The organism is Pseudomonas sp. LBUM1666, assembly GCF_059695775.1.
Window position 1 is genome coordinate 3,087,788 of the sequence record NZ_CP166789.1, and the last position, 115,343, is coordinate 3,203,130.

Below are 115,343 nucleotides of genomic sequence, written 5' to 3' on the forward strand. Positions count from 1 at the left end.
GGCCGCCGATCAAATCCAGATTCCGGGGCGTGCCACTGAGCGTGTCGGTGGACCAGACGATGCTGCCCAGCAAGGTCAGCGACGGATAGAAATCGCTCTCGGCCACACCGATCAGCGCTGACTGGGCGGCGACATTAAGCTCGGCAGCGCGCACGTCGGGCCGACGCAGCAGCAGGTTGGCCGGTACATCTTGCAACACGGCACGATCGACCAGCGGGATCAGTCCCACGTTCTCGACCAGTTGCGGTAGTGCGCCGGGCGGCTGACCAATCAATACCGCCAACGCATTGCGGGTCCGTTGCAACTGGTCTTCGAAATTGGGGATGGTGCTCAACGTGCCCAGGTATTGGGTTCTGGCTTGTTGCAGGTCGAGCTCGGCACTTTGGCCGCTATTGAACAGCTTCTCGGTGATCTCGAAGTTGCGTTTTTGCTGTTTGGCGTTTTCCCGGGCGACACGCAAACGGGCTTCGGTGGTGCGCAGCGAGAAATAGGTATCGGCCACTTGCGCGCGCAGCAGTACGAGTACGTCTTCATAGTTGGCCTGGGCGGCGAAGTAGCTGGCATCGGACGACTCGATGGCGCGACTGAAACGGCCCCAGAAGTCCAGGTCCCAACCCACATCGAACCCCGCGCTGTGTTGCCAGAAATGGCTGTCCTGCGGGTTGGTCCCGCCGGATTGCCTGCGGTTGAAGTAAAGACTGTCGACACTGGCTTGCTGCAGTTGCGGGTAAAGGCCACTTTGAGCAATGCCGAGTTGGGCGCGGGCTTCCATCACGCGCAGCCCGGCGATTTTGAGGCTGGAGTTGCGTGCATCCGACTCGGCAATCAAATGATCGAGGACCGGATCGGCGAAGACTTGCCACCACTGACGAATGTCCGGGTTCAGGCTGCGTTGGCTGGATTGCTCGAGGGCAGGGGTGCTCCAGTGTTTGACCCATTCTTCGCCGGGCGGCTGGAAGTCCGGCCCAAGTCGTACGCAGCCATTGAGGCCTAGTACGCCAAGCAGCACGAGCCGGCCTGGCCAATTCAGCAGGGTTGTACCTGGATGCATTATGCATTTCCCGACCAACAAAGATCACTGGAGCATAGCCGTCCAAATGGGCACATGGCTGCTACGCTTTTTAAGCGCCATCAAATCTACTGTGATCGGTTAAAAAGGTACGACGATTATGAATAACACCCAGGGTGTCGTTGAAGCCCATTCAGCTGGCTGGCGCTTTAAGTTGGGAATAGTAATTATCTGCTTGATGCTGGGCTCCTGGCTGTTGGTGCCTCTCGCAGCGGCAGCCGATGTGGCTGGATCAAAAATCGCTGCACTGACTGGCGTGCTGTTCATTAGCAACAAAGTCCTGCTGATCGTCGCTATTGCGGTTATGGGCAAAGCCGGATTCCAACAGTTAAAGCGCAGCCTGTTCGGTTATGTGACCTCGCTTGCACCTAGCACGGAAGTCGAAGTGGGCCCATTGCGTCATAGAGTTGGCATCGTGATGTTCTTTGTGCCGCTGATTTCCTCCTTTCTTGAACCCTACATCGACAGCATTTGGCCGGGGCTCAGACCCAACCTCTGGCAAGCTCAAGCGCTGGGTGACCTCATGTTGATCGGTAGCTTTTTTGTATTGGGGGGGAATTTCTGGGAGAAAGTGCGCGCGTTGTTTATTCGCACTGCTCGTGTCGCAAACACAAGTGCGGCGTGAATAACAATAGTGGGCGAGGGTAGTGAGTACTCGTACGTTCAAGCTCTAATGGCTAGCTCTACTAAAGAGCTATTTAGCATAGTTATTATTAATCGTGTGCATATCTATAATAGAGCCAGCACATTAATTGAACGCTATTTCAAAGGCTGGAGGGCTCAATCAACATGACTACCAACACCTTTGATAAACACATTGCCAACGCTGAGGCTGTGATCGCAGCACTGAACCTCGAGCCCCACATGGAAGGCGGTTTCTACCGCAGGACCTTTCAAACCGATCACCACCCGATGGTTGAGACCGCTGGGGGCCGGCGCTACCTGATGACATCCATTTACTACTTGCTGACCAAGGATTCGCCGATAGGTCATTTTCATCTGAACCAATCGGACATCATGCATTACTACCATGTGGGAGATGCGATTCAGTACAGCCTGATTTTTCCGGACGGCACATTAAAAACGGTTGTGATGGGCAGCGATATAATCGCCGGACAATGCCTGCAGTTGCATGTACCGGGTGGCGTCTGGAAAGCTTCGCAGCTTACAAGCGGACTGGCGGGATACGGCCTGATCAGCGAAGCGGTTACGCCAGGCTTTGATTATGCAGATATGGCGTTGGGCATACAGCAGCAACTTACCGAGCAATTTCCCGAACACGCGGAGCTGTTTGAGAAGCTGATGGGAGAATGAGTGGCCGAGGCGATTTGATCGCTTCAAAATCTGCGTATAACCGGGCTAATCTTGAAACACTCTGTTACGTGTAATGTATATTATGTTAAACGAGGTGTCAGGGCGGAACTTTTACAAAAGGTTCTTTCAAGCTACCAATCCCCGACCCCTGTTCGAGCCAGCTCAATACCCCGGCTCCAGCAATCGACGCTCGAACCGTCTGATCATGTAAGGCCCACCCCGGGCAGCTTCGCTCAGAGTTCGATGACAGGTACCCAGATCAAAGCGTCAGCCGGCTACTGCTGCGGCGACAAATCACCCCTTCGATCCTGCTAACGATCTATATCTACGGCTATCGCAACCGCATCAAGAGCGGCGCAGCGAATTTCGCCTACAGGGCATCGAAGGACTCTATAGATCTCAGAAATCACCTGCATCGTTGCGTCTTCGATCGTTCCTTCATTACGGCATAAAACCCAGCCGTGATCTGCAATCGCTCGCTCGAACGCCTTGGTACAAGCGACATGTTCTTCCAGCTTATGGATCACAGTACTGCTCAGCCCACGCCGCCGTGCCGCTGCCCTCGCCCATGAAATATCAGGGGCGGTGACAACCCCGACATGCAGGTCTGGCACTCGCACGTTTCGATCAATGTTCAACTGTAGAATCTCTGCAAACGGGACTATCCGGCGAAACGCGGCATCAGACGGGTACCAGCGATCGATCAAGATGATGCTGCCGGGTGGCTGTTTAGCCAGCACGTGCTGGGAAATCCAGGTACGGCTATCAGCAAAGCGCTCACAAACCTCCAACTCCAAATCCCGGGTGGGATCTCTGACGAGTTTGTTAACGAGGGTCATTGTTTCACCCCTATAGGGATCGCTTTTTTTCTCGCAAAGTCGGATCACCTTTTTGTTGTCTGCCCTCAGTACTTTCGTAACGGCCTCCAACAGTGTGGTTTTACCGGCGCCCTTGGGCCCATCCAGAGAAACAAACAGCGGACGATTCATTCTTCACATAACGATTGATATACGGTTTTTTTGCCCGGCTCGTTCGCTGGAACCGCTTGGCGCGGCTACGCGAATCGAGTGGAGGGGCCTTATGAATAGACATTGATGCACACTCTAACCCGGTTTCTGGCTAATGGGTCTCGAAATCCAGGGTTACAGCCGCTTATGAGCATCGGTCATCGCGCACCAGTTTAATGATGTGTCAGGACGGAACTTCTACCAATGGCTCTTTAGAGTAATCAATGAACTGACCCGGCGAGAGCCTGAGCGGATCGCTTCGTCGCGTTGTAACTGCGGGTTGTCCTGGTACATGCCTTGAGCGGAGCCAATCCACATGTCGTAGATCGCCTGATCAATGATCCCTGCATCCAGCGTCGGCTTCAGGGCTGATGGCAGTGTTTCATGAGGATTGAGGGTGCCACAGACAATAAACGTCAAGGCTGAATCCATGACCTTTTGTTGACCGAAGGCCAATTAAGCTATGTGAGCATTGGCAGTGATGCAGGCTCTCTGGCGGCCATGACCCTGATGCTGACCGCAAAGGGTCAAGGGTTGGTATCGACGCCCATGATCGGATTCGACCCGTTTGCAGTGGCGCAGGCGTTTGGTCTCTCCGCGACGGATATTCCAGTGATGTTGATCACCGTTGGCTATCCTGGCTCGGCCAACTGGCCACAAAAGCCTCGTAAAGCGGATAACGACGTTCTGCAGTTCGTGTAACCGAATGCTGCCAGCGATAGCCAGGCAAGTCCTGTCTTCGCTGGCGATTGCTTAGCTGATCTCGCACCACCATGTCAGTGTGGCAAACGCCTGTGGCAACCACACGGACGCGCACCTCGGTTGGCCGTGGAGCTTCGAGCACCACATCCTCAATCTCTAACGGGGCTCCCGAGGTGCAAGGAGTTCGTCGAAGTCGAGAAAACGTCGGCTTGTCAGGCACACTGCAACGCTCGCGGGGGTTGGCTGCGAAGAGAGCCGCTGGATGCTCCCTCCATGCATGTCGGCTCAAGTCGTCAGGCAAGTGCTCGCCAACCCAGCTGGGCACGAGCCTCTTGAAGGTCGGACTGCATATCGTGATTCCACAGCCAGTCGAAACGCTCTGCGAGGGTTTTGCTCAGCAGTTGTTCGTCATCGGCCACAACTGGATCACGCAGTTCATAAAGCTCTCCGGCTTCCCAGGATGTGCGCTGCACACGGCAGGCACGGGGACGACGGATTGCGTCGTAAGCCGCGAGCACCGCTTGTGGCTGGCTGTCCAGGACCTGCGGATCGGCCAGCAATCGCGCCAGAAGCCAGGCGTCTTCCAACCCCTGACCTGCGCCAGCGCCTTGGTGCGGCAACATGGCATGCGCTGCATCGCCGATCAGACCCACGCGGCCGTGCACGTAGCTTGGCAACTCATCGAGTTCATGCAGCGCCCAAAGGGTGGGTGCCGGAATGCATTCGAGCAGCACCCGTGCAGCGTCTCCCCAATGATTGAAAGCAGAGAGCATTTCTTCCTGGCTGGCATTGCGCACCCAGGGAGAATCGCTTGGCCAGGTCGGATCAGGGCGACTGCGATCGGAAATGAAGGCCACAACGTTGATCAGCCGGCCTTGTTTGACGGGGAAAGTGAGGATATGTGCGTCGAGCCCCAGATACATCTGCGGAACGTCGACCAAGTGCTCATCGACACCCCGATCCCGGTAGGCGGCGCGCAGCTGTTGGCTGTCGATCATCCCACGGTAGGCGCAGGTACCACTGAAACGCGGTGCCACCAGGGGTTGGCCAAGACCGTTCAGCACATGATCACGAATCGATGACTTGATACCGTCCGCTGCGATCAACAGATCGCAGCGATGCTCAGTGCCATCGGTGAACAGTACGCGAGCCTGTTCGGCATCCTGTTCCACGCTGACGGCGCGCTTACCGAATTGGGCGATCCCTTCGGGCAACTGACTGGCCAGGGCATCAAGGAAGTCAGCACGGTGTACCGAAGACTGCCCTACCCCTTCGGCCAGGCTGGCGCCCAGATAAGCGGCATCTTCACCACGACGCCATTCGAACCAGATGTCCTGCCACGGATCCTGCGTTTGGTCGGCAATCTTGCGGTAGGGTTCGGCAATGCCCAGACCCGCGATGGCACGAACGGCATTGGCGCCGAAGGAGACACCTGCTCCGACCTCGCCAAAGGCTGGAGCCGATTCGAACAGCTGCACACTCAGGTGGGAATGACGGCACAGGTCCAGGGCCAGAGCCACGCCGGCAATACCGCCGCCAACAATACCGATTTGCAGTTTGGATTGAGAAGTACGCATAGCAAGTTACCCATGAGGCTGATTGTTATTGGAGTGACCAAATCATCACCATCCGAGCGCTATTGATAAATACCGCAACTCCCATACATGCCATCATGGATGTGAATATTACTCTTGCGCTCGAGCAGGCATTGGCCAGGCGAGCCCCTCCTTGAGCTCGCCTGTTTCGGCCATCGTTACTGCGATACGGTTTGCCTGGATGAAGCGGCCTGACGACTTGAAGCGTTCTGAATCAGAAACACCAGAATAGCGATGGCCCCTATCAGGCCTGGCACTGCGAAGATGAGAAAGCTCGCCTGCAGCGGCAGTGATGAAGCGTGCAGTGCGCCGCCCAGCAAAGGACCGATGATGGCTCCGGTGCGCCCGACGCCCATCGCCCAACCAAGACCTGTCGATCGTATGTGCGCGGGGTAATACTGCACCGTGCAGGCGTTGGCCAGGATCTGCGTACCGATGGTGCACGCCCCTGCGATGGCGATGAGTAAATAAAGTATCGGTAACGGCGCCTTGAGGGCTAACAGGCTCAGCGCTATCGCTCCGCAACTGAAGAACGCGAACAAGACCTTTGCGATACCAATGCGGTCCCCCAGCCATCCACCGGCCACTGCGCCAATAATCGCGCCGACGTTTAGCGCTACCAGAAACGCCAGACTGGAGTTCAATCCATAGCCTGCAGCACTCATGAGTTTTGGCAGCCAGGAGCTCAACGCATAAACCATCAGCAAACAACAGAAAAACGCCAACCACAGCATGAAGGTGTTCAACTTGCGCCCCTCTTGGAATAACTGCGCAATCGACACAGTCGTGCCTTTGGCAACCATCTGGTTCAACTGGTCGTTTGCGCTTGGTTCATAAGACGGCGCAGCTTGTGCCAACAGGTTTTGGGCCTTGACGGTCTGCCCTGTGCGCAAAAGGAAATCCATCGACTCTGGCAATTGTCGTATCAGAAATGGCAAGGTCAACAGAGGAATCAGCGCTACATAAAACACCGCTTGCCATCCCCACTGTGGGATCAGCACCATGCCCAGGCTCGCCGATAGCATTCCGCCTAACGAGTAGCCACTGAACATGATCGCGACCAACGTGCTACGGGATTTCTTTGGCGCGTACTCGTTCATCAACGCGACAACGTTGGGCATCACTCCCCCGATCCCAAGGCCGGCGATGAACCGGCATAAGGCAAACGCCTCGGGGCTCTGTGCCAGGCCGTTGATCGCTGTGACTGCGCTGAAGATGGCGACACACATCATGATGGTTTTACGTCGGCCTATACGATCCGACAGTGAACCGAAAAACAACGCACCCAGCATCATGCCCACCAGCGCACAGCTACCTAGCGCACCCGCCTGTAACGAACTGAGGCCCCACTCGGCCATCAGCGAGGGCAACACGACCCCATAGATGACCAAATCGTAGCCGTCGAAAATGATGATAAGCGCGCACCAGAACAGCACGCGCGCATGGAAGGCATTGAAACGTGCCCCGTCAATCAGGGCTGATACATCAATCGTACGCATGGCATCGCTCTTCTTGTCATTGTTATAGAGCCGGAGGGTCTGATGTCTCCGGAAATTGCGCGGTGCCCAATGGTTTTACGCAGGGCGTTCAGCACTGGACATGGAGTCGATCATGGGCAAACCGTCAACCGTGATAAATGCAGCCAGGCGAATACGCATTATTTCGAACGTGAATAAAGATCGAAGGGAAGCAAAAGTCCCATCGATCTCACGATGGACGCGGCGGTCTGGCACTTGTTAGGCTTTGGCTCTTGCAGCGGCAATTTCAGAGCGGTGCAGACCCAACGATGGGCAAAGATTAATAGCCCTTATGAGCGCGCAATCTGCACGAGGCGTTATGGAATTACGTGAACTTGATCTCAATCTTCTTCTGGTATTCAACCAACTGCTGATCGACCGCCGGGTATCGACGGCGGCGGATAATCTCGATCTGACCCAGCCCGCCGTCAGCAACGCGTTAAGGCGGCTGCGTGTCACGTTGAACGACGAGCTGTTCGTTCGCACTTATCAAGGAATGGAGCCCACGCCCTATGCCCGGCAGTTGGCTGAACCGGTTGCCCTGGCCATTCAGACCTTACGTGACGCACTGAGCCGACAGGACACGTTTGACCCGCTCAACTGCAATCACAGATTTACGATGGCGATGACCGATATTGGTGAAATCTATTTCATGCCGCGGCTGATGGACGCTCTGGCAGAGCGCGCTCCGGGTTGCTCGATCAGTACACTGCGCAACACCTCAAATACCTTGGCTGAAGGGTTGCAGAACGGTGCGATTGACCTTGCCGTTGGATTACTGCCGCACCTGCAAGCAGGATTTTTTCAGCAGCGCCTGTTTCACCATCGCTATGTCTGCATTTGCCGTAAAGACCACCCGGCTACCAGGGAACCGTTAACGCTTGAGCGTTTTTGCAGTTATGACCACGTTCGCGTCGTAGCGGCGAACACGGGGCACGGTGAAGTCGATACGTTTCTGGCGCGGGCCGGCATCGAGCGCAACATACGCCTCGAGGTTCCCCATTTCGTCGCAGTCGGCCACATACTTCAACGCACCGACTTAATGGCAACAGTGCCTGAACGATTTGCCAGCAGTTGTGAACAACCCTTTGGGCTCGCGGTTCTACCGACTCCGGTGGAACTGCCTAACATCGAAATAAATTTGTTCTGGCATGCACGCTATAACAAGGACCCAGCCAATCGTTGGCTTCGCCAGCTGATGTTCGAGTTGTTTTCTGATTGAGGTGTGCCCTCAGTCCCAGTAACTTCTCAGTCTGCGCCAGGCAGACGCGGTACTAATTCCAGAAAGAAGTCGTCTATAGATACTTGAGGGCTCCTCATGAACATAAATCTGTGAACATTAGGCTCCAAAGATCGTGTAAAAACTCAATAACGATTGAGGATGGATCGCTCATGAACGGTAAACATCGCCCATAAGTTAAAGGATGTGTCTGGACGGAGCTTTGCCATTGTCAGCGTTAGCGCACCGAACTAATTCTCAGAGTTAGGGGTACGTAAAACTCCAAACCGGTCTCACTACTACTGCTTCGGTATTTTACTTCCCGCATTTCCGCTGAGCACAGGCCGCATCGTTTCAAAAAACAAATATTCCAATACCGCACTGAGCACAGACGTTCTCGCGACAGATTGGCTTTCTCTGGAGAAAGGGTTCCAGGCAGAAATTAATCAGTGGTAAAAATTGATATAGCCGAACCTTTAAGTCCTTTGAGAAAATCGCTTGTCCCGTCATTTGGGTCAACGACCCAGCACCAGGGATGCCCTGTGAGGCTATACCCAGTTTCCTCCCCCCAGAAGTCACAAGGAAATAGCTCAAGCAGGTGCTGATGCAGCACGCGTTCGATTTCTACATCAACCTCGGCTTTGTCACCCTTCCCTCGTGGCCCGCCCGCCCTCTCCCACTCATTTGAAGGCATTCTTCGACAAGAGTTTGGAACCGAGCTATTCACAGAAGCAGAATTAAAGATATTCATCGCTAAAGGATGAACAGACCCTGGCCCTGCCAGTTTTTTTCGCCTCGTAAAGTTGCTTGTCTGCAGCTTCTATCAACGCCTGGAATTCATGGTTGTCAGTGGGCGTCAATGTTGCAACGCCTAGAGAAAGAGTCACCACACGAGCTACATCAGAAGCAGAATGCTCGATACCCAGTGCCCGGATATGCTCTTGCATTTTCTCTGCAAGTTGGACCGCTCCGCAAAGATCTGTATTGGGTAGGATGCAGGCAAACTCTTCGCCACCATACCGAGCGACCAGGTCGTAGGGGCGTCTAACCGTTTCAGATAACGCTTGGGCAACTGATTTCAAGCAGCCATCTCCAGCCTGGTGACCATATTGGTCGTTATAGCGTTTGAAAAAGTCAACATCCATCATTATGAGCGACAGCGGCTTTTGATCTCGAAAGCACTGGCGCCAATCCACCAATATGTCCTCATCGAATTTACGTCGATTAGCCACTCCAGTAAGGCCATCCATTAATGCCATGGAACGCAGTAGATCGTTCTGTAGTTTCAGGGTCAGGTGTGTTCGCACACGGGCTCTAACAATGATTGGATTGATGGGTTTGCTGATGAAGTCCACCGCGCCAAGTTCCAGACCTAGTACCTCATCCGACTCCTGCTGATGTGCGGTAATGAATATGATGGGGATGTCCTGGGTCGCAGGGTCAGCCTTGAGTCGACGGCATACTTCATGTCCGTCCACGCCCTCCATAACCACGTCCAGCAGAATCAGATCGGGTAGTTGGGTCTGGCATACCGTGATCGCCTGCTCACCGCTGGTGGCCATGAACACATCACAGTCCTCACGAAATAACTCATGGAGTACCCGGATGTTAATCGGCTGGTCGTCGACAATGAGGAGTTTTGGACGGTTATGGGGATGTGGTAACCAGGTTTCCATCGATTGTTCCATCAGGCAGATCTCAACAGTTCACGACCAATCGGCATCGCAGCGGAAAAGTCTAGCGACTGCACCATGACAACCAGTTCGTCGAACTGTGGGCGCAGGGATTGCGGCGTTTTTGACGCCAATGCGTCTGCCAGCTCTATGGCTTGAAGGTTGCCCGCTTCCAGCAACAGCAAAATTTCCTTAAGAGATTCTCGCCATTCCGTGAGCGCCATCGATTCGGAGTCAACACAGACCTTTGCGCTCGGGCTCTGACCAAAGTCGACATTCATCTGCTCGAGGCTTTGTTGCAGTAACCTGCTCAATTCATCAAACCATGCTGCGTCAGCAAAGATGCGCGCTACAGACTCAGCGTCTGCGGATTTCAGTTTCTCCTCCAAGTCGCCGGCCCGCAGCGACAGTGCCTTGGCACCCATGGTGCCGCTGCTGCCTTTAATGGAATGGAGCACGAAAGCGGCCCCCGATGCGTCTTGGTGCTGGATCTGATCGCTTAACCGGACAAGCTGTTTTTCCAGCTCAGGACCAAAGTTTTTCAGCACGTTGCGGATCAACTCGACGTCACCACCAAAACGATCAATGATTGATGCACGAGAATCGTTAACGCCTTCTCGAGTCATTATTTGTCCCAACACTAAAGATGCTTGGCTGCCAGTGCGGCCCACCTGAAACAGCAGCGTTGCGACAAGTTGTTCCAGATCTATGGGCTTGCCGACATGCTCATTCATCCCCGCAGCAAGACAGGCCTCACGGTCGGTATTGGAGGCATTTGCGGTCATCGCCACAATCGGCAACGATGCAAAACGTGGATTCGATCGAATGCGACGGGTCGCCTCCAAGCCATCAATATCCGGCATCTGGATATCCATCAACACGGCGTCGAAGGGCACCTTCTCAGCCAACACCCTGCTCACACCTTCCAGCCCACCTTCAGCCAGCGTCACCTGAGCGCCCTCCCCTGTCAGTAACTCATCGGCAACCTGCCGATTAAGCATGTTGTCTTCCACCACCAATAGCCGCAGCCCGGCCAGGCGCCGCGGCCTTTCAACAGTTGACTTGGACGGGAGTGACTGCGCAAGGCCTTTGCCGCTGAGTGCTCGCTGAACGGCGTCGGCTAACTGCTTGGGCGTGACAGGCTTGGTGAGAAACCCCACGAAGGGAGCGTCTCCCATCTCGCTTGCGTCGGCCAACACTTCTCGGCCGTAAGCGGTAATCATAATGATCATTGGAGGAGGTTCGCCGTTGCCCTGCTGATGGATCAATTGTGCAGCGCTCAGCCCATCCATATCGGACATCCGCCAGTCCATCAGTACCACGTCGTAGGCCTCGCTTCTCGTCTGGGCGTTTCTCACCCATTCCACTGCTTGCGTGCCACCACTCACGAGGTCGGCCTCCCACCCTAATGCATGAACGGTTCGCAACAACAATTCACCCGCCATGGCGTTGTCGTCGACCACCAGTATCCGTATGGACACATCGACTCCAGGGCTGTCAGATCTCAGCAGCGAACTGGGCGCTATATCCAGGGTAATATCGAACCAGAAGCGACTTCCCACACCCTGCTGGCTCTCCACCTGAAGTTCACCGCCCATCAAGCTGACCAACCGCTTGCAGATCACCAAGCCCAGACCAGTACCGCCAAAGCGGCGGGTGGTTGAAGCCTCGGCCTGAGTGAATCCTTCGAAAATGCGCTGAAGTTGCTCCGGGCTGATACCGATACCGGTATCAGAAACTGCGATGCGCAAGCTCACAGAGCTTTCCGTGCGCATCAGTTGCTCGACGCTGACTACGATCTGGCCTTCCATGGTGAACTTGAGGGCGTTACCCGCCAGGTTGATCAGCACCTGTTGCAGCCGCAGGCTATCGCCTATCAGGTCGTTGGGTAGATTGGAGTCCAGGTCGAACATGACCTCGACTTCTTTCTGGCCCTGATTGCCGGTCAGCACAACGGCGAGATCACGCATGAGCGGTTCGAGTTCGAACGGGTGCACATCGAGTTGCAGCTTGCCGGCCTCAATCTTGGAGTAATCAAGAATGTCATTGAGCAAGCCCAGCAGTGATTTCGCAGCGGACTGTGCTTTGGTCACATAGTCGAGTTGACGACCATTCAAGTCAGTGTTCTGCACTAACTGCAACATGCCCAACACGGCGTTCATCGGCGTGCGAATTTCATGGCTCATGTTGGCCAAGAAGGCAGACTTGGCGGCACTCGCGGTATCGGCCTGTTCCTTGGCGTACAGCAGATGTGACTCCAGCTCGCGCTGGGAGGTTATGTCCCGATTGATACCCGTCACACGCAAAGCCGCACCGCTCGGACCACGTTCGACCTGCGCGCCTGCCTGTATGAAGCGAATCTGGCCATCCGGGCGAACGACACGGAAAATGGTGTCGTACACACCCCTCCCCTCGACTGCGGCACTCAGCTTTTCAGCTGCTGCCACCACATCGTCGGGGTGAACTCGCGAATACCAGTGCTGATAACCCAGACCATTATTGCGCAATGTCAGTGGCTGACCGTAGAACTCGAACATGCGATCATTCCACTGCAAGGCATTGTCCGCCAACGTCCAGGACCAGACGCCCAGTTCGGCTACTTCAGCAGCCATCAGCAACTGGTCGTGTACCGCCATCAGTTCACTACGTTGTTTCTGCGTCGTCTCCAGGCTCGCAGCCAGCTCCTTTTCTGCCGCTTTCCGTTCGGTGATGTCTACCGCGATGCCTAGATAACCGCTCAATTTCCCATCGTCATCGCGCATGGAGGTGACCACCAGCGTGACAGGAAACCGCGAGCCGTCCTTACGTATGTAAGTCCACTCCCGGGTTTCCGGGCCTTCAAGCTCAGGTTTATGGGTAAACACATGGAAACCGTCGATCGCCTGAGCGTACTCCTCGCTCAGTTCTACGCCACGAGCAGCGACTTCCTCGGGCACATGGATCAGCGCTGGAGTGTTTATTCCCAGTAACTCATCGGCGTCATAACCCAACAAATGCTCGGCGCCTTTGTTGAACACACGGATAACACCATCAAGATCTGTCGCAATGATCGAGACCTCAGTGGCCGAGCGCAGCACAGTACCCAACAACAGATTGAGATGCCGCAACTCGGACGTTCGCTGCGCAACCTGCTCCTCTAGGTTGGAATTGAGTTCGAGAATTCGGGCCTCTGCTGCTTTTTTCGCCGAGATATCCCTTAACGTCTTGGAGGCGCCAATGACGCGACCACCCTCGCCATAAATCGGTGAAATGCTGGCGGAGACATCGATCAGCCGGCTATCTTTGCGACGGCGTTGAGTATCAAAGCTGGCGATACGCTCCCCTGCCCTTATGCGCGCAAGGATATGAGCTTCCTCAGCGACACGCTCCTCAGGAACAACCAAACTGACCAGTGTCTGGCCCACAGCCTCCTCGGCGGTATAGCCAAAAAGGTGCTCGGCACCTTTGTTCCAGTTGGTGACGATGCCATCGAGTGTTTTTCCAATAATGCCATCGGCCGAGCTTTCGACAATGGCGGCCAGCCTTGCCTGCTCGGCGAATATCTGCCGCCGGCGTTGACGGCTGACACTCACAACACTCACCAGAGTAGCCAATAGAAGAGTGAGCAGACCACCAAGCAACAGGACGACTGTTGGTGAAACCTGATGCAGGCGCTGGATGAACAACGGATGCGCGTCGAGTTCGATTTGCCATCGCCTCCCGTATACCTCGCGCTCCAACTGATGGGTCATCAGCGTTTCACGGCTGACCGAGTCGTTGGTGCTTTCATAAAACAGCTTCTCTTGCCCAGGGACAGTGATATCCCTCAATCGCAGATGCACCGTCTCGTTTTCTATGCGCAGGCCTCTGAGTACCTGCTCTGTCTGCAACACGACATAGATCCAGCCAAACGCTGCTGTCTCTCGTTCAACAGCGGTCGCCGGAGTCTCTCCGCCGCGAAAGATGGGCATCAACACCAGGAAAGACTGCTGTGGTTTCGCTGTGTTCTGTATCAAAGTGATGGGCCCGGTTATCCGTGCCACACCGCTCTGTATCGAGGATTGGGCAGCCTCTCGCCGCGCTGTTTCCGAAGCTATGTCCAAGCCAATTGCAGCCTGGTTACCCTCAACCGGTTCGACATACTGGACAACGTAACGCTCACCTGAATGGGGTGAGAGTTGACGAATGGAGAAACCAGCTTTGCCATCGGACCGAGCGGACTTGAGAAACTCGCGTTCATCGCGCTCCGGTACTCGTCTGATAAAGCCCAAAGCACTTGCGCCGGGGAACTCGGCAGCGAGGTCGCGCGCTTGGTGATATTGGCCAAAAACTTCGCGGCTGATGCCATGCTCACCCGCTATCAGCACCGCTCCACGAGCGCCACGCAATCCGTATTGGTAAAGATTGAGGCGAGTTAAAACCAACTCTGCGGCTTCCTCGGTAGCCGCCGCGACCGCCTCTTGAGCCTGCTGTTCGTTGACGCGTTCAAGGATCCAGGCGCCCAGAATGCTTGCCCCTAACCCCACCACCAGAGTGATAGCTACTCCCCAGCTCAATGCAAAAAACTTATGTTTTCTCACCCGCATTGTCCCATTACAGAAGACCTTCAAGCCTTCAATATTAAAGTTCGAACCCTGTTGATAGCGTCTATAACTTAGTTCGTATGCATCACGTTAACCATGAACCCCGTGGATAAAGATGTTCATATTTGAGCCAAGGGAATAGGACGGAAATATAGATAAACGACTTGTTACGCATTCCTTTGAGCCTCGCACATCCCTTGTTTAATAACAAAAAATCCTCGCCCCGCTTTTCGGTGGTGAGATGCCCTGTCTGTGTCCTCGAATGCTCTCAGGCCAAGCCCGCCATTCGTTGAAGTCTTTCGAGGTCCGCTTCAGGCTCTCTATTATTCATAGCAGCCCCAAGGCGCATGACCACTTGTTCGCGGCGTACCTGCATGGGAGGCAACGCATATATCGCGCCTATCAACTCACGCAGTGCTTGAGGGAGTCCCCAGGAGGCTTTCAACTTGATGGCAAAGGGGGCGGCGAAATCACGCAGGGCGTGGGTGAGCACTTCTTCATCCACCCTATGTCCCTGGCCCTCCCACTTCTGGATTTGGTAAAGCACACAAAGTTCGCCTATCCGGTGCAGCAACGCAGCACTCTGGAGTGGCGTGGGATCCAGCTTGCATCGTCGAGCCAGGAAAACAACCTGCTCAGCCAGGCCCTCGGCATCATCCAGATAAGACTGCATACAGGTCATCAGCACCCCATTGGTTTGGGTATTGGCCTGTCGCAGGGCTTGGCTCAACGCCAGATTCACACTGGTAACCCCGCCCAATCGTTTAATAGCATCGATCAAACTGGTGCAGGGTTGGCCCACTCCGTGATAAGCCGCGCTGTTGGCTGCCCCAATAAGATGAGCGCACAGCGCCGGATCATGCTGCCAATCCTGGACCAATTCGCGAATATCCAACTGCTCTCCCCCAAATCCACGCTGGAGATTTTCCTTCACCTGAGCGAGTAACGGCAGGTCCAGTTCATGGGTGGATAATCCACTAAGATAGTTGATCAGGTTTTCATCATTAACAGCGGGCACTTGCACAAACGTATCGGCAGGAAGGAGCGCTTTGAGGCATTCAACGACACGCGAGACTTGAAACGGCTTGGTAAAAAAAGCGCTGATTCCCAGAGACTTGACTGCCAAGACACTTTCTCGATCGGAACGCCCGGTGATCATAATCAGCGGTATTTTCAGATCCTGTGCACGAATCGTTTGCAGCAGGCTTACACCGCTGGCATCCGGTAGATTCCAGTCTGCCATAACCATCTGGTAGGCACTCTGCTGCCAGGCATACAAGGCACTGGCAACATCGCCAAAGCAATCGACTTGCGCCAGCGGGCGGATGCTCAAAACCAGCTGTTTCAGAAGGCCTGCTATCCAGGGGTCATCATCCAGAATCATCACGCGCATTCGGTCACCGCACTGGATTGATGCACCATTTCGAAAGGCTTTGCGGCCCGGGTTTGTTCGACGACGAAGTAGAGGTCGCTGACGTCAGGAAGTGCGGTTGTGAGCGAGGAATCGAGATTGAGTCACGGCGATATCCATTTCAATTTTGGTGTAAAAAGGTTCACAACCGAATCTATTCCTCGCCGGCGAACTATACAAGCAAGCAAACAGCTCGCAGGTATATAGGCAGGAGGGGGTAATGCATGAATGCTGCGATAGCGGAATTGCTCCAGTGATTCCGTCCTGCTGCTCACTGCTCCCAAAATGTGCTGGACTCAAATGGTATTGGCTACCGATCCGCACGACACTCAACCCATTTTTCCGAATGGTTTTATTACAACTCCCCAGGGAATGATCTGACCTCTACTGAGGGGCCCCGTGTCGAATGACCGCAAAATGCTAGTTGTAGCCAGGCGTGACAGGCAGGGCTGCGCCGGGCTTCGCGGCGTTCGTGTCCTCCATCATCGAAACCGGCACACCGCCAGCGCAAATGAAGGCCATCCGTGAGCGCCTGCGGGAGATCGGCCTGGAGCCCTACGACTGCCTGTCCCCGGACTTGATGGACGCAATGGCGACTCATGTCGCCAAACAAAAAGGCTTGCTCCCCGCCGCCTGATTGATCGGCCGCCGCGGTTTCTTCGTCGGACCGCGGCCCCGATATCCCGAAAATCTCAGCTGAGCGGATCGTACCCACAGGTTCTCGCCGTGGCGTTCGGCGCAAGCAACGGCTGTCCAGCTCAAAGCGCAAAAAACGCTCGGCCTGATCAATAACGCCATTGTCTTCGCGATCCCGCTCCCGACGAGGCAGCGCTTGCCGCCGGAGTCAGTGTCAAAATAACGTTATTTCCTTTGCCTTTCCTAACAACCGCTGATCAGCAGGATCAGTTATTTGACGTATCTCCGATATGCGGTCACAACTTTTGCGCTCCGTTGGGTCATAAACCGGTAGCTGTCGATGGAATATTGGCATCCACCGAGGTTTTAGCCTGATACGGAGATAAACTCATGATTTTCAACGTACAGAATTTTGGCGCCAAAGGAGATGGCATCACAGACGACACGGCGGCGATACAAAGTGCGATTGATGCAGCGGCCGCCGCAGGCGGGGGGCAGGTGTATATGCCGACCGGAACTTATATCGTTTCGGGAGGCGAGGAACCCTCCGACGGCTGCCTGATGCTCAAGAGCAACGTCTACCTGTACGGCGACGGCATGGGCGAAACCACCGTCAAGGTGGCTGACGGCTCCGACACCAAGATCACGGGTGTCATCCGCTCGGCCTATGGCGAGGAAACCCACGACTTTGGCGTCAGCAACCTAACCATCGACGGCAACCGTGACAACACCACGGGCAAGATCGACGGTTGGTTCAATGGCTACATTCCCGGCGAAGAAGGCTACGACTCCAACGTCACCCTCGACAGCGTCGAGATCAAGGATTGCTCCGGGTACGGTTTCGACCCTCACGAGCAGACCGTCAACATGGTCATCAAGAACAGCGTGTCCCACGGCAATGGCCTGGACGGCTTCGTTGCTGACTTCCTCAGCGACAGCACCTTCGAAAACAACGTCGCCTACGACAATGACCGCCACGGTTTCAACGTCGTCACCAGTACCCACGACTTCACCCTCACCAACAACGTTGCCTACAACAACGGTGGCAATGGCATCGTGGTGCAGCGCGGCAGCGAGGACATCCCCTCCCCCAGCAACATCACCATCACCGGTGGCGAGGTGTACGGCAACGGCGCCGAAGGGGTACTGATCAAACTGTCCAGCGAGGTGACCGTCAGCGGCGTCGATATCCACGACAACACCAGCGCCGGGATACGCATCTACGGCAGCAACCACGTCGAGATCATCGACAACACGCTTAACAATAACTCCCTGGGCAGCCCCGTACCGGAGATCATCATCCAGTCCTACGACGACACCCTGGGCGTGTCCGGCAAGTACTTCAACGGCAGCGACAACACGATCCAGGGCAACATCATCAGCGGCAGCAACCTGTCGACCTACGGCGTTGCAGAGCGCAATGAAGACGGCACCGATCGCAACGCCATTATTGGCAACACCATCAGTCACACCAGCAAGGGCGCCACGCTGGTCTATGGTGACGGCAGCTACGTCAGCGCCACGGTGCCGATGACCACCGTGCAAGGTACGGCTGGCAACGACACCCTGCTGGGCAGCGCAGACAGCGAGATTTTCTACGGCGGTGCCGGCAATGACACCATCAATGGCGGGGCCGGTGGCGACATTCTGGTGGGTGGTGCAGGCATCGACAAACTGACCGGCGGTACCGGCGCCGATACGTTCCGTTTCGCCACTCAGTCCGACAGTTACCGCAACGCAACCGCAAGCTTCGATGACACCATCACCGACTTCGACGTCACCCAGGACAAGATCGACCTCGCCGGCCTCGGTTTTACCGGTCTGGGCAATGGCCGTGGCGGCACCTTGCAGGTCAGCTACAGCGCCAGCAACGACCGCACCTACATCAAGGACTACGATGCCGACGCCAGCGGCAATCGCTTCGAGTTGATTCTCTCGGGCAACCTGGCCAGCACCCTGACCGCCAGCAATTTCATATTCAATCGGGTGGTCACCGGCACCAGCGGCAGCGACTCGCTGCTGGGTAGCGATTCGGCCGACACCCTGCTCGGCCTGGCGGGCAACGACAGCCTCAGTGGCGGCGCGGGCGACGACAAGCTCGACGGCGGCGCCGGCATGGATACCCTCACCGGTGGCGCCGGAGCGGACGTCTTTGTGTTCTCCAGTCGCCTGGACAGTTACCGCAACTACAACACCGGCGGCGCAAACCTTGGTGACTCAATCACCGACTTCGATGTCACCGCCGACAAGATTGACCTCTCCGCCATGGGCTTCACCGGCCTGGGGGATGGCAAGAACAACACCGTGTACCTGGCACTCAACAGTGCCGGAACCAAGACTTACATCAAGTCCCTGACCGCCGACGCCAATGGCAACCGCTTCGAAGTGGCACTGGACGGCAACTACCTCGACAAGCTGACCAGTGCCAACTTCGTCTTCGCCACGTCGTCACCGACCAACCAGGCGCCGGTGCTGGCCACGCCGCTGCTGGATCAGAACGCCACCGAAAACACCCCGTTCAGCTACGTGGTGCCGGCCACCAGTTTTAGCGATCCGGATAACGACAGCCTCAGCTACACCGCCAAACTGGCCAATGGCAGCGCCCTGCCCGGTTGGCTGACCTTCGACGCCGCCACCCGTACCTTCAGCGGCACGCCAAGCGACACGGCATCGGGCACTTACTCCATACAGGTCACCGCGTCCGATGGCAGCAATGCAAACGTCAGCGACAGCTTTACCCTGGCCGTACAGGACGTACCCGCCGCACCCACTGTGATCAATGGCACGCCGAACAACGACACGCTGACTGGCACCGCTGCCAACGAACAACTGTTCGGTGGCGCCGGTAACGACACCCTTAATGGCGGCGCGGGCAACGACATTCTGGTCGGCGGCACCGGCGTGGACAAACTCACCGGCGGCGCGGGTGCCGATGTATTCCGCTACACCTCAAAGCTCGACAGCTACCGCACCAGCTCCACCAGCGCCAGTGACCAGATCCTCGATTTCGACGTGACCGCCGACAAGATCGATGTCTCCGCGCTCGGCTACACTGGCCTGGGCAATGGCCTGAACGGCACGCTGCAAGTGACCTACAGCGCTTCGAGCAACCGCACCTACCTCAAGGACCTCACCGTCGACGCCAACGGCAACCGCTTCGAAGTGTCGCTGGCGGGCAACCTGGTGAACAGCCTGACAGCGAGTCATTTTGTCTTCGCCGACCAGAACACCCCCAGCAACGTAGCGCCAGTGGTGGCCATCCCCCTCCTCGACCAGAACGCCACCGAAAGCACGCCGTTCAACTACACCGTGACCCATGACAGCTTCACCGACGCCAACCAGGATGTATTGACCTACACCGCGACCCTGGCCGATGGCAGCGCCCTGCCCGTGTGGCTGAGCTTCAATGCCACCAACCTGACCTTCACCGGCACGCCGACCAGCACCGCGTCCGGCAATTACAACGTACTGGTCAAGGCCACCGACCCTTCAGGTGCGTCGGTCAGCGACAGCTTCGCCCTGGCGGTGGCCGATGCGCCCGCCAACACCATCACCGGCACCAACAACGCCGAAAGCCTCAACGGCACGGCGGGCGCAGACCTGATCCTCGGCCTCGGTGGCAATGACACAATCAAGGCCGGCACCGGCGCGGACATCGTCGATGGCGGCGCCGGACGCGACTCGCTGTACGGCGGCGACGGTGCCGACGCCTTCCGCTACACCAACGTACTCGACAGCTACCGCGACTACGACACCGGCGGTGTCACGGTCACCGACACGATTTATGACTTCACCGCGGGCGTCGACAAGATCAATGTTTCGGGCCTTGGCTTTCTCGGCCTCGGCGATGGCAGCAATGGCACGTTGTACATGACCCTCAACGCTGCCGGCGACAAGACCTACATCAAATCCGCCGAGGCGGATGCCGATGGCAATCGTTTTGAAATCGCCCTCAACGGCAACTACCTCAACACCCTGACCGCCAGTGATTTCGTATTCGGCGAGCGAGCCCAGCAAGAGATCCTCTACCTACCCACACTCGGCCAATCCAATGCGCGCCTGCTGCGCATGACAGAGGACGACGATCAGTCCGGCACTTCGATGCTGGTCAAGGACCTGGACCGCTACACCACCTATGACGTGCGCAGCCAGTTCACCGACGCCGATGGCAACGGCGTCGACATCGCGGTGGGTGGCAGCACGGTCACCGGCCTGTCGACGCTCAGCGCCGAGGAACTCAAGTTGTGCTGGTGGCTGACCGACACCAACCAACCCGGGCCTGCGCTGTTGCGCGCCGTGACGTTGCTGCGGGACCAGCTCACCGAACTGCAATCCATCGATAACGTCACCATGGGCATCATCTGGGGCCAGGGAGAGGAAGGCGCCCAGGAGATCGCCCGCGCCACGGACAAAGCAGCGGCAGCAGCGGACTACAAGGCCGCGACCCTGAAGGTGTTTGATTACCTGCATGCACAGTTCGGCAACTTCAGCGTGTACATGATGGAAACCGGTCACTACGAGCAGGACGCGGCGCGTGCCCGTGGTTATTCGGAAGAGAAGATTGCCTCCATCGTCGAGGGGGTTGGCTATGTCCGCGCCGCCCAGGAAGCCATCGCCGCCGAGCGCGCCGACGTCAAGCTGGCGGTGGACTACACCGACCTGCCCTTGCGCTACGAAGTCGATCCGCTGGTGTATCCCGATGACGTCTGGCACCTGCACGAGGAGTCGGCGGAGATCGTCGGCCAGCGCCTGGCCGACTACATTGCCGATGACCTTGGCTTCCAAGGTAACCCCAACGACAACAACAGCGTGCAGGACATTTTCGACAACGCTCAGAACCAGGGCGGGATGATTTCCGGTACTGATCAAGCGGATACCCTGGTGGGTAGCTCGGGCAACGACACACTGGATGGCGACCTGGGCGCCGACACCATGACCGGTGGCGATGGCAACGACATCTACGTGGTCGATAACGCGTTCGACAGCGTGGCGGAAACCAACACCTCAACCTCGCAGATCGACACGGTGCAGGCCTCGGTCAGTTGGACGCTTGGCACCAATCTCGAGAACCTGGTGCTCACCGGCGTGTCGGAGATCGACGGCACCGGCAATGAGCGGCGCAACTTCATCACCGGCAATACCGCCGATAACGTGCTCGATGGTGCCGCAGGGGCCGACAGCATGAGCGGCGGCGATGGCAACGACACCTACTATGTCGACAACGCCGACGATACCGTGATCGAGACCAACAGCAATCTGGTGGCTGGAGGGATCGACAGCGTGCACAGCACCTTGGCGGCCTATACCCTGGGCAATAACGTCGAGCATCTGTATATCGACAGTGCTGGTACCGCCAACGGCACGGGCAACGCGCTGGACAACACGCTGTTCGCCGGAGCCGGCAACAACGTGCTGGACGGGCGCGATGGCAATGACACGGTGTCTTTTGAACGCGCCTTGTCCGGCGTTACCGTAAACCTCTCGACGTCAGCGCAACAAAACACCGTGAGTTCCGGGCTCGATACCTTGAAGTTCTTCGAAAACCTGACGGGAAGCGCCTACGCCGACAGTCTGTCGGGCAACAGCGTCGCGAACGTTCTGAGCGGTGGTGCGGGCAACGATACGCTGGTGGGCGGTTCGGGCGATGATCGGCTGATCGGCGGTGCAGGCACCGACAACCTCACTGGTGGCACTGGCGCGGATACCTACGCGTTTGGTGCGCTGTCGGACATGGGCGTCGGAGCTTTGCGCGATGTGATCAGCGGTTTCAAGACCACCGAGGGTGATCATCTGGATCTTACCGCCCTGGACGCCAACCCGCTGACCGCCAACGTTGACGCCTTCACGTTCATCGGCAGCAACGCCTTCGACCCTGCCAACGCCACCGGCCAACTGCGCTTTGCCGATGGCATTCTCTACGGCAGTGTCAACGCCGATGCCACCCCCGAGTTCGAATTCGAACTGGTGGGCGTCAAGGAGCTGCACGACAGCGACTTTACAGCCTGACCTCATGTGGGAGCGAGCCTGCTCGCGAAGACGGCGGTACATTCAGCATGGATGCTGATTGATCCACCGCTATCGCGAGCAAGGGAATTGCAGTGCCCGAAAAATTAAAGACCACCACAGACCCAATGTGACAACAGTCAATCATGCTCATTCCTCTTTGAAGGCCGCAAGCAAGCGTTCACGCAAAGGTTTCATCAGGTAATTCATCAAGGTGCGTTCCCCCGTCACCACCGTGACATCGGCGAGCATGCCGGGGCGCACCAGCAGGCCGGAGGCCTGCAGCGAGGCGACGGTGTCGGCGGGAATTTCGACCTTGGCGGAAAAGTACGGCTGGTGCGTCTGTTCATTGATCAACTGGTCCGCCGACACCGTAGTCACCGTGCCGGTGACCGTCGGCGTATCCACCCGTTGCAGCGCGGTGAAATGCACATGCACCGGCAGACCCGGGCGCAACTTATTGGCCATCAGCGGCTCGAAACGTGCGGTGATCGCCATCGGCGCATCCAGCGGTACCACCTGCATCAGGGTTTGGCCGGCCTGCGCAACGCCCCCGACCGTATGAATGCTCACGTCCATGACCTGCCCGGACACCGGCGCACGGATCGCACCGTTGTCGACTTCAAACTGCAAGGCACGAATCTGATCGGCGTAACCTGCCGCTTCGGCAGAGACCTCGCTGAGCTGGGTTTCGGCATCGCGGCGAAATTCCTGCTGCGCCTGCAAGGCCTTGAGCCGGCTTTCGTTGATCGCCTGGCGGGTCCTGCCGATATCGCCCACCCCGGAGGAAATCTGCCCGGCCAGTTGGGCCGCGTTGCGCTCGGCCTCGAGGAGTTTGTTGCGCGGAACGTAGCCTTCACGGGCCAAACCACGAAGGCCTTCCAGCTCTTGCTGCTGGAAGCGCATCTGCGCGTCGTGGTTGCGCTTGACGCCTTCGTAGCCAAGCAATTGCTGCTGCAATGCCGCGGCTTCGTGTTCGATGATTTGCAAGCGGCTGCCCAGTTCTTCGCGGCGAGTCAGAAACAACTGGTTCTGCAAGGCCATGGCCGCCTTGACCCGCGGCTCGTCGGCATGCTCCAGCAGTTCAGCGGGCCATTGGATCTCGGCAGAACCCAGGCGCTCGGCAATCAACCGCGCCTCGACGCTGCGATCGTTGAGCAACTTGCCCAGGGTCACGTCCCGTTGCGACTGCGCCTGCACCGTATTGAGCTGCACCAGTAACTGCCCCTGGGTGACGCGGTCGCCATCGCTGACCAGCAGCTTTTCCACCACCCCACCGACCAACGACTGCACAGCCTTGCGTTCGCCCGCCACCACCACGGTGCCGCTGCCCAAGACACCCTGGTCGAGCGGCGCCAGGCAGGCCCAGAGCAGGAAGCCGCCCAGCGTCAGGACCAGGAAACCCACACCATAGCGTGCCGCTCCCCTGGCGTCGGTACTGGCGCAGGGCAGCGTTGTGGCGCCGCGCACGCTCAGCCCCTGCTCGCTGTACGTTTGTGTACCTGGGGGTAGATCACGCATCTTTGCCAGCCTCCCTGACCGCGGCCGGTCTTGGCCCCGGCATTAATGCCTTGAGCACCCGATCCCGTGGACCGAATGCTTGTTGGGTGCCGTCCTTGAGCACCAGGATGTGATCGACCACCGCCAGCACATTAGGCCGGTGGGTAATCAGCACCACGGTGCTGCCAGCAGCCTTGAGCGCCCTGATGGCCTGCACCAGCGCCCGCTCTCCGGCTTCATCGAGGTTGGAGTTGGGCTCATCGAGCACGATCAGCGACGGGCGCCCATAGAGCGCGCGTGCCAGGCCGATGCGTTGCTTTTGTCCACCGGACAAGCCTAGCCCGCCGGGGCCCAGCGGCGCGTCGTAACCCTTGGGGAACCTCAGGATCATCTCGTGAATGCCGGCGTGACGCCCGGCGGCGATGATCTTTTCGGCGTCCTGCTCGCCGAAGCGGGCAATGTTTTCGGCCACACTGCCGTCGAACAGCTCGATGTCCTGCGGCAGGTATCCGAGGTGCGGGCCCAGGGCGTCGTGGGACCATTGACTGATCTCGGCGTCGTCCAGGCGCACCGACCCGCCCATGGCCGGCCATACCCCGACCAGCGCTCTGGCCAGCGTTGATTTACCACTGGCGCTGGGGCCGACGACGGCGAGCACATCACCTTTGGCCAGGCTGAAATTGATGCCTCGCAGGATCGGTTGCGAGGCGCCGGGTGGGCCGACATACAACTGCTCCAGGCGCACTGCGCCGGTGGGCGGTGGCAAAGGCATGCGCAGGCGCTCGCGCGGATGCTGGGCAAGTAGTTGGCTCAGGCGCTGGTAGCTCTGGCGGCCGGAGTTGAATTGCTTCCACGAGCCAATGGCGATTTCCACGGGCGCCAGGGCACGCCCCAGCAGCAGCGACATCGCAATCATCATGCCCGCCGACAATTGGCCTTCAAGCACCAGCAACGCCCCCAGGCCCAGGGCCAGAGACTGTCCGGAGATGCGCACGAAACGGGTCATCGAGGTGATACGCGCGCCGCGGTCGCTGGCATGGGACTGGGCGGTAATGATGCGTTGCTGCAGCAGGCTCCAACGCTGGCGCAACGGCCCGAGCATGCCCAGGGCCTGGATGACTTCGGCATTGTGTAACGTGCTGTTTACATAGATCGACGACTGCACGCCCAGGCGATTGGCTTCGCCCAAGCGTGTGCGGGTCGCCAACTCGCCCCACAGGGCCAGGCCGATCAGCACCAGGGCCAGAACCAGCGTCAGCACGCCGAACCAGGGATGAAAGATGAACGCCACCAGCAGGAAGATTGGCAACCACGGCGCATCGAGCAAGGCGATCAGGCCCTGGCCGGTGATCAATTGCCGCAGCGTCGCCAGATCGGTGAGCACCTGCGCCGGGTTGGCGTTGTGCTCGCGCAAGCTGCGGGCGAACGCGGCGTCGAAAATCCGCTCGCCCAAGGCCTCGTCCAGCCCCGCGCTCATGCGAATCATCACCTCGCCGCGTACCCACTCGATCAGGGCGCTGGACATGAACAGTCCCAGGGCGATCAAGGTGAGCATGAGCAAGGTGGTTTCGTTGCGGCTGGTGAGGACCCGGTCGTACACCTGCATCATGTAGAGCGACGGCACCAGCACCAGCAGGTTGATCACGCCACTGAACAGCGCCAGCGACCAGAACACCCGGCGATAGCTTAATAAAGCGGCATCAATGTCATGACGCGGATCGAGAAGCAAACCCATAGAGTGTCGCCCGCAAAAGGAATAGTCGGTCCAGGACGCAGTCCATCGCGAGTTTTTTGCCTTAAGGCATTTGGAGAAAACACTAAACGTAGCCGGATGCGCTGCTTTCAGAGACGATCCTCGTCACTACAGGCGCCAATTACTGACCACACAACCACGGGTTAGTGCCGGTTCGGCGGGCTGGGTTTCAATGTGGGTGACGGGCGGGAATGTTGGATTCCCCACTGCCGTCCAAAGTTATGAGCCAATTACGCACAAACCAAAACGCCGCTCAAAGAGCGGCGTTTTTGCGTATGGAGCGGGAAACTCGGCTCACCTGTATGTTGCGAGCCTCAAGCGTTTCAGCTCCAGGGACGATCTCCATTCTCGTCCTTGATGCGGGTCGGCAGGCCCATCACATCCAGCGCCTTGAGGAATGGCTCAGCCGCAAGCTCCTCGACGTTGGCCATGCGCTGCACGTCCCACTCGCCGCGGGCGACCAGCAGGGCTGCTGCCACGGGCGGCACGCCTGCGGTATAGGAAATGCCCTGGCTGTCAGTTTCCGCGTAAGCGTCTTCATGATCAGCCACGTTGTAGATGAACACTTCGCGCGGCTGACCATCCTTGGTGCCCTTGACCAGATCGCCGATGCAGGTCTTGCCGGTGTAGCCGGGCGCCAGCGAGCTTGGATCAGGGAGCACGGCCTTGACCACTTTCAGCGGCACAACTTCCAGGCCCTCGGCGGTCTTGACCGGTTGCTCGGAGAGCAGGCCGAGGTTCCTGAGCACGGTGAACACATTGATGTAGTGCTCGCCAAAGCTCATCCAGAAACGCACGTTGGGCACGTCGAGGTTCTTCGACAGCGAGTGCACTTCATCGTGGCCGGTCAGGTACAGGTTCTGCGCGCCTACGACCGGCAGGTCATCGGTGCGTTTGACTTCGAACATCGTGTTGCTGGTCCACTGACTGTTCTGCCAGCTCCACACTTGTCCGGTGAATTCGCGGAAGTTGATTTCCGGGTCGAAATTGGTGGCGAAATACTTGCCATGGGAACCGGCGTTGACGTCGAGAATGTCGATCGAATCAATGCTGTCGAAATACTGTTGTTGCGCCAGCGCTGCATAGGCGTTGACCACACCCGGGTCGAAGCCCACGCCGAGAATGGCGGTAATGTTCTTCTCTTTGCACTCTTCGAGGTGGTTCCACTCGTAGTTGCCATACCAGGGCGGCGTCTCGCAGATTTTGCCCGGTTCTTCGTGAATGGCGGTGTCCAGATAGGCCACGCCGGTATCGATGCAGGCGCGCAGCACCGACATGTTGAGGAAGGCGGAACCGACGTTGATGACGATCTGCGATCCGGTTTCGCGGATCAGCGCCTTGGTCGCTTCGACATCCAGGGCGTTCAGCGAGAAGGCCTGGATTTCGGCGGGCACTTTGAGGCTGCCCTTGGCCTTGACGCTGTCGATGATGGCCTGGCACTTGGAGATGTTGCGCGACGCGATAGCAATACGACCGAGTTCATCGTTGTGCTGCGCGCACTTGTGGGCCACCACCTTGGCGACACCTCCTGCACCAATGATAAGCACGTTCTTCTTCAATTTTTCTCTCTCTCCTTCTCAGCCAGCTTACGAAAGGCTGGACATGTAGTCGTTGTAACCAAATTCACGAACCACCTCGACAGTACCGTCGAGTTGTTTCACTACGATGGACGGCATTTTCAGGCCGTTGAACCAGTTCTTCTTGACCATGGTGTAACCCGCTGCGTCGATGAACGACAGCCGATCCCCGATAGCCAGCGGACGATCAAATTGATACTCACCGAAAATGTCTCCGGCCAGGCAGGATTTGCCGCACACCATGTAGGTGTGTTCGCCTTCGCTGGGCGCCAGCTTGGCATTCAGGCGATAGATCAGCAGATCGAGCATATGCGCTTCGATGGAGCTGTCCACAACCGCCAGGTGCTTGCCGTTGTAGAGGGTGTCGAGCACGGTGACTTCCAGCGACGCGCTCTGCGTGATGGCCGCTTCGCCTGGCTCCAGATAGACCTGCACGCCGTATTTTTGCGAGAAGGACTTGAGGCGCGCGCAGAACTCGTCCAGCGCGTAGCCTTCGCCAGTGAAGTGGATGCCACCACCGAGGCTGACCCACTCGACCTTGTGCAGCAAGTCGCCGAAGCGTTCTTCGATGGTGCACAGCATCTGATCGAACAGGCCGAAATCACCGTTCTCACAGTTGTTGTGGAACATGAAGCCAGAGATCTGCTCGATGACCTGCTCGATCTTCACCGGGTCCCACTCGCCCAGACGGCTGAACGGCCGCGCGGGGTCGGCCAGCAGATAATCCGAGCTGCTCACCTGCGGATTGACCCGCAGGCCACGCACCTTGCCTGCTGAAGCCTCGGTGTAGCGCTGCAACTGACCAATGGAGTTGAAGATGATCTTGTCGCAGTTCTCGAGCATCTCCTCGATCTCGTCGTCGGCCCAGGCCACGCTGTAGGCGTGGGTTTCGCCAGCGAACTTCTGCCGACCGAGCTTGAGCTCGTAGAGCGACGACGACGTGGTGCCGTCCATGTATTGCTGCATCAGGTCGAACACCGACCAGGTGGCGAAGCACTTGAGTGCCAGCAGGGCCTTGGCCCCGGATTGTTCGCGCACATAGGCGATCTTCTGCATGTTCGCCAGCAGCTTTTGTTTATCAATGAGGTAGTACGGCGTTTTGATCATTTCGAGGCGCCTCCGGCAAGGCCAGCCAAAAAAGGATGCGCATTGTGCCTTCACTCGCTACAGATCGAAAGAGCAGGAAGCGCTCTCCACGCGAAACGTGGCTCAATTTAAGTCCCAGGCACCTCGAAAAGTTTCACTACCTGGTCTTCACGGTGACAAACATTTTAATGCGGTCGTGAATTTCCTGGAGAGCATGACGAAAAGGCTCATGTCTCTCGCTGGTCGTCGGGTCTTCAAAACTCCACACTATCACTTCACCCGAGGATGGCATCCGAGAGGCCTCTTCGGACGATTTATCGCACAGAGTGATGACATAATCGAACGGCTGCCCCTCAAGCTCATCGATGGCTTTACTACGCAGTCCCGTGCGGTCTACACCAATATGATCGAGAGATTCCAAGGTGCGTGGGTCGATCTCACTGGCCTCGAGGCCAGCGCTGCAGGGTTCGAAGTGTACCGAGTCAGTGTGTCGCAGCAGTGCTTCTGCCATGAGTGAACGAACGTCATTTTTTGCGCAAACGAACAGCACTCGAAATTTGTCAGCCATGACTCTCTCCCCCAATCTCAGTCTGTTGAACCAGTAATCTTAGTCGACGGGTCGCCGCCCCGTTCAGGCCTGGCTTTCAAGCAAGTTGAACAGCTCCACGACTCGTTATGATCACTTTTGATCTCCTCGATTTCTCGCAGCACACCGTAAATCGCTTGGCGAGAAAAGCTATCGCAATCGAAAGGGATCAAACAGCGGTCAACGGCAATCAGCGCCGACGAGGCGGCGATCAAATGCAAGTTGTCGAAGCGGGTTTCATGGATATGGGCTTGAGCCTTCTTTGAGGCCGGGCCAGGGAACAGTGTCTGCTTGAAGAAGTCGGCGATTCCGAGGGGGAAATCATGGGCTGATCAGTGATTACACATCAGGCCATGAAGAACGCCGAACCTCAAACCAGGCTCGGAAGGCGTCATATGCGAGACACCAAACACCTTGAAGGCCGCCAGCATGAGTACAAGACCTCCAGGCAAGATGCTCTGGCGATGGCTTTGCAAGCCCGTCAGCCGAAGCTGTTTGACATGTCCCACTTCAAGCAGGCGCAACGACAAGCGCAACAGGCCGCTGTAGGTGATGCCATTTTCGCCATAGTCGTTCAACCCGTTGGCCTTGAGAACTTTGGCCAGCATCCGTGCGGTGCCTGAAGAGCCAATCACCTGCTGCCAACCCAACGCGCGATAACGACGCGCCACCTTTTCAAACTGCAATGTGGCTACACGCTCAGCCTCCAGGAGTGCCTGAGCCGTAATACAGCCACCCTGAAAGTAACGCGCGCCGAAGGTGCCGCTGCCAATGGCAATACTTTCGGTCAACAAGGGCTGAGCGCCCTGCCCCAGAATCAGTTCAGTGGAGCCGCCACCGATATCCACGACCAGTCGCCTGCTCTGTGTACCCGGCACCGTATGAGCAACACCGGCGTACACCAGTCGGGCCTCTTCATGCCCAGAGATGACGTCAATCCGGAAACCCAGGTGCCGCTCCGCGCTGGCCAAAAACAGTTGAGCATTGTCGGCTTCGCGCACCGCACTGGTCGCTACCGCCCGCACACGTCCGGCCTCAAAACCGCGTAACTTTTTGCCAAATCGTGCGAGCGCTTGCCATCCCCGATCCAACGCCAACTCGTCTAGTGCCCCGCCTTGAGACCCTTCCGCCAAACGGACAGGTTCACGCAAGGTTTTCACTTCCTGGATCACGAACCCCTGACGCCGTCTGACTGACTGGCCGATCATCAGGCGAAACGCATTAGAACCAAGGTCAATGGCTGCAAATAGAGAGGCGTCTCCTTTCATGGGGGGATTCCTTGCAAGTTGAGCGCACTAGGCGGTTTGCGAGGATCTTGCCATGGAGTCGATGACGCTAAGATGACACCCTCTACCCTTTACGAATAAGCAGACACCAGGATCGCGGGTCTTGAGGATGTGATCTTCAAAGGATGCAAAAAATGTGTCATCGCGCTGTAACCTTCGACAGCAATACTCAGGCTATACAACGCGTGCTCGCTCTTGCGCTGCCACTTTAGGCGGCTTTTTTTTGCCTGATGATTTTGGCAGCAGTTTTGCCACCCCTACCAATTGGGTCTCGGCTTTTTCGAGAGCGGTCGCTGCGCAGCTCTGCCATATCTTTTCCAGCGGGCGCAGGTCGGATTCGTTCAGCGCCTTTTGGCACCACTGATAATGGTCATGCCATGAACCCAAAGCCGATTGCAGTGCCTTGAGAGAACTCGCCGCTTTACGCGAGAGAGGTGAAAGCTTGGGAAAAGCTTCCGTGAGGTAGCGCGTGCGCTTGACCAGGATTCTCAACTCGTGCCGATCAAATTCAGTGTCATCCACGGCAGCATGCAGTCGATCAATCTGCTTTTTCAGTGCTTTTTCGATTTGAGGCTGGATGTGTTTTAGCCCGCCATGGACTTCCACTGATCGAAAGATGGAAGGCCATTCATCCAATTGAATGAACAAGTTCTTGAGGGCCGTGCTTTTTAGAATCTTGGAGTAGTTAGACGTCAAGCGCGCTTTTCTGAGCTGAACCTGGGCAGGAAAACCCCTGCCCTCCAGTTCCTGAATCATCACCTCCAGATCCCGAGCTGGCGTAGTCAGCCTTCCCACTTCAGCTGCCGCGATGTTCAGAGTTGCCACCTCGGTCATGGAACGCATCGGTCGAAGCAAACTCCTGATACGCCTCACGGCGATCCTGAGATCGTGCAAAGCTTCGCTATCAGTCCGTGCCTCCAGCCGAGCACGGGCGTGATACAGGGCAACCTGAAGGGCCAGTATCTCAGCAACGAACTTGTCGACGAATGCCATTCGGTCATCTCGTTGAAACGGAATTGACACGAGCTTAGCAGAAGCATCGATCATCAATATTGACCTCCTTGAGAGCTGACCGCCGCCACTCGAAAGGAGGCGAGTCTGAAAACGGACGGTCTTTGTCCCCAGGCCCCGTCACATCGTCGCGCTACTGATCCCGCCACAGATTCGCTACTATGTTTGACCGTTAGCTTTACCGTCAGCTTTCCTTAATCTGGAGCCCGAATGCCTAATCAAAAGGACATCGCCGCCGAAAGCGGCGCACCGATGATTCCTGAACAGCGCCGTGAATTGATGCTGCGGCAGTTGCGCAAGCATCAGGTGCTGAGCGTTCATCAGTTGATGGAAATGTTTGACTGTTCGCACATGACCATACGTCGCGATATCGCGCTGCTGGAGCAGGAAGGTCGTGCTTACTCGGTAACGGGTGGGGTGCGGATCGCCAGCCAGCTCCATAGTGAGCCCAGCCATCAGCTCAAGGCGGTGGTCGAGTTGCCACAGAAGCAGGCCATGGCCAAGCTCGCCGCCCGGCTACTGCATGCCGATATGACGATCTACCTGGATGCGGGAACCAGCACGCTGGAAATCGTCCCCTACATCAAGGCGCTGTCCGGCATGACCGTGGTGACTAATGACTTCGGCGTTGTCCAGGCGCTGATCGAAGCCCCACATGTCACGGTGATTCATACCGGCGGGCAGCTGGATCATTCCAATCAATCGTGCGTGGGCGGCCTGGCGGTGGCCACCTTGCGCCAGGTTGTCACCGACATCGCGTTCATATCGACCAGCTCATGGGATTTGCGTCGCGGCCTTACCACGCCTTCGGCGCTGAAGGTGGAGGTGAAACAAGCCGCGATGCAGTCGGCCTCGCAAGTGGTGCTGGTGGCCAGCAGTTCGAAATACGGCACATTCAGCATGTACAAGATTGCCGGGCTCGAGCAGTTCGACATTATCCTCAGCGACGATGCGTTGACCCCGGCCGCGGCCGATGGCATTCGCAAGCAGGGAGTCGAACTGTTGCTGCCGTCTGACAATACCCCGGCCTGAAACGACGGGCTCGCGCATCCAGCAGAGCCGTCGTCCATCTTCGCTATTACGCTTGGCGCGCCTTCCACTCCCGCAACCACTGCAAGCCGGCAGACGTGTTGCCACGCGGCCGATATTCGCACCCTACCCAGCCGTCATAACCCAACTGGTCGATCAACTCGAACAGATAGGGGTAGTTGACTTCTCCCAGATCCGGTTCATGCCGGTCCGGCACGCCAGCGATCTGGATATGGCCGATTCCATCAAAGTCCCGACGCAGTTTGGTGGCCAGGTCGCCTTCAACGATTTGGCAGTGGTAACAGTCGAACTGAACCTTCAGGTTACTGGCGCCTACTTCCTTGCAGATGGCCTGGGCCTGGTCCTGCCGGTTGAGGAAAAAGCCCGGCATGTCACGTGTATTGATCGGCTCGAGCAATACCGTGACACCTGCCTTCGCCGCTTGGGAGGTGGCGTAGGCCAGGTTTTCCAGATAAATGGCGTGATGCCGTGCCCGATCACTCTCGGAAGGCAGGAGGCCTGCCATGACATGGATGCGCGAGTTACCCAGCACGCCGGCGTACTCCAGGGCGCGATCAAAACCGCTACGAAATTCACTCTCACGGCCCGGCAACGACACCGTGCCCCGCTCACCCGCCGCCCAATCACCGGGTGGCGCGTTGAACAGTGCCTGCACCAGGCCGTTGTCGCTCAAGCGTTGCTTGAGTTCTTCAGCGCTGTAGTCGTAGGGGAACAGATACTCCACCGCTTCGAAACCATCGGCAGCCGCGGCGGCGAAGCGATCCAGAAACGCATGTTCCGGGTAGAGCATGCTGAGGTTGGCAGCAAAACGAGGCATGGTAGCTCCTGAGATAAAGAGTCAGACAAAAGGCCAGATCAGCAGCGTAATACAGAAACCCAAGGTGCCGAGCAAGGTGGTCAACACCGTCCAGGTGCGCAAGCCGTCGGCCACGTTCAATCCGGACAACTTGGTGAAGATCCAGTAACCGGCGTCATTGATATGGGACATGGCCAACCCGCCACCGCCCATGGCCAGGCACAGCAGCGCCATGTGATTCGCGGTGAGATCGAGGGTCGCAATCAGCGGGCTGATGATGCCGGCAGTGGTCACCAGCGCCACCGTCGTCGAGCCCTGCACCGCGCGCAACAGCATGGTCAGCAGAAAACCCAGCGCCAGTACCGGCAGACCGGTGGTGCGCAGCATATCGGAGACCACGGCGCCGATTCCGGTATCCACCAGCACCTTGCCAAACACCCCGCCGGCACCGGCAATCAGGATCACCATGGCCACACCGGGCAAGGCCGAGCCGATCACGTCGGACACCTGAGTACGGCTCCAGCCCCGACGCGAACCCAGCAACCAGGCACACAGCAACGTGTCGATCAGCAGCGCCACCAGCGGCGCGCCGAGTACAGTCATGATGCCGCGCAGGGTCGATTCGGCAGGCAGCAACGAGGTGGACAGAGTCCCCAGCAGAATCAGAATGATGGGGAGCAGGATCAGGCTGACGATCAAACCAAACCCTGGTGGGGGTGCCGGCGGCAACTTGGAAACGATGCTGCTGGTGGACTCTTCCAGGCCCATGTGCGACACGGCCACAGCCGCTCGCTCAGCGCTCTTGTCGTTGCCATTGGACCAAGCGGCCAGATCCTCGTTGGTGACATGCGGGCCATAGACCTCGGCACGAATATCGTCGGTCATCGGGTACACCCGACGGGTCATGCGCCCGGCCACGCGGTAGCCGACATAGCAAAGGAACGCGGTGAGCGGCAGACCGAACATCAGCACGCGGCCCAGGTCCGCGCCCAACTGACTGGCAGCGGCCACGGCGCCCGGGTGTGGCGGCAGAAAGGCGTGTACGGTCAATAAGGCCGCGCACATCGGCAATGCGAAGACCAACAGCGGCTTACGCGCACTGCCATAGGCCAGCGGCATCAAGATGATCACGCCGACCTCGAAGAACACCGGCACCCCGACCATGAACCCGGCAATCGTCAGCGCCAGCGGTGTGCGCCGATTACCGAAACGAGTGATCAGGGTCTTGGCCAGCTCCTCGGCACCACCGGAGAGCTCGATGATCCGCCCGATCATCGCGCCCAGGGCAATGATGATCGCAATATGGCCCAGGGTCTTGCCCATGCCGCCTTCGATGGTTGCCACCAGATCGGCCGGTTTCACCCCGGCCACCAGCGCCACCAGAATGCTCACCAGCATCAAGGCCACGAAGGGTTGGAACTTGTACTTGAGCACCAGGAACAACAACAGCGCGATGCCCACCCCTGCGGTAATCATCAGGATTAACGGGCTCATTTCAGAACCCCTCCACGCCGGGTAAACGAAACGGTTCTGCCACTGAATCTGAAAATGCCGCAGTGAAGGTGAGTCATGCTTGGATTTCCTGTTGTTATTGTTTTTTCAGGCAAGCCGGGTCCATCGAGAGTCGCTACGCGTCTCATGTACAGGGCCTGCTGTATCGATTTGTCGTGTTAAGCCAGCGCTTTACCAGGTTGCGCCGAAGGTCTCTCGCAACTCGTCCAAAACCGCCTGGTCGAGAGGTTCCGGTTTGGGATCGCTCATCAGCCAGAGCCGCGCGGTTTCCTCAAGCTCCTCCAGGGCGTAACTGGCCCTGGAGACCGAACTTTCCCAGACCACCGGGCCAAGCCGTTCGAGCATCACGCCGCGAACACTATTGGCCAGCTGCGCGACTTGCTCGGCAACCTTCGGCGAACCGGGTCGCTGGTAGCCAATCAACGGGATATGCCCGACTTTCATCACCTGATACGGCGTCAGCGGCGGCAAGATGTCGTCCGCCTGCCAGACACCGGCCAGCGTCAACGCCACCAGATGGGTGGAATGGGTATGCACCACGCCGCCGACACTCGGGTTGCGGTCGTAGACTTCGCGGTGCAGCGCCAGGGTCTTTGAAGGCTTGTCACCGGACACCCATTCGCCCGCCAGGTTGACCTTGGCGATAGTCGCGGGATCAAGGCGCCCGAGGCAGACATCAGTCGGTGTGATCAACCAGCCGTCGTCCAGGCGCGCGCTGATATTGCCGGCGCTACCGACGGTGTAACCGCGCTGGTATAGGCTGCGGCCAACCTCGCAAATTTCTTCGCGCAGGGCGTTTTCGTTACTCACTGAGCACCTCCCGCGAGTTGGTTCAAGGCTTTGCTGAAGAAGTCGCGACCACCGAAGTTGCCCGATTTGAGTGCCAGCGCCAAAGGTTCGTCAGTATTGCTGACAGTCGCCGGCACACCCGGATCGATCTGCGCGCCGATCTGTAGCAGCTGTACGCCCAACGCCTGAACCACCGCGCCCGAGGTTTCTCCGCCGGCAATCACGAAACGGCGTACGCCGCTCTGGCGCAGACCTTGGGCAATTTCGCCAAAGGCGTTTTCCACCAGACTGCCAGCCTGCTCGACACCCAGCTGCTGTTGCACCGACTTGACTTCATCCGGTGAGCTAGTGGCGTAGATCAATACGGTTTGTTCGTTATCACGGGCGAAGGTCAAGGCTTGCGCCACCACCGGCTCACCCTCAGCCAAGGCCAACGGATCAATCCGCAAGGCCGGGCGCCCCGCTTCGAGCCAGGCCGCCACTTGTCCATTGGTGGCGATCGAAGCACTGCCGGCCAACACCACTTCCTTGCCGAACACCGCAGGAAGCTTCGAGGCATCGAGGTCGCGCAGCTTGCCGGCGCGACGGAAATTTTCCGGCAAACCCAGGGCCAGCCCCGAACCACCCGTCAACAACGGCAGATCGGCACAGGCGGTACCGAGGGTGTACAGGTCGCTGTCCGACAAGGCATCAGCGATGGCCATGCCGACACCTTCAGCCCTCAGTTCTGCGATCCGCGCACGCACCAGCTCAGTGCCGCGGGCAATGGTGTCGTAGCGCAACAGGCCGACATTCAGGTCGGTCTGCGATTGCAGCACCCGAACCAGATTGGCATCGGTCATCGGCGTCAGCGGGTGATGCTGCATGCCCGACTCGCTGAGCAGTTGATCCTGCACAAACAAGTGGCCGCGAAAGATCGTCCGGCCATTCTCCGGGAACGCCGGACAGGCAAGAGTGAAGTCGCTGCCCAGTGCGGCCAGCAGCGCTTCGCTGACCTGGCCGATATTGCCGGCCGCGGTGGAGTCGAACGTCGAGCAGTATTTGAAGAAGATCTGCTCGCAGCCTTGTTCGCGCAGCCAGGCCAGTGCGGCGAGGGACTGTTCGACCGCGTCGGCGACAGGAATGGTGCGCGACTTCAGGGCAATGACGATCGCATCGGCATCAAGCCCGGCGGCAACGTCTGCGCTCGGGATACCGATGCTTTGCACGGTACGCATTCCGCCGCGCACCAGCATGTTGGCAAGGTCCGTGGCACCGGTGAAATCGTCGGCGATGCAGCCCAGCAGCGGGCGTGCGGTGGAGGTAGTCATGGGGTGTTCCTCAAATGCCCAGGCCCATCGCGCCCAGACCGACAACACCGACATTCTTGTTATTCATGGGGTACTCCAGAGGAAAGCAGCGACTGCTTGCGCGCCTGCAAGGCGCAGACATTGGCCGCGTTGTAGAGAGGGCTGCGGTAGACAGGATCAGCGCCGAGCGGATAAACCCGCTGAGAGGCGCTGTCATTCAGCACATGAGTCGGGATCTCATCGAACATCAAGGCAATCCTGTTTTTGTCGTGTTATCAGGTTGTCATACCGGCTGGTGAAGATCATCTACCAATGATCAGATTATGTGAAGTATTTTTTCAATCTAACATTTTTTAACATCGCTTCCGCCACACCCTCCTACAACCCGGCCAACGCCTGGAGTGGCAAGTTCTGAGCACTGACTTACACTGCGATACACCCAATGCGAACGAATCAATGTTCAACAGATCGATAGGTTCCATGGCAATCCGGGGATCACGTCATGATCTGGGTGAAGCCAACATGAAAACGGTCACGACCCTTTTCACCTGTCTGCTCGCTGCCAGCGTTTGCGCGGCGACGAGCACCTGCGCAAATGCTGCGTCGTTCAAGACCAGCTTCGACTGCGCCACGGCAAGGGCATCCGTCGAAAAGCTTATCTGTCGCGATTCGCAACTGGCACAGATGGATATCGAACTGACGCGTCTTTATCGCCTGGCGCTCACAGATGAACGTTCAGTACCGCGGCCAGACAAAGTCTTGATCGACCAGCAGTTCTGGATCGACTCCCGTAATCAGTGTGCGTCCACGTCTGAGCCCAAGGCGTGCACGATCCGAAGTTATGCCGAGCGCGCGCACCAGCTACGCCAAGGCTCGGCCATTGTGAGAACCAAGGATCCAGACAGGCTTACCGAAGGCCCCCTGGCTTTTCGTTGTACAGGGTTTAACGCACTGATTGCCGCCACCTTCTTCAACACGCAGCCAGGTGTCGTGTACCTGAAATGGGCGAACACCTCGATCACCCTGAGCCAGGTGCCGAGTGATTCGGGAAGCCAATACACTGGCAAGGATTCCCAGGGGAACTACCGCTTCTGGCAAGACGGCAACGGGGTCATTTTCCAGAAGCCAGGCTCAGGGGCAATGAGTTGTACGGCCGAGCCGGTCAGCTGATTTCTCTGGGGCAAATGCGGGATGCTTCGGGCAGGCAGAGCGCCGGCCCTCTCTCACGTACTCGGTGATTTATGCCACGGATACCCTTTCGCGCTGAGTTGAAAGGCGTAATCGAACAAGCACTTCATGTACTCGCCATCAAATCTGTGATTGCGAGAAATATCAAAATCGGAGCCGATGTACGCCAGATTGAAGTCCGCGCCATCCTGCTGTGCAATTCGGTAAATTCGGTCCAGATCGCTGATCCCCTGAGTCTGGATCAATGCGCTGATGGCGCGACCGCCGATGCTCAAGGTGCGACGCTTGGTTCCGGACCACTGCAGCTCCAGTTTGCCGTTGCGAATGACATAGAAATGCCGTTCATCACGCAAACGCGCCCCGGTCACGCGGTTCAGCGCCATCACGGTGCCGGGTGGGTAAAGGAACACCTGAGTCAGGACGCCTCCGTCCACGTGCATTTCCTGAAACTGTTGACCGTCAACCTCCACGTCGATCATGACGGGTGAGACGGCGCCGGGAATACTCATCGACGCGACCATGATGTTGCGAAACAGGTCGAGCGCGCCCGGTGCCTGGCTGGAAGCAATAGCGCCCATGTTCCAGGTGACCGGGCGGCATGAATCAAGGTCGGTGGTGCCGATCATCAGAAGACGTCCTTTGGCGTATTCCGAGGCGATCGCCGCAAGAACTTCGGCGGTGATGTGCTGTGCAATCAGCCGCGACAGTGGCTTGCTATGCGCGATACCGTCGCTGGTAAGACGGGTCAGCACATTGCGCGCATGGAAAATGTCTTTTGGACCGACTGCATTGCAGATACCCAGAATGACATCGTCGTACTGGGCCCCCAGGTAGGCAAACGGGGCGACCAGGGCGCCAGCGCTAATGCCGGTGACGACTTTGAACACGGGACGAGACCCATGCAGGGTCCATCCCGCAATGATGCCCCCCGCGAATGTGCCGGCATCGCCGCCCCCCGAAACGGCCAACATGCTTGCCAGCGGCAGGGTGTCGTTGGGCAGCCCTGCGCGGGTGAGCGCCTCGGCTTCTCGAAGGTTGGCCTGACTCACATCCCGAATGAACGGCGTCAGATCCTGGTCCAGCCAGTAGCGAGCATCCGGAATGCCCGGGATGAGCGCTTTTTCCGTTAACGTTGGCGGCACCGCATCACGGCGTTGCAGGCACGCTTGACGCAACATGTTCAGCGTTGAGGCGCTAGGTCTGAGCAGGAATGTTTTCACAACGCCGCCTCCGGCCCCTGCAATCGACAAAGAACGCGCTCAATGTAACGGCAAGACGCCTTGCCGATCACGCACGCTCCACACACCCATGACTAGTTTCTCAATCAGGCGCCGGTCTTCTGAAGACCAGCAGTTTGCCGGTGGCTCGCTGCACGACCTTGTCGTTTTGATTGAGTGTTTCCATGAACAGGGTCAATACACCCCGATCTGGTTTGGAGCTGGATGGATCGATGGCCTGCACGGTGCATTGCAGACGCAACAGATCGTCCGGGTAGGTGGGCGTCGGCCAGCTCAACTCGATGCCCAGGCCGATGATTCCGTCTGCCAATGGCACGCTTTCCACCAACAGCTTCATGGTCAGGGCTGCGGTGTTCCAGCCACTGGCTGCCAGACCACGGAGCAGGCTCAACTCGGCGGCTTCAGGATCGAGGTGAAACGGTTGCGGGTCGAACTCCTGAGCGAAGGCCAGCATCGACGCTCGATGGACACGCAAGCTGTCGCTTTCGAACTGCTGACCCAGACTCAGGTCATCGAGGTAGAGTTTTTCCCAGGAATGGATGGTCATGATTCAACCCTCTCTAGGCGTAGCTGATTTCGCTGAGGTCGATAGCCACCAACAAGGCATCCTTGTCCGGTTGCCCGTTCGCTCCGCGCCGATAGGCACGCCGTTTGCCGGGCATGCGCAGCCCGTCTGCTTCAACGTAGTCATGAACATACTGCGCGGCAGGCAGGCCACCACTCACGTCCACGTTGTAGTCGTGTCGACGAAGCAGGAAGTCCTCGCCGAAGTAGAAATCCTGCACTGCGCAGTGGGTGGCGATGTTCTCGGGAAAGGTCACCTGTAATCGTCGCCAGCGCTGTGTTCCCTCTTGCCAGGGCTCGACTTCCTCGCTCATGACACCCGGCAAGGTGAACAAAAAAGGCATGGTCAGGTAGGACCAGACCACCATGGGCGATCAGCACCTGGTCCAGCAGTTGATGTTTCTGTGCAGTCATGGAGGCAGCCCTGCTCGTCAGGACGTGTGGCCTGAACACCTTTTATGCTAGCGCAAGCCCGGGCAGTCATAACGTCGGCGGGACGTCCGGTCTGTTCTGCGGCTGATCCTCCACCCATTGCCAGAACAACTGATAGCCGACCGCAAGCACCACCGGGCCGATGAACAGCCCGAGGATACCGCTGGTGACCATGCCACCCAAGGCGCCGATCAACACCACCGGCATCGGCACATCGACACCGCGCCCCAACAGCAATGGCTTGAGTACGTTATCCACCAGGCCGGCAACGAACACATAAATGGCGAAGATGATGGTCGCCGTGCTGGCCCCCTCGGTGGCGAACACAAAGGCAATCACGGGCAGCGTAATCAGCGTCGCCGGCAATTGCATGATGCCGAGCAGCAACACCGCCAAGGCAAGCAGCCCGGCACCGGGGACGCCCATGAGCACGAATCCGATGCCCACCAGCAGCATCTGGATGAAGGCGATGCCGACCACCCCCAGCGCGACCGCACGGATCGTTGCGGTACACAGTTCGGCGATTTTCGGCCCCTTGCCCGGATCGCTGACGCGGGTCGCGATCTGTACCGCACTGCGCCTGCCGCTCTCGCCATAGGCCATGAAAATGCCGGCGATGATCAACGCAAAGATAAAGGTGAGGAACCCCATGCCGACGCCGGCCAGTTTGCCCAGGAAGCTCACGCTGAAATGTTTTATCTGCGGCAGGTACTTCGCTGTCAGGTCGGGAAGATCGGTTGAGGCCTGCAGCCATATAGCAGAGACACGCTTGCCCACTAACGGCCAGTCAGCGACTGAATCGGCGGGTGGCGGAATATGGAAGCTGCCGTCCCTGACGGTGGTCATGGCGTGCTCGACCGAATCGGCAATCGAGGTGACCAACAGATAGATCGGCACCATGAGCACAACGATAGCGATCAGCACAATCAGCGTCGCAATACGGCCGTCTTTCTGACCCAGCGGCCCCCTGAGCCGCTGTTGCAGCGGGTAAAGGGTGATCGCCAGGATCAGCGACCACAGCATGAGGTCGCGGAACGGGCTGAAGATCTCAAAGCAGAACAGCACCAATACGGCAATCAGTCCGGCACGGATCAAAACATCGAGCAGACTGCGAGTGAACGCTTTCTCGGAGCTGGATGTGGGCACCATTGCTGCCTCCTTGCAGATCGCTGCAAAGGTAAGAGATCGGTTAGCCCAGCATAGACGCTCAATGGAAAACGTGAGAATGGCGGTGTTGGATAAGTCTCTGGCTCAGGATCCACCCCTCACCCTAACCCTCCCGAAACGTCGGACCGCCCAGAGGGTAGAGGGGACTGACCGAGTTGTTCTTAGAGTTACATCGACCTGAAATATCAAAGTGAACGCAGGCTTTGAAAAGCGTGGAGATCGGCTCCCTTTCCCCAAAGGGTGGAGGGGACTGACCGAGTTGTTCTTAGAGTTACATCGGCCTGAAATATCAAGGTGAACGCAGGCTTTGAAAAGCGTGGAGATCGGCTCCCTTTCCCCCTCTCCCCACTGGGGAGAGGGCTGGGGTGAGGGGTGGATTCATCTGACACCCCTGTTACCCCTGCGCACATCACCGCAGCTTCAGCGGATCGACCAGTTCAGCGGCGATGGCCATGCCCACCAGGTCCGGCAAGGTATTGGCCTGCATGCGTTTCATCACCCGCGAGCGATACAGGTCGACGGTTTTTGCGCTCACGCCCAGTTGCTCAGCGATTTCACGGGTGGTGTAACCCTGCACCAGCGGCAGCAAGACATCGCGCTCCCGTGGGGTCAGTGTCAGCAAGCGCGCCTGCAAGGCTTCATGACTCTGATTGCCCGAGCGGTTTGCTGCGCAGTTACTGAGCGCCTGTTGCACGCTGTCCAGCAGCAATTGCTCGTTATAGGGCTTCTCGATGAAGTCATGGGCGCCGGCCTTGAAGGCGCGAACCACGATCGGCACATCCGCGTGCCCGCTGACGAAGATGATCGGCAGATTCAGCTCGCGTGTGCGCATTTCTTCCTGCACGTTCAAACCGCCCATGCCGGGCATGCGAACATCGAGCAGCACGCAGGCATCGAGCGTGGCATCGCAAGCATTGAGAAACTCCACGCCACTGGTAAACGGCAAGGCCTTGAGCCCTACCGACTCCAACAACCAGACCGTTGAATCGAGCATGCCTTGGTCATCGTCGACCACATACACCACGTGCTCCGTCACACCTGCCATTACGTTATTCCTGTTGTTGTTTTGTTGGGCCGGCCAGCGGCAAGCGGCAGCACATCAGCAGCCCGACAGGTTGGCGTCGGGCCTGCAATTCGCCACCGAAACCTTCGATGATGCTGCGGCTCATGGACAAGCCAAGTCCCAGGCCATCGGCCTTGCTGGTATAGAACGGGGTAAATATCTGCTCCAGTTCGGGCTCGCTGACGCCCGGTCCCTGGTCTTGCACACTGATTTCCACGGTTGCACCACTGCCCTGCCCCGCCGCCATCACGATCAGCGAAGGTTGCCCCGGATGTTGTTCGCGGTTGGCGTCGATGGCATTGCGCAACAGATTGAGCAGCACCTGCTCCAGCAGCACCCGGTCGGCATAAATCGGCGGCAGATTATCCGGCAGGCGATCCTCGATTGTCACTTGGCAATTGCTCGCTTCCCAGGCACACAAACGCACGGCCTCGCGGGCGACGTCGGTGAAATTCAGGGCCTGCATCCGGCGTTGTCCCTTGCGCAGAAACGCGCGCAAACGTCTGATCACTTCTGAAGCATGCGTGGCGTGATGGGTAATGCGCTCCAGCCCTTGCGCCACTCGGGCGGCGGCCTGGGGATTGGAATCCAGTGTCTGCAAATAGCGCTGGCTGGCATTGGCGTAATTGACCACCGCCGCCAACGGCTGGTTGATTTCGTGTGCGATGCCCGAGGCCAACTCACCCAGGGTGACCAACCGCGCGGTGTGCGCCAGTTCGTCCTGATGGCGGCGCTGTTGCACCTCTCGCAGTTCACGTTCGGTCATGTCCCGCGCCACCAAAGAGTAATAGCGCTCGCCGCCGGCCGAACGGTGCGCCAACAGGACCAGCGATACCGGCACTGAAGTGCCGCCACCCGGTGGCTGCAATCGCGCATCGGTGCTCCAGACACCGTCGCGTTCGGCGCTGCTCCAGCCATCACGTTGCAGACGTGCCAGGTCGCCACTGGCGAACAATTGCGCCAGGGTCGGCATCGGTTGTTGCTCGTCGATCCCGAGAATGCGCCGCGCCGCTGGATTGAGGTAAGTGACTTGCCCTTCGGGGTCGATGAACAACACCGGATCAGTGTTGGCTTCGACCACCTCCGCCAGGCGCCGCTTGTTCTCCTCGGCTTGCACCCGGGCGGTAATGTCCCGGGAGACGCTGACCACTTCGACCACTGTCCCGGTATAGGTCTCGCGAATCGCCCGGCTCGCGGTTTCAAACCACAGGTAGTGCCCGTCTCGATGGCGAATGCGATAGGTCATCGTGTGATAACCGTCCTGCTCCAGGGCATCCCGCGCGCGCTGCACCAGGTTGGCCAGGTCCTGACCATGGAACAAACCCTGGGCCATTTGCCCGCGCAACTCTTCCGGCCAATAGCCGAGCAATGTCCAGGACGCCGGCGAGGCATCCAGAAAGCGTCCGTCCGGTGTGTGTCGGGAAATCAGGTCGGTGGTGTTCTCGATGATCAGCCGGTACAACCGGCGCGCTGTGGCTGCTTCACGCTCGGCCAGCACTTGTGCCGTGGCATCGCGGCAACGGGCGAGCACGCGGTTGTCCTGGGGATCGGGGATAAAGGTCCAGATCAGGATCTGCGCTTCGAACTGGGCTTCGACCCCTTCGATGGCGCGTTGCTGGTCGAGGCAGGCACGGACCAGCACCCGGTGATTCACCGGCAAAAAGCCCAGCACATCGGTCAGCGGTTTTTCGGCGAGCAGTGCCAACAGCGCGGCATTGAACTCCAGCGGCCGGCCTTGCGCGTCGAGCAACAGGCTCGGTTGCGGATCGTGGCCCAACAGCGGCGAGCCGCGCAGCATGCCATTGACGCTACTCAGCAAGGTCGTCAGCAAGTCCTGCACCCAACCCAACCAATCAAGACTCACGCCCTCGCACACTTGCACCAGCAACAACCCTGGCTGCCCCGGTTGCAAAGCCAGATCAAACACCTGGCCATGGCTGATAGCCGCCCGACGCAGTCGACCGGCCAACCAGCAATCGAGTTGCCGTACTTGCGCCAGATCCAGCCGCCCTGCCTCGACCAACCGATCAAACAGCCGCTGATCGCTGGCCAGCGAAGGGTCGCCCAGCCCCGGTGGAAAATGCTGGGCGGCGCCCTCGTGGCTGTAAATCCGCGCATTGGCTTGCCAACTCAGATAAACCGCCCGGCGCACCTCGGGGCAATCCTGCAGCGCACGGCACAACGCATCGGCCCGGGCAGCCAGAGACACACCCTCGCGCTGCAGGCGCAACCAGCTGTGCAATCGAACGGGAGTCAGGGTCATCACAGGTCCGCTTCGTTGGGGAAGCCAAGGATATACCGGCCTTGGCGGTGAGACTGTATTGATTTAGACCTGCCAGAATCAAATATAGTATATGTCCTATATGACGTAGGTTGTACTTCCATATCTGTGGCTGAATGTTATATAAAGCAGACCTGACATAAAAGGGGACCCCAGCGGCTACGCTGCAAGGTCACCCATAGAGCTAACAATCAGCCACCGAGTACCCGTACATGTCGATCTATGAACAAGGGCTAGGCCCTGCGGCTGTCAATCATATTGCCTTGTCTCCGCTCAGCTTCATCGAGCGCACCGCCAGCGTTTATCCGGACTACCCCGCCGTCATCCATGGTTCTATTCGCCGCACCTGGGCGCAGACCTACACACGTTGCCGCCGCCTGGCTTCGGCACTGGCCGGTCGCGGCATCGGCAAGAACGACACGGTGGCGGTGATGCTGCCCAACATTCCCGAGATGCTTGAAGTGCATTTCGGCGTGCCGATGATTGGCGCGGTGCTCAACCCGCTCAACGTGCGTCTGGATGCCGAAGCCATCGCCTTCATGCTGCAACATGGCGAAGCCAAGGTGCTGATTACCGACCGCGAGTTCCATGATGTGATTCACGCGGCGATTGGCATGCTGGACCACCCGCCACTGGTCATCGACGTTAATGATCCGGAATACGGTGAAGGCCAAGCTGTCAGCGAACTGGACTACGAAGCGTTGTTGGCCGAAGGCGACCCGGACTTCGCCTGGCAGTGGCCGGCGAACGAATGGGACGCCATTTCGCTGAATTACACCTCAGGCACCACCGGCAACCCCAAAGGCGTGGTTTACCACCATCGCGGTGCTTACCTGAACTCGTTGGGCAACCAGATGACCTGGGCCATGGGCAACCATCCGGTGTACCTCTGGACCCTGCCGATGTTCCATTGCAACGGTTGGTGCTATCCGTGGATCATCACCGCCATGGCCGGTGTGCATGTGTTCCTGCGCCGTGTCGATCCACAGAAAATCCTCACGCTGATCCGCGAGCATCAGGTCACCCATCTGTGCGCTGCACCGATCGTGCTCAATGCCTTGGTCAACATGCCGGAATCGGCTAAAGCGGCGATCGATCATCCGGTCAACGCGATGGTCGCCGGCGCCGCACCGCCGGCCAAAGTGATCGGTGCCGTGGAAGAAATGGGCATCAAGGTCACCCACGTTTATGGCCTGACCGAAACCTATGGTCCGGTGACGCTCTGCGCCTGGCATGCCGAATGGGATGAGTTGCCGCTGGACGAACGGGCGCAAATCAAATCCCGTCAAGGCGTGCGCTACCCGACGCTCGAAGGCGTGATGGTCGGCGACTCGAAGACGCTGGAGCCGACCCCGCGTGATGGTCAGACCATCGGTGAGATCTTCATGCGCGGCAACACCGTGATGAAGGGCTACCTGAAGAACCCGACCGCCACGGCCGAAGCGTTCGAAGGCGGCTGGTTCCACACCGGCGACCTGGCGGTGTGTCATCCGAACGGTTACGTCGAGATCAAGGACCGACTCAAGGACATCATCATTTCCGGCGGCGAGAACATTTCCACCATCGAACTGGAAGGTGTGCTCTATCGCCATCCAGCCGTCATGGAAGCGGCCGTCGTCGCCCGCCCTGATGAGAAGTGGGGCGAAACGCCCTGCGCCTTTATCACGTTGAAGGCTGATCACCAGGACGTTCGCGAGGCCGACATCATCAGTTTCTGCCGCGAACACCTGGCCGGCTTCAAAGTCCCGCGCACGGTGGTTTTCACCCTGCTGCCGAAGACTTCAACCGGCAAGATCCAGAAGTACGTTCTGCGCGACAGGGCCAAAGCGCTCTAACCGAATCGACGTTGTTCCCGTCAAGCGGCCGGTGTTTTTACCGGCCGCTTCGGGCTCGTGCAGGCCGGATTCCGCTCTGCCCTGCCCTTATACCCAAAGCATCGATAACAAAAACAAGGTGGAGCCACCATGATCGACATCCATTCAACCGACACCCAACGCTGTGAACGCATTCGGTCCAACCCGAAATTCCTTCAACTGGTCAGCAGCCGTTCGCGCCTGGCCTGGTCCCTGAGTGCTGCCGTGCTGGGCACTTACTACGCGTTCATGCTGGTGGTGGCGTTTGCGCCGCAGTGGTTGCATGCACCGCTCGCCGAGCATCGGATGTTGACCCTGGGCATGCCGGTTGGCGCGGCGATCATCATTTTTTCCTGGCTACTGACCGGTTGGTACGTCTACAGCGCCAACACGCGTTTCGATGCACTGGGCGCCGCCATTCTCGAGGAGAGCAAGTAATGAACCTGCTCCGTAAACTTCTCCTCGCCGCTGCCGGGCTATTGCCGGCCTCCGTTGTGCTGGCTGCGCCCGCGCTGGGTGTGGTGGAAAAACAGCCGCTCAACCTGCATGCGATCGGCATGTTCTTCGTCTTCGTGCTGGGCACGCTGGCCATCACCTGGTGGGCCGCGCGGCAAACCAAATCCACGTCTGACTTCTATACCGCGGGCGGGGGCATCACCGGGTTTCAGAACGGTCTGGCGATTGCCGGCGACTACATGTCTGCTGCGACGTTGCTGGGGCTGTCCAGCCTGGTGTTCGCCAAGGGCTACGACGGCTTCATCTATACCATCGGCTTCTTCGTCGGCTGGCCGATCATCACCTTCCTGATGGCCGAGCGCTTGCGCAATCTGGGGCGCTACACCTTTGCCGACATCGTGTCCTATCGACTGGACCAGAACAAAGTGCGGATCTTCGCCGCGTTTGGTTCGTTGACGGTGGTGTGCTGCTACCTGATCGTGCAGATGGTCGGTGCCGGTCAGTTGATCAAATTGCTGTTCGGTCTCGACTACCCGGTTGCGGTGGTGATTGTCGGCGCGCTGATGCTGGTGTACGTGATCTTCGGCGGCATGATCGCCACCACCTGGGTGCAGATCATCAAGGCTGTGTTGCTGCTTGCCGGCGGCACGACCCTGGCGTTCATGGCCATGTCGCAATTCGGCTTCAGCTACGAAACCCTGGCCACCAAAGCCGTCGAAGCCCACGCCAGCGGCTGGAACATCATGGGCCCCGGCTCAATGCTCGCCGACCCGATCAACACCGCTTCGATGTCGCTGGGCCTGGTGTTCGGGATTGCCGGTCTGCCGCACATTCTGATGCGTTTCTTCACCGTGCCTAACGCCAAGGAAGCGCGCAAATCGGTGTTCTACGCCACCGGCTTCATCGGTTTCTTCTTCCTTGTTGTCTGCACCCTGGGCTTTGCCGCGATGGTGATCATCGGCACCGACCCGCAGTACTACGTCAATGGCGAAGTCGGCGGCACCTTGATTGGTGGCGGCAACATGGTCGCCATGCACCTGGCCAAAGCGGTCGGTGGCAACCTGTTCTTCGGTTTCCTCTCGGCCGTGGCCTTTGCCACCATTTTGGCGGTGGTCTCTGGGCTGGCCCTGGCCGGTGCCTCGGCGATATCCCACGATCTCTACGCTACGGTGTTCAAGAAAGGCAAAGCCAGCCAGAAACAGGAAATGCGCGTGACCCGCATGGCCACTGTCGGCCTGGGCATCATCGCGATTCTGCTGGGCATTCTGTTCGAGAAGATGAACGTCGCGTTCCTGGTGGGCCTGACCTTCGGCATCGCCGCGTCGACCAACTTCCCGGTGCTGATTATGGCCATGTACTGGAAAGGCTTGACCACCAAAGGCGCGATCATCGGTGGTTTCGCCGGCCTGCTCTGCGCGCTGGTGCTGGTGATCCTCTCGCCAGCGGTCTGGGTCACCGTGCTCGGCCATGCGCATGCGATCTTCCCGTACGACCACCCGGCGTTGTTCTCCATGCCGCTGGCGTTCTTCGTGATCGTCGTGGTGTCGAAACTCGACCGCAGCGCGCGGGCCGACAAGGAGCGTGACGCTTACGCCGACCAGTTCGTTCGCGCCCAGACCGGCCTCGGTGCCGCCAGCGCTTCCGCTCATTGAGTGAAAGGGCACGGCCTGCTCAAGCGGCGCCGTGCCCATCGCACAACCTTTTGAGGTTCACGTTATGCCCGAATTCAACGCCCCGCTGCGCGACATGCGCTTTGTGCTGCATGAAGTGTTCGACGCCCCGGCCCTGTGGGCACGCCTGCCAGCCCTGGCCGACAGTGTCGACGCCGCCACCGCTGACGCCATTCTTGAGGAGGCGGCCAAAGTCACCTCGCACCTGATTGCGCCATTGAATCGCAGCGGCGACGAAGAAGGCGCCCAGTGGGTCGATGGTCAGGTCAGCACGCCAATCGGTTTCAAACAGGCTTATGCCACCTACATCGAAGGCGGCTGGGTGGGCCTTTCCGGTAACGCCGATTTCGGCGGCATGGGCATGCCGAAGATGCTCGCCGTGCAGTTCGAAGAAATGCTCTACGGCGCCAACTCCAGCTTCGCCCTGTATTCGGCGTTGAGTTCCGGTGCCTGTCTGGCGCTGGATGCCCATGCCAGCGACACCCTGAAAAACCTCTACCTGCCGCCGATGTACGAAGGCCGCTGGGCCGGTTCCATGTGCCTGACCGAAGCCCACGCCGGTACCGATCTGGGGATTATCCGCACCCGCGCCGAACCTCAGGCCGACGGCAGCTTCAGTATCACCGGCAGCAAGATCTTCATCACCGGTGGCGATCAGGACCTGACCGAAAACATAGTGCATCTGGTGCTGGCCAAACTACCGGACGCACCGGCGGGGCCGAAAGGCATCTCACTGTTCGTAGTGCCCAAAGTGCTGGTCAATGCCGACGGCTCCCTTGGCGATGCCAATGCCGTGAGTTGCGGCTCCATCGAACACAAGATGGGCATCAAGGCCTCGGCCACCTGCGTGATGAACTTCGACGGTGCCAGCGGCTGGCTGGTCGGCGAAGCCAACAAAGGCCTGGCGGCGATGTTCACCATGATGAACTACGAGCGCTTGTCCATCGGCATTCAGGGCATTGGCTGCGCCGAGGCGTCCTATCAGAGCGCTGTCGCCTATGCCCGCGAACGCGTGCAGAGCCGCGCGCCGACCGGTGCTACTGCTCCGGACAAAGTGGCCGATCCGATCATCGTTCACCCCGACGTGCGCCGCATGCTGCTGAGCATGAAAGCCATGACCGAGGGCGGCCGTGCGTTTGCCAGTTACGTCGGGCAGCAACTGGACCTGGCGAAGTTTTCCGATGACACCAAGGAACGCGACAGCGCGCAAACCCTGGTCGCGCTGCTGACGCCGGTGGCCAAGGCGTTTTTTACCGACACCGGCCTGGAAAGCTGCATCAACGGCCAGCAAGTGTTCGGCGGCCATGGCTACATCCGCGAATGGGGCCAGGAACAATTGGTCCGTGACGTGCGTATCGCGCAGATCTACGAAGGCACCAACGGCATTCAGGCCCTGGACTTGCTCGGACGCAAAGTGCTTGCCGACAAAGGCTTCGCGCTGCGCCAGTTCACCGCTGAGATCCGTCATTTCGCCCATCAGCCTGACGCGCCCTACTCCGCTCAACTGTTCTCTGCCGTACAGCGTCTGGAAGACCTGAGCGACTGGCTGCAGGACCAGGCCGCGACCAATCGCAACGAAGTCGGCGCCGCGTCGGTGGAGTATTTGCACCTGTTCGGTTACGTCGCCTACGCCTGGCTTTGGGCGCGCATGGCACAGGTTGCCAAGCAAAAGCTGCACGAAGACGAAGGGTTTTATGGCGCGAAAATCGCCACCGCCGACTTCTATATCCACCGCTTGCTGCCGCGCATTTTGAGCCTGGAGCAATCTATCCGCGCGGGCAGTGCCTCCTTGTTTGGCCTGAGTGCCGAACAGTTCTAACGATTGAACCGCACGCGGCGCCACGCTCCTATCTTTTCGGCGTTCGCGTTTTTTTATTGATAAGCCCTCGCCCACCTGGCGAGGGCCGCGGGACCTGTCTTTCCATAATAAAAACAAAGGGGCTTCACCATGGACCGCAACACCCGCACCCTCGCTACCCGACTGTTGCTGGCCGGCGGCGTCATCAGCCTCTCGGCCCCCGCCGCTGCTGACTTCGTCAAAGACAGCAAGGCCAGCCTCGAGCTGCGCAACTTCTATTTCAACCGTGACTATCGCCAGGACAACGCCGCCCAATCCAAACAAGAGGAATGGGCCCAGGGTTTCTTGCTGCGCTATGAATCGGGCTTCACCGAAGGTTTGATCGGCGTGGGTTTCGATGCCATTGGCCTGGTCGGCGTCAAGCTCGATTCCAGCCCGGATCGCGCAGGCTCCGGCCTGCTCAAACGTCACCGCGACACGAGCAAAGGTGCTCAGGACGAGTACGGCGAACTGGGCCTGACCGCCAAAGTGCGTGCCTCGAAAAGCACACTGAAACTCGGCACACTGCTGCCGAAACTGCCCACGTTATTGGCCAACGATTCACGGCTGTTGCCACAAACCTTCAAGGGCGGCCAGTTGACGTCGCTGGAACTCGAAGGCCTGACGGTGGATGCCGGGCGACTGACGCAGGTCAATCAGCGCGACTCCTCGGACTACGAGGACATGGGCATCACCCGCACCGGCGCCAAGGGCATCACCACACGTCATCTCGATAGCGACAGCTTCGACTTCGCCAGCCTGAACTACAAATGGACCAGCAACCTCGCCACCGGCTACAGCTACGGCCACCTCGACAACTTCTACAGCCAGCACCTGGTCAACCTGACCTACGTGTTGCCGGTCACAGCCGGCCAGTCGCTGAAGACGGATCTGCGCTTCGCCCGCTCCACGGATGATGGCGGCAGTAATGTCGATAACAATGCCATTGGCGCGATGTTCACCTATAACCTCGGCGGGCATGCGTTTGGCCTGGGTTATCAAGGCATGAGCGGCGACACCGGCTACGCCTACGTCAACGGTACCGATGCGTTCCTGGTGAACTTCGTGCAGATCGGCGACTTCGCCAGCAAGGACGAAAAGTCCTGGCAGGCTCGCTACGACTACAACTTTGCGGCCATTGGCGTTCCGGGCCTGACCTTCATGACCCGCTACCTCACCGGCGACAATATCGATCTGGGCGGCAACCGCCCGGAAGGCAAGGAATGGGAACGTGATACCGACATCGGCTATGTCGTGCAGAGCGGGCCGCTGAAGAATGTCGGCGTGAAATGGCGTAACGCGACGGTTCGCTCGACCAACTTTGGCAGCGACCTGGATGAAAACCGCTTGATCGTCAGCTACACCTTGCCGATCTGGTAAGCACCCTTCCCCCAGATCGTTCCCACCGCGTGGGAACGATCACCCGCGGCAGTGGCCAGAGTAGGTTAAGATGCCTGCAAACCAGGCCCGCCGCGAGACGCCCCGCATGACTGATACCACCCCCCGCCTGATCAAGAAATACCCAAACCGCCGACTGTATGACACCCACACCAGCAGTCATTTGACGCTGGCGGACATACGCCAGTTGGTGGTCGACAAAATTGCCTTTCAGGTGGTCGATGCCAAGAGCGGCGAGGATCTGACGCGCAGCATCCTGCTGCAAGTGATTCTGGAAGCCGAAAGCGGCGGTGAGCCGATCTTCACCAGCGAGATGCTGATGGGGATTATCCAGTTCTACGGCCCTTATCAGGGCGTTCTCGGCAGCTATCTGGACAAGAGCATTCAGACCGTGATCGACGTCCAGTCCCAGACTGGCGCGCAGTCGTCCGAAGCCTGGAGCGACTTCATGCACCAACAGGCCCCGGTGATGCAGGACCTGATGCGCCAATATGTCGACCAGTCCAAGGCGTTGTATCTCAATACCCAGAACCTGTTTGGCATGTTTGGCGGTAAACAACCCGGCACCAATAATGGGCCGAAAAAAAATGGCGATGGGGAATAAACCCATCGCCATTGGTGCCGCTGATCTAATGCGACTTACTTGTTACCGCTGGTAGCCTTGGCGCTTGCTTCTGGAGCAGCTTTGGTGCCCGCGGCAGTCGCTGCGTCGAAACTGCTCTGAGCCACATCGGCAGCCTGTTTTACGGCTTTCTGTGCGCTTTCGAACACGGTACCGGCATTCGCCAGGCTCGACTTGAACGCTGCCACAACAGGCTCGGAGCCGGCCGGTGCATTCTTGCTGATGGCTTCAACGAACTCTTGCACCTGTTGAGTGCCCGCTTCGACCTGACTCGAAGTCAATTTGGCGATGTCCGACTGAGTACCCACGATCAGGGCTTGAACCTGACGATTGAATTCGGCCAGACGTTCGGTCTGCGCGCTCGGCTGGGTGAAAGAAGCCTGCAGCTCGGCGAAACCTTGTGGATCACGGACGGCCAGCAGCTTGCGAACACCTTCGAAGTGCTCTTCGGTGGAGTCGCGCAGTGCCTTGAACTGCAACTGGCTGAGCTGTTCAACGCTGGCGAAGACTTTACCGCTGATTTGCTGCAAAAGATCGAGGTTGGCTTTCTGAGCGGTTTGCAGTTTTTCCGAATTGAAAAAAGACATGCTTGAATCTCCTGGTACTGGAAGGCCCTGATGGACCTGAGGACGCGATAGCGATCCGGCCAGTCATCGCGTTAGCCTTGATATTGCAGTGCACAAAACCATTTGGCAACGTCTATTTTTGTGCGGTGCAAAATAACCTTTGCTAAAGCCCTCCTCATTCGCTGTAAACTCATGCTCATCGAACGGCCAGGCTAGCCCTCTTTAACTAAAGGGTTCTGATGGGCCGGTCCCCATGCATAGCGTCAGGAGATCACGATGGGTCAGGAATTAAATATTGCGCTGCAAGATGAAGAGTTCTCCGAACCCGCGGGCTTGTTCGAACACCTTAATCATCTGCAACGCCTCAATACCCGTAACGTCCTCGACGCGGTGCAGAAGCGCCAGGCAAAAACCTTCGCGCCTTTAAGCCTTGGGCAGCTCCGACAGCCAACGCCTGCTGACTGGCAGGAATACTTCACCGACCTCGGCCAACGCAGCGTGTTGTTCTGGGATACCTTGCGTCAGCGCGGCGACAACACCCTGGCCCACGAACGCGCCAGGTATCCGCTGCTGCTCAAGTTCAATCATGAAGCGCTGGTCGCCGGTGAAGACCTGCCCCGCCCGGTCAACTATTCGTTGTTGCAAATCCTCGGCGGCCCCGGACAACAGATCGACAGCAAAAAACAGCCGGTGATCATCATTGACCCGCGCGGCGGCCATGGCTCGGGCATCGGCGGGTTCAAACAGGATTCGGTCATCGGCGAAAGCCTGAGAGCCGGCCACCCCACCTACTTTATCTCCTTCAGTCACTCGCCCCGCCCAGGGCAAACCCTTGCCGATATCACCGAAGCTCAGGCGCGGTTCATCGAAGTCGTCAGCGCCCGACATCCCGACAGCACCAAACCCGTGGTAATCGGCAACTGCCAGGCGGGCTGGGCGTTAATGGGCCTCGCGGCCACCCGTCCGGAGCTGCCGGGTCTGATCATCGTCAACGGTGCGCCGTTGTCGTACTGGGCCGGCGTCAATGGCCGCAATCCGATGCGCTACACCGGCGGTTTGCTGGGCGGTGGCTGGATGGCGCGCCTAGGTAGCGACCTCGGTAATGACCGTTTCGACGGCACCTGGCTGGTCAGCAATTTCGAAAACCTGGACCCGGCCAACACTTATTGGGGCAAGTACTACCACCTGTTCAGCGAAGTCGACAGCGAGGCCGCACGCTTTCTGGATTTCGAACGCTGGTGGGGCAGCCCGACCCTGCTCAATGGCGAAGAGATCGAGATGATTGTCGACGACTTGTTCATCGGTAATCGGCTGTCCGGTGGTCTCGGGCGCAAGAGCAGTGGGCTTGACCTCAAATTGATCGAAGTGCCGGTGGTGGTGTTCTGCTCGTATGGCGACAACATCACCTCCCCGCAGCAGGCACTGGACTGGATCACCGACGTCTATCCCAGCGATCTAGCGTTGCAAAATGCCGGACGCACCATCGTTTACCTGCGACACGCGAGCATCGGTCACCTGGGCATTTTCGTGTCCGGTGAAGTGGCGCGGCGCGAACACCGTGAGTTACTCGGCGCGGTCGATGCGATCAATGCGCTGTCGGCCGGGCTGTATGAAATGCTGATCGAAGACCTGCCGGAGAATTCGGCGACGCCGTATGCCGTGCGTTTCGAACCCCGGCGTATCGCCGACATCCATGGCCAGGTGCAGCCGCCCCGTGATGATGATCGCGAATTTGCGCTGGTCCAGCGCGCGTCCGATATCAACAACAGTGTGTACGACGAATTCATACGCCCGTGGTTGCGCCAGCTGATCAACGAACCGAGCGCCGAAATACTGCGCCGGGCCCACCCTTTCCATCAGCAGCAAGTGGCCTGGAGCAGTTTGAACCCGGCGCTGTGGTGGCTGGCCGGCAGTGCCGCTCAAGTGAGCAAGGATCGTCACCCCGCCAGCCAGAACAACCCGTTACTGGTCTGGCAGGAACTGTTTTCCAACCAGATGCAGGACGCCTTGAACGGCTATCGGGATCTGCGCGATGCGGCTCAGGAAATGTGTTTCTACGGCGTGTATGGCGTACTCAACAGCCTCACCGGCAATGCACCCGGACGTAATCTGCAGGAACATGCCGAGCAGCACGACAAGGTTTTGATCGAGCGCTTGCAGGATGCCCTGCCCCTTGGCGGCCTGATGGAAGCCTTGATACGGATCCTGTTCCTGCTGGGCCGCGACAGCGACGAGCCGGGCAAGGAAAGTGTCGAAAAATTGATTCTGCAACTGCAAGTGCTGCTCCAGGACTACAGTGCCGAGCCGCTTGATCTGCGCGAAACCCTGCGCCTGCAAAAACTGCTGGTCGCTACCCATCCGCAAGAAAGCCTGCACAGCCTGCCCCTGATGCTTGTCGAAGTCGAAGAACGCCAGCAAGTGCTGGCGGCCGTCGCCAATTTGCTGCCGGAACTGCTGAGCAGCGGCGCAGACAACCCCTTCTGGTGTGAGCTGCACACGCTGCTCGACGTGCCGCTGCCAGGTTTCAGCCTGACCCAACCACCGGGTGAAGCCGATGCCATCGAAGAGAAAATCCCGGTGGTAACCCCTGAGCCGATCAAGCAGATCACCCCGGTGGAAATTCCCGAGCCAATCAAACAGAAAACCCCAGCGGTAATCCCCGAGCCAATCAAGCAGAAAAAACCCGCAGTGACCCCAGACCCCATCGCCAAGGTTGCGAGTCCAGTGCGCAAACCTGCCAAGGGCAAGAAAGGCGTGAAAAAACCTCCGGTGAAATAACGTTGAACGCTGACGAGGACCGCGTCAGACCGGCGCGGCTTCCTCGATTTCAAACGATTCATCGGCCCGATACTGACCGGGTGTCATACCAAACCAGCGGCTACAGGCTTTGTTGAAACTGCTGTGATCATGAAAACCAAGGAGATACGCGACATGCTTCATGTTGAAGTGAGAATGTCGCAGGTAAAAATCGGCCAATTGCCGGCGCACAGCGTTCTGCACGTCCTTGAATTGCGTCCCTTCCTTTTCCAGCGCGCGTTGCAGCGTCCGCTTACTGATGTTCAATGCTGCCGCGATCGATTCCATATCGCACTGCCCCTGGTCCTGACTCAAGCGCTCGGTAATCAGCGCGCGAATCCTGCCGACAATGGAAAAACCAAACAGCAGATCCATTTGAGCCTCGGCAAAACTGTCATGCAGCACCGCCAACGTTTCATTGGCCATGCTCAACGGCCGCAGCAGCTCCTGCGCATCAAACAAAATGCTGTCGTAAGGCGCGTCGAAATGCAGGTCGCAGCCAAACAACCGTCGATGCTCAGAGGTGTCTTCAGGTTCGGGATAGGTGAACTCCACTCTCAAGGGTTGCGGTGAGTTGCCGCCCGCCAGCTTGCGGCAGAAACCCAGCAATGAAGCCAACGCTGCATCGGTGTATTGGCGAGGTTTGACCGAACCTTTTTGTTGATGATCGAGCCCGGACAGTCGGTAGTTCTGCTGTTCCGATGTAAAGAAAAGGCTGAATCCGGTGCCAATCAACGGACTGAAACGGACCAGTCGTTCAAGGGCTTTTTTCAGATTCAGGCTGGACATCATGGTGTAACCGACGATCTGAAAGCTGCCGGGGTGGAAACTTCCATAGGCCCTCAAGCCAATGTCCGGATCACCCGAGGCCTGAGCGGCCAGTTCCCATAATCGATAGATAGCCCTCCGCTCGCAAAACGCTCCTGGTTCGTTCGCGAGTTGCATGTCTAGTCCAGCCTCCTGACACAGACTGGCAATATCCAGTCCTTGAGCCGAGAGCGTATTTACCAGCACGCTGGCATAACCTGAACTCATTCTATACATGGCGTCCTCAATGACCTGTGGAACCGAACATCCTGTCCGGAGCCATGACTGATCTGCGTGGAATCAAATGCTAACGGGTTGTTCAGTTGAAAATATTGATCCCAGTATAGGTAATCCTCACTTTTAGCCACCGCCGAGCCGGCGACGCGACGTCAAAGACAATAAATTAGTTCAGTTTCATTTCGTGCATGGCACCGTTGGACACCAGACCGTCACCTCTCAACACTTCCGCACACCCCGTCAATGCCGAACAATCCCCCTTCTTGCAGCGCAAAACACAAAAAGGAAGAGAGCATATGAAGTCGCTTGGTCGTATTGCGTTGGTCACGGGTGGTATGGGTGGGATTGGCACTGCGATAAGCCAACGCCTGTACAAGGAAGGATTCAAGGTCATCGTGGGCTGCAGCTCTGATTCCGCCCGCAAGAAAGAATGGATGGCGAGCCAATTGGAGGCGGGTTATCAATTCGAATGCATCTATGGCGACATCACCGATTGGGAATCAACGCGCAAAGCGTTCGAGATGGCGCGTGAGCATTACGGCCCGATCGATGTATTGGTCAACAACGCCGGCATCACGCGTGATGCGTCCTTTCGCAAACTGACGCCCGAAGACTGGAACGCGGTCATCGGCACCAACCTGAGCGGCCTGTTCAACACCACCAAACAGGTGATTGAAGGGATGTTGGCCAAGGGTTGGGGACGGGTCATCAACATTTCCTCGATCAACGGTCAGCGCGGCCAGTTCGGCCAGACCAACTACAGCGCGGCCAAGGCCGGCATCCATGGTTTCACCATGGCCCTGGCCCGGGAAGTGTCCGGCAAGGGCGTGACCGTCAACACCGTCTCACCAGGTTACATCCAGACCAGCATGACCGCGGCCATCCGCCCGGACATTCTCGACACTATGATCGCGGCCACACCGGTCGGGCGTCTCGGCCAACCTGAAGAAATCGCCTCCATCGTGGCCTGGCTGGCTTCCGATGAATCGGCCTACAGCACCGGGGCCGACTTCTCGGTCAACGGCGGCATGAACATGCAGTAGACCTGTCAGGGCATGGATGCCCTGCTTTCGCTCGACAACATCTTAATGAGGTCACGCATGAACGAAGTCGTAATCGTTGCCGCTACTCGTACCGCCATTGGCAGTTTTCAAGGTGCCTTGTCCGCGATTCCAGCCACCGAACTGGGCGCAGCGGTCATTCGCCGTTTGCTGGAAGAGACCGGTCTTGACGGCTCGCAGATCGATGAAGTGATCCTCGGCCAGGTACTCACCGCGGGCTCGGGGCAAAACCCGGCACGCCAGACGGCAATCAAGGCCGGCCTGCCCCATACCACCCCTGCCCTGACCCTGAACAAGGTCTGCGGCTCGGGCCTCAAGGCTGTCCAGCTGGCGGTCCAGGCCATCCGTTGCGGCGACGCCGAACTCATCATTGCCGGCGGTCAGGAAAACATGAGCCTGGCACCGTATGTGCTGCCCAAGGCCCGCACCGGTTTGCGTCTGGGTCATGCGCAACTGCAAGACAGCGTGATTCAAGACGGTTTGTGGGACGCCTTCAACGATTACCACATGGGCATCACCGCAGAGAACCTGGCGCAGAAGTACGAACTGAGTCGCGAAGACCAGGACGCTTTCGCCGCGGCCTCGCAACAGAAAGCCGCCGCTGCCATCGAAGCGGGTTACTTCAAGCGTGAAATCACCCCGATCCTGATCCCTCAGCGCAAGGGTGAGCCGCTGGTCTTCGACACTGATGAACAGCCGCGTCCAGACAGCACACTGCAGGCGCTGGGCAACCTCAAACCCGCGTTCCAGAAAAACGGCAGCGTAACCGCCGGTAACTCGTCGACCCTCAACGACGGCGCCGCCGTACTGTTGCTGGCCAGTGCCGCCAAGGCCCAGGCCCTCGGCTTGCCGGTTCTGGCACGCATCAAGGCTTACGCCAGCGCTGGCGTGGACCCGTCGATCATGGGCATCGGTCCGGTGCCGGCCACCCGCTTGGCATTGACCAAAGCCGGCTGGAGCCTGGACGACCTCGACCTGATCGAAGCCAATGAAGCGTTCGCCGCGCAATCACTGGCAGTCGGCAAGGAAATGGGTTGGGACACCAGCAAGGTCAACGTCAATGGCGGCGCGATTGCCCTCGGTCATCCGATCGGTGCATCGGGTGCGCGGATTCTGGTGTCGCTGTTGCACGAACTGATTCGTCGCGACGGCAAAAAAGGCCTGGCCACGTTGTGCATCGGTGGCGGCCAGGGTGTCAGCCTGGTCATCGAACGATAAAAGCAAGACAGGACTGCTTGCTTGACTGCTGACGCGGCGCCGAAGTCCGGCGCCGCGGTTTTTTTCTGCCCGGTTTACTGATGTGGGCAAGGAGTTCCATGGACAATAACTCGCATACCTTCAACACCTTCTGGTCAGGCCAGGTTCCGTTCATTGCCTCCTTTGCAGTGCAACAATTACGTCTGTGGGTCAGTAGCAATCCGTGGTTTACCGGCCAAGCCTACAACGAGTGGTTTGACCTGCCGCGCGGAACCCTGGACAGTCTTCAATCGGACTACCAACAGCAATGGGGCGAACTCGGCCAGCAACTGCTGACCGGTCAGCCATTCAGCTTCGAGGATCGACGTTTTGCCAGCGGCAACTGGAGCCAACCCCTGTTCGGCTCCCTCGCCGCCTTTTATCTGCTCAACGCAGGGTTTCTGCTGAAGCTGCTGGACAAGTTGGCGATCCCGGACAAAAAGCCGCGCCAGCGCCTGCTCTATCTGGTGGAACAAGCCATCGCCGCCGGGGCGCCGAGTAACTTTCTGGCCAGTAACCCCGATGCGCTGCAACGGGTCGTCGATACCCAGGGCAGCAGCCTCCTCACCGGCCTGTTGCACCTGGCCAGCGACCTGCAAGAAGGCAAGATGCGTCAGTGCGACGCCGGCGCCTTCAAAGTGGGGGTCGACCTCGCCAACACCCCCGGCGAAGTGGTCTTCGAGAACGAACTCTTCCAGCTGATTCAGTATTACCCGCAAAGCGAAACCCAGTACCGGCGCCCGGTGTTTGTCGTGCCGCCGTCCATCAACAAGTACTACATTCTTGACCTGCGCCCGGACAACTCGATGGTGGCCCATCTGTTGAAACAAGGGCACCCGGTGTTTCTGATGTCGTGGCGCAACTTCGACCAGGCACACGCAGGCACCACCTGGGACGACCTGATCGAAACCGGCATCATCAAAGGCCTGCAAGTGACCCGTGAAATCAGCGGCGATCAGCGGCCCAATTGCGTCGGCTTCTGCATCGGCGGCACCTTGTTGAGCTCGGCGCTGGCCGTCCTGGCGGCGCGCGGCGACCGCGAGATTGGCAGCGTGAGCCTGTTGACCACCTTCCTCGACTACCTCGATACCGGCCCCATCGACATCTTCGTCGACGAACAATTGGTGGCCTACCGCGAGCGCACCATCGGCGGCCTGGATGGCCCCATCGGCCTGTTCAAGGGCGAGGACATGGGCAATACCTTCTCGCTGCTGCGCCCCAACGACTTGTGGTGGAATTACAACGTCGACAAATACCTCAAGGGCCAGAAACCGATCCCCCTCGACCTGCTGTTCTGGAACAACGACAGCACCAACCTCCCGGGCCCGATGTACTGCTGGTATTTGCGCCACACCTATCTGCAGAACGACCTGAAATCCGGTGAGCTGGACTGTTGCGGGGTCAAACTGGACCTGCGCGCCATCGATGCGCCGGCATACATTCTAGCCACCCATGACGATCACATCGTGCCGTGGAGAAGCGCTTACGCCAGCACTGAGTTGCTCTCCGGGACCAAGCGTTTTGTACTGGGCGCGTCAGGGCATATCGCCGGAGTGATCAACCCGCCGGCCAAGGAAAAACGCCATTACTGGACCAACAACCGGGTCACCAAAAACCCGGAAACCTGGTTCAAGAACGCCCAGCAACATTCCGGTAGCTGGTGGAATGACTGGTTCGTCTGGCTGGCTGAACAGTCTGGCGAACGCCAGCCCTCGGTGCTGCATACCGGTAACGCGCAATACCCGGCCATTGAGTCGGCGCCCGGGCGTTATGTGATGCAGTGACACGCGGGAAAATGGCGGAAGGCAGCCGGAGTCGAACCTGCCCGGGAACGGATGCCGTCCCCAACCGGGTTTGAAGCCCGGCCGCGCCACCGGGCGCGATTGCCTTCCTTGAAGTCAGTGATCAGTGCATTGGGCCAAGGCATTGTCGAGGCGGATATGGCGCTTGTCGCCAAACCGTCGCGTCAGGCCGATCCGGTCGAAGTATTCGAGGATCTGGATGCTGCGCTTGCGACCCAGGCCCACTGCATCACGAAACGCCGTGACCTGAATCACCGGGTTTTGCGCGGCCAGTTGCACAAGCATAGCCGCCAATCGGCGGATCATCGTGTCGGTGTAGAACAGGTCACGGACGACTTGATGCACCAATCCCAACCTCGCCATTTTGCACAGCAGCAAGCGCACGGCCGCCTCGTCATGGTCAAGGTCGCGCACCCACGGCGGATCAAAACCAGCCTGTTCGAACAACGGTAGCAAGTGTTGCCACAAGGCTTCGTCGTCTTCGCTCAAACGCACCTGATGATCGGGCAAATGCAACCAAGGCCCGATGGCGGCAATCGCGCCACTGGCGAGTAATTCGTCGAGCAGACTGATGAACGTCGGACGGTCCAGCGCTGTGCCGGTGAACCGCCGCAGGCGATCCCGGTCGGGGCCCATTTGATCCGGTTCCAGTTGGTGAAAACGTGCGAGGTGTTCCAGCAATGGCACTTTCAGCGCTTCCCAGCGGGCCGCACTGAACAGCAACGGACCTTGGCGGGTGTCGATCAGGCGCACGTCATCGGGCAAAACCCACGTGTTGCGGGGGCGATTGAACTGACGCTCCAGACGCTGCGGATCGAGCCCGGTGTCGCTGTTGGCCAATAACACCGGCAGGCTGTCTTCCAACTGATTGCATGTGGCGAGGGCGTGTAGCTGCGCCAACCGTTCGGGGCTCCGGCGTTGTCGGGTCGGCGCAAACGGGTCGAGCACCCGCGCGCCACCGAGGGTGCGTTGGGCGCTCTGGTCACGCAGGATCATCGGATCGCCCTTCACCACCTGCACCGGCGCATTCAACAGCAGTTGCGCGAACATCCGCTCACCCGGCGCCAGGCGCGCGCCTTCCAGCAACGCCACCCGCCCGGTCACGTCCTGAGTCCCCACGTGAACGTGCACGAGTTGAAAATGCTCGAAGGCTTTGGGTTCGCTGGCTAACAATTGCAGGTCGATATCCACTCGCTGGGTCGGCGCGTACAGCCACTCGGCCAGCAACCAGTGGCCGCGATGAATCTGCTCCAGGGCCAAGCGTTCGGCACTCAGGTTCAACGCGACTCGCTGTCCGGCCATTGCGATCTCGGCAGCCTGATTCTGCGCATGCAGGCCGCGCACGCGAACCGGTTTGCCCAGCGGGCCGAGCATCAGCGTATCGCCCACCGCCACTACGCCAGACAACGCAGTGCCGGTCACCACGATACCGACGCCGGCCACGCTGAAGGCACGATCAATCGCCAGGCGAAAACCTCCGGTGGTGCTGCGTTGAACGACTTCACGCTGCGCCTCGAGCAAGGCCTGTCGCAGGGTCTCGATGCCCTCCCCGGTCACACTCGACAGCGCAATCAGCGGCGCGACGGCATAAGGCCCCGGGGCCAGCAATGTCTGGATTTGTTCGCGAACGGCTTGCACTCTGGACGGTTCGACCCGATCGCATTTACTGATCGCCACCAGCGCCCGAGGGATGCCCAGCAGTTCAACGATGGCCAGGTGTTCACGGGTCTGCGGCATGACGCCGTCGTCGGCCGCGACCACCAGCAACACCAGATCAATCCCCTGAGCACCCGCCAGCATGTTGTGGGTGAAGCGCTCATGGCCGGGCACATCGATAAAACCGGTCAGGGGCGCTTGCGGTTCCAGCGCCGCGTAAAGGTAGCCGAGGTCGATGGTCATGCCGCGTTCACGTTCTTCCCGGCGACGGTCGCCGGCCTGACCGGTCAGGGCCTGGAGCAAGGCGGTCTTGCCGTGGTCGATGTGCCCTGCGGTGCCGACGATCACTCTACGGCTCCTGCAATTTGATCGAGTTGCGCCAGCCACGCCGGCTCATCGTCCAGTTGCCGCAGATCCAGCCACAACGCATCGTCATCAATGCGCCCGAGCACCGGAATCGGCAACGCACGCAGGGACGCTTCCAAACCATGCAGCTGCCGTCCGCGAAGACGTTTGGACGCGTGCGGTCGCAGGCATAAAGCCGCACTCGGCAAGCGCGCCACCGGTTGGCTGCCGCTGCCGATCATGCCCAGCGCCGGTAACGCGCTGACGCTCCAGCCGTCGCCCAAGACCATGGCCAGCGACGGTTGCAGGCGCTCAGCCTGGGCGAGGATGTCCGCCTGGGGCCGGGTCAGCAGGCGCAAACTTGGCAACCGCTCGGCCAGTCGATCAGGATCGCGGTACAGGCCCAACACCGCTTCGAGGGCAGCCAGGGTCAGTTTGTCGACCCGCAAGGCGCGCTTGAGTGGATTCTTCTTGATCTTGGCGATCAGGTCTTTGCGGCCGACTATCAACCCGGCTTGGGGGCCACCCAGTAGCTTGTCGCCGCTGAACGTGACGATGTCGGCGCCATCGATCAGCGCCTGGCGCACCGTCGGCTCGGCGGGCAGGCCCCAGCGCGTCAGCTCCAGCAGGCTGCCGCTGCCGAGGTCTTCCAGCAATGGCAAGCCGTGTTTATGCGCGAGTTGCGCCAACTCCGCGGTCGGCACTCGAGCGGTGAAGCCTTCGATGTTGTAGTTGCTCGCATGGACGCGCATCACCAAACCGCTACGTGGGCCGATGGCCGCCTCGTAATCGCGGGCATGGGTGCGATTGGTGGTGCCGACTTCGTGGAGCCTGACCCCGGCTCTGGCCATGATGTCGGGAATGCGGAAGGCGCCACCGATTTCGATCAGTTCGCCCCGGGAAATGATGCCTTCCTTGCGCGCGCCCAGACTGTTGAGCGTCAGCAACACCGCGGCGGCGTTGTTGTTGACGACGGTGACTGCCTCGGCGCCAGTCAGTTCGCGGATCAGGCCTTCGATCAGGTCATCACGGTCGCCGCGCTTGCCGCTGTGCAGGTCGAATTCCAGATTGAGCGGATAACGGGCCGCCATTTGCACCGCTTCGATCGCTTCCTCCGGCAACAACGCTCGCCCCAGATTGGTGTGCAGCACCGTGCCGGTGAGGTTGAATACCCGGCGCACGTTGCTGCGATGTTGAGTGGCCAAGCGTTCGCCCGCCCTGCCCGCCAACACTTCAGGCGCGATCTCAATGGCGTCGAGTTGCCCTGAAAGCACCGGTTCACGCAAGTCATCGAGCAGTTGCCGCAGGCTGGCCAGCAGTGCATCGCGCCCATAACGCTCGGCCAATGGTTGGCAGGCGGGATGGCGCAACAGACTGTCGATGGAAGGCAGCCGCAGGGTTGGGCTGGCGGATCTGGAAGACATCAGGCGCTCCCGCAAACGTTGACCGTCGCGCCTGAGTGTAGCCGCTCAGCTCAAAGGGATAGCTCAGTCACCACCGGGTGCCAGCAACAGATTAGGCGCCGGACGCTGGTAGCCTTCCTGCTCCAGACGCATGTCCAGCAGCAGGCTGGTCAGGTCCGTCGAGAGCGCTTCGGCCTCGGCGTCGTTTTCCAGGTAAAGCAGTTTCAGGTAGCTGCGGCAGCCGGGGCAGACCTCCGCGCGTATGGGTGCCTGATTGGCGGCGTGGCGGTCGTCATCGAGGCTGACGTATTCAAGGCCTTTGCTTTGTTCGCAATACACGCATTTGACCCGCACCACATGCCATTCGCAGGCACACAGCGAGCACACCAGATACCGCAAGCCGTTGTACTTGCCACGGTGGCGAATCACGCCGGTCATGGCCGGCGAACCGCAGGCCGGACATTGGCTGAGATTGTCGCCGGGTTTCAGCGCAAGGTCCGATGTACTCAGCAACCAATGACTCCAGGCCACCTGCAACGCCGCGCCGAGAAACGGCACCACGGCGGCGGGCAGCAAGACGAACTGGCCGCTGACCAGCGCAATCGCCCAGGCTTTGAGTTGCCCGACGTTGGCGCGGCGCAAGGTCGCCACGGCTTTTTCCACGGCAGGTTGCGGCGGTGGCTGGTAACGCTGCAACAGCGCTTCGAGGTACGGCAGCCAAACGTCTTCGCGCACCAGACTGTCAGCGGCGAACGGCGGCAAGCCGTGTTGCTGGCACACTCGCAGGCGTTCGGCATCGGGTATGGCGGCCACGGGCGGATCGTCCATCAGACCCTGCTGCACGTGGCACAGCCCGGTCACTAGCCGCAGGTAATCGGCCAGTGGATGCCCGTCGACCAGACGTTCCAGTCGCAAGGCGCGCAAGGTGAACAGGTTTTTCGGTGGCAGGTGCAGAAACGGCGGAGAACTCGCCGCCGCTTCGATCTCGCCAGGCTCAAGAATCGTCGCCAAGGGGTTATCCTTTTTTGCTGATCGGCCGTTCGGGGTGCTCGTCGCGGGTCACTTCGCGGTACCAGAGTTCATGGTGTTTTTTCGCCCAGGCCCGGCTCACCCCGCCATGCACCATGGCGCTGACCGAACCCTTGATCCAGATGCCGGCGTAGATGTGAACAATGATGCTCAGCACCAGGATGAGACCCGCCAACGCATGCAGCAGCATGGCCCAACGAATACTGGTGATGCCAAAGTACTCGCTGAAATACGCGCGCCAGATCACCAGCCCGCTGAACAACAACACCAGCATGCAAATCAGCAAGGTCCAGAACAGCAGCTTCTGCCCAGGGTTGTACTTGCCGATGGGCGGCACGCCCTCCTCATCATTCTTGATCACCCGCCCGACTCGCCTCAGCCACAACCGATCGTTGGTGATAAAGAAATTCGCCCGAAAGAATTGAATCACCAATCTCAGGAACAGAACGAACATCACCACGCCCATGAACGGATGCAGGATGCGCGTCCACGGGCCGCCGCCAAACAGGTTGCTGAGCCAGAACAGCGCCGGATGAAACAACGCCAGTCCCGACAGTGCCGCCATGAAGAAAAAGATCGCCACCAGCCAGTGATTGGTGCGCTGGTTCGAGGTGTAGCGCAGGATCTGTCTGCGGATCATGGTCTGTCCTCCCCGCGCGGATCAAAGGTGTGTACCGACGGATCGACTTCATGCACTGCAGGATCGACAGTGGTCGGGAGTTCATCCTCCTCGACCAGTTGCGGCCCGACCCGCACGTAGTGGAAGAACCCGGCCAGCACGGCCAAGCCCATGGCCAGCAAGCCCAACGGTTTACTCACGCCTTTCCACAACTCCACCAGCGGACTGATGGTCGGAGCGCTCGGCAGGCCGGCATACAACTTCGGCGTGTCGGCGTGGTGCAGCACGTACATCACGTGGGTGCCTCCGACACCTTCGGGGTCATACAGGCCAGCGTTGTCGAAGCCACGACTCTTGAGGTCGACGATGCGCTCCGCCGCATGTTCCTTCATATCGTCCTTGGTGCCGAACACAATGGCGCCGGTCGGGCAGGTTTTGACGCAGGCCGGCTCCAGCCCCACTGCCACGCGGTCCGAGCACAATGTGCATTTGTAGGCCTTGTGATCTTTTTGCGAGATTCGCGGGATATTAAACGGGCAACCGGTGATGCAATAACCGCAGCCAATGCAATGGTCCTGGTCGAAATCGACGATGCCGTTGGCGTGCTTGATGATCGCCCCCGGGCTCGGGCACGCCGCCAGGCAACCGGGCTCGGCGCAGTGCATGCAGCCGTCCTTGCGGATCAGCCATTCCAGGTTGCCGGCATCGGTTTCGTGCTCGGTAAAGCGCATCAAGGTCCAGGTTTCTGCGCTCAGGTCCTGAGGGTTGTCGTAGGTGCCGAGGTTGTGGCCGACCTCGTCGCGCAGCTCGTTCCATTCCGAGCAGGCGACCTGGCAAGCCTTGCAGCCAATGCACTTGGTGGTATCGATCAGCTTGGCCACTTCCTCTTGATTGCGTACCGAGGACGGGACGGTCGTGGTGGCCGAACGGGCGATGATGTCTTGGCTGGCCATTTAGACTTTCTCCACGTTGACCAGGAATGACTTGGATTCCGGGGTCTGAGTGTTGCCATCGCCGAGGAACGGCACCAGGGTGTTGGTCAGGTAACCGTGACGCGTGAGCCCGGTAAAGCCCCAGTGCAGCGGGATACCGATTTGGTGCACGACCTGGCCATTGACCTGCAGCGGACGAATCCGTTTGGTCACCACCGCCACCGCTTCTATATGCCCGCGCTTGCAACTGACACGGACCCGGTCGCCGGCCACGATGCCTTTTTCCTTGGCCAGCACTTCACCGATCTCGACGAACTGCTCGGGTTGGGAAATCGCGTTGAGCTTGCAATGCTTGCTCCAGAAGTGGAAATGCTCGGTCAGCCGGTAACTGGTCGCGGCGTACGGATAATCCTTGGCCACGCCAAGGGAATCCCACACTGAATCGAAGATCCGCGCCGCCGGGTTGCTGGTGGCTTTCTTGTTTTCCGGGTGCAGCGGGTTGATGCCAATCGGCGTTTCGAACGGCTCGTAATGCTCAGGAAATGGTCCTTCGTTCATCTTGTCGACCGCGAAGAACCGCGCCACGCCTTCGGGGTTCATGATGAACGGATTCATCCCGGCTTCCGGTGGCGAGTCGGCCTTGAAGTCCGGTACATCGGTGCCAGCCCAGACTTTGCCGTTCCACCACACCAGACGTTTTTTCTCGTCCCACGGCTTGCCTTGCGGGTCGCACGAAGCACGGTTGTAGAGAATCCGCCGGTTCGCCGGCCAGGCCCAGGCCCAACCTTGGTGTTGTTTCATGCCATACGGATCGCTGTTGTCGCGTCGGGCCATCTGGTTGCCCGCCTCAGTCCAGCTGCCACAGAAAATCCAGCAGCCGGAAGCCGTACTGCCGTCGTCTTTGAGCAGGCCAAAACCGGCCAGTTGCGCGTTGCCCTTGATCGCCGCGCCGGTAGCGTCGGTGAAATCCGTGGTGGCATAGCCGTTGATTTCCTTGGCCAGTTCTTCCGGCGAAGGCTCATCGGCGATTTTGTACGGCCAGGACAATTTGAGGATCGGCTCGGCATAAGCGCCGCCGTTAGCCTGGTAACGCTGGCGCAGACGGATAAACAGCTCGCTCATGATCCGCACATCGGTGCGCGCTTCGCCAGGGCCGTCGGCGCCTTTCCAGTGCCATTGCAGCCAGCGGCTGCTGTTGACCAGCGAGCCGTCTTCTTCGGCGAAACAGGTGGTGGGCAGGCGAATGACTTCGGTCTGGATGCCGGCAGTTTCGACATCGTTGTACGGCCCGACATTGCGCCAGAACTCCGAGGTTTCGGTGGACAGCGGGTCCATCACCACCAGCCATTTCAGCTTGGCCAATGCCGCCATCACCCGGTTTTTGTCAGGCAACGCGGCAATGGGGTTGAAGCCCTGGCACATATAGCCGTTGACCTTGCCTTGGCCCATCAGGTCGAACACTTTGAGGATGTCGTAGTTGGGAATGTCCAGTTTCGGCAGGTAGTCGTAAGCCCAATTGTTCTCAAGCGTGGCGTTGTCGCGATACCAGGCTTTCATCAGGCTGACGTGGAATTTGCTGTAGTTCTGCCAATAGGACAGCTGTCCCGGACGCAACGGCATTTGCGTGCGCTTGGTGATGTAGGCGGTGTAATCCTGCTCGGCGTCGCCCGGCAGGGTCAGGTAGCCCGGCAGCGAGTTGGACAGCAGGCCGAGGTCGGTCAGCCCCTGGATGTTGGAGTGCCCGCGCAAGGCATTGACGCCCCCGCCCGGCATGCCGACGTTGCCCAGCAGCAATTGCACCATGGCCGCGCTGCGAATGATCTGCGAACCGATCGAGTGCTGCGTCCAGCCCAGCGCGTAGAGAATCGTCATGGTCTTGCCCGGTTGCGAGCAAGTGGCGATCTCTTCCCAGATCTTCTGCATGGCATCCACCGGCATGCCGCAAATCTGGCTCGCCAGTTCGATGTTGTAGCGGCTGTAATGCTGCTTCATCAATTGATAGACGCAGTGCGGGTCTTGCAGGGTCGGGTCGACCTTGACGAAGCCGTCATCACCGAGTTCATAACCCCAGCCGGACTTGTCCGTGTAGCTGCGTTTGGCCACGTCATAGCCGCTGAAGATTCCGTCCTCGAAGCCATAACCGGCTTTGACGATGAACGACACGTCGGTATAAGCGCGTACATACTCGTGCTGGATTTTGTCCTCAGTCAGCAGGTAGTTGATCAGCCCGCCCATGAAAGCGATGTCGGTGCCGGTGCGAATCGGCGCGTAATAGTCGGCCACCGAGGCGGTCCGGGTAAAACGCGGATCGACCACGATCAAGCGGGCCTTGTTGTGCGCCTTGGCTTCGGTCACCCATTTGAAGCCGCACGGGTGCGCTTCTGCTGCGTTGCCGCCCATCACCAGGATCAGATTCGCGTTGCCGATATCGGTCCAGGTATTGGTCATGGCACCACGGCCGTACGTCGGGGCAAGACTTGCCACCGTCGGGCCGTGTCAGACACGCGCCTGGTTATCAAACCCCAGCATGCCGAGACTGCGAATGACCTTGTGGGTGATGTAACCCGCTTCGTTGGACGCCGCCGAGGCCGCGAGGAACCCGGTGGTCAGCCAGCGGTTCACCGTTTGACCCTTTTCATTCCTCTCGATGAAGTTGGCGTCGCGGTCGGCCTTCATCAGGTCGGCGACGCGATCGAGCGCTTCATCCCAGGAAATGCGCGTCCACTCGGTGGTGCCGGGCTTGCGCACCTGCGGGTACTGCAGGCGCCCGGGGCTGTGAATGAAGTCCAGCAGGCCCGCGCCTTTGGGGCACAGGGTGCCGCGATTGACCGGATGATCGGCATCGCCTTCGATGTGGATGATGTTTTGCGCGACATTCTTGGCGGCATCGCCCTGGCTGTACATGATCAAGCCGCAGCCTACCGAGCAGTACGGGCAGGTGTTGCGGGTTTCATGGGTGTGGGCAAGCTTGAAGTGACGCACTTGCTCGGCGAAGGCAGTCGCGGGGGCCATGCCCAGCGCGCCGAGGCTCGAGCCCGCAAGGCCGATACCAGCGACCTTGAAGAACTGACGACGGTTGAGGTCCATCGTGCACTCCTGTCAGGTGGAGACCCGGTACTTTTGCCGGGTTTTTCTGGACAATCATGGTTGCGGCAGTCTGGGTGCCGACACTTGAAACTGTAGACAATGTTAGAACTGACTGTGTGAAAACCGACCATCGGGCAACACCGGGGCGTCAGCCATCACACACAACCTGTGGGAGCGAGCTTGTTCCGGGCGGCGTTCCGACGAAAGCGGTGGGTCAGTTTGCATAGATGTTGAATGACCCACCGCCATCGCGAGCAAGCTCGCTCCCACAGGGCTTGGCGTTTATCATTGCCCCACGTTCAACCACGCTTTTTATGAGACTGAGCATGACTTTCGATTTTGATCAGGTGTTCGACCGCCACAACACCGGCAGTACCAAATGGAGCCGTTATCCGGCCGACGTGTTGCCGATGTGGGTGGCCGACATGGACTTCTCCGCGCCGCCGGTGATCCTCCAGGCCCTGCAAAAGCGTCTGGAACACCCGATGCTCGGCTACAGCGTGGCCCAGGATGACTTGCGCGATGCCATCGTCGCCGATCTATGGAACAAGTACGCCTGGCGCGTATTGCCTGAGGAACTGATTTTCCTGCCGGGCGTGGAGTCGGGTTTCAACATGGCGCTGAATGCGCTGGTCCAGCCGCAGCAGAACGTTGTGGTTCAGGTTCCGAACTACCCGCCGCTGCGTCATGCGCCGGGGCACTGGGGGTTGAACAAGGTTGAACTCGAATTCGACTCGTTGGCGGACGGCACTTACGCCACGCCACTCGATGCCTTGAATCGGGCGTTGACCGGTGGTGGTGCGCTGCTGCTGAGCAACCCGCACAACCCGGTGGGCAAAGTCTTCCCGCGAGAAGAACTGCAAGCGGTCGCCGACATCTGCGTGGAGCAGGACGCCTGGATCATCTCTGACGAGATTCATGCCGAGCTGTGTTTCGACGGGCGCGTGCACATTCCGACGGCTTCCCTGAGCCCGGAAATCGCCAAGCGCACCATCACGCTGATGTCGGCGAGCAAGGCCTACAACATCGCCGGTCTGAAGACGTCTTTCATGATCATCCAGGACTCGGCGTTGCGTGCAAAGGTCAACCACGCCCGCTGCGGCATGGTCGACAGCGTCAACCCGATGGGCATGGAAGCGACACGCGTCGCCTACTGCGAAGGTGGCCCTTGGCTGGCCGGGTTGAAGGCGTATCTGCAAAGCAATCGGGATTATCTGGTGGAAGCGGTCAACACACGACTGCCGGGTGTGAGCATGAATATCCCGCAAGGCACGTATCTGGCGTGGCTAGATTGCTCGGCGCTGAGACTGGATAACCCTCAGCAGTTTTTCCTTGAGCACGCAAAAGTCGGGCTGAGCGCGGGTCTTGAATTCGGCGATGACAGCAAACAGTTCGTGCGCCTGAATTTCGGCTGCCCACGGGCATTGCTGGAAGAAGGCATTGCGCGGATGGAGCGCAGTTTGCTCAATCGCAACGCCTGACACATCCCCTGTGGGAGCAAGCTTGCTCCCACAGGGGGCTTGCGTGTTTTCCAGAGTGTCGCAAGCCCCCTTAAATCCAACCGAACTCAAGGCAAAACACAGGGTCAACCCTTTGACTCTTCTGCCTTGCGAACGGAGATTTCCCAATGACTGCCTATCCAAAACCACCCTTCCCGAAACAAAGCCAGACTGTCCCCGGTTCCCAAAAGAAAATGGACCCGTACCCCGACTGCGGCGAACAAAGCTACAAAGGTTCTGGCCGACTGGACGGCAAGATCGCCCTGATCACCTGCGCCGACAGTGGCATCGGTCGCGCCGTAGCGATCGCCTTCGCCCGTGAAGGCGCGGATGTCGCCGTCGCCTACCTCAATGAACATGAAGACGCGCAGGAAACTGCACGCTGGGTTGAACAGGCCGGTCGGCAGTGCCTGTTGCTGCCCGGTGACCTGGCGCAGAAAGCCCAATGCCAGGCCCTGGTGGACAAGACGGTCGAACGCTTCGGCCGGATCGATGTGCTGGTCAACAATGCCGCGTTCCAGATGACCCACGAACACTTCGAGGACATCCCGGACGAAGAATGGGTGATGACCTTCGACGTCAACATCACCGCCATTTTCAGGCTCTGTCAGGCCGCGTTGAAGCACATGAAACCCGGCAGTTCGATCATCAACACCAGCTCAGTCAATTCAGACATGCCTAAACCCACCCTCTTGCCTTACGCCACGACCAAGGGTGCGATTGCCAACTTCACCGCTGGCCTGGGGCAGATGCTGGGGCCGAAGAACATTCGGGTGAACTGCGTGGCTCCGGGGCCGATCTGGACGCCGCTGATTGTCTCGACCATGCCCGATGAAGAAGTACAGAACTTCGGTGGGCAGACGCCGCTCGGCCGGCCGGGTCAACCGGTGGAAGTGGCGCCGATTTATGTGTTGCTGGCCTCGGATGAGGCCAGTTACATCACGGGGCAGCGGTATGGAATCACTGGCGGTAAGCCGATGCTTTAGATTGAACCCGCCGTCATTTCCAGAGCATCCTGCTATGGTTCAACGTACTGACGCCTGAATACCTGCGCGCGACCGTCGGTTGATTGCCAGAGGCACTACATCGCGGCACGCACCCGACGAGTATCGAGCATGAGTTTCATTTTGTGGGTGGCGGTGTTGGGTGCCGTGCTGCTGACGCTGGCGCTGACGTCGTCGTACCTGCGATGGATGCCGGTGACTACGTCGGCGGTGTGCCTGGTGCTGGGTGTAGCCATCGGGCCCGCGGGGCTCGGGCTGTTGAAACTGGACACCGAAGATGCGTCCACCTGGATGGAGCATCTGACGGAAGTCGCGGTGCTGTTTTCGTTGTTTGTCTGCGGTTTGAAGTTGCGTTTGCCGCTCAAGGATAAAAATTGGCGGATCGCGTTCGGTCTGGCCGGTCCAGTCATGGTATTGACCATTGTCGGCGTCAGCCTGTTGCTGCATTACGGTTTCGAATTGTCCTGGGGCGCATCGGTGTTGATCGGCTCGATTCTGGCGCCCACCGACCCGGTGCTCGCCGCCCTGGTGCAAGTCAACGACGCCCGGGATGACGACAGCGTGCGCTTCGGGCTCTCGGGAGAAGCCGGGCTCAATGACGGGATCGCCTTCCCGTTTGTCATCCTCGGCCTGCTTCTGGTGCAACACGACGGCAACCCCGGCTGGCTGAGCGATTGGGTGCTGCGCAGTCTGCTGTGGGCAGTCCCGGCCGGTTTGCTCACCGGCTACTGGATGGGACGTGGCATTGGCCGCCTGACCTTGTTAATGCGTATCCAGAATGACGACAGCACCCTTTCCCCGAATGATTACCTCGCCCTCGCCTTGATTGCCCTGGCTTATGTCGGGGCCGAGTCGATTCACGGTTACGGTTTTCTGTCGGTGTTCGCCGCCGGCCTGGGTTTGCGCCAAGAAGAAGTCAAATCCACGGGCGACGACGAACTTCCCGCCGAGCATCTGGTTCAGCCTGTTGTGGGCCATCAGAACGTCGAGCCGCAAAACGCGGTTCATGGCGATACCGAGAACCTTGAAGACACCCAAGTGGCCGCGGGAATCATGATGGGTGACATGCTCGCTTTCGGCGGCCTGGTGGAACGGGCCATGGAAGTGTTTCTGGTGACGCTGCTCGGCGTGGTGCTGATCGCGCACTGGGACTGGCGTGCGTTGCCGATCGCCGGCGTGTTGTTTTGCCTGATACGACCGCTGAGCGTCGTCGCCATGCCCTGGGGTGGTTTGCTCAACGGTCGCCAGCGAATGTTGATTGGCTGGTTCGGCATACGCGGCATCGGCAGTTTGTATTACCTGTTTTATGCCCTGAACCACGGGCTGGGCGCGTCGATCTCAACACTCTGTATTGATCTGACCTTGTCAGTGGTCGCACTCAGCATCCTCCTCCACGGGATCAGTACTCAACCGATCCTGGCTCGATATGAACGGCAAAAAAAACAGGATATTTGATTTGAGGTCTGTGCGTTCCTGGTCGGAATTATCGAATTTTCACGTTCATAAATTTGAAATTCTTTGGCTATCCGGCCAGTCACAACTCTAATCCCACCCGGCTTTTGCACGGCGGGACATGCCAGGTTCGGTTTCCCCTGCGGCGTCGATACCTATCAAAAGGAACCTCGAGAAAATCAGGTGCTGGTCATGATTCACTATTACACCTCCGATGAAATCAAAGCCTGCCGGGCATTCGCTCTGGAACGCAATCATCAGATGTTTGAAGAGGCCCAGGCGCTGAGCCGTAGCGCCTGGGCGTTACTCGAGGTCAGCGACATGGATGTGGAACTGTTTGATCGCTATCAAGCCATGCGCAGGAAGGCCGACTTGAAGTTCGAGGAAGCGATCGAGCACTTGCGGCTGCTCAACGAAGATTTCCCACCTGTCTCGATATCCACGCAAAACGCTCATCGTTTGCTCCAGCAGACCGAATCCAGAGCTTGAACCTGAAAAGCCCGGCGCAGCGCGCCATGCCTGGCGCACCAACAAAAGGCCCGGTGCAAGTCGGGCCCTTTGGGGGTCGGGTTCACGCGCCGGGGTTAGTCACCTGGATGTAAAACGCGTAGCTACCCAGCAGCACCCAGAAAGTGGCGAAAATCCACGGCGTACGCACTGAAAACAACAACGACTTGCGGTAACCCTTATGGGACGATTCCATCTCACTGAACAGCGGCGACTCATCGAATGCGAGGCCCATCAAGGGTTCGCTTCGCAGCAACTCACTCTGTTTGAAATGCCAATGGTCGATGATGTCGTAAGCCGCGCGAATGCCCGGCCAGGCGTTGAGCGAACTGAGTAGCCCCAGCAGTGCCAAAAACGGCGGCACCACCAGCGTGAAGAGTTTTCCCCATTCAGGGTTGAGGTTGGACATGCAGGACGCAAAAGCAATCACTAAGAACGATTGCGCCGCCAGGTAGGCGTCGGTGCGATTGGCCAGAATGCTGGTTTCGTACTGGATTTCCCGGCGGTAGAAATCCAGGCGCTCTTTGGGTGAGCCGAACATCTTGGCATGGTGTTCGGTCAGGGTTTCTTCGGCTGGAGCTTCGGTCAGTATTCTGGGCACAGGAATCACACACAGGTTGGAAAACGCTTAGAAGAAACGTCTGCCGACAAGTTCAGCTGGAATGACAATGGAGTCTGCAATGGACGATCTTGATTGGGTGCAATGGCCAGCGATGCTGATCACGGTGTTGGCGGCGTGGTTGATCGGCTCGCAAAACCCCAGGCGCAGGGTCTCGGGATTCATCTGTTTTATTGTCAGCAATGTTTTATGGGTGATCTGGGGTTACCACACTCAAGCCTATGCACTGATCGTATTGCAGTTTTGCCTGTGCGCCATGAACGTGCGCGGCTTCAAGAAGAACGCGGGATCCGCCGCCGAACATTGATCTCGCGGGTCATTTCATGGCCGTGGCGATGATTTCCACCAGATTGAGTTGGGTAAAAGGTTTGGACAGGCGCGGAAGTCTGGTTGCGAAACCTTCCAGGCGCTCGGCGTAACCGGTGGCAAGGATGATCGGCAGGTCCGGCTTCAGGGTTCGGATAGCCTGCGCCAGTTGCGCGCCATTCATCTGTGGCATGGCCATGTCAGTGATAACCAGGTCAATCGCTGACTCACTGTCGAACGCTTTCAGCGCTTGCGCCCCGGATGTCGCACTGATCACCCGATGCCCCAGGTCTTCGAGTAACAAGCAGGTACTGGTCAACACCAGGCTGTCATCATCCACGACCAACACGCATAGGCGGTGCACCGCCGGTGCGGCCTCCTCGGTAACGGGTTTGGCAACCGAACCGGTCGTGGCGACGGGTATCCACAGTTCGGCGATCGTGCCTACGTCCTTCTGGCTCTTGAGGACGAAGCGTCCGCCCAGTTGCTCGATGTAACCATGAACCATCGAGAGTCCCAGCCCCGTGCCTTTGCCAACGCCTTTTGTGGTGAAAAACGGGTCCATTGCCGAAGCGAGTGTGGCGTCATCCATGCCCTCCCCCGTATCGCTGACACTCAGGCAGACATAACGGCCTGACAGCAGGGATAACTGCGGTTGATCCCAGGTTTCTTCGGTCTTGGCACTGATAACGATTTTTCCGCCATGGGGCATTGCATCGCGGGCGTTGGTCACCAGGTTCAGCACCGCCAGCTCAAGCTGATTGACGTCGGCCAGGACCGGTTCCAGTTCTTGCGAAAAGCGGGTTTCAAGTACCACGGAAGGCCCGAGCGAGCTGCGCAACAGCCCGATGATCCCTTGCACCAGCGTAGGTATTTCGACGGGTTCGGCTTTGAGCTCCTGACGTCTGGCAAAAGCCAGCATGCGTTGGGTCAGAGAGACGCCGCGCAAGGCTCCCTGAGTGGCGTTGTCCACCAATCGGGTGATTTTCGGATCGTCCCCCACGCGTTTGCGGACGATTTCCAGATTGCCGAGGATGACGGTCAGCAAATTGTTGAAGTCGTGGGCAATGCCGCCGCTGAGTTGGCCAATGGCCTGCATCTTCTGCGCCTGAAACAGCGCTTCGCGGGTTTGCTCCAGCGTCTGCTGGGCTTGTGTGGCTTCGGTGATATCACGGGTGATCTTGGCGAAACCGAGCAAGGTGCCGGTTTCGCCCCAAATCGGGTCGACCACGACATTGGCCAGGAACCGTGTACCGTCCTTGCGCACGCGCCAGCCTTTGTTTTCGAATCGCCCTTCACGTATCGCGGTGTCCAGGGTCCGTTGTGGTTCGCCTGCCTCGCGGTCTTCCGGGGTGTAAAACATCGAAAAGTGCTTGCCGATGACTTCCTCGGGCAAATAGCCCTTGATGCGCTGAGCCCCGGGATTCCAGTTGGTCACGCGGCCATCCGGGGCGAGCATGTAGATGGCGTAGTCAGTGACGCTTTGAACCAGCAGGCGGAACTGTTGTTCGCTTTGCTTGAGGACTTCTTCGGCCATTTTGCGGTCGGTCAGGTCGCGGGTAATCTTGGCAAACCCGAGCAACTTGCCCGACGGGTCGAGAATAGGATCGATCACTACGTGGGACCAGAAGTGCGTGCCGTCCTTGCGAACCCGCCAGCCTTCTCCCTCGAAACGCCCCTCCCTGATCGCCGTGTCCAGCGCCCGCTGGGGCAAACCGGCACGGCGATCCGCTTCGGTATAGAACCGCGAAAAGTGCTGGCCGAGTATTTCGGCCTCTTCATACCCCTTGAAACGCCTGGCGCCGGCGTTCCAGCTGGTGATGATGCCATCGGGATCAATCATGTAGATCGCGTAGTCAATCACAGCATCGATCAACAGGCGAAAACGGCTGTCGTCGATGGCGCTGGCTTTGTCTCGACCCTCGCTCATTGATTCCTCACGGCACTGTAGTTTTTCTGGAGTATGCGGCAAACCATAAAATTGGAAAGCCGCAGATGCGGAACTTCATCAAGTGTTTCGGCACACGTATCTGTCGATGTAAGCATATAGATCGTTGTAGACGAAATTCGGAACATACGGGGCATGAGCCGCAGTCCTGAGCAATGCCAGATGGCACTCTTTGACGATTTCTTGATGACCGTTCACCGCGAAGACATGATTATCAATAATGCGGGAGTAAACGATGTACTCAAAATGCCTCATCGTCGTTGTTCTGCTCACGGAGCCACCAGCCGCTTTGGTGTAGGTGCTCTGAGCACGCAGGGTCCGCTCGTTCAATACGCCGAAGCCGCGTTCGTACACGATCATTTGCGAGCCGCTGACCGCCTTCGCCGCTGTCTCGAAGGCCAGGATGGTCGCTTGAGCATTGCTCATGCCAGCATCCAGCTTCGGCACGGTGAGAAACCTTTCCATTTCATGGTCTTCAAGGCTTTTGAGCGCGCGTTTAATGCTCGACACATAAGCAAACTCTCGAGTGCAGCCAACGATGTGAGTCTCGAATTGATAGCCGGCGGCAGTCGCCGAAGGCGCGAAAGCAACGAAATCGAGGCTGTCGAACGCACACTCCATGATGATATTGAATTTGCCGGTAAAGGCCTGCGTAAAGATCTTCGTGCTGACTTCCCGGACGAACGCCTCGGTATGCTCATACGCATGCAAGACCCCGAGTTTGATCATCTCTGCATATTGGGGGTGTTTCTTGCGGTAGTCGGGCAGGTAAAGACGAACATAATTGTCGTAGCGTTTTGAAGGCAGGAGGTTCTTTTCCAGCAGATAGGTTTTGCCTGACCCTTGCTGCCCGGCAACGACCAGAATTTTGGGTATTACCTCGACCGTTATACCTTTGAACAGCGTCACTTTTATTTCATTGAATGCTGCGGTGACCTGCTCAGGGGTGTACGTGTATTTCGGTGCTACTGACATATCTTGATTTCCTTATCAAAGATTCAGCTTGAAAGTGATGACTGGCTCTTTGAATAAAGACGGCATTCGCTGATTGTTCAAATGGGCCATTCTTTCAAGATATGTCGATGTTTTAAAAGTAAAAAATCCTACTCGATAGCGTGCAAAATCCTCGGAGCAATTGACCACCAGCGCGGTAGCAACTGCTTGACCTTGCTGTCGCCAAACCGGTCATCAATCAACATCACCACCCCTTGATCCTGCTGGGTGCGGATCACCCTCCCCGCCGCCTGCACCACTTTCTGCACACCGGGAAACAGGTAGGTGTAGTCATAACCGGCGCCGAAAATCGCTGCCATGCGCTGTTTCAACTGCTCGTTGACCGGGTTGAGTTGCGCCAGTCCGAGGGTGGCGATAAACGCTCCGATCAGTCGCGCGCCCGGCAAGTCGATGCCTTCGCCAAAAGCCCCGCCCAACACCGCAAAACCGATGCCCTGACTCTCGGCGGTGAACTGATCGAGAAAGTCCTGTCGCTGCCCTTCCCCCATGCGCCGGGACTGCGACCACAGATTGATGTCGGGATGCCTCTGGGCCAGCAACTGCGCCACTTGCTGCAAATAATCGAAGCTGCTGAAAAACGCCAGGTAATTGCCGGGACGTTGACTGAACTGCCGGGCAATCAGCTCGACGATTGGCGCAAGGGATGACTGGCGATGGACAAACCGCGTGGAGATCTGGCTGACGATGTGCACTTGCAGTTGATCGGCGTGAAATGGCGATTCAACGTCTATCCACACCGTGTTCGCCGGCGTGCCCAGCAGATCGGCATAGTAGTGGCGAGGGCTCAGGGTCGCGGAAAACAGCACGGTGCTGCGTGCAGCCGTCAAGCGCGGGCGGATGAAGCCGGCGGGCACCACGTTGCGCAGGCACAGCTGCGACAGGTTGCGTTGGCGGTCGAGGTCGCGCTTGCTGATGTCGAACAGGAACTGTTCATCAAAGAGCTCGGCCACCCGGCAAAATTGCAGCATGTCGAAATAGAAGTTCTGTAACGCGCCGTCCAGGCCTTGCGGATGATCATTCAGGTAGTCGCCGATGCTGGCGCTGCACGATGACAACGCCTGGAGCAGTTTTTCCGGCGCCTTGTCATAGGCCTGATAGGCGCCGAGTTGCAGGTTATGCAGGGCATTCCACTCACGGTTGACCCGTTGCAAGGATTTTTTCAACGCCTCGGGTGCGGTTTTTCGTACGCCGTTGAGGGTCGACTGGTCGAGGCTGGCGCTGTACATCTGCCGGCCGCGCTCCACCAGGTTGTGCGCTTCGTCCACCAGCACCGCGACGTTCCAGTTATTGGCCTGGGCCAGCCCGAACAGCAGCGCGCTGAAGTCGAAATAGTAGTTGTAATCGGCGACCACCACGTCTGCCCAGCGGGCCATTTCCTGGCTCAGGTAGTAGGGACAGACGTCGTGTTGCAGGGCAACCTCGCGCAAAGCGTTCTGGTTCAGCAGGGACAACTTGCTCGCCGCCTGGCGAGCGGCGGGCAAGCGATCATAAAACCCTTGGGCCAGCGGGCAGGATTCGCCGTGACAGGCTTTGTCCGGATGCTCGCAGGCCTTGTCCCGGGCGATCATTTCGAGCACCCGCAAGGGTGGCCCGTCGGCGCTGTCGAGGATCACTTGCGCGGCGTCCAGCGCCAGTTTGCGCCCCGGGGTTTTCGCTGTGAGGAAGAACACCTTGTCCAGTTGCTGCGGCGCCAGGGCCTTGAGCATCGGGAACAGCGTGCCGACCGTCTTGCCGATCCCCGTGGGCGCCTGCGCCATCAAGCAACGACCGGTGCTGACAGCCTTGAACACCGATTCCGCCAGATGGCGTTGCCCGGGTCGAAAGTCGGCATGGGGAAACGCCAGTTGTTGCGCCGCCCGATTACGCCCTTCGCGATGAGCCATTTCCTGCTCGGCCCAGTGCAGGAACAAGGCGCAATGTTGTTCGAAGAACAGCCCCAGTTCCGCGGCGCTGAAAGCCTCGACCAGGCAAGTTTCCTTTTCGCTGACGATGTCGAAGTACACCAGGGCCAGATTGATCTGCGTCAGCTGCAGTTTCTGGCACATCAACCAGCCGTAAATCTTCGCCTGCGCCCAGTGCAGCTGACGGTGGTTGGCCGGTTGCTTGCTCAAGTCTCCGCGATAGGTTTTGACTTCTTCCAGGCAATTTTGCACGGGGTCGTAGCCGTCGGCCCGGCCCTTTACCTTCAACGTTTGATACAAGCCTTCAAGCGCGACTTCACTCTGATAGCCCTCGCTGCGCCGGGACGCCACCGTACGGTGTCCGACAATCCCTTCCAGCGCCGTCGGCGAAGGCGTAAAACGCAGGTCGAGGTCACCGACCTTGGCAGTGAATTCACACAGCGCCCGCACCGCGATGCTGTAACTCAAGCGCCCTGCTCCGCCCATTGCACGTAGCAGACGGCAATCGGCATCTGGTGCTCATGGCAGAACTCGAGCCAGCGCAATTGATTGTCTTGCAGGCGATCACCGGGGCCTTTGACTTCGATCATCCGGTAGGTTTTATCCTGCGGCCAAAACTGGATCAGGTCTGGCATGCCGGCGCGATTGGCCTTGATGTCCAACAGCAGTCGATTGAACCAGTGTTTGAGGTGTTCGGCCGGCAGGCAATCGAGTGCCTGATCGAGCAATTCTTCGCTCAGCACACCCCAGAACACGAAGGGCGACTGCACGCCCCACTTGCTGGCAAAGCGCTCGCGAATCGTCTGGCGGTAACGCCCGTCATCGAGTTCAGCCAGGCAGCCCTGGAACAGCTCCGCGCGGCGTGCGTGAAAGTCCTCATTGAGCAGATCCACCGGCCCACGCTGGAACGGGTTGAAAAACGCCCCCGGCAACGGCGCGAAAATCGCCGGCCAGCACAGCAGACCGAACAGCGAGTTGATCAGGCTGTTTTCGACGAAATGCACCGGTGCCGACGCTTGCGCCAAATGCGCCTGAACGTAAGACTCCACCGACAACGCCGGATCGGTTCTGGGCAGTTGCAGGTCCAGGCGCAGCATTTCCCGTGGGGACGAGCGCTTTATCACCGGACCGCCCAACTTGCGCCGCAGCCTGGGCAGCACACGCAGCAATTGTTGCTGTTCGGCGGCACTTTCCGGCGATTGCTCCACCGCGGCGGCCAGGTCCATGGCCAGTTGGTATTCACCACAGCGCTCCAACACGCGAATCAACCGCAGGCGGGCGCCGGGATAGGCACACTCGCGGTAGATCGTCAGTGCGGTAGAGAAATCCGCTATGCGCTCGCAATGCTGACCGATCTGGAACAACAGTTTGCCGCGACGTCTTTGCAGCCAGGGATTGCTCAGTGCCAGCCCTTTTATCTGCTCGACAATGTCTTCTACTGCTTCGCCGGCCTCGAAATGCTGCTGACACTCATGAAGGAAGAGACAGGCGTCCACGTCGTCGCGGCTGCGCAGGCCACGGGAGTCGGCGCAGAACTCGACTTTTTCATAGGTAAAGATGCCCAGGTCAGCCAGCACGAACTCGGACCAGTCCTGGTAAAGATTGCCGAAAAACATCAAGCGCAGCCGGTCGCACAGGCCCATGATGGTCAGGCTGAACAATCGGTCATCCAGCGACGGGCACCACTGGCCGAAACTTTGGGCCTGGGAAAACTGTTCGCTCAGTGCGGGCAGCCAATCGGTCTTTTTTCCTTTGGGTTGATCGATGGTGGCGCCAAAACACTGGAGAATTTCCGCCTTGAGCAACACCTCGAACAGCGCTTCGATCGACAGCGGCGAATGCTCATCGATCCAGCCCAGCGCCAGCAGTGGGCCGGCGGCAATAGCGGTGTTGCCGATCTCGAGGTAATGCAGTTTGCTCGCCCGGAAGTGACTCCCCTTGCGCATCACCATCCTGACCAGCAGCGCCTTGGACTCACGGGGCAACCGCTTGAACTCGCGGATGAAGTGTTGCTCTTCGACACTCAGCACATCGGCATAGCGAAGCTCAAGCCAATCAAGCACTTGCATGAAGTTGTTCAAGTAATAGAACGGATCGTCGAGAGGATTTGCAGTCACAGGAAAAAAGGCCATGGCGAGCGAGTACTGGTTATGCGTACAGATACCAGCTGTGCCCTGCCCGGTGCAAACGGAAAAGGATAAGCGGCGGCGTTAATCGGTAATTTTTCGAGTGTCTATGAACTTTCTGCCGATCCATCGCACCAACCGCGATAGAGGTACAGTGACGATTGATTTCGTTCGTGGCAGTCGCGCTGTTTTTTTTGAAGGATGAGAGGTGGTTATGAATATCAAGACTCTGGGTTTGCCCCTGGCGGTAGCGGCCTTTCTGGCCCTGGCCGGTTGCGCGACGCCAACAGTTGTGACGCTGCAGAACGGCACCCAGTATTTGACCAAGGACACGCCGAAAACCAAGACCAAGGACGGCTTCTTTGAGTTCGAAGATATTTCCGGGGCGAAAGTGAAGGTCAAGGCCGATGAAGTGACCACGATTCGACAGGAAGACTGAGGACCGAGTTATCGTTCATCGCGAGCAGGCTCGCTCCCACAGGGATTTGTGAACGCCACAGATCCAATGTGGGAGCGAGCCTGCTCGCGATGAGGCCCTTACAAACGCTGCATCAACTAGGCAATAACAATCCCTGAGCCGGACAAGCTATCCAGCCCAACCCCGACCAACGTCACCGAATCCCCCCCAAACGTCAGCACCGTGTCGTGCCCTACCGCCGTGGCATGCGCCCGATAGTCGTCGTTCGGCGTCACCCCCTGAACCCCGAGAAACACCAGTTTGTCGCTGGCCTGGTAGCCAACCACCCGGTCCTGACCAAACGCGCCACTAAACAGGAACGTATCGATCCCGCCCCCCGACTCCAACAAGTCATTACCCGCCCCGCCGACAAAAACGTCGTTACCCTTGCTGCCAATCAAATGATCGTTGCCGTCCAGTCCAAACAACCAATCGCCGCCAGCGTGAGCCTTGAGCGTATCGGCGCCGGCGCCGCCCTTTACCGTTGACGCGTACTGGGTAAGGTTGTTGCCCGCCTTAAGGCCTTCGGCCGTGACGCTGTGAGTCACGTCATCCTTGAACAGCCCCCACAGAAACCCCGGCTCCTTGGTCACAATGCTGCCAATGTCGCGGGTCATGCTGATGCCGCCATTGGCGTCGCGGATGTACAGGTTGCCGGCGCCGTCATTGGCGAAGTCGAAATTTTTCACCGACTGCTGCACATCCAGCACGTTGTTGCCCTTGCCACCCAATAGGATGTTGTAACCACCGCCGTCGCGGAAGGTGTCGTTGCCATCGCGGCCTTCCAGATAATCGTTGCCCCGGCCACCCTGGATCAGATCGTTGCCGTCACTGCCGATGATGAACGTGCTGCCCTTGTGGGTTTCAGCGTTGCGATTCAGATCCTCAACCCAAGTGTTGGCGCGCGCCGGGTCCGACAGATTGGCAACGATGATCGTCGAATCTTTACTGGTGAGGTCGTAGAACTTCGATTCGATCACCCGGTTCATGCCGTCGCCATAGGCGGTAGGCAAGTGCGAGATCCAGGTCGGGATGTTGAGGATGGAAAACGGCAGCACATTCCACGCGGTCGAGGCGTAGTGGTCGTTGAAGCTGACGATGTTATCGGTCGCCGAGACCTTGGCAGCATCGTGCACGCCCACCGACGACAGGTTAAAGGATGAGCCGTCGAGGGCGCGGTACACCGGGTCGTTCTCGTAACCGACGTTCAGCACTTTGTCGGTACTGCTTTGGGTCGGCGAGGCGTAGGCGATGTAGTTGGAATCCTGGTAGAACCCGGCCCACTTGTCGCTGCTCAAATCTGCCAGGCTGTTGACCGCCAACCCGCCGAGGCTGTGACCGCTGACCAGCACGTCCTTGCCCGACAGGCCATTGGCCCGGGCAAAGGCCGCCACATCGCTGAGCAGATTGCCGAAGGCTTCGCCGACGTAGTTCTTGGCGTAATCCTTGGGCCCCAACGCCGCCAGCAGATCATTGATCACATCGCCGATGGAGTCGCTGATTTGGCTTTCTCGTGGGCCGCTGGTGCCGCGAAAGGCGATACCGATTTCGCTGAGATGACCCTGCGCGTCGTACTTGCCGAGGATTTCCACCTGAGCGCTGGTGTACCCGGCCTTTTCGCCGAAGAACGTTCCGCGTGCATCGACCTTGCCGTCATAGCCCAATTGCGTGGCGGTGATCGGCGTCCAGCCGGCTTTCTGCACCGCGTCCAGTGCGGCTTTTTCCGAATCGGGGTTCCATGGGATTCCGGGAATGACGCCCTGGGAGTCGGTACCACCGATTAGCGCGGTCACCAGTGTGGCCGGCAAGCCAAGGCCGAAGCCGTTGTGCTGATAGCCGGTGGCAAAGCCGTTATCCAGGTTGTGATAGGAATACAGCGTGATCGCCATCGCGTCGGTAAATAACGCTTTGGAATCGGCTGTACCGAAGTTTTTGTAGTCGTACACACCCATTGGTATTGCCTCTCTCTTTGTTGGAATTGTCAGAGATAGCTCACAACCAGAACGCCTCAATCACGAGGCGCCCCGGAGCATTTCGTGCATGCAGCCTTAGGCAAACGTAATGCCTGAAGCCGACAGGTTATCCAGTCCCACCCCCACCAGGGTCACGGCAAAGTCGCCAATCTTCAGCACCGTGTCATGGCCCGACTGCGAAGCGTGTTGCTTGTAGTCATACCCCTGCCCCGCGCCCTGAACGCCCATGAACAGCAGTTTGTCGCCGCCCTGGTAGCCATTGATCGCGTCGAAACCAAAGGCGCCGCTGAAGAGGAACGTGTTGTTGCCACCCGAGGCCTGCATCTCGTCATTGCCCGCGCCACCGACGAAGGTCACGTGGCTTTTGTCGCTACGCAGCAGGTCGTCGCCGGCATTGCCGAACAACCAGTCGCCGTCGCCGCTGGCTGCCAGTGTGTTGCCGTAGGCATCACCGTTAAGCGAGTGGTTGTAGTGAGTCAGTTCGCTGCCGCTGAGCAAACCGTTGGCGGTGACGCTGTAAGTCACCTCCTTGCTCCCCCACCATGAGCCCGACTCCTGACTGACCAGCGCGCCGATGTCGCGGGTCATGCTGATGCCGCCATAGGCATCACGCACGTACAGCGTTCCGTCGCCGTCGTTGGCAACGCTGAAGTTCTGCAACGGCTTCTGCAATTCGAAGGTGTTGTTGCCCTTGCCGCCCAGCAGGATGTTGTAGCCACCGTCATCGCGGAACCTGTCATTGCCATCGCGACCTTCGATGAAGTCATTGCCGGTACCGCCCTTGAGCAGGTCGTTGCTGTCGGTGCCGATGATGAAAGTGCTGCCGGAGTGAGGTTCGCCGCTGCGACCAAGGTCCTCGACCCAGGTCTTGCCCCGGGACGATTCCGCCAGGTTGGACACGATCAGCGTCGAGTCCTTGTCGGTGAGGTCGTAGAAGCGCGAGTCGATCACCCGGTTCAAACCGTCGGCATAACCCAGCGAACCGTGAGCCGACCAGTTCAGTGGGTTGAGGATGCTGAACGGCACCAGGTTCTGCGCGGTGGACGCGTACTGGTCATTGAAGTTGACGATGTTGTTGGTCGCCGAGTCCTGATGTCCGTCGTGTTTGCCCAGGGAGCCGCTGCTGAACGTGGTGCCGTCGAGTACCCGAAACACTGGATCGTTCTCGTAACCGATGTTCAGCACGTTGTTGCCGGTAGCGCTCTGGGTCGGCGAGGCGAAGGCAACGTAGCTGGCCTCCTTGAAGAAACCGCCCCAGTTGTCGCCGCTCAGTTCGGCGAGGCTATTGACTCCCAGCCCGCCGAGACTATGACCGCTAACCAGAACATCCCTGGCGCTCAGGCCATGGCCGATCGCAAACGCGGCGACGTCCTTGAGCAAATTGTCGAAGGCGTTTTTCGCGTAGTTCGTCGCGTAATCCACCGGGCCGACAGCAGCCAGCAGGTTGTTTTTCATGTCGCCGAAAGTGTCGCTGTAACCCAGGCCGCCGGTGCCACGGAAGGCAATGCCGATACCGATCAGCTTGCCCGCCGCGTCGTACTTGCCGAGCACTTCGGCTTCGGCGCTGGTGAAGCCGTCCTTCTCGCCATAGAAGGTGCCTTGTGCGCCGACCTTGCCTTGATAACCCAGCTGCGTAGCGCCAATCGGCGCCCAACCGGTCGCCGGCAGCGGCTGCCCCGTTGGCGTGTACGCATACAGCGTCAGCGCGATGGCGTCGCTGTACAACGCCTTGCCGTCAGCATTTTTGTAATCAAACAGTCCCATAGGCTTGCTTCCTTTGCGTTAAATCAGAACTGCCAGTCGAGCGTCAGACCCACACCGTGGTCTTTCTCGCGGGAGCCGAGCAGTCCGTTGTAATCCAGGCTCAAACGAACGTCCTGCGCCACCGCCAAACCGGCCCGCGCACCAATGACGGCGGCATTGCGATCCAGGGAAACGCTCTGCACGCTGAACGCGGTGTTGCCGTTGGCGAAGGCCAGGTGATCTTCGGAACGGGTGTTGCTCAGGTTGTGCTGCCAGCCCAGCGTGCCGGACAGTTCCAGCTGTTTGTCCGACAGGGCAATCGCTTTGCTCACCCGCAGGCCGAGGGTCGAGAGCACGGCGTCGCGGTTGTCTTCGCCGCCCTTGAGCGCTGCGGCATCACCTTTCTCGGTGAAGCTTTCGCTGTTCAGGTGCACGTAAGCCAGGTTGGCGAACGGTTCCAGTGCCAGCGGTTGCAGGTCCAGGCGATACGCCGCTTCGGTAAACAGTTGTGCGGTTGTCGCATCGCGTTTGGATTTCTGTTTGCCGCTGACGTCGCCGAATTGCAGGTCACGTTTCACATCGATGCGGTGCCAGCTGTAAGCGCCACCGACGCTCAGACGCAGTGCATCGATTTCATGGCCCAGATAGGCGCCCAAGTGGTAGCTATCGACGGAGGCTGACGAATGTGTGCCATCGCCCATGCTCAACGAACTGTCGCTGTAACCGGTCACGAAACCCAGCCGCGTATTTTCAGTGATCAGACCGTCGACACCGGCCAGCAAGCCGCCGATGGAGCTGTTGGAACTGGCGTTGTCATGCCCGCCATCGCTCTTGCCCCAGGCGCCGAGGACTTTGACCCAGGCGTTGCTACGGTCATCGGTCGGTGCCGCGGCATTGAACAGATCACGCTCACGCAGGCGTTCGCCGACGGCATCGCGCAGGTAACGGCTGTCGTTGATCAGCAGCGTGCCGATCGCCGGGTGAATCTCACCGGACAGTTGCTGGAAGGCTTGTTGCGCGACGGCGGCGGTCGGCGAAAGCAGCAAGGTTTCATAGAGCGCATTGCCGGCGCCCAGTTGCTCGGCGGCTGCCGCGACGGCGCGTTGATTCGGGGTTTGGCCGACGCTGGCGAAGGACGCTGCGTTGCGTTCTACCGCAAGCTGGATGCCATTGGCCGAGTAGCCGAGTGTGCCTCCGATGAACAGATAATCCGGTAGCACAGCGCCGAAACGCCCTTCGATCCCGCCGGCTGCTTGCAGAATGTTGTATTGGTTGCCGAGCAAGGATTTCACTTCGCTGGTGGTCAGCAAGGTCGGACTGTTTTCCAGGGACAGGCTGACGGTAGCGCCGTCGATCACGGCTTTACCGCCCGCCACGATCTGGTCGCTGCTGGTCGGCGACAACTCCACGGCGTAGGTCGAGCCAGGTTCGAAGGTGACGTCGCCCGCCACCTGCAAGGTGCCGATGGAATTGCCTGGCGCTACGGTGCCACCGCTTTTCGCGGTCAATGCGCCGATGCGGCCATTACCGCCGAGGATCCCGCTGTCATTGACGGTGACCGCCGAGAGCAGCGAGCCGTTGATTGCCAGGCGGCCCTGATTGACCAGCGTCGGGCCGGCGTAGGTGTTGGCGCCGGTCAGCACCAACGTGCCGATGCCCTGCTTGGTCAGGCCACCATGGCCGGAAATGTCGTTGCGCCACGTGTCGAGGCCGCAGTGCACGTCATTGCACACGCGTTCGGTCGGTTTGCCCGCGTCGATAATCGCGCCGATCCCCGGCAAGTCCGCCACAAACTGGCTGGAACCGTAGGCACCCTGGATGCGGAACTCCTCGGGAATGTCTTGCTCGGTGACAAACATCGCCGGGCCATCGATGCCTTTGCGCAGGTTGATCATGCCCCAGCCGTACAGCGAATCGACACCCGGTGCACCGAGGTCGGTGGCCGTGGTGCGCAACACGCTGGCGACCTGGGCGCCGGTCATGTACGGGAAGCGTTCCATCAGCACGGCCATGGAACCGGCGACATGCGGCGCCGCCATCGAGGTGCCGTTGTAATTCTTGTAGCCGGTGGTCAGGTTGTCGGCGTTGGTACCACTGATGATCGAGCTGTAGATCTTGCTGCCCGGTGCGGACACGCAAAAGCTTGCTGTGTAGCCGCAACGCGATGAGAAGGTGCTGATGTTGTAGAGATCCGGGCTGTTGAGGTCCGGGTTCTGTTGCAAGGCCGCCACTGTGACCCAGTTCGGAGCGATGTCCGGGACGAAATAGCCCAGGCCTGCGATGGCGTCCGGGTTGTTGAGGTTGTAGTCGTTGCCGGCCGCGAAGATCGTCACGATACCGCTGCGGGCAGCTGCGATGGCGCCGTCGTAGGCTCCGCCCGGTTTGGTCCCGAGCAACGGACGGATCTCGTCGAACTGCAATTGCGCGTCTTGCACGGTGAAGTGCGGGTAGGCGGGGTTGCGTCCGCCAAGGTCGAAGCGATCGGTGATGCCGATGCCCCAACTGTTATTGATGATCCGCGCGCCGCTGGCGATCAAGGCATCCCAACCGGCCTTGTAGACCGCGCCGTCGTTGCCGCGAATGATGCCGTCCTCGGGGCCCGGATCTCCGTTGTCCGCACTGATGATCTGCGAGCCAAACGCCACGCCATGCATCGGGCCGCCATCGCGACTGCCGGCAGCGATCCCGCCAACGTGGGTGCCGTGGGCACCCAGCTTGCCGTCGGAACCGATCGAGGGCGAACCGTCGTAGCGAAAGGCGTCTCCCGCTTTGACCGGGATGTATGGGTCGGTGTATTCGCGGATGCCGCTGGTGACCAGAGTGATCACTTTGTTGGGACCGGAAAACTCCGGATGCGCGGCGTAGACCGGTTGGTCGAAGATCCCCAGCTTCACGCCTTTGCCGGTGTAACCGGCGGCGTAGGCCTCTTGTGCGTTGACCGCTCCCAGCCCCCAATCGGCATTGAATTCAGTGCTGCGCCAACTGTTGGGATCGCCTGCTCTACCGTTTTCCACGTAAGGCGCCGCTTGCGCGGTACCGAGGGTGGCCAATGCGCAGAGCAAGGCAAGGTTGTTGTGTTTGTTATTCATCCAGCTACCGTCCTTAGTTGTGTTGCCAAAACCCCTGAGCCTTGAAAAGCACCCATTTCTATTTGTGAAGCACGCCCCCTGCAGGGTTCGCGTTAAAACTCCCAATTGAGGCTGAGCCCTACGCCATGGCTCTTCTCGCGGCTGGCCAGTTGGCCGGTGTAATCGAGGTTCAAGCGGATGTCCCGGCTCAGGGCCAGGCTGGCATGGGCGCCCACCAGCGCGGCATCACGCACCATTGGCGAACTCTCCACGGAAAACGCTGTGCTGCCGCCGGCAAACGCCAGGTGCTCTTCAGAATCGGTTTGGCTTAGGTTGTGCTGCCAGCCGAGGCTGCCGCTCAGGTCCAACTTCTGCTGGCCGGACAGGTTCACGGTTTTCAATGCGCGCACGCCCAACGTGCTGAGCACCGCGTCACGCGTGTCGCCACTGCTTTTCAGTGCGGCGGCGTCACCTTTCTCGGTGAAACCTTCGGTGTCGAGGTGCACGTAGGCCAGGTTCGCGAAGGGTTCGAGCGCCAGCGGTTGCAGGTTCAGGCGATACGCCGCTTCACCGAACACCTGGGTGGTCCCGGCATCGACCTTGGCTTTCTGTTTGGCGCTGACGTCGCCGTATTGCAGGTCGCGTTTGACGTCGGCGCGATGCCAGCTGTAGGCACCGCCGGCACTCAAACGCCAGGCACCTGACTCGCGGCCGGCATAAGCACCCAGGTGATAGCTGTCGACCTTGGCCGATGAGTGAGTGCCGGAGCCCATGCTCACCGAGCTGTCGCTATAGCCGGTGACCAGACCGATCCGGGTTTGCTCATCGAGCGCCCAGTCGACACCGGCGAGCAAACCGCCAATCGAGGTGGTGTAACCGGCGGTGTCATGGCGCTCATCGGTCTTGCCCCAGGCGCCCAGCGCCTTGATCCAGCCATTGCTTTGAGTGCCTTGGGCGTCAATCAGCCGCTCGCCAACAGCATCACGCAGGTAGCGGCTGTCGTTGATCAGTACCGAACCCAGCGCCGGATAAATTTCCCCCGACAACTGCTGAAACGCCTGTTGGGCGGACGTTGCGGTAGGCGACCGCAACAGACTTTCGTAAACCGGATTGCCCGCCCCAAGCCCTTCGACAGCGGAGGCTATAGAACGCTGGTTCGGCGTTTGGCCGACGCTGGCGAAGGTCGTGTCGTTGCGCTCGACACTCAGTTGAATGCCGGTGGCGGCGTAATCTAGGCTGCCACCAATGAACAGATAGTTGGGCAGCACCGCGCCGAACTGACCTTGAACGCCGCCGGCCGCTTGCAGGATGTTGTACTGATGACCGAGCAGGCTTTGCACTTGTTGAGTGCTGAGCAAGGTCGGGCTGTTTTCCAGTGACAGGCTGACGGTCGCGCCGCTGACCGTGGCCGTGCCGCCCGCGACGATCCGGTCGCTGTCGGTCGGCGATAGCTCCACCGCGTAGGTCGAACCCGGCGCAAACGTGACGTCGCCGCTGACCTGCAAGGTGCCAATGGAATTGCCGGGCGCAACCGTAGCGCCGCGGTTGGCGGTCAGTGCGCCGACGCGTCCTGATCCGCCCAGCGTGCCGCTGTCATTGACGGTCACTTGCGATGCCAGCGAACCGTTGATCGACAGCAGACCGCCATTCACCGTGGTCGGCCCGCGCCAGGTATTGTCGCCGGTCAGCATCAGGCGTCCGGCACCGGACTTGATCAGGCTGCCTTCGTAGACCCGAGTGGAGGCCGCGAGATCGCGTGCCATGCCCACCGCATAGTCGGTCTGATCCTGCTGGCTGGCACCGATGGGTACACCGTTCTCCCAACCTTTGGTCTTCAGTGTCTGTTGCCAGGCACTGTGTTCCGCCGCGTCTTCGCTCTGACGCTGAATCAGCGCCTTGTCGGTGATGTTGTTGCTCCAGACATCGCTCTGCCCTGCCCCCAGATTGGCGTCGAAACTCCCAAGTAATTGCCCCGGCCCGCGCATCGCCCGTTCGAGGTTGGCGACGCCCCAGCCAACGCGGGTATTTGGCGCCTCGGTGATCGAACCGTCGAGTTGGGTGGCGGTGGTCAGCAGGGTTTCCAGCGCCTGCTGGTTGTTCATGTACGGATAGCGTTCCATCACCAGCGCCAAGGCACCGGTGGCATGCGGCGCGGACATGGAGGTGCCGGACTTGATCGCATAGCCAGCGCCGGGAATGGTGCTGTCGATCTTCGCGCCGGGGGTGGTGATGCACCAATACTTGGCGATCCCGCACTGGTTGTATTTCTGCTGGTTGCCTTGATCCAACCCCGAAACCGCCAGCCAGTGGCCTTCCAGGTCCGGCTCAAAATAAGGCAAGGCTGAACGCACGCTGGCGTTGGGGTAACCGCTGTTACCGGCGCTGAACACGTTGATCACGCCGCGTCGGGAAACGTCGGCGGCCTCATCGAGCCAGGTGCCTTTGTTCCAGTGCTGGGCGTAGGCCGCATGCAGATCGTCGAGGGTCCGATAGCTGACATCCGGCGGTTGGCTGCCCCAACTGTTGTTGAACGCTCGCACACCGGCATCCGCCAACGCGTTATAGACCGCTTTGAAGTAGCGTGGATCAGGATTGGGGCCGAACAGGAAGCTGTCGTTCTTGTTGGTGTTGCCGACGTAGACCTGCGCGTTGTAGGCCACGCCGTGCATGCCGGTGCCGTCGCGCGAGGCTCCGATAGTGCCGGCGACGTGCGTGCCATGGGAGTCGTTGTTGAGGTTGAGCGTGCCGTCGACGTTGAACGACGAACCATCGACGTAACTGCCGCTGGCCAGCACCGCGTGGTAACGGTCGGTAGCGAATTCGGGATGGGCAGCATCGAAGCCTGAATCGAGCTCGCCGATTTTCACGCCTTTGCCAGTGATGTCGGCGGCATAGGCTTGATCAGCTTGCATGCGGGCGAGTCCCCAGTCGCGCTGGAACTCCGCCGAGCGCCAACTGGCGGCATCACCGGGTGTGCCGGCTTCCAGGTAAGCGGCTTGCACCGAGACGGGCATTGCTGACACCAGGAGTAATAGCGTGCCGACCGACATCGGCTTGATCTGTACGTCCATGTTCACTTCTCGTTTTTTTGTTTTTTTGTTTTTTTGGGGACATCTATTGCGTTCTTGGGCCTTGGCCGAACGCCTCGTCAACCTTGGCCAAATCCTGCTCATTCAACGTCCCGGCGTAGTAATGCAACTTGGTCCAGGCCATCAAGTAGTCGTAGCGTGCCTGTGCCAGATCGCGGCGGGTGGTAAATAGTTGTTGTTCTGCGTTCAATGCGTCGAGGTTGACGCGCTCACCGCCCAAGATGCTTTGCTTGGTCGAAACCACCAGCGCTTCGGCAGACTTCAGGGCTTTCTGATAAGCCCGCAACTTGTTCACGCCCGACAGACAGGCGCTGAACTGGCGACGCAGTTCAATCAACGTTTCCCGGGTCTTGCCGTCCAGTTCGTACTCGGCCTGCTCCATGGTGCGGCTGGCCTGACGGGTCGATGCGGAAACCCCGCCGCCCGCATACAGCGGCACGTTGACTTCAATCCCGATGGTGTTGGTGTCGTAGCGCTGGTTGTAGGTGTTGCCACTTTCCGACTCGTTCTGGCGCACTGAGGCGTAGGCGCTGACTTTTGGCAGATGCCCGGCGCGGTTGCGTTCGACTTCATAACGCGCGACTTCCACGGCATGGCGCTGCGAAGCCAGATTCGGGTTGTTGGCCACGGCCATCTCGTGCCAGGTATCGAAGTTGGCCGGCTGCAGGGTGAACGTCTGGAAACTCTGATCCAGCGGTGCCAAATCCCCGATGTTGATCGCCGGCACGCCAATCAGCGCACCCAGCTCTCGTAACGACGCGTCCTGCTCATCACGGGCTTCGATTTCCTCGGCCGTTGCCAGTTCATAGCGGGACTCGGCCTCAAGGATGTCGGTACGCGTGCCCTCGCCCTGACGGAACATGTGCTCGTTCTGCTGGAACTGTTGCTCGAAAGCCTTTTTCTTGGCTTGCGCGATGTCGATCTGATCCTGAGCGAACAGCGCCTGGGTGTAATTCTCCAGCACCCGAACGAGTAATTCCTGGCTCTTGCCACGAAAGGCTTCGTCGGCAAACAGCGATTGCGCCACGCCTTTGCGGTACGACGCGTAAGCCTCGTAGTCGAGCAGCGGTTGTTGCAGAGTCAGGGTCGAGCCGTAACTGCTGTAGTTGCGGTCATCGCTCTGGTTTTGCCCGCGCTCATTGAGGTAGGTGACCTTGGACGTGTTGCGCCCCTTGTTGTAGTTGTAACCGATCCTGGGCAACAGCCCGGCGCGGCCAATGACGCGGTTTTCAAGGCCGGCATCGCGTTCCTTGATGGCGCCGAGAAACACCGGATCATTGCGCAATGCTTGTTCGTAGATGTCGAACGGTCCCATCGCCAGCACACTGTTGCAGGTCAGCAACGCCAGGGTCGCTGCGAGCATGGAAAGCTTATTCATACAGCGGAACATCCTTATTCCTCAGTCAACGCGGAACCTGCCCGGTCGAGCAGCGGTTTGAACAAATAGTTGAGGAGTGAACGTTCACCAGTGCGCACGAACATTTCCGCCGGCATGCCAGGCTTGATCACCAGACCGTTGAGTTTTTCCATGGCCTGATCGCTGACGCTGCTGCGCAGCACGTAATACGGCGCACCGGTTTTCTCGTCGATCATCTGGTCGGCGGAGATCAGGCTGACTTCGCCGGGCACACGCGGCGTGCGGCTCTGGTTGAACGCCGTGAACAGAATGTCCACCGGCAAGTGCGTGCCGACCCTGTCGACCAGGTTGACCGGCAGGTGCCCTTCCACCTCCAGGCTCGTCCCCTGAGGCACGATCTCCAGCAGCGTTTCGCCCTGACGCACCACCGCGCCCACGGTGTGAACCCCGAGGTTGACCGCAATGCCATCGGCCGTGGCGATGATCTCGCTGTGTTGCAGATCGAACCCGGCGGAGGTCAGTTGCTCTTCCAGCGTCACGCTTTTCAATTGCGCATCGGCCAGTTGGGTGCGGACCTCTTTCTGGTATTCCTCGATGTGCTGTTGCAGTTTCAGCCGCGATTCGAGGATGCCCTGCTCCACACGGCCGCTGTCGCCGGTGTTTTCGGCCAATTGTTGCTGAACCTGCGACAGCTGACGCTGGTACTCCATCAACCGATTACGCGGGATGTAGCCGTTATCCGCCAGGGGCTGAAGATTGCTCAGCTGTTGTTGCAGAGAACTGGCCTGGGCAGTCAAGTCCGTGCGGGCGCGGCGCATGCCGGCCAGTTGCGCGCTGGCGCCTTCGATGCTGGCGCGCAAGGCAGCCTGTTCGCGGGAAAACGCTTCACGGCGGCTGCTGAACAACTGTCGTTGACCTTCCAGCACCAAGGCCAGACGCGGGTCAGGATTGTTGCTCAGTTCAGCGGGGAAACTCACCTGTTTGAGGTTGTCCCGTTCACTCTGCCACCGCGCCAGGCTGGCCCAGGCCATGCGGTATTGCGCTTGCAGCGATTGCACGTCAGCGGCGACTTGCGTCTGGTCGAGCTGGAACAATGGCTGGCCCTGCTTCACCACTTGACCCTCGCGCACCAGAATCTGGCTGACCACGCCACTGCTCATCGATTGCACGGCTTTGCGCTTGCCCGACACCACGACCGTGCCTTGCACGGGAATACCTTGGTCAAGAGGTGCGAGACTGGCCCAGGTGAAGAAACTGCCGGCGCCGACGATCGCCAGAATCCAGCCCATCCGGACGAAGAAACGCGCGTCGCGCTCAGGGCGTTCTGCGATGTAGTCGTGTTCCATGGTGGCTTCGCTGATGTTGCTCATACACCCGAATTCCTTGTCGAGGGCTGATACTGCCGGCTCATGCTGAGCCCGCCCGGTGCTTGCGCGGTTTTCTCCCGCTGCTGCTCCTGATTGGCTGCGAGTGCCTTGAGCACGTCCTGGCTTGCACCGAAGGCTTGCAGACGTCCTTCGTTGAGCACCAGTAGCTTGTCGGCCTGGGCCAGTGCCGAGGAGCGATGGGTCACCAGAATCACGCTGGTGCCTTGGGCTTTCATTTGCGCAATGGCACTGGCCAATGCAGCTTCGCCCACGGTGTCGAGGTTGGAATTCGGTTCATCCAGCACCACCAGGCGCGGGTTGCCATACAGGGCGCGGGCCAGTGCCACGCGCTGCTTCTGCCCCCCGGACAAACCGCTACCATCCTCGCCGAGCACGGTGTCGTAGCCTTGCGGCATGCGCAGAATCAGTTCGTGAACACCGGCCTGTTGCGCGGCTTCAACGACTTTTTGCGGGTCCGCCTCGCTGAACCGTGCGATGTTTTCGGCGATGCTGCCGCTGAACAGCTCGATGTCCTGTGGCAGATAACCGATGTAGGGGCCAAGATCGTCGCGGTTCCAGCGATGAATGTCCGCGCCGTCGAGCCGCACCGTACCGCCCAGCGTCGGCCAGACGCCGACCAGCACTCGGGCCAGGGTGGATTTGCCGGAACCGGACGCTCCGAGCACCCCCAGCACTTCCCCGGCACCGAGACTGAAATTGACCAAATGCAGCGTCGCGGCCCGTTGCCCCGGTGGTGCGGCGCTGACCTGTTCGAAGGTGATCTGACCCTTCGGCGCCGGCAGCGCCATGGCCTCGTCACTCGGTGGAAAGGCTTGCAGCAACGAATCAAGACGACGGTAAGCAAGCTTGGCGCCGCTCCACTGCTTCCACACGGCGATCAATTGGTCGATGGGGCTCAGGACGCGGCCCATCAGAATGGAACCGGCGATCATCATCCCGGCCGTCATATCGCCTTTGATCACCAGCAAGGCACCCAGACCCAGCACCAGCGATTGCAGGCACAGGCGCAGGGTTTTGCTTAGAGAGCTGATGACGGCACCGGTGTCGCTGGCTTCGTTCTGCAAGCCGAGGAAACGTGAATGGACCTGGAACCAACGTGTACGCAACGCCCCGAGCATGCCCATGGCCTGAATGGTTTCGGCGTTGTGCAGGTGACTGGTGGCCAGTTGGCTGGATTTCTGGGAAAACCCTGCGGCATCGCCCAGGGGCTTTTTGGTCATTGTCTCGTTGAGGCAAGCAAGGCCGATCAACAGTACCGTGCCCACCGTCGCGAACACGCCGAGCCAGACATTGAACAGGTAGATCACAAACAGGTAGACCGGAAACCACGGCGCATCGAAGAAGGCAAACAGCGCAGGACCGGTGACGAATTGGCGAATTTGCGTCAGGTCCCCCAAGGCTTGCCCGGCGTTGCCCTCGCCCCGAAACAGGTTGCGCTCGAATGCGGCCTGATAGACCCGAAGGTTGAAGCGGCGCTCCAGTTGACTGCCGATGCGGATGACGATGAAGCTGCGCACGATCTCAAGCAGACCGATGAAGGCAAAGAACCCGACCACCATCAACGACAGCATCGTCAGGGTGGTTTCATTTTGCGAAGACAGCACGCGGTCGTAGACCTGGAGCATGTAAATCGACGGAACCAGCATCAGCACGTTAATTAACGCGGTAAAACAACCGACGCTGATCAGGATGCTCTTGTAGTCGCCCAGTGCTTTGAATAATGGTGCGGTGGCCGGGCTCTTTGCCATCTTCATGGGTTATTCCTGAGGTGTTATTCCTCGCCCTATCTGGCGAAGTTTCCATTAACTGTCCGCGCAGGGGCGGATATAGGCTTTGCGGGAACGTTTACAAACTAATAACAACTTCTCGTGGGCGACAGAGCGCTTCGACTAGTTGTGTTGTGCTTATGTCGGCAATGACGAGCGTTATATTCGAATCGTGTTATTGCACCTGGCGCACAAGTGTTATGACCAGATCGGATTTCAATGTGGCTTTATACGATCCGTCGCGTTGGCGGCTGAGAAATAGAATCTTCGAACCTTCTTTGCCGGTGATCGCCAGGCCATCCGGCTCAGGGAACCAGCCAATCGCAGATTCGCCGCCCAGCCAGGCGCTCAGACAATCGGCGCCCTCACCCAGCGTCTGTTGAGGTTGAAAGTCGATGACGCAGACGTTGGACGGTTTGTCCTGCAACGCCTGGGACTCTGGCGAGTCATCTTTGGCGATCAGGGTCGCCTGCCATTTGCCGGCCAGTTCCGAGGGGTCTGCTAATTTCAGGCTGCTCGCCATGGCTAAATCTCCAAAAAACATCATGAACGTCGCCAATAGCCACGCGGTTGTTCTGCAGGTGAAGCCGTTATGGATCATAAGGCGCTTTACTCATTTCAAGGGGCAGAGAGCAGCGCGTCTGCGCCGCCCTCCTTTCACCTCACATTACGCAGCGATGTCGGAGTAAGCCGCCTGGCCCACGGTGCTGACCAGGAAATCAGCCACGCCATGCCCGGAGAAGTCCACCGACAACAGGCTGTTGCCGCCCGAAGAGGTCAACACCGCATCGCCTGCCGCACCGGTGAACGAGTTCACGAAATGCAGGCCTGCGCCGTTGGTGATGCCGGTCAGGTCGATCTTGTCCAGGCCGCTGACAAAATCGAGGATCTGGTCGACTGCACCCGGTTTGGAATCGCTGCTGGCCGCGAACACGAAGGTGTCCGAACCGGCGCCACCCCACAGTTTGTCCGCACCGCCCGCGCCGAAGAGGATGTCGTTGCCGGCACCGCCCTTCAGTTCGTTGGACACGCTGTTGCCGATCAGCAGGTCGCTGCCCGAACCGCCGATGGCATTCTCGACGGTGACGCCCTTGGCGATGGACACGTTGCCCACCAGGCCGCCAACGTCGGAGAACGAGGCTTCATTGAGGTTGATCTTCTGGTTTTGGGTAAAACCGGAGAAGTCCAGAGTGTCCCTGCCGCCCGCATCCCATACCGAAAATACAACCTTGTCCGACGACGAAGACGCGCTCAGGAAGTCGCGACCGGCGTTGGAGTTGAAGCCGTAAGTGGTGTCACCGGTACGTGTGGAGGTGTTGGCACCGTAGAGCTTTTGAATGGCCGCGATATCGTCCATCAGCGGGCCGGACGAATAGGCTTCGACGCCGCCCTTGCTGAAGTTCTGGCTGGTATTACTCTCACTCCAGTAGCTCATGACGCTGTAACCGCGGGTGTCTTGCCCGTAGGAAGCGTCGTTGTAAGTCGGAGCGCCCTCGCCGGCGTTGTAGTCGCCAGGGTGGGCCAGGCCCAGGGAGTGACCGATTTCGTGGGTCAGGGTCTGACGGCCGTAGTTGTTCAGGTCCGGTGTCTTGTTTACGTTATAGCCACTGCCCGTCAGATACCACGAAGTACCGTCATAACCAGCGCCGGTGCCCGGCAGATAAGCGAATGCCGCTGCGCCATCCTGGCCACCGCTGTAGTTGCCGAAGGTCATATGAGCGTCGCCGCCCGTGGCCTTATCGGTGAACGTGACATTGGCTACATCGGCCCAGGATTGCATGGCCAGCACAGCCTGGCCTTTCTGTTGGGCGCTGAACTGGCTGAACCCGGTGATCCCGTGCTTGTTCATGGTGCTCGACGACGCCGAGGTCAGGAACGTGTAGGTGAGTTCGATTTTGCCGCTGCCGTCCTTGTCCTGGTAGGCAGCGCCATCGCGCAGCAATTGGGTAGCTGCCTGATCGACGGAGAACGAGGGTTTGCCATTGACCGTGAGGTTGCCACCCCGATCATACTGATGGCTGAAGCTATTGATCTGGTTGAACGCAGAACTGGACGCAGCCAACGCTTGCAATGGCTGGAACGCCTGTTCGGCGGAATCAATAGCGTTGTTTTTAACTTTCGACATAAACACACTTCCTTGTTTAGCTATGGAACAGTTTTTGTCAGACAGTGACAATCTCTGGCGAGATCGTCCTATCACTCGCCCAATGAAGGCGAAAGAAAACTGACACAATTCGAAATCAAACGTCTACATTTTTTTTGACGTCAAATTGAGTTGTTCCTGCAAGTACCCGGAAACAATGCCTGCGCTGTCGAAATATTGTTTGTTAGATGGCGGTTTGCGCAAATTGTCTGACGATTGGTTATTTAATTATTAAATAGAGGTAAGTTGCTTTTTGTCGATGGGGTCTCACTTTGAGTGAGTTATTAATATGAGTGCCAGCGAATTGATATCAGTTGGGTCTTCATTGGATTAGAGCTTTTGGCGACTGCTGCAAATCAGCCCAGCCTTCCTCTTCTGCCTGACGCAACTCCTGAACGACCAACCTCCCCAGTCGCCAATCAACAAAAAACGGCTGCCGTTGGTCAACGACAGCCGTTAGCAGATAAATAAGTCCGGAGGCCGGAATCTACAGCGTTGCCAGTCGAACCGACGGGCACCCAATGACTACACAATATGAAGCCCTAGCTCCCGGTCCGAATCTTGTTCCACACCCGCGTACGAACCCGGTCGATGTTCAGCGGCATCGCCTCCAGCGCAAACAATTTCCCCATCATGTCCGGGCTCGGGTAGACCTTGGTGTCATTTTTGATCGCCGGGTCGATCAGACTGTCGGCCTGTTCGTTTCCGTTGGCGTAGTGCACGTAGTTGCTGATGCTGGCCATGACGTCCGGGCGCAGCAGGTAGTTCATGAAGGCGTAGCCGGCCTTTTCGTCCGGGGCGTCTACCGGCATAGCGACCATGTCGAACCAGATCGCGGCGCCTTCCTTGGGAATCGAATAGCCGATGTCGATGCCGTTCTTGGCTTCTTTCGCGCGGTTTTCAGCTTGCAGAATGTCACCGGAGAAGCCGACGGCCACGCAGATGTCGCCATTGGCCAGATCGCTGGTGTACTTGGACGAGTGGAAATAGCTGACATACGGGCGGACTTTCATCAGCAGCGCTTCAGCTTTTTTGTAGTCCTCCGGGTTCGTGCTGTGATGCGGCAGGCCCAGGTAGTTCAGTGCCGCCGGCAACAGTTCGGGACCGTTGTCGAGGATGGCCACGCCGCACTTCTGCAGCTTTTGCATGTTTTCGGGTTTGAAAATCAGATCCCAGGAGTCCACTGGCGCGTTATCACCCAACACGGCCTTGACCTTGGCGATGTTGTAACCGATGCCGGTGCTGCCCCAGAGGTACGGGAAGCCGTGTTCGTTGCCCGGATCGTTGGTTTGCAAGGCCTTGAGCAGCGCCGGGTTAAGGTTTTTCCAGTTCGGCAGTTGGCTCTTGTCGAGTTTCTTCAACGCCACGCCCTGAATCTGCCGTGCCATGAAGTGGTTGGACGGAAACACCACGTCGTAGCCGGATTTGCCGGTCATCAATTTGCCGTCGAGGGTTTCATTGCTGTCGAAGACGTCATAGCTGAACGCGATGCCGGTTTCTTTCTGGAAGTTCTTGGTGGTGTCCGGGGCGATGTAGTCCGACCAGTTGTAGATCTTGACGGTCTCCGCCGCGTGGCCGAGGGTCGCGATGAGCGTAAGTGGAGCCAGGGTCAGTGTCTTTCGGATCATGAGTCGATTCCTGTTTGGTTTGTCTTTTTGTTATTCGAGAGTTGGCAGGCAATCAGAGGATCAAAAAATCAAAACGTAGGTCTTGCGCACGGTTTCCTGGATGTCCCAGATACCGAGGCTGTTGGCTGGCAACATCAATGCATCGCCGGCTTCTATGTGCAGGGTTTCACCGTCATCCGGGGTAAAGGTGCAGCGTCCCTGGATGAAGTGACAGAACTCCTGGGCGACGATCTGCCGCCGCCAGCGGCCGGGCGTGCATTCCCAGACGCCGGTTTCGACACCATCGTCGCGTTCAACGCTGGTGGTCGAGGCCACCGCCACGGGGATGCCCAGTGGGACGGCGACTGGGTTCGACTCTTCCAGCTTCAGGGTTGCGGTGTTCTTGAATTGCGTGATGCTCATGGGAGTACCTGTCGATTGAGCCTATAGATGAAGTGCGCGCCGTTTACTGCATGAAACCTTCCATGAAGCCGGCAATACCCGTGGCCAGTTTGCGACGCCAGGGTGCGGTGGCCGGGTTAGCCAGGGTCTGGTCTTCGTGGGCGAAGCTGCGGATGATCGCGTTGTAACCAAGCCAGCGGCAGGGCTCCGGCTCCCAGGCCCGGAGCGCTTCGAGCCCTCCCTGGATGACCCACGGCTGGCGAACCAGCTCGGTGTCGCGCTGCAGAATCAGATCGGCCAGGGTCCGGCCGCCCAGGTTGCTGGCACCGACGCCCTCCCCGCCATAGCCGCCCGACAAGGCGATGCCGCTGGCCTGATCGCACAGCATGTGCGGCTTGAAACGCCGGGACATCCCCAGGTTGCCGCCCCAGGCATGGGTAATCCGCACGTTCTTGAGCTGCGGGAAGAGTTCGCCAAACAGATAACGCCGCAGTTCCACTTCGCTGTTGGTCAGGTCGAAGTCGTGGCGCAACTTGGCAGCGAACTGATAACCGCCCCGCGCGCCGAACACCAACCGGTTGTCAGCCGTGCGCTGACCGTAAGTGACCTGGCGGCTGCTTTCGCTGAAGGCCTGGCCGCGACTCAGGCCGATTTCATCCCACGTGGCAGCGGATAACGGCTCGGTGGCCACGATCAAGCTTTGCACCGGCAGCTGATAACGCCCCAACGGTGGCAAGGTGACTGAGTAACCTTCGACCGCCGGCACGATCCAACGGCTGCGAACCGAGGCTTTCGCCGTGCGCAGGCCACCCGATTGCCATTGGGTGACCGGGCTGTTCTCGTAGATCCTGACGCCCATTTTCTCCACCGTCCGAGCCAGGCCTCGTACCAACTTTGCCGGCTGAATGGTCGCGACGTGCGGTGCATAGATACCGCCATAAGGTTTGGCGACTCTGATCTGTTGCGCCAACTGCTCGGGGCTAAGCCAGCGGTAATCGCTTTCGGTCAATCCCTGGCTATAGAGCGTGTCGAGATAGTGCTGAAGGCTGGCTTCTTGTTCCGGATAGCGGGCAGCGCAATACAGCGCCCCGCCTTTGCGGTAATCGCAGTCGATGTCTTCACGCTCGAGGACCCTACCGACTTCATCCGGAATGCCGTGCAGCAAATCGAAAGAAGCCCGGCGCTGTTCGGGCGGCAAGTCGGCGAGCAAGCGGTCTTCGCCCAGCACATTGCCCATCAGCCAGCCGCCGTTACGCCCCGAGGCGCCAAAACCGGCGGTTTGCGCTTCAACAATGGCGACGCTGAGATCCGGCGCCAGGCGCTTGAGGTAGTACGCGGTCCAGAGCCCGGTGTACCCCGCGCCGATGATGGCGACGTCGACGTCCAGATCCTGCTCCAGCGTCGGACGTGCCAATAATGGCTCGTCGAGTTGATCCATCCACAAACTGATAGTGCGCCACGCCGGCATGCAAGTCTCCGCCACTCAATCTTCGATGGCGTCGATCCTAGTGCGTGGACTTAGAGGCTGTCTTGCGCGCGTGCACGCAAAGAAATTTGTTTTACGTAGGCCTTGGGCGACTGGCCGGTGTGCTGACGGAAGCAGCTATAAAACGCCGACAGCGAATTGAACCCGGCGGCAAACGCCAGTTCGTCGATACGCAGTGGCGGCGTGGCGTTATCCAGTGCCGCGAGCAAATGCTGCAGGCGCGCCTGGTTGACGTATCGATAGAAGCTTTGGCCAAGCACCTGATTCAGCAGGTAGGAAATCTGATTGCGGCTATACCCGCACTCCTTCGCTACCCGTTGCAGGTCGAGTTCGGGATCGAGATAAGGTTGTTGGCGCTGAAAATACTGTTGCAAGTCTTCAGCCATGAAGCTCAGTTGGCGTGCGGACAGCCCGAGTCGACTGACCGCCGGGCGTTGGCTGCTGGCGGCTTTGCTGACGGGCTGTTCATGCACCAGCGAGGCGTACTCATTGACCCGCCAGATCAGTCCGTCAAGGACGGTAATCGCCTCGCTGGCCCGGAAAGACACCAGGCCTTCACCGCCGCGAAGGGTTATACGGTACTGAATGAACGCCGTGTTGCCGTCCAGACGAATACGGTCCGAGTGTTCCAGGGCTTCATCGGGATCGCGGGGCATGCTGCTGCGCACGTATTCACGTAATTCGGACAGCCCCATCACACGGTTCTGGAAAAAATCGTTGTACTGAATCTCTGGGTGATAGAGCGCCATCACCCCGTCCAGGTCCCGGTGTTTCCAGCGCAAGTGATACCGCATCACCGTGTCGCCCGTGGCCTGGGTTTGCAGCGGACCATCATCATCGGCGTGCATAAAGGACTCGGCGAGAAAAAGCCGAGCTTGCCGAAATTCCGTCTCAGCTTCAATGACCAACCAGTAGTGACCAACTGCCGAACACCGACCGTTTCCGTGACCTGCATCAAAAAAACTGAACCAATCGCTAAACGGCCTGAAAAATCCACATTACTTTCACATCCGGATGCTACTTTTAAAGGCAGTCACCGGTTGAGCCATTGAGGGCTCATCCCTCCTAACATGAGCTAAAGGAAGCGCTCGATGAATAAGGCGGGCAACACATGAATAAAGGGTTCAGTAAAGTCACCTTTCCAAACGCCTGCCAGCTGATGCGCTGGCATTTTCATCCCATGGGTTTCGAGGCGAGCATGGATGCGCCGGGCAGCATGATTGCCCGTCTATTTGACCGTGCCAGTGGCGAGACCATGATCGCCATCGCCGGCATTCCTTGCGCGACGGTAATGAATGCTGCGGATGTAGAACGAATTATCGAAGCGGTGGAAGATGAGCTTGAGGCTTTCATTCCACCCGCCGCCTTCAGGAGCTATGCCTGAAGGCTGAACACTCAACAACAAGCCCACGTTAAGTGGGCTTTTTTGTGCGCGTTGATCTTTTACGGTTCACGCCGATGTTTTGCCCAGTCGGTGATCGGCAAAGAACACTTTGCCTTTGCCGATCCGATCGGAAGCTTTAGGCATGTTGGCTGCCTGGGTGTCTTGCCCGTCGACATACCAGTAGCAATGACTCACCGCCCGAGTAATGCCGACGTAAGCCAGTCGCAGGATCTCGTCTTTCTGCGCGCTGTCATACGCTTCGCTGTCGCCTGTCTTGCCAAGACCCGCCATGCGGTAGACCTGGTTCTTGTACGGAGAACTGGTCAGGTGCTGACAATCACCCAGCAGGAACACGGCGTCAGCCTGAAGTCCCTTGGCGCTGTGGTAAGTCAGCTGCTTCAGCCTTCGCGCTTCGTACGGCAAGCTAGAATCCACATTAACTACAGACTGAATATGCTCCTCTATCAATAACTTATCGCTGCTTTTTCGATAAAGCATCAAGATTGAATCGCCCTTTCTGTAATGCTCCATCAGGCGTTTGGCCATGCCTTGATCGTCGCGATCGAGAACGTTAACCGGCCGCAACGCCTTCGGTTCGCCACTGGCCTTGGCCTTCTTGCCAGCGATCGCCGGCGCCGCACGAACGATATGTTCGGCGGCATCGATGATGTGCTGATGGCTGCGGTAGTTGTCGCTCAGCATGACCTTGGTCGTGCTCGGTGACGGAAATTCCTTGTTGAATTCCATGAAGTACGTCGGCGAACTGCCCCGCCAGCCGTAGATGGACTGCCAGTCATCGCCGACACAGAGCAACGACGAACGTTGCGCGCCGCGCCCCACGTGCATGGCAGGGCCGCGACTGCGGATTTCCGTCAGGCTCGCGCGGATCCAGGAAACGATCTGCGGCGATACGTCCTGAAATTCGTCGATCATCAAGTGCGACATCGGCCTGAGCAGTTCATCGCTCAGCAGCTTCAGGTTTTCCGGCGAATGTTCGCTGAACAAGGCGAACATCCGGTTGTAGGTCATCACCGGGGGTTTCTGATCGAGCAGATGATCTTCCAGCGCTCGCCAGTACAGACTCAAGGCCTCGAAGAAAAACCGGTCGGGGTCGTCCTTGGCAAAACTCATCTGGCCCACGGCATTGGGTACGTCCAGGCCAAGATTCTCGATAAATCCGGCGGCAGCGACAAAACAGTCCAGTAACGGCGCAGAGCTGAGCTCGCCCTTGACCTTGTAATCGAAGCCCGGCCCGGCACTGGCATCGCCTCCAAGGGACGCCAATACACGCTTTGACGACTCGTAACTATCGAGCCATATCAATGGTTTACGACAGAAAGCTTGAAACAGGGTGCGCTTGACCGCCCATTCCGCGCGCACGCTCAATTTGGCATTGGGGCGGCTGACCTGCGGGTTTTCCCGGGGATCGAACCCCAGCACCACCCAAGCGTCCAGGCTCGGAATATAGCCATGGCAATGAAATGTTGAGCCGTTGATATCGAACGTCTGGCGTTTAGGCTCGATGCCTTTGATTGGCCAGACACCCGCGCGAAACCACAAGTCTTCGATAGCGTCGCAGAGCTCTTCATCACGCTTGGCGGCCAGTTCGGTCACGGCCATGCGTTTCTGCACGTCCGGGTGATCGCGCTCCAGCTCCTTGAGTTGCAGCGCGTGACGGGACAATGGCTTGATCAATTCGCGGAAGCGCTCATCACGGGTGTGCAGGCTGTGGTAGCAAGCATTGAGTTGCTGGCGCTGGGCGTCGTTGATGCGCAGGTCGAAAGGATTGCTGTCGGCCTCCTCATCGCCGCTTTGCGCACGGTGACTGAGGTTTTCGAAGGCTTGCAGCCGCTCGAAGCCCGGCAGACTGCGAACCATCGGCAGGATTAGCGAATGGAAGGTGCGCACCAGATCACGCGCCTCTTTGAAACTGAGCGAGCGGCCCCAGAGTGCAAACAGCTCGATCAGTTTGTTGATGAAGTCTTTGCGCGATTCACGGGTAAAGGTCACCACCGTCATCGAACTCAGCTCGAACCCCAGATAATGGGTCAGCAGCAAAATACGCAACACCAACGTGGTCGACTTGCCCGCACCCGCGCCGGCAATCACCGAGGTCGAGGGCGTGTCGCTGAAGATCATTTTCCACTGCGCGGCGCTGGGCTGGGCGTGCGGGGGCAGCAGTCGAGCGACATCCGTCTTCATGCGCTTCTTCAACTCAGCGCTCAACGGCAGACGCCAATCGTCGAACAGATTCTCGTCAACGTTGGGCGGCCGGTGTTCGGTCGAGCGCGAGTCGCGGATCAACAATACCTGCCGGCCTTCCTCCAACCCTTCAAGTTTGCCTTCCTTATAGCCGTAATCCACCCCGGCGCTGTGCCCACTGCGAAAGCCGTCGGCCTGGCCGTGCAGCCAGGATGCCCGGTGTTGTGCGCGCAGACGCGTCAGGCCGTGACCAAAGAACCGGGCGGCCAGTCGCTTGAGCAGCGGCATCTCGGCCAGGGGACGAAGTTCAGGAGGAAGATCGGGGGTGTGTTGCGGCACGCGGGCTGACTCCAGGGTGTGAGGCTGTTGAGGGCTATGGTGTCTGCATTTGCCGTTCAGTTCTAGTGAAATGCTTACAGGTCATTGGCTTATGCGATGAAGTGAAGGTTGGGTGAGAATCTTTCGAGGTGATTTGATATCAAATTATTCGATTGTATTGAGGCATTTTTTACGCTTTTTATCGATCAGTGCCTGATAGATGATGCTCGCCATCAACCACCGGTTCGCGTTTCGTGGCTCAGGCGCTCTGCCCCATGACGAACCTTTTCAGGAGACGATCATGCTTGAACTCAGACCCTTCAAATCCTTGGGCGGCGCCCACCATGGCTGGTTGGATGCTCATCACCACTTTTCGTTCGCCGAGTACCATGACCCAAAGCGCATGAACTGGGGCAACCTGCGGGTGTGGAACGACGACGTGATTGCTTCCGGCACCGGTTTCCCGAAACACCCGCACCGGGACATGGAAATCATCACTTATGTCCGTGAAGGCGCAATCACTCACGAAGACAACCTGGGCAACAAGGGTCGTACCGAAGCGGGCGACGTTCAGGTCATGAGCGCCGGCACCGGGATCGCCCACAGTGAATACAACCTGGAAGCGACCGAGACCAAGATCTTCCAGATCTGGATCATCCCGAACGAAACCGGTTTGGCACCGTCCTGGGGCGCCAAGCCCTTCCCCAAAGGCCAGCGCGAAGGTTTCGTGACACTGGCAAGCGGCAAGGCTGGCGACGATCAAAGTCTGCGGATTCGAGCCGATGCCCGATTGGTGGCAGCGAACCTGAAGGCCGGTGAATCCGCCGAGTATCGCCTGGACAATGGCCGCCGTGCTTATCTGGTTCCGGCTACCGGTGTCATTGAAGTCAATGGCTTGCGTGCACAAGCTCGAGACGGTATTGCGGTTGCCGATGAGCAAGTGTTGCGGGTGACCGCCATCGAAGACAGTGAAATCGTCCTGGTGGACTTGGCTTAATCGTCAAACGCAGGGCAAAAAAAGGGGCGACCATCATGGCCGCCCCTTTTCACATTCTGGATTACTTCGCAGAGATCGCGCCGTCCACCAGTGTTTGCGCTTCTGCCACCAATTGTTTGAGGTGTTCGTCACTGACGAAGCTTTCAGCGTAGATCTTGTAGATGTCTTCGGTGCCCGACGGGCGCGCCGCGAACCAGCCATTCTCGGTCATGACTTTCAGACCACCGATCGCCTGGTCGTTACCCGGTGCGTGACTGAGGATGCTCTGGATCGCTTCGCCCGCCAGTTGGGTCGAGGTGACCTGATCCGGGGACAATTTGCTCAGCAGTGCCTTCTGCTCAGGATTGGCCTTGGCATCGACGCGCACCGAGAACGGTTCGCCCAGTTCTTCGGTCAAGGCGCGATAGGCCTGACTTGGGTCGCGGCCAGTGCGGGCGGTCATTTCTGCGGCCAGCAGTGCCGGGATCAAGCCGTCCTTGTCGGTGCACCAGACGCTGCCATCCTTGCGCAGGAACGAAGCGCCGGCACTTTCTTCGCCACCAAAGCCCAGAGAGCCGTCGAACAAACCGTCAGCAAACCACTTGAAGCCGACCGGCACTTCGTACAGGCGACGACCCAGACGTTTTGCCACGCGATCGATCAAGCCGCTGCTGACCACGGTTTTACCCACGGCCGCATCGGCGCGCCATTGCGGGCGGTTCTGGAACAGGTAGTCGATCGTTACGGCGAGGTAGTTGTTCGGCGCGAGCAAACCACCGGACGGGGTCACGATGCCATGGCGATCGTGGTCCGGGTCGCACGCGAATGCTACGTCGAAACGCTCTTTCAGACCGATTAGGCCTTGCATGGCGTGAGTGGACGATGGGTCCATGCGGATCTGACCATCCCAGTCGACCGTCATGAAGCGGAAGGTCGGATCGACCTGTTTGTTGACCACTTCCAGGTCCAGACGGTAATGCTCGGCAATCGCCGGCCAGTAACGCACCCCGGCTCCACCCAGCGGATCGACACCCAGACGCAGCTTGGCATCACGGATGGCGTCGAAGTCGATCACGTTGATCAGGTCGGCGACGTAGGTATTGAGGTAATCGTGACGATGGGTCGTGCTGGCCTTCAGCGCCTGCTCGTAGCTGATGCGCTTGACGCCGGCGAGCTTGTTGCTCAGCAGTTCATTGGCCTTGGCTTCGATCCACTTGGTGATATGGGTATCGGCCGGGCCACCGTTGGTAGGGTTGTATTTGTAGCCCCCGCTTTGCGGCGGATTGTGGGACGGCGTGATGACGATGCCGTCCGCCAGGCCCGACGTACGCCCGCGGTTGTAGCAAAGAATGGCGTGGGAAATGGCCGGTGTCGGGGTGTATTCGTCACCTTCGGCGATCATTACCGTCACGCCGTTGGCGGCCAGCACTTCAAGGGCGCTGGCACCGGCCGGGGTGGACAGCGCGTGGGTGTCGATGCCGACGAACAGTGGGCCGTCAATGCCTTGGGCTTCGCGGTACAGGCAGATTGCCTGGCTGATCGCCAGAACGTGCCATTCGTTGAAACTCAAGTCGAACGAGCTGCCTCGGTGCCCGGACGTGCCAAAAGCGACGCGCTGGGTCGAAATGGCGGCATCGGGCTGGCCGGTGTAATAGGCCGTCACCAGTCGCGGGATGTCGACCAACAGTTCTACCGGTGCCGGTTTGCCCGCAAAAGGACTGAGTGTCATGCAAAACCTCTGAAGTCGAGTGGTTCAGGAATAGGAACGCAGTTTACTGGCAGTTTGACCGTAGCGCGATGGGATCGATCCATGAGTGTCACGCAGGGTGTGTGACCCCGTTCAATCGATCGACTCCAGACGCAAGGCGTCCCCTAACAAGCCCATTGCCGCGGCAAGGTCGTGATCACCGCCGAAGGTGTGACTCAGGCGCAAATGTTGCGCATGCAAGCCCTGGAGACTGAACAGCTCTCCCGGTGCGATCACCACCTGGTGCTTGAGCAGGCGCTGGAACACCCGACGTACATCGACCTGGCGCAGCGAACGAACCCAGATGGTTGCACCGCCCTGAGGTTCGACGAAGTGCAAGGCATCGCCCAAACGTTCCTGCAACAGCTGCGTCATCTGCACCATGCGGTCCTTGAGCATCCGCCGTAATACCTGAAGGTGCTGATCGACGCGTCCGTTGCCGTACAAGCGAGCGATGGCTTTCTGGCGAATCGGTGACAAGCGGAACGAACGCAGCAGAAAGTGCCGTTGCAGCTCGGCACTGAAATGCCGCGACAGCAGATAGCCGTATGGCGCCTCCGGCCCGATGATTTTCTCGAAGGTGGAAAACACGATCAGCCGATCGGGGTCCAGCAGGTCTCGAAACCGCTGGCCGTCCGATTCGAATCCGAGTTCGCCGTAGCAGTCGTTTTCCAACACCCAACTGCCATGTCGCTCCAGCAACTGCGCGACGGCTTGCCGGTTGTCGCCGGGTGCCAGGCTGCCTCGCGGCATGTTCAGCCCGGATGAAACCATCACCAGCCGCACCGGCTCGGTCTCCAGCAGCTCCTTAAGCCATTCGACGTCCAGGCCACCGCTGGATTGCACCACCAGCTCGATCACTCGCACCTGCGCAGCCTGGAGCAACCGCAGAATCGCCCAGTCGCACGGCGACTCGACCAACACCGTGGCGTCCTTGAGATTCAACACAGCGATCAGTATTTCCAGCACGCCACGCAGGTCGGCGCCAATATAGACATCGTCGGCATGCCAGCAACGTAGCGGCGAGGTGGTGTAGCGCGCTGCCAGGGCAATGCGCAGTTCCAGCTCACCGCAAGGTTGCGATGACGGTTGCGGCTGACGCGGATATTGGCGCAGCAGTTCTCGTTCCAGCAGTAACAACGGACTGTCGAGGGGTTGCAACAACGCCGGTTCATCGGCGCTCAAGACCAGCATTCCGGGACGTCTGGCGTTGACATAAACGGTTTCGAGCAGGTCGTTGCCACTGCTGAGCGTGCAGATGGCGGACACCGGTAACGCGTAATATCCGGACTTGGCCACCGAATAAACGCGCCCCTCCTTCTCCAGCAGCGAATAAGCGTACTGAATGGTCGAGATCGACACGCTCAGACGCTCCGCCAACTGTCGCAACGAAGGCAGGCGGACTCGCGTGTCATTGACCGGTTCGTTGATCAGGTTAGTCAGATATCGGTACACCGCCTGATACGCGAAGTCAGTTTCTCGTGGCCCTTTCATGGGCGAGGGCCGAATGCCGTGTGAACGTCATCATGCATCGTCAAGAAATCTGTCAAGCCACGCACTTTCAGCGCCCCGCTGACCATTCATCCGCCACCGCCGTGTCGTCGTCAAAGTCAGCTGCTGCTTGCACACCCGCGCCGTCGATTTCCAGCACGCCTGCCATACCCTCATCCGCAAACACCGGGCCCATGCGGTAAAGCTTGCCGATCAAGCTGACAGGTAACCCGCTGACGTCGGTCATCCATTGCAGAACCTGCTCCGGCACCGGATTGCCCTGCATTGCCCGGTGCAAATCAGGCATCGCCACGAGCATGCCGGGGTGGCACTGACGCAGAAAACGCTCAAGCGCCGCGCCATTCTCGACGAAAGGTGAAAAGAGCAGGCACACCAGTTGAGCCTCGCTCAGGCCAAGGTTTTTTTGAGCCTCGGCCCCTGCCAGCACACGCTGCTCGGCCAGCGTTGCCGGATTTCCTAACGCCTCTACCGCTTGCTCGCACAACCGTTCCGCCAGTTGTTTGCGCCGCATCATCACCAATGCCCGTTGCAGGTATTCGGCGATACCCGTCTCGTAGCCGCGGTCGTGCATGAAGCACGATTGCAAACCCCGCATGTGTGCAGAGATAGAAAGGCTGACGTACTCGTTGTCGCTGAGCTGAGCCGCCAGTTCGTCAGGTTGAAAACCGAGAAATTCTGTGAGCAGCGGCCAACGCTCTTCCAGGTTGCTGACCAGCATGTCGTGAATGTCGATGTACGTGGCGCGACGACAGGCCTCAAATCGTTCGGCCGGACGCCACGCAACCTGGCCATGCTCAGCATAAAAAGCGTGATAGCAGTCGCTGCCCAGTTCATCGAGCAACGCGAAAAGCTCCTCGTAGCCGGTTTCGTGGTGATTCGAGGTCTTGAGCCCGGCCTTGGCGGCAGCACGCTTCAACCCGTCGAGAAACTGCTTCTGCTGACGAGGTGAGTCGCTGCCGATCAATGCATCGACACCGCTGTCCCAACGAGCTATTTGCCCATAGAACTCGCCGGTGGCCAGATACCCGTCGTCCCACAGATCCAGCGGCCCGTTCCGGGCGCGACGATGGCCCACCATCAAAAGATTGAGCCGATTCGACTCACGACCGCCTTCGGAAATCGGCGTCAGATGGTTGAACGGCAGGACTTCCCGGTTATCAACCATCAACACTTCGACCCGAGGATCGTCGTAGAGGAACAAGGCGCTGTAGCTGCGATGGATGTTTTCCAGGGCCGCCGAGCTTGTGCCGTTCAAGCGCAAGGAAGCCACTCGCAACTGAAACGTCGCAGGCGCCCGGCCGGCGATACTCAGCTGTGCAGCGCGCAGCAGCGCCAGGGTGTAACAACTGTCGCGGGAGCCGGACTGAATCGCCAAGACCTTGTAATTGCCAATACGCTCCATGCCCCCGGCGGCCACCACCAGTCGCTGAATCATCAGCTGCAATGCCGTGCGTTCGGCGCGCGAGAAGAAACTCAGCAATCGCTGCAGCACTTGCTGATAGACATAGTTCATCGCTTGATCATGGGTATTGGTCATCTTTATTTACCTGATGCTTTTAAGTTCGATATCGCGCCAACAACGACACGCATTGCGCAATGGGCTGCTTGCCACGATTGAAGTACTGGACGTTATTACCAAATGCTAGCACTTAAGCTTTTGGTAATTATTTGAAATAACTGGAATCCCCCCCTGCTCCGGGCAGAGGAAGGTGGCCGCGAACCCCCGTAGAATCGACCTCTAATGGCTGTGAGCGACATCCTAGGAAATGTCCGACAGCGTCCCACAGACAATTAGCACAAGAAATAGAGAAAGAAGTCACCCATGTTTTTTTGGCAACTGCGCAACAACGAACTATTGGTCGGATATGTATTAACAGTGTGTATTGAAAAGTATCAAGCCAATACCCAGCCATGACTCATTCCTTGAGATGAAAGTAATCATTCAATTATCAAGGCTTATATGATGATTAGAAGATACAGATTGAGAGCAAAAACCAGTTCAGTTGCTGAACTGACCCATTGACGGGAAATGGGACGTCTCATTTTGGCAGGCGCTGAAAACAGAAGAGTCCGTGGGGGCACGGACTCTTGCAGAAGGGCTTATGCAGGTTCGACCTGGAGGGCGACCCGTTCACGGCATGGACATTCGTCCATGTAGCGGTGTGCTTCTACAAACTCGGCAAACGGGAAGACCCGAGTCTTGAGCGGCAGCAGTACGCGGTCGGCGGTCAGCTGGTTGATGTCGCGCAAGGCGCGCTGAAGGGCGACCTGGTCCTGGATGATGCCCAGTTCCGGCTTGCCAGTGAAGTTGCCGATGCAGTGCACAAAGAACTGAATGTTCTTCTGGAACGCTGCGCAGGCCGGGAATGGCGTCTGGTTGCCACCTTGCAGGCCATACAGCACCAGGCTGCCGCGAGGTGCAAGCACATCGCCAAGCAACGACATCTGTGGACCGCCGAGACCGTCGAACACAACGTCCACGCCACGGTTGTCGGTGATCTTGTTGATCTGCATCAGCAGATCCTGTTCCTCGGTAACGATGACTTTCTCGGCACCCAAGGACAACAGGTACTCACGCTCTTCCGCCGTCTTGGTCGCGGCAATGACCCGGATACCCAGAGCCTTGCCCAGTTGTACAAAGGACGGACCGGCGCAGTGACTGGCGTCGGTCACCAGGGCGAATTGCCCGGGTTTGACCCGTGCCAGATCGACATAAGCGAAGTAAGCGATCAGCAGCGGCGTGTAATGCACGCTGGCTTCGATCGGGCTGAGCACGTCCGGGTAACGGGTAAGTGCCGAGCGCGGCAGAACGATCTGTTCGCCGTAGACCGGATAGTCGTTCGGGCTTTCAGCCGGGAAGCTGGCGACCTTGTCGCCGACTGCCAGATCATCGACGCCCTCGCCGACCGCCGTCACGACGCCGGACATTTCATGGCCAAGGCCTGAAGGCAGACGAGCGTGGGACGAGGCCAGGTTCTGGCGCCAGAGAATGTCGTACCAGCTGATGCCAATCGCCTCGACGCGCACCTGCACTTCGCCCGGCGCAGGGAGAGCGGCCGCATGCTCTTCGCATTTGAGCACCTCGGCTGGACCAAACTTGTGAAAACGGATCGTGCGGGACATCGCAAACCTCGTCAAAGAAACCTCTAATGCCCTGAACTCTATCTGGGCTTTCTACCCAAGACTATCAGTGGCTATTAATAGTCGACATGCCTGTCATTGATTCCGCAGCGCCGGCGACATCGTCAAATGCCGTGAAAACCGAAGCAGCCTTTTCAGGAAAACTGAATTACTCGGTGCAGAGTAGCAGCCTTTCCCCTTAATATTCATGCCGGCCATTGTTCTCATATGGCCGCTCTCGTCAAGCTTGATGACTCTGCCAGGACTCCAGATGAATCGTAATGACCTGCGTCGTGTCGACCTGAACCTGTTGATCGTTTTTGAAACATTGATGCACGAACGCAGTGTGACCCGCGCTGCGGAGAAATTGTTCCTCGGCCAGCCAGCCATCAGTGCGGCGCTCTCGCGCCTGCGCGGGCTGTTCGATGATCCGTTGTTCGTGCGTACCGGCCGCAGCATGGAACCGTCCGCCCGGGCGGTGGAAATCTTCGCCCTGCTCTCGCCTGCACTGGATTCGATTTCCACCGCGGTCAGCCGTGCGGCGGAATTCGACCCGGCGACCAGCACCGCGGTGTTTCGCATCGGTCTGTCGGACGATGTCGAATTCGCCCTGCTGCCGATGCTGCTCAAGCGCCTGCGCGCCGAATCACCGGGGATCGTGCTGGTGGTGCGTCGGGCCAACTACATCCTGATGCCGAGCCTGCTGGCCTCGGGCGAAATTTCCATCGGCGTCAGCTACACCGCCGACCTGCCGGCCAACGCCAAGCGCAAAGTACTGCGTCGCAGCATGCCGAAGCTGTTGCGGGCCGACACGGTGCCGGGGCCGTTGAGCCTGGATGATTTCTGCGCACGGCCTCATGCGCTGGTGTCGTTCGCCGGTGACCTGAGCGGCTTTATAGATGAAGAGCTGGAAAAGCTCGGACGCAAACGACATGTGGTGC

Annotated in this window: 81 protein-coding genes, 1 tRNA gene and 6 pseudogenes (2 of these 88 running past the window's edge); 27 read left to right on the forward strand and 61 right to left on the reverse strand. The window is 58.9% G+C overall.

All coding sequences use genetic code 11. The features are described 5' to 3' along the window. Positions 1 to 1,051, reverse strand: partial view of an efflux transporter outer membrane subunit gene (locus tag ACA056_RS14085; protein ID WP_497273438.1) — the 5' portion only. Its footprint begins 503 nt before the window's first position; only the first 1,051 of its 1,554 coding nucleotides appear in the window; the start codon lies at positions 1,049 to 1,051; the stop codon falls past the left edge of the window. Positions 1,052 to 1,169: 118 nt separating this feature from the next. On the opposite strand from ACA056_RS14085, the gene ACA056_RS14090 reads away from it, so the two are divergent. Further along, positions 1,170 to 1,694 carry a transporter suffix domain-containing protein gene (locus ACA056_RS14090; RefSeq protein ID WP_497273439.1) on the forward strand — a complete coding sequence of 175 codons (525 nt, stop codon included), beginning with the start codon at positions 1,170 to 1,172 and terminating at the stop codon, positions 1,692 to 1,694. A gap of 164 nt (positions 1,695 to 1,858) precedes the next feature. Next, the gene (locus ACA056_RS14095) at positions 1,859 to 2,383 is read left to right on the forward strand and encodes a cupin domain-containing protein (RefSeq protein WP_497273440.1); all 525 of its coding nucleotides are present in this window, start codon (positions 1,859 to 1,861) and stop codon (positions 2,381 to 2,383) included. A 311-nt stretch (positions 2,384 to 2,694) separates the two neighbouring features. Here ACA056_RS14095 and ACA056_RS14100 read toward each other — a convergent pair whose 3' ends face one another. Continuing rightward, positions 2,695 to 3,372, reverse strand: coding sequence for a dTMP kinase (locus tag ACA056_RS14100; RefSeq protein ID WP_497273441.1), 678 nt, complete (start codon positions 3,370 to 3,372; stop codon positions 2,695 to 2,697). Between the two features lie 237 nt (positions 3,373 to 3,609). Beyond that, a pseudogene (locus ACA056_RS14105) lies at positions 3,610 to 3,846 on the reverse strand (nitroreductase family protein); the annotation flags it as partial. 27 nt (positions 3,847 to 3,873) lie between these two features. On the opposite strand from ACA056_RS14105, the pseudogene ACA056_RS14110 reads away from it, so the two are divergent. Then, positions 3,874 to 4,092 (forward strand): annotated as a pseudogene (locus ACA056_RS14110) (nitroreductase family protein); the annotation flags it as partial. A gap of 293 nt (positions 4,093 to 4,385) precedes the next feature. Here the strand turns inward: ACA056_RS14110 and salA are convergent. Both salA and ACA056_RS14120 read right to left on the reverse strand, forming a co-directional pair. Next, positions 4,386 to 5,669: a salicylate 1-monooxygenase gene (salA, locus tag ACA056_RS14115; RefSeq protein ID WP_497273442.1), complete on the reverse strand. Its 1,284-nt coding sequence runs from the start codon at positions 5,667 to 5,669 to the stop codon at positions 4,386 to 4,388. Between the two features lie 176 nt (positions 5,670 to 5,845). Continuing rightward, a complete protein-coding gene (locus ACA056_RS14120; RefSeq protein WP_497273443.1) occupies positions 5,846 to 7,186 on the reverse strand; it encodes an MFS transporter in 1,341 nt (446 codons plus the stop codon). Between the two features lie 337 nt (positions 7,187 to 7,523). On the opposite strand from ACA056_RS14120, the gene ACA056_RS14125 reads away from it, so the two are divergent. Beyond that, on the forward strand, positions 7,524 to 8,426 hold the full coding sequence (locus ACA056_RS14125) for a LysR family transcriptional regulator (RefSeq protein WP_497273444.1): 903 nt from the start codon (positions 7,524 to 7,526) through the stop codon (positions 8,424 to 8,426). A gap of 454 nt (positions 8,427 to 8,880) precedes the next feature. Here ACA056_RS14125 and ACA056_RS14130 read toward each other — a convergent pair. The 4 genes and pseudogenes from ACA056_RS14130 to ACA056_RS14145 all read right to left on the reverse strand — a co-directional run. Further along, positions 8,881 to 9,117: pseudogene (locus tag ACA056_RS14130) on the reverse strand (inositol monophosphatase family protein); the annotation flags it as partial. A 43-nt stretch (positions 9,118 to 9,160) separates the two neighbouring features. Next, complete coding sequence (locus ACA056_RS14135) at positions 9,161 to 10,111, reverse strand: diguanylate cyclase (RefSeq protein ID WP_497273445.1); 951 nt, start codon at positions 10,109 to 10,111, stop codon at positions 9,161 to 9,163. Then, positions 10,111 to 14,661, reverse strand: coding sequence for a PAS domain S-box protein (locus tag ACA056_RS14140; protein WP_497273446.1), 4,551 nt, complete (start codon positions 14,659 to 14,661; stop codon positions 10,111 to 10,113). The genes ACA056_RS14135 and ACA056_RS14140 overlap by 1 nt, the downstream gene beginning before the upstream one ends. A 265-nt stretch (positions 14,662 to 14,926) precedes the next feature. Beyond that, positions 14,927 to 16,051: an HDOD domain-containing protein gene (locus ACA056_RS14145; RefSeq protein WP_497273447.1), complete on the reverse strand. Its 1,125-nt coding sequence runs from the start codon at positions 16,049 to 16,051 to the stop codon at positions 14,927 to 14,929. Between the two features lie 457 nt (positions 16,052 to 16,508). Between ACA056_RS14145 and ACA056_RS14150 the strand changes: the two are divergent. Both ACA056_RS14150 and ACA056_RS14155 read left to right on the forward strand, forming a co-directional pair. Next, a pseudogene (locus ACA056_RS14150) lies at positions 16,509 to 16,706 on the forward strand (S-(hydroxymethyl)glutathione synthase); the annotation flags it as partial. 389 nt (positions 16,707 to 17,095) lie between these two features. Continuing rightward, positions 17,096 to 22,711 carry a putative Ig domain-containing protein gene (locus tag ACA056_RS14155; RefSeq protein ID WP_497273448.1) on the forward strand — a complete coding sequence of 1,872 codons (5,616 nt, stop codon included), beginning with the start codon at positions 17,096 to 17,098 and terminating at the stop codon, positions 22,709 to 22,711. Between the two features lie 147 nt (positions 22,712 to 22,858). On the opposite strand, the gene ACA056_RS14160 is transcribed toward ACA056_RS14155, so the two are convergent. From ACA056_RS14160 to ACA056_RS14195, 8 genes and pseudogenes are all read right to left on the reverse strand, one after another. Beyond that, positions 22,859 to 24,229 carry an HlyD family type I secretion periplasmic adaptor subunit gene (locus ACA056_RS14160; protein ID WP_497273449.1) on the reverse strand — a complete coding sequence of 457 codons (1,371 nt, stop codon included), beginning with the start codon at positions 24,227 to 24,229 and terminating at the stop codon, positions 22,859 to 22,861. Beyond that, positions 24,222 to 25,943, reverse strand: coding sequence for a type I secretion system permease/ATPase (locus ACA056_RS14165; protein WP_497273450.1), 1,722 nt, complete (start codon positions 25,941 to 25,943; stop codon positions 24,222 to 24,224). Before ACA056_RS14165 ends, ACA056_RS14160 begins: the two co-directional genes overlap by 8 nt. Before the next feature lie 341 nt (positions 25,944 to 26,284). Continuing rightward, a complete protein-coding gene (locus ACA056_RS14170) occupies positions 26,285 to 27,520 on the reverse strand; it encodes a saccharopine dehydrogenase family protein (RefSeq protein ID WP_497273451.1) in 1,236 nt (411 codons plus the stop codon). 27 nt (positions 27,521 to 27,547) lie between these two features. Then, positions 27,548 to 28,645: a carboxynorspermidine decarboxylase gene (locus tag ACA056_RS14175; RefSeq protein ID WP_123364004.1), complete on the reverse strand. Its 1,098-nt coding sequence runs from the start codon at positions 28,643 to 28,645 to the stop codon at positions 27,548 to 27,550. A gap of 136 nt (positions 28,646 to 28,781) precedes the next feature. Continuing rightward, positions 28,782 to 29,192 (reverse strand): arsenate reductase ArsC, encoded by a 411-nt coding sequence (locus tag ACA056_RS14180; protein ID WP_497273452.1) that lies wholly within the window; start codon positions 29,190 to 29,192, stop codon positions 28,782 to 28,784. A gap of 101 nt (positions 29,193 to 29,293) precedes the next feature. Next, a pseudogene (locus ACA056_RS14185) lies at positions 29,294 to 29,542 on the reverse strand (ParA family protein); the annotation flags it as partial. After that, a complete protein-coding gene (locus ACA056_RS14190) occupies positions 29,543 to 30,478 on the reverse strand; it encodes a Ppx/GppA phosphatase family protein (protein ID WP_497273453.1) in 936 nt (311 codons plus the stop codon). It abuts the pseudogene before it with no gap. Between the two features lie 192 nt (positions 30,479 to 30,670). Then, positions 30,671 to 31,543 carry a CHAD domain-containing protein gene (locus tag ACA056_RS14195; protein ID WP_497273454.1) on the reverse strand — a complete coding sequence of 291 codons (873 nt, stop codon included), beginning with the start codon at positions 31,541 to 31,543 and terminating at the stop codon, positions 30,671 to 30,673. Between the two features lie 174 nt (positions 31,544 to 31,717). Between ACA056_RS14195 and ACA056_RS14200 the strand changes: the two genes are divergently transcribed. Beyond that, complete coding sequence (locus ACA056_RS14200) at positions 31,718 to 32,539, forward strand: DeoR/GlpR family DNA-binding transcription regulator (RefSeq protein ID WP_497273455.1); 822 nt, start codon at positions 31,718 to 31,720, stop codon at positions 32,537 to 32,539. Positions 32,540 to 32,585: 46 nt separating this feature from the next. Here ACA056_RS14200 and otnI read toward each other — a convergent pair whose 3' ends face one another. From otnI to ACA056_RS14225, 5 genes are all read right to left on the reverse strand, one after another. Further along, positions 32,586 to 33,374 (reverse strand): 2-oxo-tetronate isomerase, encoded by a 789-nt coding sequence (otnI, locus tag ACA056_RS14205; protein ID WP_497273456.1) that lies wholly within the window; start codon positions 33,372 to 33,374, stop codon positions 32,586 to 32,588. A gap of 21 nt (positions 33,375 to 33,395) precedes the next feature. Beyond that, a complete protein-coding gene (locus ACA056_RS14210; protein ID WP_497273457.1) occupies positions 33,396 to 34,847 on the reverse strand; it encodes a GntT/GntP/DsdX family permease in 1,452 nt (483 codons plus the stop codon). 189 nt (positions 34,848 to 35,036) lie between these two features. Continuing rightward, a complete protein-coding gene (otnC, locus tag ACA056_RS14215) occupies positions 35,037 to 35,675 on the reverse strand; it encodes a 3-oxo-tetronate 4-phosphate decarboxylase (RefSeq protein WP_497273458.1) in 639 nt (212 codons plus the stop codon). Further along, complete coding sequence (otnK, locus tag ACA056_RS14220; RefSeq protein ID WP_497273459.1) at positions 35,672 to 36,964, reverse strand: 3-oxo-tetronate kinase; 1,293 nt, start codon at positions 36,962 to 36,964, stop codon at positions 35,672 to 35,674. Before otnK ends, otnC begins: the two co-directional genes overlap by 4 nt. A gap of 59 nt (positions 36,965 to 37,023) precedes the next feature. Next, positions 37,024 to 37,191, reverse strand: coding sequence for a hypothetical protein (locus ACA056_RS14225; protein ID WP_497273460.1), 168 nt, complete (start codon positions 37,189 to 37,191; stop codon positions 37,024 to 37,026). 274 nt (positions 37,192 to 37,465) lie between these two features. Here ACA056_RS14225 and ACA056_RS14230 point away from each other — a divergent pair, with 274 nt between their 5' ends. Further along, the gene (locus tag ACA056_RS14230) at positions 37,466 to 38,113 is read left to right on the forward strand and encodes an MliC family protein (RefSeq protein ID WP_497273461.1); all 648 of its coding nucleotides are present in this window, start codon (positions 37,466 to 37,468) and stop codon (positions 38,111 to 38,113) included. Positions 38,114 to 38,166: 53 nt separating this feature from the next. Here ACA056_RS14230 and ACA056_RS14235 read toward each other — a convergent pair whose 3' ends face one another. From ACA056_RS14235 to ACA056_RS14260, 6 genes are all read right to left on the reverse strand, one after another. Then, positions 38,167 to 39,351: a patatin-like phospholipase family protein gene (locus ACA056_RS14235; RefSeq protein WP_497273462.1), complete on the reverse strand. Its 1,185-nt coding sequence runs from the start codon at positions 39,349 to 39,351 to the stop codon at positions 38,167 to 38,169. Positions 39,352 to 39,451: 100 nt separating this feature from the next. Then, positions 39,452 to 39,916, reverse strand: coding sequence for a MaoC family dehydratase (locus ACA056_RS14240; protein WP_497273463.1), 465 nt, complete (start codon positions 39,914 to 39,916; stop codon positions 39,452 to 39,454). A 13-nt stretch (positions 39,917 to 39,929) separates the two neighbouring features. Then, positions 39,930 to 40,301, reverse strand: coding sequence for a hypothetical protein (locus ACA056_RS14245; RefSeq protein ID WP_497273464.1), 372 nt, complete (start codon positions 40,299 to 40,301; stop codon positions 39,930 to 39,932). A 112-nt stretch (positions 40,302 to 40,413) separates the two neighbouring features. Further along, positions 40,414 to 41,514, reverse strand: a complete 1,101-nt coding sequence (locus ACA056_RS14250; protein ID WP_497273465.1) for an AI-2E family transporter — start codon at positions 41,512 to 41,514, stop codon at positions 40,414 to 40,416. A 427-nt stretch (positions 41,515 to 41,941) separates the two neighbouring features. Further along, a complete protein-coding gene (locus ACA056_RS14255) occupies positions 41,942 to 42,577 on the reverse strand; it encodes a response regulator transcription factor (protein ID WP_497273466.1) in 636 nt (211 codons plus the stop codon). 4 nt (positions 42,578 to 42,581) lie between these two features. Then, a complete protein-coding gene (locus ACA056_RS14260) occupies positions 42,582 to 44,858 on the reverse strand; it encodes a PAS domain-containing sensor histidine kinase (RefSeq protein ID WP_497273467.1) in 2,277 nt (758 codons plus the stop codon). Positions 44,859 to 45,088: 230 nt separating this feature from the next. Here ACA056_RS14260 and ACA056_RS14265 point away from each other — a divergent pair, with 230 nt between their 5' ends. The 6 genes from ACA056_RS14265 (at position 45,089) to phaR (ending at position 52,694) form a co-directional block, all read left to right on the forward strand. Next, positions 45,089 to 46,711, forward strand: a complete 1,623-nt coding sequence (locus ACA056_RS14265) for an acyl-CoA synthetase (protein WP_497273468.1) — start codon at positions 45,089 to 45,091, stop codon at positions 46,709 to 46,711. A gap of 129 nt (positions 46,712 to 46,840) precedes the next feature. Beyond that, positions 46,841 to 47,167: a DUF485 domain-containing protein gene (locus tag ACA056_RS14270; protein ID WP_008146418.1), complete on the forward strand. Its 327-nt coding sequence runs from the start codon at positions 46,841 to 46,843 to the stop codon at positions 47,165 to 47,167. Next, positions 47,167 to 48,837, forward strand: coding sequence for a cation acetate symporter (locus ACA056_RS14275; protein ID WP_497273469.1), 1,671 nt, complete (start codon positions 47,167 to 47,169; stop codon positions 48,835 to 48,837). The genes ACA056_RS14270 and ACA056_RS14275 overlap by 1 nt, the downstream gene beginning before the upstream one ends. Before the next feature lie 64 nt (positions 48,838 to 48,901). After that, complete coding sequence (locus tag ACA056_RS14280) at positions 48,902 to 50,674, forward strand: acyl-CoA dehydrogenase C-terminal domain-containing protein (RefSeq protein WP_497265451.1); 1,773 nt, start codon at positions 48,902 to 48,904, stop codon at positions 50,672 to 50,674. A 129-nt stretch (positions 50,675 to 50,803) separates the two neighbouring features. Beyond that, the gene (locus ACA056_RS14285) at positions 50,804 to 52,072 is read left to right on the forward strand and encodes an OprD family porin (RefSeq protein ID WP_497265453.1); all 1,269 of its coding nucleotides are present in this window, start codon (positions 50,804 to 50,806) and stop codon (positions 52,070 to 52,072) included. Between the two features lie 70 nt (positions 52,073 to 52,142). Then, positions 52,143 to 52,694 (forward strand): polyhydroxyalkanoate synthesis repressor PhaR, encoded by a 552-nt coding sequence (gene phaR, locus ACA056_RS14290; RefSeq protein ID WP_497265455.1) that lies wholly within the window; start codon positions 52,143 to 52,145, stop codon positions 52,692 to 52,694. A 35-nt stretch (positions 52,695 to 52,729) separates the two neighbouring features. On the opposite strand, the gene phaP is transcribed toward phaR, so the two are convergent. Beyond that, positions 52,730 to 53,299 (reverse strand): TIGR01841 family phasin, encoded by a 570-nt coding sequence (gene phaP, locus ACA056_RS14295; RefSeq protein ID WP_497265457.1) that lies wholly within the window; start codon positions 53,297 to 53,299, stop codon positions 52,730 to 52,732. Between the two features lie 255 nt (positions 53,300 to 53,554). Here phaP and ACA056_RS14300 point away from each other — a divergent pair, with 255 nt between their 5' ends. Then, on the forward strand, positions 53,555 to 56,056 hold the full coding sequence (locus tag ACA056_RS14300; RefSeq protein WP_497265459.1) for a DUF3141 domain-containing protein: 2,502 nt from the start codon (positions 53,555 to 53,557) through the stop codon (positions 56,054 to 56,056). A gap of 24 nt (positions 56,057 to 56,080) precedes the next feature. Here ACA056_RS14300 and ACA056_RS14305 read toward each other — a convergent pair whose 3' ends face one another. Next, positions 56,081 to 57,118, reverse strand: coding sequence for an AraC family transcriptional regulator (locus ACA056_RS14305; protein WP_497265461.1), 1,038 nt, complete (start codon positions 57,116 to 57,118; stop codon positions 56,081 to 56,083). A 296-nt stretch (positions 57,119 to 57,414) separates the two neighbouring features. Here ACA056_RS14305 and phbB point away from each other — a divergent pair, with 296 nt between their 5' ends. The 3 genes from phbB (at position 57,415) to phaC (ending at position 61,199) form a co-directional block, all read left to right on the forward strand. Further along, complete coding sequence (phbB, locus tag ACA056_RS14310) at positions 57,415 to 58,161, forward strand: acetoacetyl-CoA reductase (RefSeq protein ID WP_497265463.1); 747 nt, start codon at positions 57,415 to 57,417, stop codon at positions 58,159 to 58,161. Between the two features lie 57 nt (positions 58,162 to 58,218). Continuing rightward, a complete protein-coding gene (locus ACA056_RS14315) occupies positions 58,219 to 59,397 on the forward strand; it encodes an acetyl-CoA C-acetyltransferase (protein WP_497265465.1) in 1,179 nt (392 codons plus the stop codon). A gap of 98 nt (positions 59,398 to 59,495) precedes the next feature. Next, positions 59,496 to 61,199 (forward strand): class I poly(R)-hydroxyalkanoic acid synthase, encoded by a 1,704-nt coding sequence (phaC, locus tag ACA056_RS14320; RefSeq protein WP_497265467.1) that lies wholly within the window; start codon positions 59,496 to 59,498, stop codon positions 61,197 to 61,199. 12 nt (positions 61,200 to 61,211) lie between these two features. Here phaC and ACA056_RS14325 read toward each other — a convergent pair. The 7 genes from ACA056_RS14325 to fdnG all read right to left on the reverse strand — a co-directional run bounded on the left by ACA056_RS14325 (position 61,212) and on the right by fdnG (position 70,288). Next, positions 61,212 to 61,307, reverse strand: a tRNA-Sec gene (locus ACA056_RS14325). A gap of 6 nt (positions 61,308 to 61,313) precedes the next feature. Continuing rightward, entirely contained in the window at positions 61,314 to 63,221 is a 1,908-nt protein-coding gene (gene selB, locus ACA056_RS14330; RefSeq protein ID WP_497265469.1) for a selenocysteine-specific translation elongation factor, read from the reverse strand. Further along, a complete protein-coding gene (gene selA, locus ACA056_RS14335) occupies positions 63,218 to 64,642 on the reverse strand; it encodes an L-seryl-tRNA(Sec) selenium transferase (RefSeq protein ID WP_497265471.1) in 1,425 nt (474 codons plus the stop codon). The genes selB and selA overlap by 4 nt, the downstream gene beginning before the upstream one ends. Positions 64,643 to 64,705: 63 nt before the next feature. Continuing rightward, on the reverse strand, positions 64,706 to 65,632 hold the full coding sequence (fdhE, locus tag ACA056_RS14340) for a formate dehydrogenase accessory protein FdhE (protein ID WP_497265473.1): 927 nt from the start codon (positions 65,630 to 65,632) through the stop codon (positions 64,706 to 64,708). A gap of 4 nt (positions 65,633 to 65,636) precedes the next feature. After that, positions 65,637 to 66,290, reverse strand: a complete 654-nt coding sequence (locus ACA056_RS14345) for a formate dehydrogenase subunit gamma (RefSeq protein WP_497265475.1) — start codon at positions 66,288 to 66,290, stop codon at positions 65,637 to 65,639. After that, entirely contained in the window at positions 66,287 to 67,222 is a 936-nt protein-coding gene (fdxH, locus tag ACA056_RS14350) for a formate dehydrogenase subunit beta (protein WP_497265477.1), read from the reverse strand. Before fdxH ends, ACA056_RS14345 begins: the two co-directional genes overlap by 4 nt. Further along, complete coding sequence (gene fdnG, locus ACA056_RS14355) at positions 67,223 to 70,288, reverse strand: formate dehydrogenase-N subunit alpha (protein ID WP_497265479.1); 3,066 nt, start codon at positions 70,286 to 70,288, stop codon at positions 67,223 to 67,225. Between the two features lie 326 nt (positions 70,289 to 70,614). Between fdnG and ACA056_RS14360 the strand changes: the two genes are divergently transcribed. From ACA056_RS14360 to ACA056_RS14375, 4 genes are all read left to right on the forward strand, one after another. Beyond that, positions 70,615 to 71,769: a MalY/PatB family protein gene (locus tag ACA056_RS14360; protein WP_497265481.1), complete on the forward strand. Its 1,155-nt coding sequence runs from the start codon at positions 70,615 to 70,617 to the stop codon at positions 71,767 to 71,769. A gap of 146 nt (positions 71,770 to 71,915) precedes the next feature. Then, positions 71,916 to 72,773, forward strand: a complete 858-nt coding sequence (locus tag ACA056_RS14365; RefSeq protein ID WP_497265483.1) for an SDR family oxidoreductase — start codon at positions 71,916 to 71,918, stop codon at positions 72,771 to 72,773. 129 nt (positions 72,774 to 72,902) lie between these two features. Further along, complete coding sequence (locus ACA056_RS14370; protein WP_497265485.1) at positions 72,903 to 74,246, forward strand: cation:proton antiporter; 1,344 nt, start codon at positions 72,903 to 72,905, stop codon at positions 74,244 to 74,246. A gap of 189 nt (positions 74,247 to 74,435) precedes the next feature. Next, complete coding sequence (locus ACA056_RS14375; RefSeq protein WP_497265487.1) at positions 74,436 to 74,732, forward strand: hypothetical protein; 297 nt, start codon at positions 74,436 to 74,438, stop codon at positions 74,730 to 74,732. An 82-nt stretch (positions 74,733 to 74,814) separates the two neighbouring features. Here the strand turns inward: ACA056_RS14375 and ACA056_RS14380 are convergent, their stop codons facing one another. Continuing rightward, on the reverse strand, positions 74,815 to 75,351 hold the full coding sequence (locus ACA056_RS14380; protein ID WP_497265489.1) for a hypothetical protein: 537 nt from the start codon (positions 75,349 to 75,351) through the stop codon (positions 74,815 to 74,817). A gap of 79 nt (positions 75,352 to 75,430) precedes the next feature. Between ACA056_RS14380 and ACA056_RS14385 the strand changes: the two genes are divergently transcribed. Then, positions 75,431 to 75,676, forward strand: coding sequence for a hypothetical protein (locus ACA056_RS14385; RefSeq protein WP_497265491.1), 246 nt, complete (start codon positions 75,431 to 75,433; stop codon positions 75,674 to 75,676). Between the two features lie 9 nt (positions 75,677 to 75,685). On the opposite strand, the gene ACA056_RS14390 is transcribed toward ACA056_RS14385, so the two are convergent. From ACA056_RS14390 to ACA056_RS14405, 4 genes are all read right to left on the reverse strand, one after another. Next, a complete protein-coding gene (locus ACA056_RS14390) occupies positions 75,686 to 77,605 on the reverse strand; it encodes a hybrid sensor histidine kinase/response regulator (RefSeq protein WP_497265493.1) in 1,920 nt (639 codons plus the stop codon). A gap of 78 nt (positions 77,606 to 77,683) precedes the next feature. Further along, the gene (locus ACA056_RS14395) at positions 77,684 to 78,598 is read right to left on the reverse strand and encodes a zeta toxin family protein (protein WP_497265495.1); all 915 of its coding nucleotides are present in this window, start codon (positions 78,596 to 78,598) and stop codon (positions 77,684 to 77,686) included. Positions 78,599 to 78,726: 128 nt separating this feature from the next. Further along, positions 78,727 to 81,006: an ATP-dependent DNA helicase gene (locus tag ACA056_RS14400; RefSeq protein ID WP_497265497.1), complete on the reverse strand. Its 2,280-nt coding sequence runs from the start codon at positions 81,004 to 81,006 to the stop codon at positions 78,727 to 78,729. After that, positions 81,003 to 82,670 (reverse strand): VRR-NUC domain-containing protein, encoded by a 1,668-nt coding sequence (locus tag ACA056_RS14405; protein ID WP_497265499.1) that lies wholly within the window; start codon positions 82,668 to 82,670, stop codon positions 81,003 to 81,005. The genes ACA056_RS14400 and ACA056_RS14405 overlap by 4 nt, the downstream gene beginning before the upstream one ends. Positions 82,671 to 82,878: 208 nt before the next feature. On the opposite strand from ACA056_RS14405, the gene ACA056_RS14410 reads away from it, so the two are divergent. Beyond that, positions 82,879 to 83,103 (forward strand): YgdI/YgdR family lipoprotein, encoded by a 225-nt coding sequence (locus tag ACA056_RS14410; RefSeq protein WP_497265501.1) that lies wholly within the window; start codon positions 82,879 to 82,881, stop codon positions 83,101 to 83,103. A gap of 116 nt (positions 83,104 to 83,219) precedes the next feature. Here the strand turns inward: ACA056_RS14410 and ACA056_RS14415 are convergent, their stop codons facing one another. From ACA056_RS14415 to ACA056_RS14480, 14 genes and pseudogenes are all read right to left on the reverse strand, one after another. Beyond that, positions 83,220 to 85,073 (reverse strand): polyurethane esterase, encoded by a 1,854-nt coding sequence (locus ACA056_RS14415; RefSeq protein ID WP_497265503.1) that lies wholly within the window; start codon positions 85,071 to 85,073, stop codon positions 83,220 to 83,222. Between the two features lie 96 nt (positions 85,074 to 85,169). Continuing rightward, positions 85,170 to 86,858, reverse strand: a complete 1,689-nt coding sequence (locus ACA056_RS14420; RefSeq protein WP_497265505.1) for a polyurethane esterase — start codon at positions 86,856 to 86,858, stop codon at positions 85,170 to 85,172. Between the two features lie 23 nt (positions 86,859 to 86,881). Further along, complete coding sequence (locus tag ACA056_RS14425) at positions 86,882 to 89,926, reverse strand: autotransporter domain-containing protein (protein WP_497265507.1); 3,045 nt, start codon at positions 89,924 to 89,926, stop codon at positions 86,882 to 86,884. A gap of 92 nt (positions 89,927 to 90,018) precedes the next feature. After that, positions 90,019 to 92,976 carry an autotransporter serine peptidase EprS gene (gene eprS / locus ACA056_RS14430; protein ID WP_497265508.1) on the reverse strand — a complete coding sequence of 986 codons (2,958 nt, stop codon included), beginning with the start codon at positions 92,974 to 92,976 and terminating at the stop codon, positions 90,019 to 90,021. 43 nt (positions 92,977 to 93,019) lie between these two features. Continuing rightward, entirely contained in the window at positions 93,020 to 94,384 is a 1,365-nt protein-coding gene (locus tag ACA056_RS14435; RefSeq protein ID WP_497265509.1) for a TolC family outer membrane protein, read from the reverse strand. Positions 94,385 to 94,386: 2 nt separating this feature from the next. Then, positions 94,387 to 95,721: an HlyD family type I secretion periplasmic adaptor subunit gene (locus ACA056_RS14440; protein ID WP_497265510.1), complete on the reverse strand. Its 1,335-nt coding sequence runs from the start codon at positions 95,719 to 95,721 to the stop codon at positions 94,387 to 94,389. Further along, positions 95,718 to 97,493: a type I secretion system permease/ATPase gene (locus ACA056_RS14445; RefSeq protein WP_497265511.1), complete on the reverse strand. Its 1,776-nt coding sequence runs from the start codon at positions 97,491 to 97,493 to the stop codon at positions 95,718 to 95,720. Before ACA056_RS14445 ends, ACA056_RS14440 begins: the two co-directional genes overlap by 4 nt. A 187-nt stretch (positions 97,494 to 97,680) precedes the next feature. After that, the gene (locus tag ACA056_RS14450; RefSeq protein WP_497265512.1) at positions 97,681 to 98,106 is read right to left on the reverse strand and encodes an AprI/Inh family metalloprotease inhibitor; all 426 of its coding nucleotides are present in this window, start codon (positions 98,104 to 98,106) and stop codon (positions 97,681 to 97,683) included. 66 nt (positions 98,107 to 98,172) lie between these two features. Beyond that, positions 98,173 to 99,630, reverse strand: a complete 1,458-nt coding sequence (locus ACA056_RS14455; protein ID WP_497265513.1) for a serralysin family metalloprotease — start codon at positions 99,628 to 99,630, stop codon at positions 98,173 to 98,175. Between the two features lie 373 nt (positions 99,631 to 100,003). Further along, positions 100,004 to 100,135 (reverse strand): annotated as a pseudogene (locus tag ACA056_RS14460) (REP-associated tyrosine transposase); the annotation flags it as partial. Positions 100,136 to 100,190: 55 nt separating this feature from the next. Beyond that, complete coding sequence (locus ACA056_RS14465) at positions 100,191 to 101,276, reverse strand: polyamine ABC transporter substrate-binding protein (RefSeq protein ID WP_497265514.1); 1,086 nt, start codon at positions 101,274 to 101,276, stop codon at positions 100,191 to 100,193. Positions 101,277 to 101,336: 60 nt separating this feature from the next. Beyond that, a complete protein-coding gene (locus ACA056_RS14470) occupies positions 101,337 to 101,678 on the reverse strand; it encodes a cupin domain-containing protein (protein WP_497265515.1) in 342 nt (113 codons plus the stop codon). A 43-nt stretch (positions 101,679 to 101,721) separates the two neighbouring features. After that, complete coding sequence (locus tag ACA056_RS14475; RefSeq protein WP_497265516.1) at positions 101,722 to 103,125, reverse strand: NAD(P)/FAD-dependent oxidoreductase; 1,404 nt, start codon at positions 103,123 to 103,125, stop codon at positions 101,722 to 101,724. A gap of 50 nt (positions 103,126 to 103,175) precedes the next feature. Next, entirely contained in the window at positions 103,176 to 103,991 is an 816-nt protein-coding gene (locus ACA056_RS14480; RefSeq protein WP_497265518.1) for a helix-turn-helix domain-containing protein, read from the reverse strand. Between the two features lie 263 nt (positions 103,992 to 104,254). Here ACA056_RS14480 and ACA056_RS14485 point away from each other — a divergent pair, with 263 nt between their 5' ends. After that, positions 104,255 to 104,527 (forward strand): DUF1652 domain-containing protein, encoded by a 273-nt coding sequence (locus tag ACA056_RS14485; RefSeq protein ID WP_415769132.1) that lies wholly within the window; start codon positions 104,255 to 104,257, stop codon positions 104,525 to 104,527. A gap of 66 nt (positions 104,528 to 104,593) precedes the next feature. Here the strand turns inward: ACA056_RS14485 and ACA056_RS14490 are convergent, their stop codons facing one another. After that, the gene (locus tag ACA056_RS14490; RefSeq protein ID WP_497265520.1) at positions 104,594 to 107,068 is read right to left on the reverse strand and encodes a UvrD-helicase domain-containing protein; all 2,475 of its coding nucleotides are present in this window, start codon (positions 107,066 to 107,068) and stop codon (positions 104,594 to 104,596) included. A gap of 280 nt (positions 107,069 to 107,348) precedes the next feature. On the opposite strand from ACA056_RS14490, the gene ACA056_RS14495 reads away from it, so the two are divergent. Further along, positions 107,349 to 108,044, forward strand: coding sequence for a pirin family protein (locus ACA056_RS14495; RefSeq protein WP_497265522.1), 696 nt, complete (start codon positions 107,349 to 107,351; stop codon positions 108,042 to 108,044). 61 nt (positions 108,045 to 108,105) lie between these two features. Here ACA056_RS14495 and pgm read toward each other — a convergent pair whose 3' ends face one another. From pgm to ACA056_RS14515, 4 genes are all read right to left on the reverse strand, one after another. Continuing rightward, on the reverse strand, positions 108,106 to 109,752 hold the full coding sequence (gene pgm / locus ACA056_RS14500; RefSeq protein WP_497265524.1) for a phosphoglucomutase (alpha-D-glucose-1,6-bisphosphate-dependent): 1,647 nt from the start codon (positions 109,750 to 109,752) through the stop codon (positions 108,106 to 108,108). A gap of 111 nt (positions 109,753 to 109,863) precedes the next feature. After that, positions 109,864 to 111,264 carry an aminotransferase-like domain-containing protein gene (locus ACA056_RS14505; RefSeq protein WP_497265526.1) on the reverse strand — a complete coding sequence of 467 codons (1,401 nt, stop codon included), beginning with the start codon at positions 111,262 to 111,264 and terminating at the stop codon, positions 109,864 to 109,866. Between the two features lie 67 nt (positions 111,265 to 111,331). Next, a complete protein-coding gene (locus ACA056_RS14510) occupies positions 111,332 to 112,819 on the reverse strand; it encodes a hypothetical protein (protein ID WP_497265528.1) in 1,488 nt (495 codons plus the stop codon). A gap of 563 nt (positions 112,820 to 113,382) precedes the next feature. Then, a complete protein-coding gene (locus tag ACA056_RS14515; RefSeq protein ID WP_497265530.1) occupies positions 113,383 to 114,405 on the reverse strand; it encodes a zinc-dependent alcohol dehydrogenase family protein in 1,023 nt (340 codons plus the stop codon). A gap of 268 nt (positions 114,406 to 114,673) precedes the next feature. Between ACA056_RS14515 and ACA056_RS14520 the strand changes: the two genes are divergently transcribed. Beyond that, positions 114,674 to 115,343, forward strand: partial view of a LysR family transcriptional regulator gene (locus tag ACA056_RS14520; protein ID WP_008156370.1) — the 5' portion only. The gene runs 248 nt beyond the window's last position; 670 of the gene's 918 nt are visible here — the first part of the coding sequence; its start codon is at positions 114,674 to 114,676; its stop codon lies off the right edge, out of view.

Coding starts and splice junctions, on each gene's coding strand:
- ACA056_RS14200 (WP_497273455.1), top strand. CDS start 31,718: ATGCCTAATCAAAAGGACATCGCCGCCGAAAGCGGCGCACCGATGATT.
- otnI (WP_497273456.1), bottom strand. CDS start 33,374: ATGCCTCGTTTTGCTGCCAACCTCAGCATGCTCTACCCGGAACATGCG.
- ACA056_RS14125 (WP_497273444.1), top strand. CDS start 7,524: ATGGAATTACGTGAACTTGATCTCAATCTTCTTCTGGTATTCAACCAA.
- otnK (WP_497273459.1), bottom strand. CDS start 36,964: ATGACTACCTCCACCGCACGCCCGCTGCTGGGCTGCATCGCCGACGAT.
- ACA056_RS14180 (WP_497273452.1), bottom strand. CDS start 29,192: ATGGCTGACAAATTTCGAGTGCTGTTCGTTTGCGCAAAAAATGACGTT.
- ACA056_RS14160 (WP_497273449.1), bottom strand. CDS start 24,229: ATGCGTGATCTACCCCCAGGTACACAAACGTACAGCGAGCAGGGGCTG.
- phaR (WP_497265455.1), top strand. CDS start 52,143: ATGCCTGCAAACCAGGCCCGCCGCGAGACGCCCCGCATGACTGATACC.
- selA (WP_497265471.1), bottom strand. CDS start 64,642: ATGTCTTCCAGATCCGCCAGCCCAACCCTGCGGCTGCCTTCCATCGAC.
- ACA056_RS14395 (WP_497265495.1), bottom strand. CDS start 78,598: ATGTCAGTAGCACCGAAATACACGTACACCCCTGAGCAGGTCACCGCA.
- ACA056_RS14370 (WP_497265485.1), top strand. CDS start 72,903: ATGAGTTTCATTTTGTGGGTGGCGGTGTTGGGTGCCGTGCTGCTGACG.
- ACA056_RS14440 (WP_497265510.1), bottom strand. CDS start 95,721: ATGAGCAACATCAGCGAAGCCACCATGGAACACGACTACATCGCAGAA.
- ACA056_RS14515 (WP_497265530.1), bottom strand. CDS start 114,405: ATGTCCCGCACGATCCGTTTTCACAAGTTTGGTCCAGCCGAGGTGCTC.
- ACA056_RS14390 (WP_497265493.1), bottom strand. CDS start 77,605: ATGAGCGAGGGTCGAGACAAAGCCAGCGCCATCGACGACAGCCGTTTT.
- ACA056_RS14255 (WP_497273466.1), bottom strand. CDS start 42,577: ATGGCAGGTGTGACGGAGCACGTGGTGTATGTGGTCGACGATGACCAA.
- ACA056_RS14155 (WP_497273448.1), top strand. CDS start 17,096: ATGATTTTCAACGTACAGAATTTTGGCGCCAAAGGAGATGGCATCACA.
- ACA056_RS14485 (WP_415769132.1), top strand. CDS start 104,255: ATGAATAAAGGGTTCAGTAAAGTCACCTTTCCAAACGCCTGCCAGCTG.
- ACA056_RS14365 (WP_497265483.1), top strand. CDS start 71,916: ATGACTGCCTATCCAAAACCACCCTTCCCGAAACAAAGCCAGACTGTC.
- ACA056_RS14455 (WP_497265513.1), bottom strand. CDS start 99,630: ATGTCGAAAGTTAAAAACAACGCTATTGATTCCGCCGAACAGGCGTTC.
- ACA056_RS14405 (WP_497265499.1), bottom strand. CDS start 82,670: ATGGCCTTTTTTCCTGTGACTGCAAATCCTCTCGACGATCCGTTCTAT.
- ACA056_RS14165 (WP_497273450.1), bottom strand. CDS start 25,943: ATGGGTTTGCTTCTCGATCCGCGTCATGACATTGATGCCGCTTTATTA.
- ACA056_RS14345 (WP_497265475.1), bottom strand. CDS start 66,290: ATGATCCGCAGACAGATCCTGCGCTACACCTCGAACCAGCGCACCAAT.
- ACA056_RS14265 (WP_497273468.1), top strand. CDS start 45,089: ATGTCGATCTATGAACAAGGGCTAGGCCCTGCGGCTGTCAATCATATT.
- ACA056_RS14230 (WP_497273461.1), top strand. CDS start 37,466: ATGAAAACGGTCACGACCCTTTTCACCTGTCTGCTCGCTGCCAGCGTT.
- ACA056_RS14195 (WP_497273454.1), bottom strand. CDS start 31,543: ATGATCGATGCTTCTGCTAAGCTCGTGTCAATTCCGTTTCAACGAGAT.
- pgm (WP_497265524.1), bottom strand. CDS start 109,752: ATGACACTCAGTCCTTTTGCGGGCAAACCGGCACCGGTAGAACTGTTG.
- ACA056_RS14275 (WP_497273469.1), top strand. CDS start 47,167: ATGAACCTGCTCCGTAAACTTCTCCTCGCCGCTGCCGGGCTATTGCCG.
- ACA056_RS14495 (WP_497265522.1), top strand. CDS start 107,349: ATGCTTGAACTCAGACCCTTCAAATCCTTGGGCGGCGCCCACCATGGC.
- ACA056_RS14120 (WP_497273443.1), bottom strand. CDS start 7,186: ATGCGTACGATTGATGTATCAGCCCTGATTGACGGGGCACGTTTCAAT.
- ACA056_RS14280 (WP_497265451.1), top strand. CDS start 48,902: ATGCCCGAATTCAACGCCCCGCTGCGCGACATGCGCTTTGTGCTGCAT.
- salA (WP_497273442.1), bottom strand. CDS start 5,669: ATGCGTACTTCTCAATCCAAACTGCAAATCGGTATTGTTGGCGGCGGT.
- ACA056_RS14415 (WP_497265503.1), bottom strand. CDS start 85,073: ATGGGTGTGTACGACTACAAAAACTTCGGTACAGCCGATTCCAAAGCG.
- ACA056_RS14315 (WP_497265465.1), top strand. CDS start 58,219: ATGAACGAAGTCGTAATCGTTGCCGCTACTCGTACCGCCATTGGCAGT.
- ACA056_RS14305 (WP_497265461.1), bottom strand. CDS start 57,118: ATGTATAGAATGAGTTCAGGTTATGCCAGCGTGCTGGTAAATACGCTC.
- ACA056_RS14505 (WP_497265526.1), bottom strand. CDS start 111,264: ATGAAAGGGCCACGAGAAACTGACTTCGCGTATCAGGCGGTGTACCGA.
- ACA056_RS14260 (WP_497273467.1), bottom strand. CDS start 44,858: ATGACCCTGACTCCCGTTCGATTGCACAGCTGGTTGCGCCTGCAGCGC.
- ACA056_RS14410 (WP_497265501.1), top strand. CDS start 82,879: ATGAATATCAAGACTCTGGGTTTGCCCCTGGCGGTAGCGGCCTTTCTG.
- ACA056_RS14145 (WP_497273447.1), bottom strand. CDS start 16,051: ATGCGCGTGATGATTCTGGATGATGACCCCTGGATAGCAGGCCTTCTG.
- ACA056_RS14510 (WP_497265528.1), bottom strand. CDS start 112,819: ATGACCAATACCCATGATCAAGCGATGAACTATGTCTATCAGCAAGTG.
- phbB (WP_497265463.1), top strand. CDS start 57,415: ATGAAGTCGCTTGGTCGTATTGCGTTGGTCACGGGTGGTATGGGTGGG.
- ACA056_RS14385 (WP_497265491.1), top strand. CDS start 75,431: ATGGACGATCTTGATTGGGTGCAATGGCCAGCGATGCTGATCACGGTG.
- fdxH (WP_497265477.1), bottom strand. CDS start 67,222: ATGGCCAGCCAAGACATCATCGCCCGTTCGGCCACCACGACCGTCCCG.
- ACA056_RS14445 (WP_497265511.1), bottom strand. CDS start 97,493: ATGAAGATGGCAAAGAGCCCGGCCACCGCACCATTATTCAAAGCACTG.
- ACA056_RS14420 (WP_497265505.1), bottom strand. CDS start 86,858: ATGGGACTGTTTGATTACAAAAATGCTGACGGCAAGGCGTTGTACAGC.
- ACA056_RS14090 (WP_497273439.1), top strand. CDS start 1,170: ATGAATAACACCCAGGGTGTCGTTGAAGCCCATTCAGCTGGCTGGCGC.
- phaC (WP_497265467.1), top strand. CDS start 59,496: ATGGACAATAACTCGCATACCTTCAACACCTTCTGGTCAGGCCAGGTT.
- ACA056_RS14250 (WP_497273465.1), bottom strand. CDS start 41,514: ATGGTGCCCACATCCAGCTCCGAGAAAGCGTTCACTCGCAGTCTGCTC.
- ACA056_RS14100 (WP_497273441.1), bottom strand. CDS start 3,372: ATGAATCGTCCGCTGTTTGTTTCTCTGGATGGGCCCAAGGGCGCCGGT.
- ACA056_RS14140 (WP_497273446.1), bottom strand. CDS start 14,661: ATGCGGGTGAGAAAACATAAGTTTTTTGCATTGAGCTGGGGAGTAGCT.
- eprS (WP_497265508.1), bottom strand. CDS start 92,976: ATGGACGTACAGATCAAGCCGATGTCGGTCGGCACGCTATTACTCCTG.
- ACA056_RS14210 (WP_497273457.1), bottom strand. CDS start 34,847: ATGAGCCCGTTAATCCTGATGATTACCGCAGGGGTGGGCATCGCGCTG.
- ACA056_RS14300 (WP_497265459.1), top strand. CDS start 53,555: ATGGGTCAGGAATTAAATATTGCGCTGCAAGATGAAGAGTTCTCCGAA.
- ACA056_RS14465 (WP_497265514.1), bottom strand. CDS start 101,276: ATGATCCGAAAGACACTGACCCTGGCTCCACTTACGCTCATCGCGACC.
- ACA056_RS14475 (WP_497265516.1), bottom strand. CDS start 103,125: ATGCCGGCGTGGCGCACTATCAGTTTGTGGATGGATCAACTCGACGAG.
- ACA056_RS14470 (WP_497265515.1), bottom strand. CDS start 101,678: ATGAGCATCACGCAATTCAAGAACACCGCAACCCTGAAGCTGGAAGAG.
- ACA056_RS14270 (WP_008146418.1), top strand. CDS start 46,841: ATGATCGACATCCATTCAACCGACACCCAACGCTGTGAACGCATTCGG.
- ACA056_RS14425 (WP_497265507.1), bottom strand. CDS start 89,926: ATGAATAACAAACACAACAACCTTGCCTTGCTCTGCGCATTGGCCACC.
- ACA056_RS14190 (WP_497273453.1), bottom strand. CDS start 30,478: ATGAAAGGAGACGCCTCTCTATTTGCAGCCATTGACCTTGGTTCTAAT.
- ACA056_RS14135 (WP_497273445.1), bottom strand. CDS start 10,111: ATGGAACAATCGATGGAAACCTGGTTACCACATCCCCATAACCGTCCA.
- ACA056_RS14240 (WP_497273463.1), bottom strand. CDS start 39,916: ATGACCATCCATTCCTGGGAAAAACTCTACCTCGATGACCTGAGTCTG.
- ACA056_RS14360 (WP_497265481.1), top strand. CDS start 70,615: ATGACTTTCGATTTTGATCAGGTGTTCGACCGCCACAACACCGGCAGT.
- ACA056_RS14375 (WP_497265487.1), top strand. CDS start 74,436: ATGATTCACTATTACACCTCCGATGAAATCAAAGCCTGCCGGGCATTC.
- ACA056_RS14435 (WP_497265509.1), bottom strand. CDS start 94,384: ATGTTCCGCTGTATGAATAAGCTTTCCATGCTCGCAGCGACCCTGGCG.
- ACA056_RS14480 (WP_497265518.1), bottom strand. CDS start 103,991: ATGCACGCCGATGATGATGGTCCGCTGCAAACCCAGGCCACGGGCGAC.
- phaP (WP_497265457.1), bottom strand. CDS start 53,299: ATGTCTTTTTTCAATTCGGAAAAACTGCAAACCGCTCAGAAAGCCAAC.
- ACA056_RS14450 (WP_497265512.1), bottom strand. CDS start 98,106: ATGATCCATAACGGCTTCACCTGCAGAACAACCGCGTGGCTATTGGCG.
- ACA056_RS14245 (WP_497273464.1), bottom strand. CDS start 40,301: ATGGTGGTCTGGTCCTACCTGACCATGCCTTTTTTGTTCACCTTGCCG.
- ACA056_RS14285 (WP_497265453.1), top strand. CDS start 50,804: ATGGACCGCAACACCCGCACCCTCGCTACCCGACTGTTGCTGGCCGGC.
- ACA056_RS14175 (WP_123364004.1), bottom strand. CDS start 28,645: ATGATCAAAACGCCGTACTACCTCATTGATAAACAAAAGCTGCTGGCG.
- ACA056_RS14095 (WP_497273440.1), top strand. CDS start 1,859: ATGACTACCAACACCTTTGATAAACACATTGCCAACGCTGAGGCTGTG.
- ACA056_RS14225 (WP_497273460.1), bottom strand. CDS start 37,191: ATGTTCGATGAGATCCCGACTCATGTGCTGAATGACAGCGCCTCTCAG.